The organism is Roseovarius sp. MMSF_3350 (assembly GCF_030733425.1).
Taxonomy (GTDB): Bacteria; Pseudomonadota; Alphaproteobacteria; order Rhodobacterales; family Rhodobacteraceae; genus Roseovarius.
Genome location: NZ_JASHIZ010000004.1, coordinates 1 through 115,343, shown reverse-complemented (window position 1 = coordinate 115,343; position 115,343 = coordinate 1). Strand labels below are relative to the sequence as shown.

Annotated in this window: 98 protein-coding genes, 1 tRNA gene, 1 other RNA gene and 1 riboswitch (1 of these 101 running past the window's edge); of the genes, 42 read left to right on the top strand and 58 right to left on the bottom strand. The window is 62.6% G+C overall.

Annotation, left to right across the window (positions count from 1 at the left end; genetic code table 11):
• The 9 genes in view from RBB31_RS06035 to RBB31_RS06000 are tightly spaced (at most 40 nt apart) and all read right to left on the bottom strand, a layout consistent with a single transcriptional unit that may run on beyond the window.
• On the bottom strand, window positions 1-89 hold the 5' portion of the coding sequence (locus tag RBB31_RS06035; RefSeq protein ID WP_306128365.1) for a hypothetical protein. Its footprint begins 1,063 nt before the window's first position; only the first 89 of its 1,152 coding nucleotides appear in the window; the start codon lies at window positions 87-89; its stop codon lies beyond the left edge, outside the window.
• Between the two features lie 40 nt (window positions 90-129).
• The gene (locus RBB31_RS06030) at window positions 130-648 is read right to left on the bottom strand and encodes a hypothetical protein (protein WP_306128364.1); all 519 of its coding nucleotides are present in this window, start codon (window positions 646-648) and stop codon (window positions 130-132) included.
• Window positions 645-4,100, bottom strand: a complete 3,456-nt coding sequence (locus RBB31_RS06025) for a TM0106 family RecB-like putative nuclease (protein WP_306128363.1) — start codon at window positions 4,098-4,100, stop codon at window positions 645-647. The genes RBB31_RS06030 and RBB31_RS06025 overlap by 4 nt, the downstream gene beginning before the upstream one ends.
• Window positions 4,097-5,026, bottom strand: coding sequence for a 3'-5' exonuclease (locus RBB31_RS06020; RefSeq protein ID WP_306128362.1), 930 nt, complete (start codon window positions 5,024-5,026; stop codon window positions 4,097-4,099). The genes RBB31_RS06025 and RBB31_RS06020 overlap by 4 nt, the downstream gene beginning before the upstream one ends.
• Before the next feature lie 34 nt (window positions 5,027-5,060).
• Window positions 5,061-6,725: a DEAD/DEAH box helicase gene (locus RBB31_RS06015; protein ID WP_306128361.1), complete on the bottom strand. Its 1,665-nt coding sequence runs from the start codon at window positions 6,723-6,725 to the stop codon at window positions 5,061-5,063.
• Window positions 6,712-6,879: an HNH endonuclease gene (locus tag RBB31_RS20565; RefSeq protein ID WP_371931296.1), complete on the bottom strand. Its 168-nt coding sequence runs from the start codon at window positions 6,877-6,879 to the stop codon at window positions 6,712-6,714. The genes RBB31_RS06015 and RBB31_RS20565 overlap by 14 nt, the downstream gene beginning before the upstream one ends.
• A 38-nt stretch (window positions 6,880-6,917) precedes the next feature.
• A complete protein-coding gene (locus RBB31_RS06010) occupies window positions 6,918-7,184 on the bottom strand; it encodes a hypothetical protein (protein ID WP_306128360.1) in 267 nt (88 codons plus the stop codon).
• A complete protein-coding gene (locus RBB31_RS06005) occupies window positions 7,177-7,533 on the bottom strand; it encodes a hypothetical protein (RefSeq protein ID WP_306128359.1) in 357 nt (118 codons plus the stop codon). The genes RBB31_RS06010 and RBB31_RS06005 overlap by 8 nt, the downstream gene beginning before the upstream one ends.
• A gap of 32 nt (window positions 7,534-7,565) precedes the next feature.
• Complete coding sequence (locus RBB31_RS06000; protein WP_306128358.1) at window positions 7,566-7,844, bottom strand: hypothetical protein; 279 nt, start codon at window positions 7,842-7,844, stop codon at window positions 7,566-7,568.
• A gap of 252 nt (window positions 7,845-8,096) precedes the next feature.
• On the opposite strand from RBB31_RS06000, the gene RBB31_RS05995 reads away from it, so the two are divergent.
• The 12 genes from RBB31_RS05995 to RBB31_RS05940 all read left to right on the top strand — a co-directional run bounded on the left by RBB31_RS05995 (window position 8,097) and on the right by RBB31_RS05940 (window position 23,548).
• A complete protein-coding gene (locus tag RBB31_RS05995) occupies window positions 8,097-9,569 on the top strand; it encodes a sigma 54-interacting transcriptional regulator (RefSeq protein ID WP_306128357.1) in 1,473 nt (490 codons plus the stop codon).
• Between the two features lie 78 nt (window positions 9,570-9,647).
• Window positions 9,648-13,076, top strand: coding sequence for a DEAD/DEAH box helicase family protein (locus RBB31_RS05990; protein ID WP_306128356.1), 3,429 nt, complete (start codon window positions 9,648-9,650; stop codon window positions 13,074-13,076).
• Window positions 13,073-14,599 (top strand): class I SAM-dependent DNA methyltransferase, encoded by a 1,527-nt coding sequence (locus tag RBB31_RS05985; RefSeq protein WP_306128355.1) that lies wholly within the window; start codon window positions 13,073-13,075, stop codon window positions 14,597-14,599. Before RBB31_RS05990 ends, RBB31_RS05985 begins: the two co-directional genes overlap by 4 nt.
• Window positions 14,596-15,759, top strand: coding sequence for a restriction endonuclease subunit S (locus RBB31_RS05980; protein WP_306128354.1), 1,164 nt, complete (start codon window positions 14,596-14,598; stop codon window positions 15,757-15,759). Before RBB31_RS05985 ends, RBB31_RS05980 begins: the two co-directional genes overlap by 4 nt.
• 9 nt (window positions 15,760-15,768) lie before the next feature.
• Window positions 15,769-17,655, top strand: coding sequence for an AAA family ATPase (locus RBB31_RS05975; RefSeq protein WP_306128353.1), 1,887 nt, complete (start codon window positions 15,769-15,771; stop codon window positions 17,653-17,655).
• Window positions 17,655-18,578 (top strand): hypothetical protein, encoded by a 924-nt coding sequence (locus RBB31_RS05970; protein WP_306128352.1) that lies wholly within the window; start codon window positions 17,655-17,657, stop codon window positions 18,576-18,578. The genes RBB31_RS05975 and RBB31_RS05970 overlap by 1 nt, the downstream gene beginning before the upstream one ends.
• Before the next feature lie 364 nt (window positions 18,579-18,942).
• A complete protein-coding gene (locus RBB31_RS05965) occupies window positions 18,943-20,319 on the top strand; it encodes a site-specific DNA-methyltransferase (protein WP_306128351.1) in 1,377 nt (458 codons plus the stop codon).
• On the top strand, window positions 20,316-20,699 hold the full coding sequence (locus RBB31_RS05960) for a DUF5681 domain-containing protein (RefSeq protein ID WP_306128350.1): 384 nt from the start codon (window positions 20,316-20,318) through the stop codon (window positions 20,697-20,699). Before RBB31_RS05965 ends, RBB31_RS05960 begins: the two co-directional genes overlap by 4 nt.
• Window positions 20,692-21,081: a DUF5681 domain-containing protein gene (locus RBB31_RS05955; protein ID WP_306128348.1), complete on the top strand. Its 390-nt coding sequence runs from the start codon at window positions 20,692-20,694 to the stop codon at window positions 21,079-21,081. The genes RBB31_RS05960 and RBB31_RS05955 overlap by 8 nt, the downstream gene beginning before the upstream one ends.
• Window positions 21,082-21,204: 123 nt before the next feature.
• Entirely contained in the window at window positions 21,205-21,450 is a 246-nt protein-coding gene (locus RBB31_RS05950) for a DUF3489 domain-containing protein (protein ID WP_306128347.1), read from the top strand.
• Window positions 21,447-21,851, top strand: a complete 405-nt coding sequence (locus tag RBB31_RS05945) for a DUF2924 domain-containing protein (RefSeq protein WP_306128346.1) — start codon at window positions 21,447-21,449, stop codon at window positions 21,849-21,851. The genes RBB31_RS05950 and RBB31_RS05945 overlap by 4 nt, the downstream gene beginning before the upstream one ends.
• Before the next feature lie 2 nt (window positions 21,852-21,853).
• Entirely contained in the window at window positions 21,854-23,548 is a 1,695-nt protein-coding gene (locus RBB31_RS05940; protein ID WP_306128345.1) for a recombinase family protein, read from the top strand.
• 351 nt (window positions 23,549-23,899) lie between these two features.
• Here RBB31_RS05940 and RBB31_RS05935 read toward each other — a convergent pair.
• The 10 genes from RBB31_RS05935 to RBB31_RS05890 all read right to left on the bottom strand — a co-directional run bounded on the left by RBB31_RS05935 (window position 23,900) and on the right by RBB31_RS05890 (window position 35,338).
• A tRNA-Ser gene (locus tag RBB31_RS05935) sits at window positions 23,900-23,989 on the bottom strand.
• Between the two features lie 147 nt (window positions 23,990-24,136).
• Window positions 24,137-26,536, bottom strand: a complete 2,400-nt coding sequence (locus RBB31_RS05930; protein WP_306128344.1) for a DUF3772 domain-containing protein — start codon at window positions 26,534-26,536, stop codon at window positions 24,137-24,139.
• A 95-nt stretch (window positions 26,537-26,631) separates the two neighbouring features.
• On the bottom strand, window positions 26,632-27,663 hold the full coding sequence (locus tag RBB31_RS05925) for a cysteine synthase A (protein WP_306128343.1): 1,032 nt from the start codon (window positions 27,661-27,663) through the stop codon (window positions 26,632-26,634).
• Window positions 27,664-27,721: 58 nt separating this feature from the next.
• Window positions 27,722-28,672, bottom strand: a complete 951-nt coding sequence (locus tag RBB31_RS05920; protein ID WP_306128342.1) for an NUDIX domain-containing protein — start codon at window positions 28,670-28,672, stop codon at window positions 27,722-27,724.
• 4 nt (window positions 28,673-28,676) lie between these two features.
• A complete protein-coding gene (locus RBB31_RS05915) occupies window positions 28,677-29,117 on the bottom strand; it encodes a TrgA family protein (protein ID WP_371931297.1) in 441 nt (146 codons plus the stop codon).
• 8 nt (window positions 29,118-29,125) lie between these two features.
• Window positions 29,126-30,292, bottom strand: coding sequence for a cyclopropane-fatty-acyl-phospholipid synthase family protein (locus tag RBB31_RS05910; RefSeq protein WP_306128425.1), 1,167 nt, complete (start codon window positions 30,290-30,292; stop codon window positions 29,126-29,128).
• 131 nt (window positions 30,293-30,423) lie between these two features.
• The gene (locus tag RBB31_RS05905) at window positions 30,424-31,848 is read right to left on the bottom strand and encodes a deoxyribodipyrimidine photo-lyase (protein ID WP_306128340.1); all 1,425 of its coding nucleotides are present in this window, start codon (window positions 31,846-31,848) and stop codon (window positions 30,424-30,426) included.
• A 53-nt stretch (window positions 31,849-31,901) separates the two neighbouring features.
• Window positions 31,902-33,128 (bottom strand): aminotransferase class V-fold PLP-dependent enzyme, encoded by a 1,227-nt coding sequence (locus tag RBB31_RS05900; protein WP_306128339.1) that lies wholly within the window; start codon window positions 33,126-33,128, stop codon window positions 31,902-31,904.
• A gap of 95 nt (window positions 33,129-33,223) precedes the next feature.
• A complete protein-coding gene (locus RBB31_RS05895; protein ID WP_306128338.1) occupies window positions 33,224-34,876 on the bottom strand; it encodes a BCCT family transporter in 1,653 nt (550 codons plus the stop codon).
• A gap of 45 nt (window positions 34,877-34,921) precedes the next feature.
• Window positions 34,922-35,338: a universal stress protein gene (locus tag RBB31_RS05890; protein ID WP_306128337.1), complete on the bottom strand. Its 417-nt coding sequence runs from the start codon at window positions 35,336-35,338 to the stop codon at window positions 34,922-34,924.
• 291 nt (window positions 35,339-35,629) lie between these two features.
• Here RBB31_RS05890 and ssrA point away from each other — a divergent pair.
• Window positions 35,630-35,978: a transfer-messenger RNA gene (gene ssrA, locus RBB31_RS05885) on the top strand.
• Window positions 35,979-36,042: 64 nt separating this feature from the next.
• Here ssrA and RBB31_RS05880 read toward each other — a convergent pair.
• Entirely contained in the window at window positions 36,043-36,480 is a 438-nt protein-coding gene (locus RBB31_RS05880; RefSeq protein WP_306128336.1) for a DUF2383 domain-containing protein, read from the bottom strand.
• A gap of 258 nt (window positions 36,481-36,738) precedes the next feature.
• Between RBB31_RS05880 and chrA the strand changes: the two genes are divergently transcribed.
• The 6 genes from chrA to RBB31_RS05850 all read left to right on the top strand — a co-directional run bounded on the left by chrA (window position 36,739) and on the right by RBB31_RS05850 (window position 40,798).
• Complete coding sequence (gene chrA, locus RBB31_RS05875) at window positions 36,739-37,983, top strand: chromate efflux transporter (RefSeq protein ID WP_306128334.1); 1,245 nt, start codon at window positions 36,739-36,741, stop codon at window positions 37,981-37,983.
• 67 nt (window positions 37,984-38,050) lie between these two features.
• Window positions 38,051-38,533, top strand: coding sequence for an SspB family protein (locus RBB31_RS05870; RefSeq protein WP_306128333.1), 483 nt, complete (start codon window positions 38,051-38,053; stop codon window positions 38,531-38,533).
• A 100-nt stretch (window positions 38,534-38,633) separates the two neighbouring features.
• Window positions 38,634-40,031, top strand: a complete 1,398-nt coding sequence (fumC, locus tag RBB31_RS05865; RefSeq protein WP_306128332.1) for a class II fumarate hydratase — start codon at window positions 38,634-38,636, stop codon at window positions 40,029-40,031.
• Window positions 40,028-40,207 carry a DUF4169 family protein gene (locus RBB31_RS05860; protein ID WP_306128331.1) on the top strand — a complete coding sequence of 60 codons (180 nt, stop codon included), beginning with the start codon at window positions 40,028-40,030 and terminating at the stop codon, window positions 40,205-40,207. The genes fumC and RBB31_RS05860 overlap by 4 nt, the downstream gene beginning before the upstream one ends.
• The gene (locus RBB31_RS05855) at window positions 40,204-40,422 is read left to right on the top strand and encodes a ribbon-helix-helix domain-containing protein (RefSeq protein ID WP_306128330.1); all 219 of its coding nucleotides are present in this window, start codon (window positions 40,204-40,206) and stop codon (window positions 40,420-40,422) included. The genes RBB31_RS05860 and RBB31_RS05855 overlap by 4 nt, the downstream gene beginning before the upstream one ends.
• Before the next feature lie 145 nt (window positions 40,423-40,567).
• Entirely contained in the window at window positions 40,568-40,798 is a 231-nt protein-coding gene (locus RBB31_RS05850) for an N-(5'-phosphoribosyl)anthranilate isomerase (RefSeq protein ID WP_306128329.1), read from the top strand.
• A 60-nt stretch (window positions 40,799-40,858) separates the two neighbouring features.
• On the opposite strand, the gene RBB31_RS05845 is transcribed toward RBB31_RS05850, so the two are convergent.
• The 3 genes from RBB31_RS05845 to RBB31_RS05835 form a co-directional block, all read right to left on the bottom strand.
• On the bottom strand, window positions 40,859-42,223 hold the full coding sequence (locus tag RBB31_RS05845; RefSeq protein ID WP_306128328.1) for a cytochrome P450: 1,365 nt from the start codon (window positions 42,221-42,223) through the stop codon (window positions 40,859-40,861).
• Entirely contained in the window at window positions 42,220-43,485 is a 1,266-nt protein-coding gene (locus RBB31_RS05840) for a hypothetical protein (RefSeq protein WP_306128327.1), read from the bottom strand. Before RBB31_RS05840 ends, RBB31_RS05845 begins: the two co-directional genes overlap by 4 nt.
• A gap of 64 nt (window positions 43,486-43,549) precedes the next feature.
• Window positions 43,550-44,302 carry a cytochrome c biogenesis CcdA family protein gene (locus tag RBB31_RS05835; protein ID WP_306128326.1) on the bottom strand — a complete coding sequence of 251 codons (753 nt, stop codon included), beginning with the start codon at window positions 44,300-44,302 and terminating at the stop codon, window positions 43,550-43,552.
• A 105-nt stretch (window positions 44,303-44,407) separates the two neighbouring features.
• Here RBB31_RS05835 and RBB31_RS05830 point away from each other — a divergent pair, with 105 nt between their 5' ends.
• Entirely contained in the window at window positions 44,408-44,635 is a 228-nt protein-coding gene (locus tag RBB31_RS05830) for a sulfurtransferase TusA family protein (protein WP_306128325.1), read from the top strand.
• A 291-nt stretch (window positions 44,636-44,926) separates the two neighbouring features.
• On the opposite strand, the gene RBB31_RS05825 is transcribed toward RBB31_RS05830, so the two are convergent.
• Window positions 44,927-45,265 (bottom strand): hypothetical protein, encoded by a 339-nt coding sequence (locus RBB31_RS05825; protein ID WP_306128324.1) that lies wholly within the window; start codon window positions 45,263-45,265, stop codon window positions 44,927-44,929.
• Between the two features lie 204 nt (window positions 45,266-45,469).
• Window positions 45,470-45,883: an ASCH domain-containing protein gene (locus RBB31_RS05820; RefSeq protein ID WP_306128323.1), complete on the bottom strand. Its 414-nt coding sequence runs from the start codon at window positions 45,881-45,883 to the stop codon at window positions 45,470-45,472.
• A 153-nt stretch (window positions 45,884-46,036) separates the two neighbouring features.
• Between RBB31_RS05820 and RBB31_RS05815 the strand changes: the two genes are divergently transcribed.
• Together RBB31_RS05815 and thiC are read left to right on the top strand one after the other, a co-directional pair.
• The gene (locus tag RBB31_RS05815) at window positions 46,037-46,399 is read left to right on the top strand and encodes a phasin family protein (protein ID WP_306128322.1); all 363 of its coding nucleotides are present in this window, start codon (window positions 46,037-46,039) and stop codon (window positions 46,397-46,399) included.
• A 54-nt stretch (window positions 46,400-46,453) separates the two neighbouring features.
• Window positions 46,454-46,575: riboswitch (TPP riboswitch) on the top strand.
• Window positions 46,576-46,685: 110 nt separating this feature from the next.
• Window positions 46,686-48,485, top strand: a complete 1,800-nt coding sequence (thiC, locus tag RBB31_RS05810; RefSeq protein WP_306128321.1) for a phosphomethylpyrimidine synthase ThiC — start codon at window positions 46,686-46,688, stop codon at window positions 48,483-48,485.
• Window positions 48,486-48,726: 241 nt separating this feature from the next.
• Here the strand turns inward: thiC and RBB31_RS05805 are convergent, their stop codons facing one another.
• The 7 genes from RBB31_RS05805 to purC form a co-directional block, all read right to left on the bottom strand.
• Window positions 48,727-51,489: a ribonuclease E/G gene (locus tag RBB31_RS05805; RefSeq protein ID WP_306128320.1), complete on the bottom strand. Its 2,763-nt coding sequence runs from the start codon at window positions 51,487-51,489 to the stop codon at window positions 48,727-48,729.
• 470 nt (window positions 51,490-51,959) lie between these two features.
• Entirely contained in the window at window positions 51,960-52,715 is a 756-nt protein-coding gene (locus tag RBB31_RS05800) for an SDR family NAD(P)-dependent oxidoreductase (RefSeq protein WP_306128319.1), read from the bottom strand.
• A gap of 61 nt (window positions 52,716-52,776) precedes the next feature.
• The gene (locus RBB31_RS05795; RefSeq protein WP_306128318.1) at window positions 52,777-54,111 is read right to left on the bottom strand and encodes a sigma-54 dependent transcriptional regulator; all 1,335 of its coding nucleotides are present in this window, start codon (window positions 54,109-54,111) and stop codon (window positions 52,777-52,779) included.
• A 6-nt stretch (window positions 54,112-54,117) separates the two neighbouring features.
• Complete coding sequence (locus RBB31_RS05790) at window positions 54,118-55,893, bottom strand: ATP-binding protein (RefSeq protein WP_306128317.1); 1,776 nt, start codon at window positions 55,891-55,893, stop codon at window positions 54,118-54,120.
• A 79-nt stretch (window positions 55,894-55,972) separates the two neighbouring features.
• Window positions 55,973-56,641, bottom strand: coding sequence for a phosphoribosylformylglycinamidine synthase subunit PurQ (gene purQ, locus RBB31_RS05785; RefSeq protein ID WP_306128316.1), 669 nt, complete (start codon window positions 56,639-56,641; stop codon window positions 55,973-55,975).
• Window positions 56,641-56,880: a phosphoribosylformylglycinamidine synthase subunit PurS gene (gene purS, locus RBB31_RS05780; protein WP_103761394.1), complete on the bottom strand. Its 240-nt coding sequence runs from the start codon at window positions 56,878-56,880 to the stop codon at window positions 56,641-56,643. Before purS ends, purQ begins: the two co-directional genes overlap by 1 nt.
• Window positions 56,881-56,893: 13 nt before the next feature.
• On the bottom strand, window positions 56,894-57,655 hold the full coding sequence (gene purC, locus RBB31_RS05775) for a phosphoribosylaminoimidazolesuccinocarboxamide synthase (RefSeq protein ID WP_152492292.1): 762 nt from the start codon (window positions 57,653-57,655) through the stop codon (window positions 56,894-56,896).
• Between the two features lie 159 nt (window positions 57,656-57,814).
• Between purC and RBB31_RS05770 the strand changes: the two genes are divergently transcribed.
• Window positions 57,815-58,129, top strand: a complete 315-nt coding sequence (locus RBB31_RS05770) for a DUF1476 domain-containing protein (protein WP_306128315.1) — start codon at window positions 57,815-57,817, stop codon at window positions 58,127-58,129.
• A gap of 449 nt (window positions 58,130-58,578) precedes the next feature.
• Entirely contained in the window at window positions 58,579-59,601 is a 1,023-nt protein-coding gene (bmt, locus tag RBB31_RS05765; RefSeq protein WP_306128314.1) for a betaine--homocysteine S-methyltransferase, read from the top strand.
• 321 nt (window positions 59,602-59,922) lie between these two features.
• Here bmt and RBB31_RS05760 read toward each other — a convergent pair whose 3' ends face one another.
• The gene (locus RBB31_RS05760; protein WP_306128313.1) at window positions 59,923-62,355 is read right to left on the bottom strand and encodes an FAD-dependent oxidoreductase; all 2,433 of its coding nucleotides are present in this window, start codon (window positions 62,353-62,355) and stop codon (window positions 59,923-59,925) included.
• A gap of 341 nt (window positions 62,356-62,696) precedes the next feature.
• Here RBB31_RS05760 and RBB31_RS05755 point away from each other — a divergent pair, with 341 nt between their 5' ends.
• Together RBB31_RS05755 and RBB31_RS05750 are read left to right on the top strand one after the other, a co-directional pair.
• Window positions 62,697-65,114 carry an FAD-dependent oxidoreductase gene (locus RBB31_RS05755; protein WP_306128312.1) on the top strand — a complete coding sequence of 806 codons (2,418 nt, stop codon included), beginning with the start codon at window positions 62,697-62,699 and terminating at the stop codon, window positions 65,112-65,114.
• 31 nt (window positions 65,115-65,145) lie between these two features.
• On the top strand, window positions 65,146-65,745 hold the full coding sequence (locus RBB31_RS05750; RefSeq protein ID WP_306128311.1) for an NTP transferase domain-containing protein: 600 nt from the start codon (window positions 65,146-65,148) through the stop codon (window positions 65,743-65,745).
• Between the two features lie 351 nt (window positions 65,746-66,096).
• Here RBB31_RS05750 and RBB31_RS05745 read toward each other — a convergent pair whose 3' ends face one another.
• The gene (locus RBB31_RS05745) at window positions 66,097-70,089 is read right to left on the bottom strand and encodes a Hint domain-containing protein (RefSeq protein WP_306128310.1); all 3,993 of its coding nucleotides are present in this window, start codon (window positions 70,087-70,089) and stop codon (window positions 66,097-66,099) included.
• A 993-nt stretch (window positions 70,090-71,082) separates the two neighbouring features.
• Here RBB31_RS05745 and RBB31_RS05740 point away from each other — a divergent pair.
• A complete protein-coding gene (locus RBB31_RS05740) occupies window positions 71,083-71,463 on the top strand; it encodes a hypothetical protein (RefSeq protein ID WP_306128309.1) in 381 nt (126 codons plus the stop codon).
• Between the two features lie 69 nt (window positions 71,464-71,532).
• Here RBB31_RS05740 and RBB31_RS05735 read toward each other — a convergent pair whose 3' ends face one another.
• From RBB31_RS05735 to RBB31_RS05720, 4 genes are read right to left on the bottom strand one after another with little or no spacing between them, the layout of a single operon-like run.
• Window positions 71,533-72,432: a helix-turn-helix transcriptional regulator gene (locus RBB31_RS05735; RefSeq protein ID WP_306128308.1), complete on the bottom strand. Its 900-nt coding sequence runs from the start codon at window positions 72,430-72,432 to the stop codon at window positions 71,533-71,535.
• A 55-nt stretch (window positions 72,433-72,487) separates the two neighbouring features.
• On the bottom strand, window positions 72,488-73,306 hold the full coding sequence (locus RBB31_RS05730; RefSeq protein ID WP_371931295.1) for a substrate-binding domain-containing protein: 819 nt from the start codon (window positions 73,304-73,306) through the stop codon (window positions 72,488-72,490).
• Between the two features lie 27 nt (window positions 73,307-73,333).
• On the bottom strand, window positions 73,334-74,089 hold the full coding sequence (locus RBB31_RS05725) for an ATP-binding cassette domain-containing protein (RefSeq protein ID WP_306128307.1): 756 nt from the start codon (window positions 74,087-74,089) through the stop codon (window positions 73,334-73,336).
• On the bottom strand, window positions 74,082-74,780 hold the full coding sequence (locus tag RBB31_RS05720; protein ID WP_306128306.1) for an ABC transporter permease: 699 nt from the start codon (window positions 74,778-74,780) through the stop codon (window positions 74,082-74,084). Before RBB31_RS05720 ends, RBB31_RS05725 begins: the two co-directional genes overlap by 8 nt.
• 250 nt (window positions 74,781-75,030) lie before the next feature.
• On the opposite strand from RBB31_RS05720, the gene RBB31_RS05715 reads away from it, so the two are divergent.
• The 7 genes from RBB31_RS05715 to RBB31_RS05685 all read left to right on the top strand — a co-directional run bounded on the left by RBB31_RS05715 (window position 75,031) and on the right by RBB31_RS05685 (window position 82,021).
• Entirely contained in the window at window positions 75,031-75,822 is a 792-nt protein-coding gene (locus tag RBB31_RS05715; protein ID WP_306128305.1) for a molybdate ABC transporter substrate-binding protein, read from the top strand.
• A 163-nt stretch (window positions 75,823-75,985) separates the two neighbouring features.
• A complete protein-coding gene (locus RBB31_RS05710; RefSeq protein ID WP_306128304.1) occupies window positions 75,986-77,200 on the top strand; it encodes an SRPBCC family protein in 1,215 nt (404 codons plus the stop codon).
• Window positions 77,201-77,234: 34 nt separating this feature from the next.
• Complete coding sequence (locus RBB31_RS05705) at window positions 77,235-78,101, top strand: ABC transporter permease (RefSeq protein ID WP_306128303.1); 867 nt, start codon at window positions 77,235-77,237, stop codon at window positions 78,099-78,101.
• Window positions 78,098-78,913, top strand: coding sequence for an ABC transporter permease (locus RBB31_RS05700; RefSeq protein ID WP_306128302.1), 816 nt, complete (start codon window positions 78,098-78,100; stop codon window positions 78,911-78,913). The genes RBB31_RS05705 and RBB31_RS05700 overlap by 4 nt, the downstream gene beginning before the upstream one ends.
• A gap of 21 nt (window positions 78,914-78,934) precedes the next feature.
• Window positions 78,935-80,038: an ABC transporter ATP-binding protein gene (locus RBB31_RS05695; RefSeq protein ID WP_306128301.1), complete on the top strand. Its 1,104-nt coding sequence runs from the start codon at window positions 78,935-78,937 to the stop codon at window positions 80,036-80,038.
• A gap of 4 nt (window positions 80,039-80,042) precedes the next feature.
• On the top strand, window positions 80,043-81,248 hold the full coding sequence (locus tag RBB31_RS05690) for an aromatic ring-hydroxylating dioxygenase subunit alpha (protein WP_306128300.1): 1,206 nt from the start codon (window positions 80,043-80,045) through the stop codon (window positions 81,246-81,248).
• Window positions 81,245-82,021: a methyltransferase domain-containing protein gene (locus tag RBB31_RS05685; RefSeq protein ID WP_306128299.1), complete on the top strand. Its 777-nt coding sequence runs from the start codon at window positions 81,245-81,247 to the stop codon at window positions 82,019-82,021. The genes RBB31_RS05690 and RBB31_RS05685 overlap by 4 nt, the downstream gene beginning before the upstream one ends.
• 80 nt (window positions 82,022-82,101) lie before the next feature.
• Here RBB31_RS05685 and RBB31_RS05680 read toward each other — a convergent pair whose 3' ends face one another.
• Window positions 82,102-83,166, bottom strand: a complete 1,065-nt coding sequence (locus RBB31_RS05680; RefSeq protein ID WP_306128298.1) for an extracellular solute-binding protein — start codon at window positions 83,164-83,166, stop codon at window positions 82,102-82,104.
• 151 nt (window positions 83,167-83,317) lie between these two features.
• On the opposite strand from RBB31_RS05680, the gene RBB31_RS05675 reads away from it, so the two are divergent.
• Window positions 83,318-85,342, top strand: a complete 2,025-nt coding sequence (locus tag RBB31_RS05675; RefSeq protein WP_306128297.1) for an FAD-dependent oxidoreductase — start codon at window positions 83,318-83,320, stop codon at window positions 85,340-85,342.
• On the opposite strand, the gene RBB31_RS05670 is transcribed toward RBB31_RS05675, so the two are convergent.
• From RBB31_RS05670 to RBB31_RS05655, 4 genes are read right to left on the bottom strand one after another with little or no spacing between them, the layout of a single operon-like run.
• Complete coding sequence (locus tag RBB31_RS05670; protein ID WP_306128296.1) at window positions 85,334-86,725, bottom strand: aminotransferase; 1,392 nt, start codon at window positions 86,723-86,725, stop codon at window positions 85,334-85,336. The genes RBB31_RS05675 and RBB31_RS05670 overlap by 9 nt on opposite strands.
• Window positions 86,726-86,744: 19 nt before the next feature.
• Window positions 86,745-87,932 (bottom strand): aminomethyltransferase family protein, encoded by a 1,188-nt coding sequence (locus RBB31_RS05665; RefSeq protein ID WP_306128294.1) that lies wholly within the window; start codon window positions 87,930-87,932, stop codon window positions 86,745-86,747.
• Window positions 87,929-89,473, bottom strand: coding sequence for an NAD(P)/FAD-dependent oxidoreductase (locus RBB31_RS05660; protein ID WP_306128293.1), 1,545 nt, complete (start codon window positions 89,471-89,473; stop codon window positions 87,929-87,931). The genes RBB31_RS05665 and RBB31_RS05660 overlap by 4 nt, the downstream gene beginning before the upstream one ends.
• Window positions 89,470-91,104, bottom strand: a complete 1,635-nt coding sequence (locus RBB31_RS05655) for an NAD(P)/FAD-dependent oxidoreductase (RefSeq protein ID WP_306128292.1) — start codon at window positions 91,102-91,104, stop codon at window positions 89,470-89,472. The genes RBB31_RS05660 and RBB31_RS05655 overlap by 4 nt, the downstream gene beginning before the upstream one ends.
• Before the next feature lie 145 nt (window positions 91,105-91,249).
• On the opposite strand from RBB31_RS05655, the gene RBB31_RS05650 reads away from it, so the two are divergent.
• On the top strand, window positions 91,250-91,873 hold the full coding sequence (locus RBB31_RS05650; RefSeq protein WP_306128291.1) for a TetR family transcriptional regulator C-terminal domain-containing protein: 624 nt from the start codon (window positions 91,250-91,252) through the stop codon (window positions 91,871-91,873).
• 64 nt (window positions 91,874-91,937) lie between these two features.
• Here RBB31_RS05650 and RBB31_RS05645 read toward each other — a convergent pair whose 3' ends face one another.
• The 5 genes from RBB31_RS05645 to RBB31_RS05625 are packed head-to-tail and all read right to left on the bottom strand — an operon-like array spanning window position 91,938 to window position 96,307.
• Entirely contained in the window at window positions 91,938-93,146 is a 1,209-nt protein-coding gene (locus RBB31_RS05645) for a Tm-1-like ATP-binding domain-containing protein (protein WP_306128290.1), read from the bottom strand.
• A complete protein-coding gene (locus RBB31_RS05640; protein WP_306128289.1) occupies window positions 93,143-93,592 on the bottom strand; it encodes an SRPBCC family protein in 450 nt (149 codons plus the stop codon). The genes RBB31_RS05645 and RBB31_RS05640 overlap by 4 nt, the downstream gene beginning before the upstream one ends.
• A 19-nt stretch (window positions 93,593-93,611) precedes the next feature.
• On the bottom strand, window positions 93,612-94,445 hold the full coding sequence (locus RBB31_RS05635) for a phosphoenolpyruvate hydrolase family protein (protein ID WP_306128288.1): 834 nt from the start codon (window positions 94,443-94,445) through the stop codon (window positions 93,612-93,614).
• Window positions 94,432-95,415: a branched-chain amino acid ABC transporter permease gene (locus RBB31_RS05630; RefSeq protein ID WP_306128287.1), complete on the bottom strand. Its 984-nt coding sequence runs from the start codon at window positions 95,413-95,415 to the stop codon at window positions 94,432-94,434. Before RBB31_RS05630 ends, RBB31_RS05635 begins: the two co-directional genes overlap by 14 nt.
• A gap of 1 nt (window position 95,416) precedes the next feature.
• Entirely contained in the window at window positions 95,417-96,307 is an 891-nt protein-coding gene (locus RBB31_RS05625) for a branched-chain amino acid ABC transporter permease (RefSeq protein ID WP_306128286.1), read from the bottom strand.
• 102 nt (window positions 96,308-96,409) lie between these two features.
• Between RBB31_RS05625 and RBB31_RS05620 the strand changes: the two genes are divergently transcribed.
• Window positions 96,410-97,261 (top strand): AraC family transcriptional regulator, encoded by an 852-nt coding sequence (locus RBB31_RS05620; RefSeq protein WP_306128285.1) that lies wholly within the window; start codon window positions 96,410-96,412, stop codon window positions 97,259-97,261.
• A 6-nt stretch (window positions 97,262-97,267) separates the two neighbouring features.
• On the opposite strand, the gene RBB31_RS05615 is transcribed toward RBB31_RS05620, so the two are convergent.
• The 5 genes from RBB31_RS05615 to RBB31_RS05595 all read right to left on the bottom strand — a co-directional run bounded on the left by RBB31_RS05615 (window position 97,268) and on the right by RBB31_RS05595 (window position 102,413).
• Window positions 97,268-97,996: an ABC transporter ATP-binding protein gene (locus RBB31_RS05615; protein WP_306128284.1), complete on the bottom strand. Its 729-nt coding sequence runs from the start codon at window positions 97,994-97,996 to the stop codon at window positions 97,268-97,270.
• Window positions 97,989-98,753, bottom strand: coding sequence for an ABC transporter ATP-binding protein (locus RBB31_RS05610; RefSeq protein WP_306128283.1), 765 nt, complete (start codon window positions 98,751-98,753; stop codon window positions 97,989-97,991). The genes RBB31_RS05615 and RBB31_RS05610 overlap by 8 nt, the downstream gene beginning before the upstream one ends.
• 53 nt (window positions 98,754-98,806) lie before the next feature.
• Window positions 98,807-100,024 carry an ABC transporter substrate-binding protein gene (locus tag RBB31_RS05605; RefSeq protein WP_371931294.1) on the bottom strand — a complete coding sequence of 406 codons (1,218 nt, stop codon included), beginning with the start codon at window positions 100,022-100,024 and terminating at the stop codon, window positions 98,807-98,809.
• A 457-nt stretch (window positions 100,025-100,481) separates the two neighbouring features.
• On the bottom strand, window positions 100,482-101,645 hold the full coding sequence (locus tag RBB31_RS05600) for a mandelate racemase/muconate lactonizing enzyme family protein (RefSeq protein WP_371931293.1): 1,164 nt from the start codon (window positions 101,643-101,645) through the stop codon (window positions 100,482-100,484).
• Between the two features lie 99 nt (window positions 101,646-101,744).
• Entirely contained in the window at window positions 101,745-102,413 is a 669-nt protein-coding gene (locus tag RBB31_RS05595; protein WP_306128281.1) for a TetR/AcrR family transcriptional regulator, read from the bottom strand.
• A gap of 124 nt (window positions 102,414-102,537) precedes the next feature.
• Here RBB31_RS05595 and RBB31_RS05590 point away from each other — a divergent pair, with 124 nt between their 5' ends.
• On the top strand, window positions 102,538-103,704 hold the full coding sequence (locus RBB31_RS05590) for an efflux RND transporter periplasmic adaptor subunit (RefSeq protein WP_306128280.1): 1,167 nt from the start codon (window positions 102,538-102,540) through the stop codon (window positions 103,702-103,704).
• Window positions 103,701-106,832 carry an efflux RND transporter permease subunit gene (locus RBB31_RS05585; protein ID WP_306128279.1) on the top strand — a complete coding sequence of 1,044 codons (3,132 nt, stop codon included), beginning with the start codon at window positions 103,701-103,703 and terminating at the stop codon, window positions 106,830-106,832. The genes RBB31_RS05590 and RBB31_RS05585 overlap by 4 nt, the downstream gene beginning before the upstream one ends.
• Window positions 106,833-106,876: 44 nt before the next feature.
• On the opposite strand, the gene RBB31_RS05580 is transcribed toward RBB31_RS05585, so the two are convergent.
• Genes RBB31_RS05580 through comD form a run of 5 tightly spaced genes read right to left on the bottom strand, consistent with a single transcriptional unit; the run spans window position 106,877 to window position 110,927 of the window.
• Window positions 106,877-107,332, bottom strand: coding sequence for a tripartite tricarboxylate transporter TctB family protein (locus tag RBB31_RS05580; RefSeq protein ID WP_306128278.1), 456 nt, complete (start codon window positions 107,330-107,332; stop codon window positions 106,877-106,879).
• Complete coding sequence (locus tag RBB31_RS05575) at window positions 107,332-108,834, bottom strand: tripartite tricarboxylate transporter permease (protein ID WP_306128277.1); 1,503 nt, start codon at window positions 108,832-108,834, stop codon at window positions 107,332-107,334. Before RBB31_RS05575 ends, RBB31_RS05580 begins: the two co-directional genes overlap by 1 nt.
• Window positions 108,835-108,861: 27 nt before the next feature.
• Window positions 108,862-109,818 (bottom strand): tripartite tricarboxylate transporter substrate binding protein, encoded by a 957-nt coding sequence (locus RBB31_RS05570; RefSeq protein ID WP_306128276.1) that lies wholly within the window; start codon window positions 109,816-109,818, stop codon window positions 108,862-108,864.
• 46 nt (window positions 109,819-109,864) lie between these two features.
• Window positions 109,865-110,428, bottom strand: coding sequence for a sulfopyruvate decarboxylase subunit beta (gene comE, locus RBB31_RS05565; RefSeq protein ID WP_306128275.1), 564 nt, complete (start codon window positions 110,426-110,428; stop codon window positions 109,865-109,867).
• A gap of 1 nt (window position 110,429) precedes the next feature.
• Window positions 110,430-110,927 carry a sulfopyruvate decarboxylase subunit alpha gene (gene comD / locus RBB31_RS05560; RefSeq protein WP_306128274.1) on the bottom strand — a complete coding sequence of 166 codons (498 nt, stop codon included), beginning with the start codon at window positions 110,925-110,927 and terminating at the stop codon, window positions 110,430-110,432.
• A gap of 142 nt (window positions 110,928-111,069) precedes the next feature.
• Between comD and RBB31_RS05555 the strand changes: the two genes are divergently transcribed.
• From RBB31_RS05555 to RBB31_RS05545, 3 genes are all read left to right on the top strand, one after another.
• Window positions 111,070-111,975 carry a LysR family transcriptional regulator gene (locus RBB31_RS05555; protein WP_306128273.1) on the top strand — a complete coding sequence of 302 codons (906 nt, stop codon included), beginning with the start codon at window positions 111,070-111,072 and terminating at the stop codon, window positions 111,973-111,975.
• A 122-nt stretch (window positions 111,976-112,097) separates the two neighbouring features.
• Window positions 112,098-113,495 (top strand): FAD-binding oxidoreductase, encoded by a 1,398-nt coding sequence (locus RBB31_RS05550; protein WP_306128272.1) that lies wholly within the window; start codon window positions 112,098-112,100, stop codon window positions 113,493-113,495.
• Between the two features lie 276 nt (window positions 113,496-113,771).
• A partial coding sequence (locus RBB31_RS05545; protein ID WP_306128271.1) for a CHASE4 domain-containing protein occupies window positions 113,772-115,343 on the top strand: 1,572 nt, incomplete at its 3' end.

Genomic DNA, 115,343 nt, shown 5'->3' with positions numbered 1-115,343 from the left:
TGTTCGAGTATTTCGGCCGGGTCTGAGCTGGAGTCGATTGACAATAAGGCCTCAAACGCTACCGGCGTCCATAGCTTCAGCTCATCCAAGCATGCGCGATATTTTTTTGACGGTGGTAGCATTGCGAGCCTACATCTTCTTGTTCAGGCGATTGATTTCTGATGCCAGGAGCATTTTGTTTCTTAGCGTTAGTGCATCGGAGCCATCAGCGCCTTGTATTTTCGTCTTTGAGATCATGTTCTGATCGCGATCATCTTCGAGCTTTTCGAGATACCGCATCACCTGATCCAATTCGGACTTCTGCAGATCAGCTGATGAATGCGGCTTTCCATAGTGAACGTGGAAACACGACCGAAAATATCTTGGACTCGCAGACTCAAGATCGGCGATAGTCTTGAGGCTTCGCCCGTCCAAGCGGTAATGCCTGGCCGGATAAAATCCACCGTCCTGACGATTGGCCTCCTGCGCGTCATATCGAATATAGGCTTTCTTAAAAGCCTCATCGGAGGCTTTCTCATAGTCCTGCTGAGACACTAGTACCGTAAAGCCCAAGACCTCTTGGAAGCATGTCGGCGAATCTACACAGTGCTTCTTGTGATGGTCCTTGAGGCTCCAGTGCCGCCAAATCGGAGTGATTGGTGTAGTCATTGTATGACCTCCTGTTTGACGTCAGGTTCGTCCGCCAAGGAAAAGGTAATTTCACTTGCGCGCTCAAGGTACCTGCAGAACGCATTCGCCAACTGCATCTGCCGCGGGGTCCGACATTCCGCCTCGAAGGCTCTTGGCGACGCGACCAAGACCGCAACACACTTCGCCCGCGAGATTGCAACGTTGAAGCGGTTTGCACTGTATAGGAACTCCATGCCCCGCGGTGCGTCAGCATGGCTCGATGTTGCCATCGAGTAGATCGCTATGGGTGCCTCCTGGCCTTGGAACTTGTCGACAGTCCCGACGCGCGCGCCTGGAAGACGTTGCTGAATCTCAAATACCTGCGCGTTGTAGGGAGCGATGATCAGGATGTCCTCGAGCGTTAGAGGCCTCTCCTGGCCCTCGCGATCAATCCATGTCGGCTGACCGGACAAGACCGCTTCAACAAGTCCGGCAACGGCATCAGCCTCCTCAATCGAGGAGCTTTGATTGCCTGAATGCTCAACTGGGAGAAACCTCAGACCCGTTCCGGTAAGGGACCCGCGACCGCGGATTTCCTGCAGCTCGCATCCATCTACAGAGTGCAGCTTGTCATCATAGAAAAGCTCAGAATTGAACTGGCAGATATCGGGATGCAGGCGCCAGGTTTCTTCCAGGAAAAGGCCCTTGTCTTCGGCAATCGTATGTGACCCGGCGAGGACATGCTCGAGCGCGGAGACGCCTGTGCCGTCGGGATGCGTACCCTGCATGGGCTGGTCCAGCTGCTGTGGATCTCCCAGCAGGATCAGAGCCTTCGCGCTCTGAGCAACTGCCAAGACATTGGCCAATGACATCTGCGCGGCTTCGTCGATTACAAGCACATCGAGCACTTCATGTGCGTCAGCGCGTGACCAAAGGAAGTGCGTCGCGCCTGCGACCTGCGCCGATCCTGAGCCCAGCGTGGCATAAACCCCCGAATTGTCTGACACGAACTTCAACCGGCCCTGATCAGGTTCCATCTCGCCGGACTTCGGTTTCTGAACGCAGCAGAGATCGACTTTCATCTCCGGGACGGCTTCGACGACCTTGTCGAGCAGGTTGCGGATCACCTTGTGACTGTTGGCCGTGATCCCGACCTTCTTTCCACGCTTGACGAGTTCGCAGATCATGCGGGCGCCCGTGTACGACTTTCCCGTTCCCGGAGGCCCCTGGATCGGGAAGACGCCTTCACCAAGCTCGCGAGCGACGCGAAGCGCAGCGTCCAGGGTCGTTTCGCCCGGCTGCCGGATCGGTCCATCGCCAAGTTGCGGTTTGAGACGCAGCAAGAGTGCCCGGGCGCTCTGATATGGCCCATCTCCTTCGATGCCATGATCAGCGACATACTCCCCAAGCCGTATCAGGCTGTCGGCCTGTTCCTTCGTATTGAACATCTGATGCGCGAAGACGCCCTCGGGATGTATGTCGGCCGTCTTCCCCATCTTCTTGATGTCGACTGTCCGGTCATCCGCAGAAACCGCGATCACGCTGCCGATTTTGTCGCCGCCATTCATCCGCAATGCTTCGTCACCACGAAGATCCGTGTCCTGCTGTGGAAAAGCATACCGGTGAACCGGCGTCCGTGCGCCTGGAGGCGAGACGTCCCCGACAAACGTCAGCTGCGACAGCGCGGCGTGCTCATCGAAGAGTTCTTCTGGAGTCAGCGCGGAGAGACGAAAGTATTCCCACCAGGCTGCCTTGTCCTCACGACGATGCCAGTCGAGAATATTCGCGAGGATCCAGCGGGCGTGCTGTTCGTCGCTTCGTTCAGCGATATCTACGGGCACGTCAGCCGTGAGGCGCTCGATCAGGGCATGCGCTGCTTCCTGACGTTCTGTCAGCGCTTCGCTTGGTTCCTGGTCAGTTGGCAAGGGACGCGGAACATCCGTGCCGGCATCGACAAGCTCCTCGCGGCGATCTTCAAGCCAGTCGCGCAGCGCAATGGTCGAGGTGCAATCCTCGTAGTTGTAGGACTGTACGGTCGCGCGCACCTCGCCGTCGATGGCATCGATATCGCCCAGTTCGAGTCCGGCTTGCAGACGCGCAAGCGCGACATTGGCATCTGGCAGACTGGTGTCCCGCTCAAAGCCATAGATCGGCTCCAACTTCTTGATCGAGTAGCTTTCGACCCCAGCGCGCATCCCATTGCGCACGACACTGTAAAGATCGACCAGAAGATTGCTGCGCAGGAAATCGTCGATTTCACCTTCGCGGGTCGCGTATCGGCCCATCAGCCGTTTCAGCGCCCCTGGCTCGTAAGGCGCGTAGTGGTAAACGTGCAGGTCCGGATGCTGTTCTCTGCGCGCATTCACGAAGTCTACGAAGCGCTCGAAGATCGCCTTCTCGCCTTCCCGGTCAAACGCCCAGTCTGCCGTATAGGTCCAGGCGCCACTTTCATCGCGATAGATATAGCCGAAGAGATACTCGAGGCCGTGCTCACCAACGAACGCATCGCTTTCGATGTCGAAGAAGATGTCTCCTTCGGACGGTTCAGGCAGCAGGCACAGGCCGATATCTTCGACGATTGGCAGGAGCTCGTACCGGACTTTCCCGGCTTCGCGAGACTCCATCTGAATGCGGGCCTGCTCGCGTGCCCTCTCGTAGGAGAGCGGTGACCCCTTCTTCGGCTTCCAGGGCATGGGCGTCGGCATTGCCGCGAGCGCTGCCGCGGTCGTGATTCCATTATCCTGAAGCTCTGACGTCTGGTTCTTGCTGATCCCGGCGACCAGACAGAGATGGTCATCTGCGCGGCGCCGTGCGTCGCACTGGGTCCGCCACCTGCAGATGTCGCAGTGCTCCTTCGGCTCAGGATACTGACCGCCCGGCGCTCCGTCGGAAGTCGCCGCTTCCGCGGCAGTCTTGGCCTTCCGGAAATACGCGGCGTAGTCCGCATATCGAAACTCTTGCGGTTCGAAGTCGGACCAGGGCACCACGACGTAGACATACTCGGGCGCGATCCCCTGCACCTGTTCCAACAGGTCAGCGTAGAGACAAAGCTGAAGCACCGAGCCAGCTTTGGTCTCACGGGCAAGTTTCGTATCGATGATCTCGTAGGACCAGGGCCCGAGAGTGCTGGGTTTCTCGACCCGCCGCAGGATGTCGGCCCGCCCGGCCCACCTGTCATGTGCAAGCGCCGCCTGGACGATGATCTGAGCGCCGGACATCATCGCAGCTCGGGTCTCGTCGACGGCCGCTGGCGTAATGTCGACCCCGTCGATCCGGACAGATGTCAGGCCCTGAGCCTCAAGGTACTCGATGAAGGCCTTTTCGTGTTGGTCACCCCGCTCGCGCAAAACCTCGAGAAGCGGGTCCCAGTGCTTTGGTTTCGCAATCGCTCCTTCGACGACCTGAAGATCCAGCTCCGTCAGATGGGCGCAGTTCAGATGGCCGACGAGGTCAGATGCGCTCAGGGTGATCTGCTCGACATGCTTTTTCATGGCTGTGCCTCCCAGAGACGCTCCGAGAAGCGGTTCAGGGCTGTGACCTTGTGCGTCGGGACATTGGCTTCCCGGCCGTAGATTTCGGCCCGGAGCCAGTCGATCTCCGCCGCAGGATCAGAAGTGATCGTCCACCAAATCTTGCCGAGTGGAAGTTCTGCCGGCCGCCAGCGGTACCCGCGCTCCTTCAGCTTCAGGCGTTCGTCGTAAGGGGCATCGACCGCCCGGATGAGGTATTCGTACTGCAGAGCCGCATCGCGGACGGCAGACATGATGCGCTGGCCCGACTGAGGCAACTCTTGCGAAAGCAATGCGAGGCAGGCCTCGCAATCTGCGAGCGCCCGGTGACCGTCGTAGAACCAACCGAACTGGATGCCGAGGTAATCCAGTTTGCCGGCAGTGAACCCTTCGCGCAGCCAGTCGACGCTCGTAAGCGTGCAACCCCAGGGTTTCTCGGCAAAGAACGGCCAGTGCTTCTCGACTATGACCCGATCGAAGCTGGCATTATGCGCAATGATCAGATCGGCATCAGCAACCAGTGCCTCAACCGCTGACGCATCGATCGTCCGTCCCGCGACCGCTTCAGCGGTCAGACCGGTGACCAGACTGGCTTCGTCCGAGATCGGAACACCAGGCTCACGAAGTCCATCGAAAGCCAAGTCGTGGGCGATCTCTAGGACCCGGCGAGTGTCGAGCTCGTAGGTGCATGGAAGCATAGCGAGTTGGATGACCTCGTCGCCCTCGAGCGAAAGGCCGGTGGTCTCGACATCCAGAACGAGGGCATGCTTCACCGGGCCGCCGCGTGGATTGTTCAGGCGACGTGACAGAGACAGCCGGCGAAGGAGCCGCCAATCATCCGCATGAGCTTGCGCCCCGCTCTGAATGACGTGCTCTGCACCGATCGCAAAGAGACTGTGATCGTTCATCGCGCCACCTTTTTCCTATCAGACGCAATCCGCATCACTTGTTCTCCGCGAACATGCGTGCGAGGCGCCCGTAGCTCTCCTCGGGCAGGAGCTTGAGGATCTTGATCAACTGGTCATCCCCGCTGCTCAGAACCCCTTTCCGGAAGACATCTCGGATGGCTTCCCCCTCCTGGACTTCCTCTTCATCGAGATCCATGCCCCGGATGATGGCCCCAACACGCAGGGCCTCATTCAGCGAGATCTCGAAGGCATGGGCGAACGCCGTGCCGCAAGACTGGCAGTCCTTGGCGCTCAGGGGGTTGAGAGCCCCGCACGCGTCGCAGGTCTTCATCCGCGGTTGGCGGACAGGAAACTCCGCATCACAGACGTGGCAGGCCGTCGCGTCCCTCGGGCACTCCGCGCCGCAGTCGGGACAGACTTTGGTGTCGGGCGCATCCGACGGGCGCAGTTTTGCGGGAGACATCTCCGCCTCGACCCGGCGCGCATACTCCTCAAAAATCCGGTGCGTGGGCATCACGACATAGGCGCGGGATTCATCCTGGGGCCCAAAATTCCGCACGACCCGGCCCATGGCCTGCCGGAAAGATAGCTCCGTCTGCGCGTTCGGCAGATAAGCCAGAACACGCAGGCGCTGGATATCCACGCCCTCCGAAATCATGGCCACAGACACGATCCAGCGCTTCTTGCTGTTTCGAAACGCCGTGATCTTGCCTTCAGGGTTGGCGACCTGGTTATGGACGACCACGGGTTTCTCGCCATCAAGGAGCTCGAGCAGCTCCGCCATGTACTCCGCAACCGGAATATTGGGCGCAATCACGAGGCCGCCGGCCTCGGGCATGCGAAGCCGAAGGTCGTTCAGCTTGTCGATGCACCACTGCAGCATGTTGGCCTGATACGAGTCAGGATCTGCCGAGCCCGAAGCCAAATATTTGGGGGTGCAGGCGAGTTTGTAATAGTCCAACGCCTGCTGAAGCCCCCGGATCCGCTTCAGCGCCGGCGAGAAGGCGGTGTCCTCTGTCCCGGACACGGAAATGTTCTCGCCGTCATCCAGCGTTACCGAAAACTTGCCTTCGTGCCGATGGAAGGTAATGGGCCGGCAATATTCGAGGTCGACAGCCTCACCGTAGGTGAGTGTGTAGGACCCGCCTTCAGGGTGGTCGATCAGACCCTGGTCATCATAGGCCAGCCAGACGGACTCCTTACCATCGGACCGGATCGGGGTCCCGGTCAGGATCAGCGCAAACTCTGCATCTGCAAAAGCTCCGTTTGCCCCATCGCCCCAAGCGGCTGCCACAGCGGCATGGTGATGCTCATCGCAGATCACAAGTGTGCGGTCCTTCCGGCAAACTGCCTGAAGTCCATCCAGCGAGCTCTGGATCGCCGACCAGGTCGCGCACAGATCAACGCCATATTCTTCGGGCTCTTCATCGGCGCCGGTGATCTGAAGCATTGGGCGCCCAGTCACGAGCTTGAATTCCGCCGCCCACTGTTTGACGACCGCTTTTCGCGGAGCGATCACGATGACCCGATCGATCAGATCCGCATCGAGCAAACGCTGTGCGATGACCGAGGCGCAGATGGTCTTGCCCGCGCCCGGCGCCGCGTTGATCAGAAAATGCCGATCTTCGCCGGCCTGCAGCCAGTCCATTGCTTTGTTGGCGCAGGCAGCCTGCCACGGTCTGAGATTAATCGTCGTCATTGCTTGGGCCTTTCTTCAAATTGCAGGTGGCGCAAAGCGCCTGCCCGTTTGCCAATATCGTTGGTCCACCCCTCGAGTGGGCGCGCACGTGATCTGCATGGAAGCCCGCATCCAGCACCGCCCCGCATATCTGGCAGAGGTTGCCGGCGAGCATCCGCAGGATGCGCCTTTGCCGAGGTGTGAACGCTCGTCTCATTTCTTGATCCAGTACTCGGTCAGCTGAATCTCCTTGTAAGGAAGACCCTCAGGGACCTTGCAGACCGTGTATTCATTGATCCGGCGAATGACCTTCGCCATTGGGACGGGCCGGGATTCTATCATGAACCCGTCTTTCTTGATCCGACCAAACTCTGCGTTCGGCCCCTGAACTCCGAAGAGCAGGATCGCCTCCAAAAGTGTGACCGGATGCCCCTCGAGCATGTACTCTCGCAAGGCGGATGCTGCTTTGTACTCAGCCATAGACTTTCTCCAGAACCATATCTTCGCGGCTGCCACCCAGCAGCTCTTTCAAACCATTTCGCCGACCACGGCCCGCAAGCGGATCGCTTTGCAATCCCATTTCCGTTTCCAGGATACGCCCCTGAAATTTGTCGAATGCGGTGCAGAGATCATAGGAATAGTATCCCTGATGCCGCCGCTCTTCGGGATGGTCGTCGGTGACGTACTCCCTTTTAGACAACTCGATCAGCTTCTGAGCCGCACCGAGCAACTCCTCGGTCGAGACAATGCCGTCCGGCAGCTGCTGCGACAGCTCACCAAAGACCGCCGAAAGAAGGGACACACCTCGGAGCTTTTGCCTGGCCTTCATCTCGCTTCTCCCTTCTCTTCGATCCACACCACTCAGTGAACAGTCGCACCAAGCGGGACACACGCCGGCTCTTCGGCGTCTTGCTCAGCGCGATCCTCTACGCGCATGTGCGCTTGCTGAGAGATCGCTCCGAGCAGCACCGGAAAGACCCGCATCGGGTCGCCACAAACCTGCAGCCCCATGTCGGCCGCCACCGAGGTCAACGCAAAGGCGACCATCGAAGGATCCTTGCCCTCGTCGAGAAGCGCCTTGGTGAGCGCACTCACTTTGGCGGTGACCTCCTCCAGTGCGTCTTTCTCTCGCTGTGCCATCTTGCGACATCCCCAAAATTTGCGGCCCTTGCCGCTGCGGACCCTGAGATAAGAAATCTTACCTCTCGTTGCAAGATATTTTTTGTGATTTCGCACAAATTTTTTTATGTCGAAGGACTGAGCCAGACGGATGAATTAGAATTACTTGCAATACATCAGACACTTGGATCGATTTAACGGTGCCGCAGGGCTCCGGGAAAAAATGCATAAGAGCCCTTGCGCGAACGTAAGATTCCTTCTATTGTTGCAAGCATGAAGATTCTTATGGCATGGACAGGCACGCAAGACCTCGACGCCCCGACCCGCCCTGAGGGGCAGACGGGCCCGATCTGCAGTGCAGTAGAAGAGCGGCGCTTTGACCGCCTGGTTCTGATCGCGAACCAGGACGGCAAGAGGGTTGCGACTTACAAAGATTGGCTGAGCCAGCGGACGACGACAGAAATTGTCGTCGAACACGTCCAGCTGATTGACCCGACCGATCTCAACGCAATTCACGAGATTGCGGTAGATGTCGTTGAGCGCAGCCGGCAGGCCGTCGCCCCAGACATTCCTGAACTCACCTTTCATCTGAGCCCAGGCACCTGGGCGATGGCGCTTGTCTGGGCCATCCTGGGCGCAACGCGCTTTCCTGCAAAGTTTCTGCAATCGTCAAAGGAGGGCGGCGTCCAGACGATTGAAGTTCCGTTCGACGTCTCTGCTGAGCTCCTTCCAAAAATCATCGAGTCTGCGGATGCGAGGCTGGCAAAGCTGAGCGGCGGTCTGGACACCAAGACCTTCGGCGATCTCATCTTCAGAAGTCCGGCCATGAACCGCATGGCGAGCAAGGCGAAGAAGGCTGCCGTGCGTAATGTGCCCATTCTGATCGAGGGGGAGGCCGGCACTGAGAAGGAAGTTCTGGCGCGAGCTATCCACGAATTCGGCCCAAGGCGCACCGAGCCTTTCGTCTCGCTGAACTGCGGCGCCCTCAAGCCGGACCAGATCGACGCAGAGATATTTGGATCAGACAATGGCGCCGGCGCGCTTGCGGAAGCCTCCGGCGGCACCCTCTATCTCGATGAAGTCGAGCTCTTGCCGGCGCAAGCGCAGGTCCGACTTCAGGTTCTCCTTGATGAGATGACAGGTGATGAGGCTGCAGCTTCACAAGTTGGAAGAGCAGATGTGCGGATCATTGCTGCAACACGCAAGCAACTGATCGACGCTGTGGCCGCCGGCGACTTCCGCGAGGAGCTCTTTTTCGGGCTGGCTGTGCTTGTCCTCAAGATACCTCCCCTCCGAGAGCGAAAAGGAGATCTCGGCCCGCTCATCGAAATGCTGCTCGAACGCATCAATGAGCAGAGCGCTGACGAACCCGGCTTTGAGAAGAAAACGCTTTCGCCAGGCGCGAAGAATGTGCTTCTTCAGCGCACCTGGCCCGGAAACCTCCGCGAACTCGAAAACTCGCTACGCCGCGCGGCGATCTGGAGCGAAGGCTCCCAGATCACAGAAGACGATGTCTGGGATGCCGTCTTTACTGCGCCGGCGCCGGCCGGGACCCAGAACGGCATTCTTGATAAGTCGCTCGACGAAGGCGTGAACTTGCAGGAGATCATGGCGGAAGTTGCGCGGCACTATATCACTCGCGCGATCGCGCATGCGGAGGGCAACAAGACAAACGCCGCGAAACTGATTGGATTGCCGAGCTATCAGACGCTGACAAACTGGATGACGAAATATGGCGTATCCTAGGTTGGCAGATATACCGGCATACACTGTCTGTGTGTCGCGGCGCTTGCCGCTCTCCTTCAATGCCGAAGGGAGGCGACCATGAAGTCGCGCAACTTCGAATTCCTGCGCCCGGAATGGCAGGAGCTGGCGGAACTCGGCGCATTCGCTGAGGCCTACGCCTATGCTGACCCTGCAAGCGCACTGGTGAAGCTCAGACTATTTGCCGAGAACCTCACAAAGGACATCTATCGGGACCTTCGTCTTCCAAAGCCGGACCAGGCGACGTTCATCGATCTTCTGCGCAACGAGGCCTTTTCGGCCATCGTACCGAAGGTGGTGCTCGATAAACTGCATGCGCTTCGCATCCACGGAAACAAGGCCGCGCATGGCGACCCCGCGAGCACGAAGAATGCCTTGTGGCTGATCAAGGAGGCATTCGACCTCTCGCGTTGGGTCTTCGTTCAGGCACGCAAGGGCACGCCGGATGAGCTGCCCAAGTTCGCCGAGATTCCGCAGTCAGTCGTCGACGAGACGAAAGGCAAGCTGAAACGCGAAAAGCGCGAGCTGCTTGAAAAGCTGGCGGGCCAGGAAGCTCAAATGGAGAAGCTTCTCCAGGAGCTCGAGGAAGCACGTCAAACAGCTACGGCCGCTGAAAAGAAAGCTGCCGAAATCGAAGCTCTGGCTTCTTCCGCCGCAGAATCTGCGAACCTGCTGAATTTTGATGAAGCGACCACACGGGCCCGCATTATCGACAGCCTGATCGCGACCGCCGGTTGGAATGTTGCGGGCGGCGACGCCAGCACAAGTGAAGTCGGCAAAGAGGTCGAGGTCCCCTCCCAGCCGACTGCGAGTGGCATCGGATATGCCGACTATGTGCTCTGGGATGATGACGGCACGCCGCTGGCAGTCGTTGAAGCGAAGAAGACGTCGGTCGATCCTGGAACAGGCCGGCAGCAGGCAAAACTCTACGCGGACGGTCTTGAGGAGGTTCACGGGCAGCGACCGGTGATCTTCTACACCAATGGTTACGACATCTGGATGTGGGACGACGCCGGCGGCTATCCGCCACGGAAGGTCTACGGATACTATTCCAAGGACAGCCTTCAGTATCTGGTGAAGTTCCAACGAAAGAGTCGGAAGGCACTGGATACGATCAAGCCGCGCTCGGACATCGTCAATCGCCTCTACCAGATCGAAGCGATCAAGCGCGTGTCAGAGCGGTTCACCGCGAACCACCGCAAATCGCTTGTCGTGCAGGCCACTGGCACCGGGAAAACCCGCGTTGCGATTGCTCTGACTGAGCTCCTTATCCGGGCGGGATGGGTCAAACGCGTTCTCTTCCTGTGCGACCGGCGCGAGCTAAGAAAGCAAGCCAAGAACGCCTTCGGTGATTTCCTCGCCTCTGAGCCCATCAGGGTGGTCAGTGGACGGATCGACAGCTCCGCAAAGGAACGCATTTTCATCGCGACATATCCAGCGATGAAGAAGGTGTTTCAGTCATTCGATGTGGGGTACTTCGATCTCATCATCGCCGATGAATCCCATCGAAGCATCTACAATGTCTATGGCGACATCTTCACTTACTTCGACAGTCTTCAAATCGGGCTGACCGCGACACCGGTCGATTTCGTCACGCGCAGCACCTTTGATCTTTTCCAGTGCGAAGGTCAGCTTCCAACAGCGAACTATGACTTGGAGGAAGCTGTCCGCGACGGGTTCCTGACGCCGTTTGAGGTGTTTGAGCACACGACGCAGTTCATGCGCGAGGGAATCTCGCTCGACACCCTGACGGCCGAGCAGATCAAGGAGCTTGAAGATCAGGGCGAAGACCCATCCCAATATGATTTCGCGGCCGACCAGATCGACAACGTGATCTATAACAAGGACACCAACCGGGCGATCCTGCGGAACCTGATGGAGAACGGGATGCGGGATGCCACGGGGCAGACCCCTGGAAAGAGCATTATCTTCGCCCGCAACCACCAGCACGCCGTGCTTCTGCGACAGCTCTTTGACGAGATGTACCCCCAATACGGCGGGCGCTTCTGCCAGGTCATCGATAACTATGATCCACGTGCTGAGCAACTGATCGATGACTTCAAGGGCAACGATGACGGCAAGAACGACGAGCTCACCATCGCGATCTCGGTCGACATGCTCGATACCGGGATCGACATCCCGGAGATCCTCAACCTCGTGTTTGCGAAACCCGTCAAATCGCCCGTGAAGTTCTGGCAGATGATCGGGCGCGGCACGCGGCTCTGCGAAGACCTATTCGGGCCCGGGCAACAGAAGACCGTGTTCCGGATCTTTGACCATTGGGGGAACTTCGAACGCTTCGAGACGGGCTATCGGCCGGCTGAACCCACCCAGACGAAGTCGCTGATGCAGCTCGTGTTTGAGGAGCGGATCAACCTGGCCGAGCTAGCCCTGAAGAACAGCGAAATCCCGGCATTTGAAGCAGTCATTGAGTTGATCGGCAAGGACATCAACGACCTTGACGAGGAAACGATCGCGGTCCGCGAAAAATGGCGGGAAAAGCGGTCGCTTGGGGCGCCTGAAACCTTGATGGCCTTTGCGCCGGCGACCGTCGTTGGCTTGCGTCAGGTGATCGCGCCGCTGATGCAGTGGCGGAACATTCGCGGACATGGTGACGCCTATGCGCTCGACCTGCTCATCGCCCGCATTCAGATTGCCGTCCTGCACCGATCAAACACGGTTGGCGATCTGAAGATCGACATGCTGGAGCGACTCGGCGCACTCCAGATGCATCTGAACCCCGTCCGCGAGAAGGCCGAGGTCATCAAGACTGTGAAGTCGGATGCATTCTGGAGCGATCTTACCGTCAAGAAGCTCGAGGAGGTAAGAAAGCCACTTCGGGAAATCATGCGATATCGGGAGCGCACGTCGGGCCCCGCCGTGCCGCCCAAGATCATCGATGTCACTGAGACGGCGTCCGAAGTTCAAACGGCCCGTCGAAAGGTCAGTCTCGATGCGGTGAACATGAAGGCCTACCGCCAGGTCGTCGAAGAAGAGCTGCGCAAGCATTTCGACGAGAATCCAACGCTTCAGAAGATCAGTCGCGGTGAGGCTGTTTCAGAAGGGGACATCGAAAAACTGGTTTCGCTGATCCTGGCCCAGACGCCTGGCGTCAACCGGGAGATCCTCGAGGAGTTCTTCTCTGAGACGGCGGCCCCTCTGGATTTCGTGATCCGCTCGATTATCGGCCTCGACCCCGAGGCAGTTGAAGCAAAATTCGCAGATTTCGCGCGGACGCATCCAAGTTTGAAAGCCAAGCAGACGCGCTTCCTCGGTCTGCTCAAGAACCACATCGCGCGCTACGGTTCGATTACCCGCGCCAAGCTCTATGAAGATCCCTTCACTGTCGTCGATGCCGACGGGCCCGACGGGGTTTTCGAAAATGAAAAAGACGTCGACGAGCTCATGGAAATCGTCGACCAGTTTGCGCCGCCTGCAACGGCAAGCGGCGACGAACAAGAAGCCTCTGAAAGGACGAAAGACCAATGATTACAGGTGCGCTCAAACGCGACATCGACGCGCTCTGGACGGAATTCTGGCAAGGTGGGATCACCAATCCCCTGACTGTGATCGAGCAGGTCACTTTCCTGATGTTCGCGCGCCTGCTCGACATCAACGAAACCCGCGATGAAAACCGCATGCGCCGTACGCAAAAACCGTTCAAGCGGCGGTTTGATGATGACGAACAGCATCTACGCTGGTCGCAGTTCCGGCACCTCGGTGCCGAGGAAATGCTTCCGCTCGTACGAGACGAAGTCTTCCCACACTTCCGCAAGTCGTCGACCAGCGGATCCGCCTTTGCGGAGTTCATGAAAGACGCGCAGCTGATGATCCAGAAGCCCAGCCTTCTGGTGAAAGCCGTCAACATGATCGACAAGCTGCCGCTGACCGAAGGAGACACGAAGGGTGACCTCTACGAATACCTGCTTAGCAAGCTGACGACAGCCGGTATCAACGGCCAGTTCCGCACCCCGCGCCACATCATCAAGCTGATGGTCGAACTGCTCGACCCACAGCCGGACGAGACAGTCGGCGACCCGTCGGCAGGGACCGGAGGCTTCCTCGTCGAGACGATGCAGTACCTGATGAAGGAGCACACCTCCGAGGAAGGCATCATCGAGGAAACCGACCCCGAAACTGGCAAGACCGAGAAGATCTACACGGGTGACCTTTTGGAAGATCACCGCGAGCACATCCGTAGCAAGATGTTCCACGGGTTCGATTTCGACGCGACGATGCTCCGGATTGCGGCGATGAACCTGATGCTCCACGGCGTGGATAACCCGGACATCCACTACCAGGATACGCTCAGCACCGGGTTCAGCGACAAGTATCCGCAGGCCGCAAGTAATGGATTCGACGTTATTCTTGCCAATCCACCCTTTAAAGGAACTCTCGATTTTGAAGATGTGCACCCCGGGCTGCTGCGAAAGGTTAAGACCAAGAAGACGGAGCTGCTCTTCCTCGTCCTGATACTGCGGATGCTAAAGGAAAACTCCGGGCGCTCGGCCACAATTGTGCCGGATGGCGTGCTGTTCAGTTCATCGACAGCGCATGTTGCTCTACGGCGCCTACTGATCGATGACAATCAACTCGAAGCGGTCATTTCACTGCCGAGCGGAGTATTTAAGCCCTATGCCGGCGTCTCGACCGCTATTCTTGTATTCCGAAATGGGGGACGAACCGATGACGTTTTCTTCTACGATGTCGAGGCCGACGGGTTTTCGCTAGACGACAAACGCGACCCGATTGAAGCCAATGACCTGCCCGACTGCCTGGAGGCCTGGAAGAAACGCGATCCGCAAAGGGATACGGATCGAACGCAGAAAGCGTTCTTTGTGCCGGCCGAAGAGATCCGTCAGTCGAATTATGACCTGTCGCTGAGCAAATACAAAGAACGGCTTTATGAGCAGGAGGCCTATGACCCTCCTGCTGAAATTCTTGAGCGCATGAAGGCGCTGAATACTGAGATTGCCCATGACCTCTCCGAACTTGAGGAGATGCTGAGGTGAGTTGGGACCAAGTGGCAATTGGCGAGGTCGCCGAAATAGTCAGTGGTGCAACGCCAAAATCCTCAGTAGCGGACTACTGGGGCGGTGATGTTGCATGGGCGACGCCAACTGACCTTTCAAAACTTAAGGGCAAACACCTCGCTCACACCGAACGCACGATCACACGGAAAGGCCTTTCGTCTTGCGCCGCGAGGGTTCTGCCTGCGAATTCGGTTCTGTTCAGTTCAAGGGCACCAATTGGTCTCGTTGCGATCAACACCAAACCCATGGCCACAAACCAGGGCTTCAAGAGCTTTGTGCCGTCTAATGAACTTGATGCAAACTTCCTATTCTGGTGGCTGAACGCTAACCGACAACGCCTTGAAGACTTGGGGACCGGCGCGACCTTCAAAGAGGTCTCAAAGAGGGTGGTCTCTGAGGTTCAAATACCTCTGCCACCGATTGGCGAACAACGCCGGATCGCAGCGATTCTCGACAAGGCCGACGCCATCCGACGCAAACGCGAGCAGGCCCTCGACCAGGCGGATGAGTTTCTCAAGTCGGTGTTCGTAGACATGTTCGGCGACCCGGCGAGTGGTACAACAGAATTCGCAACCACTCCGCTCGGCGAGCTTGTCGATCCCAGCAGGGGCATTTCATACGGAATCGTTCAACGTGGACCGGAGACGCCTAACGGTGTCCCTGTCGTTAGGATCAGCAATATTGTGACAGATAGATTTGACGGCATGCATCTTGTGCGAACCTCCAAGGAAATCTCCAGTAAATACCGCCGAACAGTTTTGAAGGGAGGCGAGCTACTCCTGAGCATTCGCGGGACTGTTGGACGCGTGGCTATCAGTCCAGCTGAAGCCGCAGGCTTCAATGTTTCTAGAGAGGTGGCGGTTATCCCACTATTGGATGGCGTAGACCCAGTCTTTGTTCGTGCACTGATGCTGACGGATGGCGCACAAAGGTTCATGACAGAGAATATCAAAGGCGTCGCTCAGCGCGGGATAAACCTTAAGGACGTTCGTCTCTTGCCAGTGCCTCGGCCGTCAGAAGAAATAGTATCGAAATTCACTTCGATTGTTGAGCGAACTAACTCTATCGTGAAGAAGCTCGGGGTCGATGCTCCCCTCTTTGAGGCGCTATCCCAACGCGCTTTCTCAGGAAGCCTGTAGGGTAGAGATATGCGTCTAAGCCACATCGAAATCGAGAATTTCAAAGGCATCGGCACGAAGCAGAACATCGACCTCGCGCCGATCACGCTGCTCTTTGGCCCTAACAGCGCCGGCAAGAGTACGATCCTTCAGGCGCTGCACTACCTTCGCGAGATCCTCGAGCGCAATAACCCCGACCCCGATCAGACCATCGCCGGCGGCCTAACTGACCTTGGCGGCTTTGCCACCCTCGTCCACAACCACGACCTCTCCCGCCCGATCCGCATCAAGGTCCGGATCGACATGACCCAGGACCAGGGCAACGAGCGGCTCCCTCTAAATTCGGGTGCTAGCCTTCGTGACGATCGCTTCAACGAACTCGGCATCCGCTATCTGGTTGGTGAGAATACCGAGTTGCAGGACTACGCGGTTGTCCAAGAGGTTGGCATCGGGATCGAAGTGCGCTGGAGTGATCTGATCAACGCCCCTTTTGTTTCCCGTCTTGACGTCGAAATGGACGAGGAGGCCATCTGCTCAATAGTGTCGTCGGCGCAAGTCGGTCGGGCCGTGGCAACAGATTTCAACTTCGAACACGCTCTGCTGCAGCCGATTAGATTCCCCCACGACTATCCGGAAGAAGACGAGAGACTCGATTTCCTGAATGTCCTGAGCGAGGATGGCGAGCTCCACAAAGAACGGGCCCTTTCAGTCGATTTGCTAGAAGCCATATGGCACCACTCGCGTGAAATGAGCTCGGTTATGGAGGAAATGAGCGAGCAAGAGATTGAAGACGCCGCTGACGGCTCTGCGTGGGATACAGATGTCCGAGTTGGCATTGAAACCGAGATTGGCGCGCTTCCAGAAATCGATAAGCCGCTCGTCTCGGACCTCGTGGATCCGGATCGCGATCTTTCGATGCGCGCGTTTATGGCGGGTGGAGACGCAGCCGATAAAATAGTGGACAGAACATTTGGCCGTTCCTCACGCATGACGCGTGACGAAAGCGACGCCTATGAAGATGCTCTGAAACACTACAAGCAGCAGCTCGACACAGTTGCTGGCCTTGCCGCGATCATGGATGAGCTGATCCTAGGACCTGTGCGCATAGTGCGAGACTACCTGGCCTCCGTGACCTACATCGGTCCGCTGCGTGAGATCCCGAGCAGAGGCTACCGCCCCCGCCTTTCGCCGGACGAATCCAGGTGGGCACAGGGGCTCGCCGCTTGGGATGTGCTCTACACGCAATCCGGTAATGAGCTTCTGGACAGTGTGAACGAATGGATGTCATCAGACGAGCGGCTTCGCACTGGCTATGTGCTAGTTAAATCGGACTACAAACAAATCTCGACGACTGATGGCCTGCATCAGCTGTTCAAGCGGGGGATCAACGAAGATGACCTCGGTGACCTCCAAGAGCTCTACGAGGCAATTCCGACCAAGTCTGAAATCGGGCTGATGGATGCGATACGTGGCATCCCAGTCGCGCCCAGCGACGTAGGCGTCGGGATTTCTCAGATGGTTCCAGTGGTTGTTGCTTGCCTGATGGAACCCGACGGGCTTGTAGCGATCGAACAACCTGAACTTCACATCCATCCCGCAATACAAGTGGGGTTAGGCGATCTGTTCATTACTGCAACAAGAAACGAAAAGCCCTCTACGGGGCCTGAGCGAACACTATTGGTGGAAACTCATAGCGAGCACATAATGTTGCGCCTTCTAAGACGGGTTCGCGAGCTGGGAGACAACGAGTTGCCGCCTGGCGTGCCGGGTTTAGAGTCCAGCGATATCTCAGTCGTCTATGTCGAAGCCACCGAGCGCGGACCCGTGTTTCGCAGATTGCGAGTTAGCGACAGCGGAGATTTTGTAGACAACTGGCCAAAAGGCTTTTTTGAAGAGCGCGCCGAGGAGCTCTTCTAATGCACTATGAATATGCTGTTGAGCCTCAGGCAATTGGCTCGAGTTGGGAGAATTTTCGGTATCTCATTGAAAAATTTGGCTTCGACAAAGGCCGACTGGTCTCCCAATTTCCAAAGAGCTGGTTTCGGGAGGTTTACCAAGCAGCGGATTCCCTGACGCCGATGCAAAAGAAGATGGTTGAGGAAGCCCTTAACCAAGCCAAAAGAAACAAAGTCATTCGCTCAGGGCGGAATTACGATCCCGCCCTCGGATCCTGGCTGGACAACGCTCTTTCGGAGCATAGAAGCAAGCCTTTCCATGCAATTATCGCAAGTGATCTGGCTGAAGGCGAAAAATCAGTGCTTTCGGTGGACATGGTCGATGAGAATGTACCTCTTTTGAAGGTACCCCACGGAGATGACATTCCCAGAGACATTCCGTCGATAATCAAAGCGCTTCAGGGTTTGCTCGAGCATGGGTCTAAGCTTGTTTTCGTTGACCCATATTTTGACCCGTTCAACTCTCGTCAAAAGAACTTATTTCGCGAAGTCTTTCGCATTGTCGGCGAAACGAACCCGGGTGCTGACTGCGAGATCCATTATCGCAATAATGCTAAAGGCCTTTCAAACGATGATCTAGCACGCGAAGCAGTTTCTCTTTTCAGAGATGTCATACCGTCTGAAATGAAGATCACTTTCTTTTGTTGGTGCGAGAAGGACCATGGCCAAGACTTCCATGCAAGGTATCTGCTGACTGAGAAGGGGGGCATCAGCGTTGAGGCTGGCTTTGAGCCATTTGGAAATCACGAAACGACAGATTTTGCGCTTATGGACTTTCAACTTGTACTTCGACGCTTGGCGGCGATTTCACGAGATGCGAACGTCTACGATCTAGTGGAACCCGTCATCTGCATCGATTCTGATGGATCGGTTTCATACCAATGAGCAGGTCTCCCGCTTTTTCCGGCCATTCAGAGGGTATTTGGCTCATGAAGAATCAGAACGATACGTGAACATGCAAGATTCTGTATAAGCCATTTATATGTTTGGGATTTTTTCCTTGCGTTTGATCGATCACAACCCCATCTCTTTTTCACCCACGGTTCGGAGCCAGATTTGGCATCCAAACGACGGGTCGAACGGCAGCGACAGCGTCGTTCGCAGATCAGGTAACCCTGATCCCTCGTGAGCGACCCAGAGGGTCCTGCTTACGCATCAACGGAGAGACCGCGGTGTCCAGCACCGCATGAAAGTTTCGAAGGAGCCTTCCGGGCTGTCCGGCGGGCGTGCTGCATGAGGAGGACTTATTGTGCCGAATGCGAAGACCGAGGCGAAGAGCCCAACCCTGCCGGAAGAGCTTCGGCTGAAGATCACATACCGCAAGGTGGAGGATCTCAAACCCTATCCGGGGAATGCCCGCACCCACTCTGACAAACAGATCGACCAGATCGCGACGTCGATCCGGCAGTTCAACTTCGTGAACCCGGTTCTGATCGATGGCGCCGGCGGCATCGTCGCCGGCCACGGCCGCGTCACCGCCGCACGCAAGCTCGGCTTGCCCGAAGTGCCCGTCATCGAACTGGCGCATCTGAGCGAGGCCGAACGGCGGGCCTACGTCATCGCCGATAACCGCCTCGCCGAACTGGCTGGCTGGGACCGCGAGATCCTCGCGATCGAGCTTCAGGCGCTATCCGAGATGGACCTCGACTTCGATCTCGAGATCACCGGGTTCGAGACGGCCGAGATCGACCTGCTGCTGGATGACGACGATTCCGGCGACCGGGACCCTGCCGATGTCGTCCCCGAGCCGGTCGCCGGTCCTGCAATTACACGGCCCGGCGACATCTGGCAGCTTGGGCGCAACAGGCTAATCTGCGGCGATGCTCTGGACCCAGATACCTATCGATGCCTCATGGGCGACGATCGCGCCCGCGCGGTCTTCACCGATCCGCCCTATAACGTGAAGATCGACGGCCATGTCTGCGGCTCCGGCAAGGTGAAGCATCGCGAGTTCGCCATGGCCGCGGGCGAGATGGATAAAGCCGGCTTCACCGGCTTCCTGCGCGACGCCCTTTCCGCCATGGCCGAGGTCAGCCTTGATGGCGCAATCCACTTCGTCTGCATGGACTGGCGCCACATGGATGAACTCAGCGCGGCGGGTGACGAGGTCTATTCCGAGCTCAAGAACCTGGTGGTCTGGGCCAAGACCAATGGCGGCATGGGCACCTTCTACCGCTCGCGTCACGAGCTGATCTTCGTCTACAAGGTCGGCAGCGCGAAGCACCTGAACACCTTCGGCCTCGGCGAGACCGGCCGCTATCGCACGAATGTCTGGGACTATCCCGGCGTCAACAGCTTCGGCGGCAACCAGGAAGACCTGGCGCTGCATCCGACCGTCAAGCCGGTCGCGCTGGTGGCGGATGCCATCCGCGACGTAACCCGGCGCAGCGACATAATACTCGATGGCTTCGGCGGGTCAGGCACTACCCTGATCGCGGCCGAACGCACGGGCCGCGTAGCCCGCCTGATCGAGCTCGACCCGCTCTACTGCGATGTGATCTGCCGGCGCTTCGAGGCCCTGACGGGCCAGCCGGCACGGCTCGCGGGCACCGACCAAGCCTTCGCGGATGTTGCGCTCGACTGCGCAGCCGAGGCTGACATCATGACCGTGGAGGCCGCCGAATGACAAACGACGCACCCCCCAGTGTCGGCTACATGAACCCGCCCCAGCACACGCGGTTCAAGAAGGGCAAGTCCGGCAATCCCCGCGGTCGCCCCCGCAAACGGGACGACCTGAACACCGTTCTGAATCGCGTGCTCAACCACAAGGTCCGGGTCAAGGACGACGACCAGACGATGCCGATCCGCGATGCGCTGATGTGGAAGCTCCGCGATCTGGCGATGCAAGGCGACAAACAAGGCATCGCTCTGCAGCAGCGCATCATCGCTGAAGCCGGTATCGCCGATCCCGATGCCTATTCGCCGGAAGATAAGACACGGCAGATTCTCCGCAGAATCCGGCGGATGGAGAAAAAAGCGGCTCGGAAGGACCCTCCCCATGAGTGACGACGACAAGATCGGCTACGCCAATCCACCAAGATCGACACGCTGGCAGAAAGGTCAGTCGGGCAATCCCAAGGGGCGACCCAGGTACCAGTCCGAGATCGTCAGGGATGCCGCAAAGATCCTCATCCAGCCCGTGGAAGCCCGCGGGCCGGATGGACGTACGATCAGGCTGGAAGCCATCGAAGCCGCCTATCTCGCACTCTGTCGAAAAGGTCTCAAGGGGCACAAACCGTCGCTGCTCGAAGCGATCCGCATCATGTTGGATGTCGGTCCGGCTGTTCAGGCAAAAGAGGAAGACCGGAAGAACAAACGGCAGGATATCCTGGACAGACTGGAGTGTATGGGAGTGCCAGTTCCGAAGAATTCAGAGTTGCGCAAATAGCGCACTTCCGAACTGGACTTCAGGCGCGACAGGAGCGTCACTGTACCCAAGCCCGGTCGGACCCCGGGCGCATCTCGGTATCAGGGCCAGCACAACGCTGGCCCGGAGAACCGAGGAGCAAACATGTCCACATCCAAATCGACAACCCCGCGCGAGACCAAGTCCGCAATCCTGCGCAAACTGCTGAGCCACAAGGCCGGTGCAGATCTTGCTGCCCTGCAAGCCGCCACCGGCTGGCAAGCCCATTCAGTCCGAGCGGCGTTGAGCGGTCTGAGGAAGGCCGGATACACGATCGACCGCGCGGACCCTGCCAAAACCGGCGGCGGCGCGGTCTACCGCATCACCAGCGGCCCGGAGAGCGCGACATGAAGCCCTCCCTGGCCGAGATCGAGACCATGGACCGGGCGGCGCTGAGCGCTGCCTGGGACGCGGTCTTCGGTACACCCATTCCGAAGCGCCTCAGCAGTCCGTTCCTGCGCCGGTACCTGGCCTTCGAGATGCAGGCCCGGGAATCTGGCGGATTGCCAAAAGGCTTTGTCGGCAAGCTGCAGACCGCGGCCCGCGACGACCGGGGTAAGACCAGCCGCGTCCTGAAATCCGGCGGCCGCCTGATCCGGGAATGGAATGGCGTGACCCACGTGGTCGATGTCATTGACGGTGGCTTCGTCTGGAAAGGTCAGCGTTATGCGTCGCTGTCGCCGATCGCCCGGGCCATCACCGGGGCCCGGTGGTCCGGGCCGCGCTTCTTCGGCCTGAAGGGATCGCGCTGATCATGAACAAACCGCGGATCCGCTGCGCTATCTATACGCGCAAATCCTCTGACGAGGGTCTCGACCAGGACTTCAGTTCGCTGGACGCACAAGTCGAGGCCTGTGCCGCCTACATCGCCAGCCAACGGCATGAGGGCTGGGTGGCAGGAAAGACCCGCTACGACGATGGCGGCATCTCTGGCGGAACGCTCGACCGGCCAGCACTGCAGCGTCTTCTCGCCGACATCGAGGCAGGTCTCGTTCAGATGGTGGTGGTCTACAAGATCGACCGTCTCACCCGATCCCTCGCCGACTTTGCCAAGCTGGTCGAGCGCCTCGATGCCGCCGGCTGCTCCTTCGTCTCAGTCACCCAAGCCTTCAACACCGCCTCGTCGATGGGGCGGCTGACTCTCAACGTGCTCTTGTCCTTCGCCCAATTCGAGCGCGAGGTTACGGCCGAACGGATCCGGGACAAGATCGCGGCGTCCAAGAAAAAGGGGTTCTGGATGGGCGGTGTGCCTCCGCTTGGGTACGATCCGCATCCGGATCCGAAGACCCGCGGTCTCGTCATCAACGCGGATGAGGCAGAGATCGTCCGGACAATCTTCGCGCTCTACGACGAGCTCGGCTGCCTGAACGCGGTCATGCGCCGGGCCAATGATCTGGGCTTGCGCTCTAAGCGGCACAGCTTCAAGTCTGGGCGGGTTCAGGGCGGCAATCTGTTCTCGCGCGGCCAGATCTATGCGTTGCTGCGCAACCCGATCTACATCGGCAAGATCCGTCACAAAGCCAAGGTCTGGGATGGACTCCATGCGCAGATCGTGGACGGGGCCCTGTGGGACCGGGTCCAGACGAAGCTCCAGGCCGCCAGCGCGCGCCCGCGGGGCCGTAAGGGTCCTGCGGACCATCCCGGCGCGGCTCGCGTCGCTCCACTGACGGGAAAGCTGCGCGACGACACCGGCGACAGACTGACCCCGACCCACACCCGGCGTCATGGACGGCAGATCCGGTATTACGTCTCGAACCGGCTGATCTCCGGCGGGACAGATCCCCGCGGATGGCGACTGCCCGCAGCCGCGCTGGAGCCGGCCTTGGCGGACACAATTGCCAGCCACCTCGTCGCTTTCGCCCGCAACCACTGGATCTGCGCGGAGGCGGACCTGCAGCAGGGCGACGCCGTCAGGGACAGGGTGCGTTACCTCTCCAGTCAGCTTGCCGCAGGCACGCCCGGTCTGCTCGCTGGTCTTCTGGCCGAGGGGTGCATCGGGAAGAACTGCATCGTCCTGAGGCTGCAGGCCAAGGCGCTCGCCGAAGCACTCGATCTCCATCCGAACGCGATCAATCCGTCAGCCCTCTCGATCGAGGCGCCCTTCGCCCTTCGGCGTCGGGGCGTGGAAGGCAAGATCGTCGTCGGGGAGCGCGCGCAACAGCCCGATCGCACTCTGCTGCGCGCCCTCTCGCAGGCCCATGCATGGGTGGCCGATCTTCGGGGAGGCAAGCCCCTCGGCGAGATCGCCGCCGCAACACGGCATTCGGAATCCTACATCCGCACCCGGGCGCAGCTGGCGTTCCTGGCGCCTGCCATCCAGGCCGCTATCCTCGATGGGCGCCAGCCTGCCGACCTGACGCTTGAACGGATCATCCGCAAACCCATGCCGCTGGACTGGGACGCGCAGGTCAGGTTGTACGGGTTCGCGCAGAACCCGCGACATCCCTGATCCGTAGACGGCGTTCCCTGTTCCCGCGGAAAAATTCCCTGATAATCGCGAAAATGTTCCCTGTTATTTCGCGCAGGGAAATCTTGTGTAACGCACTGATAATACGAGGCGATTTAGGGCGCAAAATCACCAAAATGCCCCAAATTCGAAGAATTTCCCTGTATATTCCCTGTTAGCAGGGAATTTTGGCCCTAACCGAAGCGCGTGATGGTGCCTACGGAGACACTGCGCAGAAATCGCGCCAGCTCACGGGACTACGGCCGTCTCTCTGGCAGATGGCATAGCCCAAGCGCCCGGGAAAACGGGAGAAAACAGGGAAAGAAGGACTGCGCTGACAGAGATAGGGGTGGGTGGCGGAGAGACAGGGATTCGAACCCTGGAGACGGTTTCCCGCCTACACGCGTTCCAGGCGTGCGCCTTCGACCACTCGGCCACCTCTCCGGTCTGGCCTCTTTATCGCCTGCGCTCATGCCAGTTCAAGAGCTTTCTTGAGGATCAGGCTGTGGGCGTTTGCAAGTCGGCTGCCCCTTCCCCATCTGAGAACCCAAGCAGACTGTCGTGCGCGTGAACTTGATCGAACTGGGTCCGTTAGCGCGCGTCGCCCGCCCCACCAGAGTCTCCGTCGGCATCGCCGTCCATGTCCGGTGGCTCGTCGCGTTGACGCGGCGCGGATGGGTGCATCACGGCAGACTCAGGCACGTCATTTGTCTTGAGCTTGTCCTCCGCCGGTTCGACACCGCCCCCGCCAAGCACTTCGGCGTTGCGGATCCAGATGTCGCGCTGCGCAAATGGGATCTCTATTCCAGCGGCCACAAAGCGGCTGGCAATCTCGTGGTTCATTTCGGAATGCACAGACAGCACGTAGTTCACGTCGCGCAAGATCGCACGAATCTCGAAATCCAGCGCATCGGCGCCGAAGCCTCGGAAGATCACCGCCGGGGGCGGGTTCAGCAGGACAAGCGGATGCGCCTCGGCAATCTCTTGCAGTATTCCCTCGACCATCTTCGTGTCCGTGCCATAGGCCACGCCCACCGGAACGATCAGCCGCCCGACGGTATTCCCGCGGGTATAGTTCGTGACCCTCCCCGACACGAGATCTGCATTGGGGACAATAACGTCGGAGCGGTCAAAGGTCTGGATGATGGTCGACCGGACCGAGATGTCCTTGACGTTGCCGTGCACGCCGCCAACTTCGATCCAGTCGCCTTCGGAAATGGGTCGTTCGACCAGCAGGATGATACCGCTGACGAAGTTCGACACCACGTTTTGCAGGCCGAAACCGATTCCGACCGACAGCGCGCCTGCAACATAGCCCAGGGCCGTCAGGTCGATACCCGCGCTGGTGATCGCAATCACCGCCGCGAGGAAGATACCGATATATCCCACGCCCGACAGGATGGCGTTTCGGCCCCCCGTGTCGATCTTGGTCTTTGGCAGGATCGTGTTCTTGAGCGCGCCCTGCAACAGCCGCGTCGCGGTGTAGCCAAGCACGAAAACGAAAGCCAGGGTCAGGAAAATCGTGGGCGATATGCGCGTCTCGCCGATAACGAACCCTTCGGCGGCGCGAGCATAAAGCTCGGTCAGGTCCGCCACGCGGGCCCCCCAAATCAGCGCGAAGATCGGCAGCGACAGCAAGACAAGGGCCACGCCAACCAGGATCGGAACAAGCGATTCCGTCGCGCCGGCGCGGTTTCGGGTCACCAGGACGTAGAATTCGACCACCACCCGCTGCAGCACCAGCAGCATCGCCAGCACCTCGATCGAGGCAAGCGACGGGTAAAGCAACGCCTGGGCCAGCCGGAAATATCCGATCGCCCCCAGCACCGGCACGACAATGGACAGCGCCGCCATGAGGAAAGCAAGGATTCCCGTCATGCGCGAGCGGTAGGTTTCCTCGCCCTCTATCGCCGCATCTGCCCTTACATGTTCGCGCAGAAGACGCGAGATCCGCAGCAGAAGCAGGCTGCACACGACCATGAGCGGGAACTGGTTCACCACCGAGGCAGAGTGGCTCCATTGGGAAATCTCTCCGACCTGCTGCAGAAAAACGCTGCCCGAAGCGAACGCCCCCAGAAGCATGCCATAGAACCGTCCCTTTCGGCGGCTTTCCGGCGACAGGTTCAGCGGCAGTGTGCGGGCCTCCTGCGCCGGGAAGACCCGTGACGCCAGCCATCGCGCCAGAAGGAAAGTAAAGACGAGCGGGCCCAGTACGTCCAGCATGCGGCTGCCGCGCAGTCCGACCAGGCCCGAACTGGAAACGGCCTCGATCAGGAAGTACACACCGAACAGCGGCAGGAACAGGGTTCCCATGGAAACGACGAAGCCGACGATCCAGCGTGCGGCGCCAGGCTCGTCACCAAGGATCCTGCGCGTTAACTTGTGTGTCCACCTTCGGCCCCACGCCACCAAGACGATACCGATCACCGTCATCACCAGCAGGGCGGGAATGTTATTCATGGTTTCGTCACGCTGAACGGGGTTGTCCAATGCGCTTATGGCTTCCGAGCGCAGGGTCGAAAACGTGCGACCGAGCGCGGCGACGCCTTCTGGCCAGTGAACCGGGTTCAGCGGTGACGCGCCGAACTCCATTATTTCCCTGGTTTGACGCGCGCGAATGATCGCGTCGATGCCCTGGATCAGACCGTCGGCCCGGGTGAAGGACAGTTCGGCCTTGCGCACCGGCTCGCGCAGTCGATCCATCCGTTCTTCCAGCTGGTTTCGCTCCGCCGTGATGTCGGCGGGTTCTGTCGCGCCCTCTTCCGGCGCGGGTCCAAGCGCGTCCAACTGCCGTTGAACCGTCTCGATCGCGTTGCGGTTGATATCCTGCGCGTCCAGAAAACGCTGCCGCCAGTCCGCCAGTTCGACGCGCAGCATCTCCAGCGCGTTTGTCGAGGCTCGCCCGGTCTCGATCGCCTCGTCGGCCCGTGCGGCCACGCGGTTCCACGCCTCGTAATCCGGGGTAATGTCCGACACACTGGTTTGTGCCACAGCCGGTGAAGCGGTCGAAATCAGGGTGGTCGCAAGCGGTGCCCCGTACCCGGCCAGCAGTAGGGCCAGCAAGGTCAGGCAGCGCAGCATTGAGGTCATTCCACGAAGACCCCGGGAATGCTGCGTGGCGCCTCGGTCAGCCAGTTGGGCGTAGGCAGGTTCTTCTCGCGCAGAAATTCGGGATTGAACAGCTTCGACTGATAGCGCGTGCCGTAGTCGCACAGAACGGTCACGATCGTATGTCCCGGCCCCATGTCGCGGGCCATGCGGATCGCGCCGGCTACGTTTATCCCGGTCGACGCGCCCATGCACAGGCCCTCGTGTTCCAACAGGTCGAACACGATCGGCAGCGCCTCTTCGTCGGGAATCTGGTAGGCAAAATCGGGTGTGAACCCTTCAAGGTTCGCTGTGATCCGCGCCTGTCCTATGCCCTCGGCGATGGAACTGCCCTCGGCCTCCAGTTCCCCGGTCGTGTAATAAGAATAAAGCTTCGCGCCCATCGGGTCCGCGATGCCCATCTTGACGCCTTTGGATTGCAGCGCCATTGCCACGCCCGCCAGCGTTCCGCCCGAGCCACAGGCGCAGATGAATCCGTCGATCTTTCCGCCTGTCTGCTCCCATATCTCGGGGCCGGTTGTTTCGACATGGGCCTGGCGGTTGGCAGTGTTGTCGAACTGGTTGGCCCAGATCACGCCCTTTTCGGCGGTCTCGGCCAGTTTTTGTGCAAGGCGTTCGGAGTAGCGCACGAAATTGTTGGGGTTGGTATAAGGCGCCGCCGGCACCTGAACCAGTTCCGCGCCGGCCAACGTCAGCATGTCCTTCTTTTCCTGGCTCTGCGTTTCGGGGATCACGATCACTGTCTTGAATCCCATCGAGGCCCCCACAAGCGCCAGGCCGATGCCGGTGTTGCCGGCCGTCCCTTCGACGATCGTGCCCCCGGGTTTCAGTTCGCCGCGCGCCATCGCATCGGTGATGATCGACAGCGCAGCGCGGTCCTTGACCGATTGGCCCGGGTTCAGAAACTCGGCCTTGCCATAGATGTCACATCCCGTTTCCTCACTGGCCTTGCGCAGTTTGATGAGGGGGGTGTTTCCGACCGCGTCGGCCAGATCCTTGGCGATCCGCATCGCTTAGGCTCCTTAAATCAGGTATTTGGAATCTGATTAAGGCGGAACCGCCGTGAACTCAAGCGGATGCGGTCAATCGGTGGCGTTCCCGTTCAAGCCAGAGCAGCAGAGCAAAGAGCGGACCGATATTGACCTCGCCAGTACGTGTCATCGCCATCGCTGTCTCGAACGCGATGACATGGCGGCGCAGGTCCTCGTGCTCAGCCTCCAGCCCGCCATGGCTCTGCCCGCCGTCCGGCAGGTCGCACAGACCGACGTAACAGTGGAACATCTCGGTTGAACAGCCCGGAGAACAATAGTGCGAAGAGACATGTTCTAGCCGCGTGAGGGCAAGGTCGGCCTCTTCGCTGCATTCGCGTCGGGCAGTTTCCTCCGGCGCCTCGCCGGCATCGACGCGCCCCGCCACCGGCTCCAGCACCCAGGGGTGCGGGTCGCCGCGTCCGAAAGGCCCCATGCGGAACTGTTCTATCAGCAGGACCCGGTCGCGCACGGGGTCGTACGGCAGCACGATGGCGGCGTCCGTGGCGACGAATACCTCCCGCGTGAGGGGGGCGGTCATCTCTCCGTCGAATTGCGGATGGCGCAACCGATAGCTGCGCGTCAGGAAAAATCCCTCGTGCGGAGTTTCCTGCGACAGGATTTCGACAGCACGGGCCTGTGTGGCGCTGCGCAGCTGCACCGGCGCATCCTGGCGCGCCGCGATAATCCGCGCCGCGGCACGCGAGAGGATCATCTGGCGGCGGGGTACAAGTTCTTTAACCGCCATCCGACCGAAATACCCCATGATTTCGACTGCGGCGTGCCGGTACAGCTCCGGGTCGGCATCATCTTCGGCCCGAAGTACCACAGCCTGACCGCCCTCGTCGTGCGAAAGGCCCACCACCTCGGCGAAGTAAAGCGCGCGCTCGGCTTCGGCGCCGGTCAGGTGGTCACCGGGGCCGATCCCGTCGCCGAAAAGGCGCAGCAGCGCTTCGGTCCAGATCGGGCCCTCAAGAAGGATGTCGCTCACCGGTTCAGCGCCAGCGCCGCGCGACCCATTCCGACACAAGCCCGATCACGATACCACCGACCACCAGAAGCACGATCAGCGGGATGTGCCACATGGTGAACAGGTAATCCAGGCCGATCTCGAAAATGGCGATGATGCCCTCGACCGGACCGTCGTACCGGTTTTCCAGCGCACGGCGCAGCATTTCGTTGAAGCTTTGCAGGAACAGCGCCCAGAAGACCAAACCGCCGACCCCAGTCAGGCCGGCGCCGATGGCGTTGCTGTAGCCGTGGTTCAGCCGCGCCCCGATCACTACCCAGCCCATCAGCAAGCCCAAGCCCACATTCACCCAGTTGAACCAACCAAACCCGGTGCCCTCGGGCATGAGCGGGCGAAACATCTCGGAGGCATACCAGGCAAGGATCGCCATCAATATTGCGGCGACGCCTCGACCGGTGGTCGGCATACTGTCGGTTACGGGCATTCCTCTGCGGGCCTCGCGATCGTGATCTGTGTCACATCGCAGTTACCCGCATGAAACGCCGCCGCACAAGAGGTCAGGTAAAAATTCCACATCCGTCGAAAGCGTTCGTCGAAGCCCATTTCGGCAATCTGCTCCCACTTTTCGTTGAACGTGCCGTGCCAGCGGCGCAGCGTCTGGCTATAGCTTTCTCCGAACTCGATGGACTGCCGCAATAAAAGTCCGGCCCGCTCGATCTGCGCACGAAGTGCCGCGGGGCTGGGCAGCATGCCCCCAGGGAAAATGTACTTCTGAATGAAATCGACGTCCTTGCGATAGGCGTCGAACCGGTCGTCGCCCACTGTGATGATCTGAAGCGTCGCCTGCGCGCCCGGTTTCAGACGGGCATGCACCGTATCGAAATAGACTGGCCAGTACCGCTCTCCAACGGCCTCGAACATCTCGATGCTGGCAATGCCGTCATAATGTCCGGTTTCATCCCGATAGTCCTGAAGCTTGAAAGTTACCAAGTCCGAAAGCCCCGCATTTTCAATGCGTTCCTGCGCGTACTTGAACTGTTCCTCGCTGATCGTCAGGCAGGTGACCCGCAGCCCGCGCTGGCCTGCCGCATATTCCGCGAACCCGCCCCACCCACAGCCGATTTCCAGCACGTGATCGCCGGGCTTTGCGCCCATTTGATCGATCAACGACGCGTATTTGGCCGTTTGCGCCAGCTCCAGGCTTTCTTGCCCGGTATCGAAGATGGCACTGGAATAGGTCATCGTATCGTCCAGCCAAAGCCGGTAGAAATCGTTCCCGAGGTCGTAGTGATAGCTGATGTTGCGACGTGCCTGTTTACGCGTGTTGCGCTGGAACCAGAACCGCAGCTTTTCGTAAAGCTCCACCAGCTTCTGCCCCGGATAGCCGTTGTACATGTCGTCATTGTCGCTGTTGACAAGATCCATGAAGGCCTGAAGATCCGGCGTCGTCCACCATTCATCAAGGTAGGCCTCGCAGAACCCAAGATAGCCTTCGCGCAGCATCCGCGAGAAGAGCTCGTCATTGTGGATATCGATCCGCGCCACCGGCCCCGGTGCCGCGCCCTCGGCGCGAAACACCCGCCCATCATCCAGCCCGATGTCCAGCCGGCCATGCTGCAGCGTCAGGGCCACCTGAAACATGCGGGCGAAATAGCGCGGAAGCCCGGTCTGCCCTTCGGTGTTCGTCAGAACGGTCTCGGACCAGCGCTGACTTGGTTTGCTGTCTTCCGGCGCCGTGGCCCGCGCGGCGCCCGGTGGTGTTCCCAGTGCTTTCAAAACGGTCTCGCTTCATAGGCTTCGAGCGCGCGCTTTCGGCCCTCTGAGAGGTCGATCAAGCGCTCGGGATAATCGTCATCGGGTTGCATGGCCCAGCTGCGCGGTATTGCATCGAAATAGCTAAGCGCGGTCTTGGTGGGCCGGCTCCGCCCCTCGGCGATCCAGCGGCTGCGGTAGGCGCCTTCGGGATCGAATTTTTCCAATTGGGTCTCCGGGTTGAAGACGCGGAAATATGGCGTGGCGTCCGGACCGCTGCCGGCTGCCCATTGCCAGCCCATGGCATTCGACGCCACGTCCCAATCCGTCAGGCAATCGTCGAACCACGCTTGCCCGACCTTCCAGTGGGTCATCAGGTGCTTGCTCAGATAGCTCGCCACGATCATCCGCGCCCGGTTGTGCATTTTGCCGGTCACGTACATCTCGCGCATGGCCGCATCGACGAAGGGCTCCCCGGTGCGGCCCTGTTTCCAAGCCTTGACCTCCGCGCGGCGCTCGTCCTGGTTCCAAGGGAAGGCATCCCATTCCTCGCGCCAGTTGCCATCCTTGATGCGCGGCGTGTGAAAGATCAGGTGATATGCAAACTCGCGCCAGACCAGTTCCTGCAACCAAGTCTCGGCGCTTTTGCCGCCGCCTTCGTGAAGCGCGCGCTGACCGGCATGCCAGCATTGGGCCGGGGAGATCTCGCCATAGGTCAGGTTTTCGGACATGCCTGACGTTCCGTCCTCGGCGGGGAAATCACGGTTCTTCCGGTAGTTCGAGATGGCATGGTCCGTGAACCAGCCCAATCGCTCATTCGCCGCTTTTTCCCCGACCCGCTGATGCGGCAGGCAGACCTCGGCGCCACGGTCCATCGCCTCGCCCATCTTCCAGTCGTCCAGCGCGTCGCTTTCCGGCCAGTTTTCGGGCACCGGTATTTTCGACGGAGCGGGCAGTGGCGCATCGACCTCGCGGTCGCGTACGGCGCGCCACATCGGGGTATAGACCTTGTAAAAGCCGCCGGCCTTTGTCTCGACCGTCCAAGGCTCGAAGAGCAGATGGCCGGTATGGCTCTCGGCTTTGATATCCGCGTCTTTCAGGGCCGCTTTCACCTTCTTGTCGCGCTCAATCGCATCCGGGTCATAGGCGCGTGACCAAAACACCGCCCCTGCCCCGGCCTTTTTGGCGAGATCCAGCAGGATATCGGCGGGTCTGCCCGCGCGGAACACGATCCGGCTGCCCCTGTCGCGCAATTTTGCGTCAAGGTCGGCAAGTGAGAGGCCCAGCCGCCATTTCGGCGCGGCGCCAAGATCGTCGACCAGCTTGTCACGGATGAACACCGGGATCACCGGCCCACCCTGCTCGACCGCGGCGGTCAGGGCTGGATGGTCCGACAAACGCAGGTCGCGGCGCAGCCAGAGGATCGTCGGTGTCGTGTCGGTCATTGCTCGAAGCCCCCCGTAGTCAAGGGGCTATACGGCCTGCAAGTCCCCGTGGATCAAAGACAAGTTTCCAAAGCCTCCAGAAGGCTGTCGACCTCGGTCTTGTTCGTGTAATGAACGAAGCTAAGCCGCAGCACGCCCTTGTCCAGATCAATCCCCATCGCCTGCAACGGGCGCGCCCCGTAGAAATCGCCACCGCCCGCCATGACCCCGTGGCCCGCCAGCCGCGCGGCCATCTCGGCGCCCGGCCCGGGCAGTTCCACTGCCACGGTGGGCGCCTTGAGTCTTGCGTCGCGCGGGCCGATTAGGCGAAGGGTGTTCTTTTCGGCCAGATAATCGAGCAAAGGCTGCAAGAGGTTGGTTTCGTGCCCGCGCATCAGGTCGTGCACACCGCTTGTCCGCCCGGCCGCATCGCCTGTAATGCCGTGATGCCCGGCCAGCGCATCGTAATAGTCCGCCATGCCCGCACAGGCGGCCACCTGGGCATGGTCCGGCCCGGCGGGCGTGAACCGCTTGTAAAGGCTGTTCGCGTTGAACCAATGCGCCTGGTTGGGAAGCATCTGTCCAAGCTCCCGCCGAATGACCATGACCCCCTGATGGGGGCCATAGGTTTTATATGCCGAGAACAGGTAGATATCGGCGCCAAGGTCGCCAACGTTGACGAACCCGTGGGGCGCATAGGACACGCCGTCGACACAGACGAAAGCTCCGGCAGCATGCGCCGCGGCGGTGATCTCGACGACCGGGTTCACCGCTCCCACGATGTTGGAGCAATGCGGAAAACAGACCAGCCGCACTTTATCGTCCAGAAGATCCTCCAGGTCGTCGAGGCGGAGAAGGCCAGTCTCGGGGTCGATCCTCCACTCGCGCACATCGATGCCCGCGTCGGACAGCCGTCGCCAGGGGCCGGAATTGGCCTCGTGGTCCTGATCGGTGACGATGATCGCGTCTCCGGGCTCCATCCACTGGCGAAAGGCCTGGGCCAGCACATAGGTGTTCTGCGTGGTGGACGGCCCGAAGCTCAGCTCGTCGGTTGAAACGCCCAGCATCGCGGCCAGGCGAGTGCGGGCCTCGTCCATTTCCTCGCCGCCCAGACGGCTGGCCTCGTAGGGCCCATAGGGCTGGACCTTGCGCTGGTGGTAGAAACGCGTCAGCCGCTCGATCACCGGGGCGCAGGTATAGGACCCGCCCGCATTCTCGAAAAAGGCCTGACCTTTCAGACCCGGTTCCGCGAACGCGGGAAACTGCGCCCGAACGAAATCGATATCCAGCACCCTGCTCATCGCATCTCTCCCTTTTCTTTGCCGCCACACAACAGCAAAGCCCCCCGGGGTGCAAGAACCCGGGGGGCTTCGATTTTACGGCTTTGGCGCTGACGTCAACCCCGCGGTTCGGACGAAAGACCCTTCCAGATCGCGAAGCACATCAAGAGCAGGATCAGCGTGAACGGCAGACCCGTCGAGATGACCATCGCTTGCAGCGATGTCAGACCACCACCGATCAACAGTGCGATCGCCACCAGCCCCTCGAACGTGCACCAAAACACCCGTTGCGGGACCGGTGCGTCCACCTTGCCGCCCGCGGTGATCGTGTCGATCACCAGCGAACCGGAGTCCGACGAGGTGACAAAGAACACGATCACGAGGATGATCCCGATGGTCGAGGTGATCGCGGCAAGCGGCAGCCCGTCCAGCATCGCGAACAGCGACAGTTCAGGCGCGTAGTTGTCGATCACGTTGGCCTTGACGGCCGACGCATCTGCATTGGCGACCATGTCGTTGATCGCGGCACCGCCAAAGACGGCCATCCAGAACACGCACACCAGGCTTGGGATGATCAGGACACAGGTTACGAATTCCCGGACCGAACGGCCCCGGCTGACGCGGGCGATGAACATGCCGACGAAGGGCGACCAGCTGATCCACCACGCCCAGTAGAACGCCGTCCAGCCCTCGCGATAGCCGTCATCCTCGCGCCCGAAGGGCATCGAGAGCGGTATCAGCTCGGTGAAATATGCGCCCATGCCGGTGAAGAACTCGCTGATGATCGTGGCGGCACCCGCCGCGAAGAGAACGAACAACAGCAACAGCAGCGCGATCACCATGTTGATCTCGGACAGCACCTTGACCCCGCCGTCCAGACCGCGCAGCACCGACACCAGCGCGACCGCCGTAATGCCGCAGATCAGGATGACCTGCACGGTGATGTTATTCGGGATGCCATAGACAAACTCCAGACCGGCATTCGCCTGCTGCGCCCCCAAGCCCAGCGACGTGGCAAGGCCAAAGAGCGTGGCAAAAACCGCCAGCGTGTCGATGGCGTGCCCCCACCAGCCCCAGACACGGTCGCCCAGGATGGGATAGAAGGCCGACCGGATCGAAAGCGGAAGGCCCTTGTTGTAGGAAAACAGCGCCAACGCCAGTGCCACGACGGCGTAGATCGCCCAAGGGTGAAGCGCCCAGTGATAGGAGGTTGCGGCCAGGGCCATGCGACGGGCCTCGGCAATATTTTCCTCGATCAGGGCCCCATCTTCCGTAAAGGGACGCACGACCCCGAGCGGTTCGTCGCCCCAGGGCGTGCCGAAGTAGTAAGCCGGTTCCAGAACGCCAAAGAACATCAGGCCGATGCCCATGCCCGCCGCGAACAGCATCGCAAACCAGCCGGCATAGCCGTAATCCGGTGTTGCATCCGAACCGCCAAGCCGGACGGACCCCATGGGCGTCACGATCAGCAGAAGGCAGAAGATCACGAAGATGTTGGCCGCCGACAAGAAGAACCAGTCGAAGGTGCTCGTCAGCGCTGGACGCAGCCATCCAAAGAAATCGCCGGCCTGCTGCGGCGCGATCAACGCATAGGCCACGAACAGGATGACGCTGAGGCCCGAGATCACGAAGACCGGGTTGTGAATGTCGACGGGGAACGGCCCGACCCGCGTCTCGATGTTATCCTGACCAATTTCGTACTCGGTCGGAATCACATCCGAGTTTCCCTCAGGCTGCGGGATGCCCTGATTTGCTTGTTCATCGGCCATATGCGGCCTCCTCTTTTAATTTTTTTCTCGATTCACACGGCGGGATCACGAGCGGACAACCATCACCGAGCAATTGGCGTGTTCCGCGATCTTGCCGCCGTTTGACGGCCACACGTAGTCCATGATGTTGGGCACGTGGCTCGCCATCACGACGAGGTCCACGTCATTGTCCTTGGTCGCCTTGAGAAGCACGTCATCGACATCCGAGCTCGGATCGTGACTGACGAGCGCCTGGCCCGTAGCCGTGATTCCGTGCGTTTGAGCCTGTTCCCTGGCGAAGGCGTCGAGTTTTTCGCCATATTCCTTCGGCGTATGGGCCGTCGAACTGGGCGTGGTCGTGGTCACGCCGACAAAGACGACCTCCGCACCGTAATGCTTGGCCAGGTCGCCGGTACATTTCAGCGCCTTTTCGAGACGCTCCTTATGAGCCAGATCGACCGGGGCCATGATCTTTCTGAACATGTCTGTCCCTCCTCTGGCGCAACCTATTCAGTGGCTCTTGATGGCCGAGTGCGCCGGTGTTCCAGGGATCCATGGCGCGCCCACGGACTGCCCTGTATGCAAAACACTAACGCGTTTGCATTGGAAACTTCAATGAAATGCGGCTGATTTCCGACCGCGAACGACATCTTAAAGCTGTGGTCTGGCGTCGCGCCGCTGCCGGGCGGAGCGCCGGTGTAGCGCACTCGCGCCTTTTTTTGCTGCATTTCAGATCGGACAACCGGGGAAAATAGTGGCGACTCAAGCCACCTCACCCTTTGCAATTCTTCATGCCTTGCCTATATTGAAACTGTCCTTCGGGACTATGGACATAAACGCGCTCGTAATAAGCGGATCGGACCCGGGGGCGGTACCCGGCGGCTCCACCAATCGCCCGTCGTTGGAGGGATATGGGGCCGAAACAGGATCGACGAACGTCTAAAGGGGTTTGCTTTGTCCCGGTGAGATACCACCGTTATCGGTTCGCTAAGCATAATTGCCAACGACAATCGTGCTCCGGTCGCAATGGCTGCGTAAGCAGTCGGAGTAACCGAAACTTAAGTCCTGGCCTCTAGCAAGGTCAGGCGGGGTTCGCAGGCACCTGGCAACAGAAGCCTGCACTTTCATTTGAAAAGTATGAAATAACGCCGCGCCGTTGATAGCGCCTGCATCCTGCGCTTACTTTATCAGCCGAATTTCCGACGCGCCCTTTGGGTGATTTCGTACAGATTTCCGCGCTGCCTGCTCAGAAGGGCGATGTCATCCTCATCCCGCGCGGCAGCGATGGCTTCGTCGTAAAGCGACAGGATCCTTTCCTCGCCCTTGATCACGGAGTTGAGCGCCGACTCGTCGATATCGTCAACGAAGGCACGAGTCTTTATTACGGCGCGCTGCACGGTGGAAAAGAAACTCCCGTCCTCATCCGGAACACATCCATGGTCCCGCAAGCGCGCCGAGATATCCGCCTCGTGCTTGATGTGGGCCGTATAAAATTGTTCCATGAGGGGACGAATGTCCGGCTTGGCCTGGTCGAGTATCTCGTCATATCCCGCCAAAGTATCCTTGATCCGGACCTGCAACTTGGCAAGCGCGTCGCGGTATTCCGCTGAAGTGGCAAGCGCCATACACTGTTCTCCTATCGAAAACACTAACGCACCAATAGCTCGCGGTGTTCCGTTACACCCTGGCCGGGGCGAGTTGATCGCAAGCAGGAGATGCACCAGCTTCAGCGGCCTGCTTGCGGTTTTGGGCCGGGCTGTCACAGCGGTTTGACAATGATCGTGAACGAATGCAGGCCGACATGGCAGTTTGCAATGCGCTGTACCGTCGGGGCCGGGCCGGGTATGACGACGGCCATAAGTGCTCAGCGACGCGGATGCGTAATGACGGTTTCGTTTGAAGAGATGTTCCGCGTTTTCGGGCGGATTGGCCTGCTATCCTTCGGTGGTCCCGCCGCGCAGATTTCCCTGATGCAGACGGAGCTCGTGGACCGCCACAAGTGGCTGACAGAAAGCCAATTCCTCCAGGCGCTGTCTTTCTGCATGCTTCTGCCCGGCCCCGAGGCGATGCAGCTTGCTACCTATTCCGGGTGGAAGTTGCGCGGTGTCAGGGGGGGGCTTCTGGCCGGACTGCTCTTCGTTCTGCCCGGTGCGGCTGTGATCTTTGCGCTGGCGTTCGGATATGCCTATTTCGGCCAGGTGCCGCTGGTCCAGACAGTGTTCGCGGGCATAAAGGCGGCCGTGGTCGTGATCGTGTTCCAGGCGCTTTACAATCTGTCGCGCCGGGCGCTTCGGGGCGGTCTGGCACTGACGCTCGCGCTCGGGTCTTTCATCGCGATCTTCTTTTTCTCGCTGCCCTTTCCCGCCATCATTGCAGTCGCGGCGGTCATCGGGCTGAGCCTTGCACGATCCCAAACCGCGCAGAGCCCACCCGCACCCCTCGTCACGCAAGGCGGCACCATGCGGACGATCGCATCGTGGGGCGCTATTTGGGCTGCGCCCCTGCTGGTGCTCTGGGCGCTGGACCAGACGCTGCTCTTGCAGGTGGGGCTGTTCTTTTCCAAGCTCGCGGTCGTAACGTTCGGCGGCGCCTATGCCGTTCTGGCCTACATGACGCAGGAAATCGTCCACTCTTACGGCTGGCTTAGCACCGACCAGATGATCGACGCACTCGGCCTTGCGGAAACCACACCGGGGCCGTTGATCCTCGTGACCCAGTTCGCGGGATTCATGACAGGCTTTCTTCAGGGCGGTCCGGGTCTGGCCGTTGCCGCGGCGCTGGTCACGCTCTGGGTCACGTTCGTGCCCTGTTTCCTGTGGATCTTCGTAGCCGCCCCCTATGTCGAGGCATTGCTCGCTCGCCCCCGTCTTAGAGGAGCGTTCGACGCGATATCGGCCAGTGTCGCAGGCGTGATCCTCAACCTCGCCGTCTGGTTCACCCTGCACGTGCTGTTCACGGATGTCGGCAAGGGGGCGTTCGGCCCCGCTCTGCGCCTCGACAGTTTTTCGACCCAGAACGCCGTGCTGGTCCTTCTCGCCGCCCTGCTCTACCTCGGGTTGCGGCTTCCGATGGTCGCCGGGCTTGGCGTCATGGGCCTTCTGGCCTGGGGTATCCATCTGCTGATCTGAGTTGCGCGGCCTCTTTTGTTTTGTTTCGAATCCCTTATTGTGAAGTCCGACAGGTTCGGGGACGAAGATGCCGCATTCGATCGATTATGGAAAACTGATGCATCGCGCCATGCGTGGTTTGATCCAGGAGGTGTTGTGCGGCGTGCGTGACAATGGCCTGCCGGGGGCGCATCACTTCTTCATAACGTTCGAGACGACCCACCCCGATGCCGAGTTGGCCAACTGGTTGCGCGAACGCTATCCGAACGAAATGACCGTCGTGATGCAGCACTGGTTCGACAATCTGGAGGTGACCGACGAAGGTTTCACCGTCACCCTGAATTTCGGCGACAGCCCCGAGACGCTGTATATCCCTTATGACGCGATCCAGACCTTCGTCGATCCTTCGGTCGAATTCGGCCTGCGCTTCGAATCGCAGGAAGAGTCGGAGGACGAAGACGACACCGAGGAAGACGCCCCGATGGACGAGGACGGGATCGAAGCGGAAGAAGACGATGTCGCTAAGCCCCGCGATGCCGAAGTGGTCAGCCTCGACAGTTTTCGGAAATAGCTTCAGGTGATCGCACTGGACGGTATCCCACCGCATACAATGTTGATCTTTCCGTCCGGTCGGCTATGAAGCCCCGACAGCAGTTTCAGGAGTGTCCGCCATGACCGCAACACGCACAGAATCCGACAGTTTCGGCCCGCTCGAGGTTCCGACGGAAAAGTACTGGGGCGCCCAGACACAGCGTTCCCTGATGAACTTTCCCATCGGCTGGGAGAAACAGCCGGTGGCTATTGTGCGCGCGCTGGGCGTCATCAAGAAAGCCTGCGCCATGGCCAACAAGGAGGCCGGAGTACTGGACGCAAGGCTGGCGGACGCCATCATCGAGGCCGCAGGCGAAGTGGTCGACGGCAAGCTGGACGATCATTTCCCGCTGGTGGTGTGGCAGACGGGGTCCGGCACGCAATCGAACATGAATTCCAACGAGGTGATCGCCAATCGCGCCATCGAAATCCTCGGCGGCGAGATTGGCAGCAAGGACCCGGTGCACCCCAACGATCATTGCAACGTGGGGCAGTCCTCGAACGACACGTTTCCGACGGCAATGCATATCGCCACGGCCATGTCGGTGCGTGACGTGCTGCTGCCGGGGCTTACGAAGCTGGCGGAAGGCCTGGAAAAGAAGTCAAACGAATTCAAGGACATCATCAAGATCGGTCGGACCCATACGCAGGATGCGACGCCGCTGACGCTGGGCCAGGAGTTCTCGGGCTACGCGCACCAGATCCGCATGGGGATCGAACGCATCGAGTCCGGCCTGCCGGGCATCTACGAGCTTGCCCAGGGTGGCACCGCCGTGGGTACCGGCCTCAACACCCGCAAAGGCTGGGGCGAGGCTGTGGCGGCGAATATGGCCGAGATCACAGGTCTGCCCTTCGTCACCGCTCCCAACAAGTTCGAGGCGCTGGCCGCTCATGACGCGATGGTTTTCTTGTCGGGTGCGATCGCCACGGTGGCGGGCAGCTGCTACAAGATTGCCAATGATATCAGGTTCCTGGGCAGCGGTCCGCGTTCGGGCCTGGGCGAGTTGATCCTGCCGGAGAACGAGCCGGGCTCGTCGATCATGCCCGGCAAGGTGAACCCCACCCAGGCCGAGGCGCTGACGCAGGTCGCGGCACATGTCATGGGCAATGACGCAGCGATCAAGTTCGCGGGCAGCCAGGGGCATTTCGAACTGAATGTCTACAACCCGATGATGTCTTATAACCTGTTGCAATCCATACAACTTTTGGGCGACGCGGCGGACAGCTTCACCGAACGGATGCTGCTGGGAATCGAGGCCAACGAGCCTCGGATCGAGAAGCTGATGAAGGAAAGCCTGATGCTGGTGACGGCGCTGGCGCCGACCATCGGCTACGACAATGCCACCAAGGTCGCCAAGACAGCGCACAAGAATGGCACCACGTTGAAGGAAGAGGCCATCGCGCTGGGCTTCGTGGACGAGAAGACCTTTGACGAGGTGGTGCGCCCCGAGGACATGATCGGCCCGAAGGACGCATGAGCGAGATCGTCAATCTCAACCGGTTCCGCAAGGCGAGAAACCGCATCAAGAAGCGCGCAGAGGCTGATGAAAACGCAGTGAAATTCGGCCTGTCGAAGAGCGAGCGGATGTTGGATGAATCGCGGGCGGAAAAGGCCCGTGAAGTGCTGCGGCAGCATCGCCTCGACGAGGAATGAGCCGCCCGGTCAAGCACTCCCTGACCCTGCGTGGCCATCGCACCAGTGTCTCGCTCGAGGAGGAGTTCTGGCAGGCCTTCCGCCAAATCGCCGCTGAGGAAAAGATGCCCTTGAACGTGCTGGCTGCGCGGATCGACGAGGCGCGCGGGGTCGACATGGGACTGGCCTCGGCGATCCGGTTGCATGTTCTACGGTATTACCGGGACAAAGGTTAACGGCTCTCTAGCCGTCTAAATCGCAACGTCGGTATCGCGTCGGTATTGCAGCGGTTTGGGGACGGTGCCGTTTTCGCAAAATTCCGGATGACCATACCGCCCGCCCTTAACCCGGTCTTAACCTCGTTCGACGGAGTATCGGGCCATGTCAGAACTTCGCCTTCTCCTGCCGGCCGACATCTGGATGCGCAAGATTTTCGATGCGAAAGCCGCTCGGGAAGGCGGTGTCGTCCGCCGCAGCGTTCGGGACATCGATAGGATCGTGGGCAGAGACCGGTTCCGGCGCGAGATCGCGCGGCGAGGGTATCATGCGGTCGAGAACGCGGGACAGCTGGTGATGTTCTGCAATAACGAGCGGGTGTCGGTTTGGTGTTGAGGGCCAAAAGCTTTGAGAAAGCTTTTGGCAAATCTTTTCTGAAAAGATTTGCCCCGGCCCCTAGCGCGGTGTGACCTTGAGCCAGATGCCGTCCTTGCCGCGCACGGTCAGGTGCGCCACCGGCATGGCGGGACGCTCCGGGACGAGCTCGAACCGGTAGGCCGCCACAAGCATGGACAGAAGCAGCGGGCCCTCGATCATGGCGAACCCTGCCCCGGTGCAGACGCGCTGGCCGGCAGAGAACGGCATGTAGGCGCTGCGCAGGCAGGCCTTGCCGTTGTCGGTGGCAAAGCGCGAAGGGTCGAAATCGTCAGGGCGGTCCCAGAGGCGTTCGTGGCGGTGCTGGTGCCAGGGGCTGAGGACGATCTGGCTGCCTTTCGGGACCTGCCGGTCGCGGAAGGTTTCAGGACAGACGGCCTCGCGCACCATCATCGGCACGGGCGGGTAAAGGCGCAGGGTTTCGCGGAAGACATCGCGCGAGACGCGCAGTTTGCCCATGTCCGAAAAGCCCATGGTGCCATCGGTCAGCACGCTTTGCGCCTCCGACGCCAGACGGTTCTGCCAGTCGGGGTGCATGGCCAGCAGGTAGAGCGCCCAGGCGAGGGCCGAGGCGGAGGTTTCGTGGCCCGCGAGGAAGAAGATCGCCACTTGGTCGACCATTTCGGGCGTGTCGAAACGGTCGCCGGTTTCGGGGTCGGTGGTGGTCACGATCTTGGTAGCCAGATCGTCTGGCGCGGTGCCGGCCGCGATTTCGTCCATGCGGCGCGTCGTCAGCCGGGTGATCAGGTCGCGGATGGTGCGCGCGGTTGTCTTGGTCCTGGCCCGGTGAAAGCGCGGGAACCAGCTCGGCAGCGGCAGGAAGGCCGCGAGGTTCAGCATGGGCTGGGTGCGCTGATGCTCGCGAAATTCGTTGAAGACGCGGGTCGCGATCTCGTCCTCGATCGGGATCGAGAAGAGCGTGCGAAAGATCACGTCGGCGGCGACGTGGCTGGTCTCGGCCTCGATCTCGACGGGCTCGCCGGTGGCGTGCCCGGCCAGGCGGGCGACGGCGCCCTGCCCCGCGGCGAGCATGGCGGGGAAGGTATCGCGCAGGCGCCCGCCCTCGAAGGCCGGGTCGATGATGCGGCGCTGGCGTTTCCAGGTCTCGCCATTGGTGACGAAGACGGAGTTGCCCAGAAGCGGCGTGAGGCCTTCGCGCACGCGGTCGGATTTGGGGAAATCGTCAGGGCGTTCTTTCAGCACCAGGTCGACAAGCGCAGGTTCGTTGCAGAGGTAGGAGCGGAAGAACGGCGTACGGAATTCGGCCATCCAGGCGCGGTAGAGCCTCGCGGGCTGGGCCGAGAGGATATCGGCCCGGAAAAGCCGCATGTAACGCCAGAGCGAAACGCGGCCCTCCCGGGCGGGCGGCTTGGGCGGTTGGCTCATGCCGCCATGCTCGTGAAACGGGAGGTGGCGCGGGTGATGCGGCTGGGCGACGGGGCGCGGTCGGCGTAGCGCTGGCCGAGAGTTCGAGGCCCGGCGGTGATCTGGAAATAGTCGTAATCGCCGGGGCGGTCGAAGACGCAGAGATATTGGAAATGCAGGCGGAAGAAACGCCAGCGCAGGGCCTTCCAGCGTTCCGGACTGAGGGTCTGAGTGAAGGCAGCCGACAGGATCAGCGGCCAGCGCTGGTTTTCGGGGGCGACGCCCGAGACGCCGACGGGATCGCAGAGCGCGAAGGCGCAGCCGTCGCCGGGCGCGGTGACGTCGACCCAGGTGAGGTCATCGCGGGCGGAGAGATAATGCAGGTCGGCGCGGAGGCGGTCGGCATCGCGAAGGAAGGACACCATGGGGACGACCTGCCCCAGCGTAAGGAAAGAGAGTGTCGGGCCGTTTTCCGGCACGCGGCCCTGTCGGATGAGGTCGGCGAGGATGGAGACGCCCAGATGCGCGCCGGAGGAATGGCCGACCACCAGAACCTCGTCCACGTCCGTGGTGAGCGCTGCTGCTATCTCGTCGGTGAACTGGGCCATCCGCGCCTCCAGCTCGGGCGGGTTGGCGCCCTTGGATTGGGCCGAATAGGCGTAGTCGTGCATGAGGTAATAGGCGAAGAGCTTGTTGTCGCGGGCCTTGAACCAGCGCAGCAGCGCGTAGCCTGCCAGAAGCGCGATCGGAATGGTGCCATAGAGGACATAGACGAAGCTATCGGAGAAGAGCTGGTCCGGAGGCCGGAAGAGCGTTTCCCATGTCCAGACGATGGCGGACCACAGGCCAAAGGCCAGCGCGAGGGCCAGCGCCAGTTGCACGATCAGGAAGCCCACCGGGTAGAGCGCGGCGATGACCGGTCCCTTGCGCAGGCGCATCAGGCGGAAGAGCGCGCCGGAGGCGATATAGATCCAGGCGGTGCGGATGAGTTGCAGATAGGTGCCGGCAATGCCGCGCTCCATGCTGTCGCGGACGATGTCGGACCAGACCAGCACGTCGAACTCTGCATGCACGCCCTGGCCGTCGATACGCGCGTCCACCTGCCAGCCGTAGCGGCCTTCGGACTTGCGGGCAGCCAGCGTGAGGTCATAGCCCGAGATCTCCGCCTGTTCGGCCCCTTCCTTGCGGTAGAGCTCGCGGTAGCGGCGCGGGTGGATGGGATCGTATCCCGGGATGTAGAACACCCGGCGGCGGGTGACGGTTGTGTCGGGTGGGCTGCTCATGCCAGACCTTTTATGGCCTCTTCTTGGCGCGATGGTAGCGCAAGTTTGGGGCGAGAGTAAGGCTTTAGCCCAGCGTGGCCAAGGCCGGGAACATCTCGAGCAGCCAGTAGGAGAAGGCGGCGAAACCGCCGGTCAGCATCAGCAGGCCGATGGTCCACAAAAGCAGGCCCATGATGCGCTCGATCTGGTCCATGTGGCGCTTCATCCAGGCCATGAGGCCGGTGAGGCGCGGCAGGAAGGCGGCGACCAGCAGGAAGGGAATGCCGAGGCCCGCGGCATAGACAGCGAGCAGTAGCGTGCCTCGCGTGACCGATGCCTCGGACGCCGCAAGCGACAGGATCGCGCCCAGTTGCGGCCCGATGCAGGGGGTCCAGCCGAAAGCGAAGGCGAGACCGAGGATGTAGGCGCCGAAGGTGGTGCCACCCTTGTCGCCCACGTCGAGGCGGGCCTCGCGGTCCAGCAGGCCTATGCGGAAGATGCCGAGGAAGTGCAGACCGAAGACCATCACGATGAGGCCGGCCGCGGTGTTGAAATAATCCTGATATTGCAGCAGTTGGCGCCCCATGGCCGAGGCGGCGAACCCCAGAAGCAGGAACACCGTCGACAGGCCGAGCACGAAGAAAAGCGCGGGCAGGATCGCCTTGTTGCGCGTGGCGCGTGCACCTTGCAGGTCGGTCACGGTGACGCCGCTCATGTAGGCCAGGTAAGGTGGCACGATGGGCAGGACGCAGGGGCTGAGAAACGACACGACACCGGCCATCAGCGCGATGGCCATGGCGGGGATCAGGGTGGCGTCTATGATGTCGATTCCGTACATGATCCTCGGTCTAGTGCAAAACGCGGGGGGCGTCACGCGGTGCGGCGTCACGCCCCGGTCACATCTCGGTGGACAGGCTGTAACGGTTGGATTACCTGCGAGCCCATGAGCGAACCTGAAATGATCGACGCCACCGGGCTGTTGTGCCCCCTGCCCGTTCTGAAGCTGCGCAAGCGGATGAAGCCGCTGGCGCCCGGCGACGTGATCGTGCTGCGCGCCGATGACCCGGCGGCGGTGATCGACGTGCCGCATTTCTGCGCCGAGGCGGGGCATGAACTGGTCGAGATGGTTGAGAACGGGGCAGTGACGCTGTACCGCGTGCGCAAAGGATAGACCGCATTCGGACCCGAAGGGCTGCTTGACAGAAAGAGTTTGACGCGACGTCAGGATGCGTGCTCTCGAAGCGGCTTTTTGCCCCCTTCGTCATCCTCATAATCCGATCGCGTCTCGGTATCTTTGCCGCGCCCGCCCGTCGATCGCGCGCATTGATTGAACCCTCGTCGACTGACGCCGACCGGTCCTTCGCAGGAGTTTGTGGCTCAAGGGTGATGAGGCCGGTGAGGTCAGCCTCATCGCAGGTGGAGATTGGTGTCCCCCGGGGCTTTTTTCGCTCCGGAGGTCGTCTCACCAGTCCTGGATCGGGTCACCGTTGCGGTCATGGCATTCGTAATTGTCGTCTGGTGCGGTTACCATACCGCCACCTGCATCGTTGCAGCGCGCCACCCAGACATCGAGCTGTGCGTCGGTGTCGTGGTCCAGCCCGTGTGTGCCGGGACGGCCGTTTCCCTTCAGACCGCCAATTCCGGTGTCGCCGGACGTGCCAGACTTGAACTGCTGCATGCTTTCCGGATCGGTATTCTTGCGAGCCGCGAGCGTGTCCGCCACGGCGACGTTGGTTGACGCCACGACGGCAATCGCCGAAAGGCCAAGTGCGATGTTCGACAGAAGTTCACGGCGTTTCATGATCAGCTCCATTTTCAACGCATTATCAGTACGTCTGTAGGTCTCTTCGCCGAGCAAATTGGTTCAAAAGGTTTTCCTGCGCCGGCGCTTTGCCAATATTCATCGCGGTTGCCCTGAACGAGGCCGCCCGCCCCCCCCCGCATGTGCCAACCCTGCGGCGCGCGGGTCGCCACCGTGTTCGGGATACGGATGCTCGGAAACGTGTCAGCCCAGATCTTCGACCAGGCGGAAGCGTTCCCAGATGATCTGCATGTTGGCGAAAAAACCGCAGGTGCGTTCGAAATAGGCGCGGTGGCCTTCGCGCCAGCCTTCGAGGCTGTCATCCTCGCCTTCGGCCAGGGCCATCGCCTCGGTCACCTCGTCAAAGCGGCAGCGGATCAGCTCGATCGTTTCGATCACCAGCGCCGGTGTGCCGTCCCAGTTGAGCGCGATATCGCAACGCCCGACTTTCGGCATGGCCTCGCCAGCCTGGAACTCGGCCAGCGCCCCGCAGGTCGCCACCTTTCGGCCCGCCCGAACGAGGGCCAGCAAGGTGTCGCACAGGGTGCGGTTGTCACCGAAAGTGAAGGTCTCGGCGCCGGGGTAGCGATGTTCGAGGGTTTCGAGGTCGGGGGACATGCAAGGTCTCCTCGGCGCTTGTGCCCTGCGGTGCGGTGCGGTGCGGAGATTTTGCACGGCACCGGCCCGAGGTAAAGATGCACCGGGTGGCGAAGGACGGGAAACGCGCTAGGATCATCCCTGCCCCGAGACCGACCGAAAGGAGTGGCAGAGATGGCGAAATCCACGAAGACGAAAGAGACCGCCGACGCCGTGGACCCGGCGGGCGCGGCGACCCGCGCGGGGATGGCGGCCTTCAGCCCCGTGGCCGCGACGGCGTGGATGGAGATCATGCAGGAAAGCATGCGGTTCATGAACGCACGGCTTCAGGAGGATATGGAGGTGCAGCGCGCGATGCTGGCCTGCACGACCCCGCAGGAGCTGATGAAGGTGCAGACCGATTTCTGCCGTAAGGCGATGGCGGATTATACCGAGGAAACGCAGCGCATGATGCGCAAGATGGGCCTTGCGGTGGAGGTGACGGCGGAGAAGGCCAAACCGAAGCCGGGCCGCGACCTTGACGACGTTCCGGTGTGATCCGGCGCGTTTCGCCGATTGACCGTTGAAATGACGGAAGCCTTTCGCTAGCGTGGCGCCACGCAGGGGGGTCCCGCCCAGGGGACTGAGAGGCTGACGTGGGCAAATGCCCGGTGATGCGACCCTTTGAACCTGACCCAGTTGACACTGGCGTAGGAAGCTAGGATCGCACTCCCGGGCCGCCCGGGCGCTGCTGTCCGAAGACGGGGCCAAAGCGCCCCCGCGTTTCCCCCAAGCCACGCATCTTCTGGTGTCTTTTTGAGTATACCGCTTGAGGAGCGCCAAAATGAACGTACCCAATCCCAAGATCACCACGGGCGAGTTGCCCGCGTCGCGCAAGATCTATGTGAAAGGCACGCAACACCCCGATATCCGCGTGCCGATGCGCGAGATCTCCGTGCATCCAACCTCCGGTGAAGAGCCCCTGCCCGTCTATGACAGTTCGGGGCCCTATACGGACCCGAATGTTCTGACGGATATCAGAGAAGGGCTGCCGAAGCTGCGGCGCGACTGGATCACCGCGCGGGGTGACGTCGAGGCGTACGAGGGCCGCGTGGTCAAGCCCGAGGACAATGGCTTTGTCGAGGGCGACCGGTTGACGCCGGAATTTCCCAATCTGGCCGCGCCGATGCGCGCGAAGGATGGCAAGGCGGTGACGCAACTGGCTTATGCGCGAGCGGGCGTGGTGACGCCAGAGATGGAGTTCATCGCGATCCGCGAGAACCAGATGCGCGAGGCCGTGGCCGAAGCGCGGGACGGCAATGACTGGGGCGCCAATATCCCCGATTACGTGACGCCGGAATTCGTGCGCGACGAGGTGGCGGCGGGCCGCGCCATCATCCCCGCCAACATCAACCACCCCGAAAGCGAGCCGATGATCATCGGGCGCAATTTCCTGGTGAAGATCAATGCCAACATGGGCACCTCTGCCGTGACCTCCTCGATGGAAGAGGAAGTGGACAAGCTGGTCTGGGCGATCCGCTGGGGGGCGGACACGGTGATGGACCTTTCCACCGGGCGCAACATCCACAATACGCGCGAATGGATCATCCGCAACAGCCCCGTGCCGATCGGGACCGTGCCGATCTACCAGGCGCTGGAGAAGGTGAACGGCATTGCCGAGGACCTGACCTGGGAGGTGTTCCGCGACACGCTGATCGAACAGGCGGAACAGGGCGTGGATTACTTCACCATCCACGCGGGCGTGCGGCTGCACATGGTGCCGATGACGGTGGACCGGGTGACGGGCATCGTGTCGCGCGGCGGGTCGATCATGGCCAAGTGGTGCCTGCATCATCACCGCGAGTCGTTCCTTTACGAGCATTTCGAGGAGATCTGCGACATCTGCCGGGCCTATGACGTGTCGTTCTCGCTCGGCGACGGGCTGCGGCCCGGGTCGATTGCCGATGCAAATGACGAAGCGCAGTTTGCCGAGCTGGAAACGCTGGGGGAGCTGACCAAGATTGCCTGGGCCAAGGATTGCCAGGTGATGATCGAGGGGCCGGGCCATGTGGCCATGCACAAGATCAAGGAGAACATGGACAAGCAGCTGGAGTGCTGTCACGAGGCGCCGTTCTATACGCTTGGACCGCTGACCACGGATATCGCGCCGGGGTATGACCATATCACCAGCGGGATCGGCGCGGCGATGATCGGATGGTTCGGTTGCGCGATGCTGTGTTACGTGACGCCGAAAGAGCACTTGGGCCTGCCCGACCGGGACGATGTGAAGACCGGCGTGATCACCTACAAGATCGCGGCCCACGCCGCCGACCTTGCCAAGGGGTTGCCGGGGGCGCAGCGGCGCGACGATGCGTTGAGCCGCGCGCGGTTCGAGTTTCGCTGGGAGGACCAGTTCAACCTGTCGCTGGACCCCGAGACGGCGCGGGAATTCCATGACCAGACCCTGCCCAAGGAGGCGCACAAGGTGGCGCATTTCTGTTCGATGTGCGGGCCGAAATTCTGCTCGATGCGGATCAGCCACGACATCCGCGCCGAGGCGCAGAAGGAAGGGATGGAGAAGATGGCCGCGAAGTTCCGCGCAGGCGGGGATCTGTACGTGCCGGTGGATGAGGCGGAGGAGTGAGTGCCGGGCTGACCCGGCACTCATCCCGGACCTGATCCGGGATCTCTTTATGCGGAGATTCTCGGGTCGAGCCCAAGGATGACGGAGGCTGGCGGGCTAACGTCATCCCGGACCTGATCCGGGATCTCTGACCGATGAGGTCCCGGGTCAAGCCCGGGACGGGTGGTTCTTGAACTGCCACAGCGCACAAATAAAAACGCCGGGGTCCTGCCCCGGCGTTTCTCGTCTCGATCGAAGCGGTCTAACCTCCGAAAGACCACCAGCCCTTGCGCTTGGGCTTGTCCTCGTCCGCCTCTTTCGTGGCGGCCTCGGCAGTGTCGGCGGCCTCGGCGGCGACGGGCTCGGGCTTTTTACGGGTCGAGGTCGAACGCGTGCGCGGTTTCCTGGCCGGCTTGGCCTCGGCCTCTGGTTCGGGAGACGTCTCGGCGACCGATTCCGACGCGGCTTCCGCTGCCTCCGGGGCCGGTGCTGGCGCAGGTTCCGAAGCGACCTCTGGAGCGGGGTCCGCTGGCGCTTCCGCCGCGGTCTCGGCCGCGGGCTCTGCCTTTTTCCTGCTGCGCGAGCGCGGCTTGGGCTTCGGCTTGTCCGCCGGTTTGTCCTCGGGCGCGGCCTCGGCGCTCTCGGCCGCGGCGGTTTCTTCCTTCGGCGCGTCGTCGGTCTTCTTCTTGCGCGAGCGGCTCACGCGCTTGGGCTTGTCCTCTTTCGGCACCTCTTGTGAAGTATCTTCCGACTTGGCCGCGACAGGCTCGGCCTCGGACGGCTTGTCGTCCTTTTGAGACCCGTCCTCGTGCTGGGGCTGGTCGTTGGCCGACTGGTCCTCGCCTGACTGGCCATTATTGTCCTGGCCGTTGCCGTTCTGCCCGTTCTCGCCATTGCCGGACTTGGAACGCGAGCGTGAACGGCGCCGCCGCCGGCGCTTTTTCTTGGGCTGGCCCTCGTTATCGCCGTTGTCATTCTCCGGCGCGGGCGGCGCCTCGACGGGATCGGGCGCTTCGGCCTCCTCGGCGGCGTCGATATCGTCCATCAGCGAACTGTCGACCGATACCACGGCAGCGGAGGTCTGTTTCACCACGCGTGTCGCGGTCTTGAACTTTTCAAGCGAGAAGTCGGGGCTGATGAGCGCGGGGTCGCCCTCGATCCGCACCGACAGGCCATAGCGGCCCTCGATCTGCGCCACGTGTTCGCGTTTCTGGTTGATCAGGAAGTTGGCGATGCCCACGGGGCACTTGACCAGCACCTCGCGCGAGCGGCCACGGGTGCCTTCCTCTTCGATCTGGCGCAGGATGGAAAGCGCCATGCTGTCGTCCGAGCGGATGAGGCCGGTGCCGTGGCAGGAGGGGCAAGGCTGGGTCGTGGCCTCGAGCATGCCGGGGCGCAGGCGCTGGCGGCTCATCTCCATCAGGCCGAAGCCCGAGATGCGGCCCACCTGGATGCGGGCGCGGTCGGTCTTGAGCCTGTCCTTCATGCGCTTTTCGACGGCGGCGTTGTTCTTGCGCTCGTCCATGTCGATGAAGTCGATCACGATGAGACCCGCCAAGTCGCGCAGGCGCAGTTGGCGGGCGACCTCGTCGGCGGCTTCGAGATTGGTCTTGAGCGCGGTGTCCTCGATCGAGCCTTCCTTGGTGGCGCGGCCGGAGTTCACGTCGATGGCCACGAGCGCCTCGGTCACGCCAATGACGATGTAGCCGCCCGATTTCAGCTGCACGGTGGGGTTGAACATGCCGCCCAGGTAGCTTTCGACCTGGTAGCGCGCGAAGAGCGGCAGGGTGTCGCCGTATTGCTTCACGTTCTTGGCATGGGACGGCATGATCATCTTCATGAAGTCCTTGGCGATGCGGTAGCCGCGCTCGCCCTCGACATGCACTTCGTCGATATCGCGGTTGTAGAGGTCGCGGATCGAGCGTTTGATCAGGTCGCCCTCTTCGTAGATCTTGGCCGGCGCGATGGATTTCAGCGTCAGCTCGCGGATCTGTTCCCACAGGCGTTGCAGGTACTCGTAATCGCGCTTGATCTCGGACTTGGTGCGCTTGGCCCCGGCGGTGCGCACGATCAGGCCCGCGCCCTTGGGCAGGTCGATCTCGTTCGCGATCTCCTTGAGCTTCTTGCGGTCGGTGGCGTTGGTGATCTTGCGGCTGATGCCGCCGCCGCGGGCGGTGTTGGGCATCAGCACGCAGTAGCGGCCCGCGAGGCTGAGATAGGTGGTCAGCGCCGCGCCCTTGTTGCCGCGCTCTTCCTTGACGACCTGCACCAGCAGGATCTGGCGGACCTTGATGACCTCCTGGATCTTGTAGCGGCGCGGGCGCGGTTTGCGCGGCGGGCGGATATCCTCGTGGTCGTCGTCATCGGCGACGGATTCGATCGTCTCGTCCTTGGACGACGCGTCGGAGCGCTTTTCGCTGTCGTCGTCGTGATCGTGACCGGCACCCTCGTCCGTCTCTGCCGTGGCGGCCTCGGTCGTGTCATCGTCCGCGTCGTTGTCCGTCTCGTCGTCCTGCGGTTCCTCGACCGGCGTATCGGCCACGGTTTCCATCGGCGAGAGCCCCTCGCCCTCGGCCGTGCCCTCGTCGTCGAGGTCGATGGTTTCCATCCCGTCGATATCCGACTTGGCAACGGAATCTCCGTTGTCCGCGTCAGCCGCCTTGGACGAGCGCCGCCGGCGGCTGCGCTTGGGTTTGGGTTTCTCGTCTTCCTCGTCGCGCGCCCTCATTGCCTCGGCATAGGCGCGTTCCTCTTCCAGGAGCGCCTCGCGATCGGCCACGGGGATCTGGTAATAGTCGGGATGGATCTCGGTAAAGGCGAGGAAACCGTGGCGGTTGCCGCCGTAATCCACGAAGGCCGCCTGAAGCGACGGCTCCACCCGTGTGACCTTTGCGAGGTAGATGTTGCCAGCTAGCTGGCGCTTGTTCTCCGATTCAAAGTCGAACTCCTCGACCTTGTTTCCGTCCACCACCACGACGCGGGTTTCCTCCGCGTGGGTGGCATCGATAAGCATTTTCTTGGGCATGTATGTCCGTTGCACGACGAAGGCCGCCGGCCCCCTGGGGGTGCGAGCGTGCGTTGGTCGTGTCTTTTTCGAGCGATATGCGACACGCGGCAGGCCCGACCGGATCGGGTCTTGCTGTGGAACGTCGATGTTCTCGCGCGCGTCATCGCGGTTCTTCTCCAGGGCGTCGGGCCTCGGCCCCTGCCCCCATTCATGTGCCGCATCGCCCCTTGGGGCGTGCCGGCGTCTCGTGGTCCCGTCGGGACCCAATCGGTTGCCCCGCGACCCGTCTTGCGGGTCCGAGGCAGCGAAACTCTGGAATGGTCCACAAAAGGTGAACCATCTTCCCTAAATAAGGGCTGAGTGCGGTAAAACACAATGGGTAATCTTGCGCCTGCCACAAATGGCGGCGGTGCGCCACCACACGCGATGGGAGAATGCCCGCGAAAAATGCACCTGCGCGGAACCTGTATCGCGCAGGTTTGCGGAAGTCAGGCCGAGAAGTTCGGCTGGCCGTTCGATGCCGAAAGGCCGCCATCGACGGGCAGCACCACGCCGTTGACGAAACGGGCGTCATGCGAAGCCAGAAAGGCGATGACGCTTGCCACCTCTTCGGGTTTGGCGCCCCGGCCCATAGGGATGCGATCGGAAAAACGCTTCATCAGGGCGTCGTCGTCGCGGATATCCGTGGTCAACTCGGTCTCGGTCAGCGACGGCGCCACGGCGTTGACGCGGATCTCGGGCGCGAGATCGAGCGCCATGGCACGGGTCATGTTGCTGATCGCGCCCTTCGAGGCGTTGTAGCCGAACATCGCCCAGTCGCCACGTTCGCCCGACACCGAGGACGTGTTGACGATGCAGGCGCCGTCGGCCTTTTTCAGCTCCGGCAGTGCCGCGGTCACGCAGTTGAAGGTGCCGCCCACGTTGATATGCATCTGGGCATTGAAATCGTCGTGGCTGAGTGCGCCCGGTTCGCCGCCGCGGGCGATGCCGGCATTGTTGATGAGGCAGGTCAGGCCGCCGAAGCTGTCGACCGCCTCCTCGACCAGGCGCGCGGCATCATCAGGGTTCGCCACGTCGCCCTGCACCACGCGGACGTGCATTTCGGGCAGTTCGGCCGCGACGGCCTCGAGCTTTTCGCGGGTGCGGCCGTTGAGAACGACGTTCCAGCCGTCATCTGCAAAGCGTTTGGCGGTGGCGGCGCCGATACCGGAGCCGGCGCCGGTGACGATGACGGTGCGGGTCATGCTGCTCTCTCCTTGTTTGTTACAGGAGAAACGCGCGGGCGATGACCCGGTTCCGGCAGGCTTAGAGGTAGTCGGAGCGTTGCAGGCCGTATTTCGCCATCTTCTCGTTGAGGGTCCGGCGCGGCAGGCAGAGCTCCTCCATCACGCTGGCGATGGAGCCCTTGTGGCGGCGCATGGTGTTGTCGATCAGCATCCGCTCGAACGCCTCGACATATTCCTTGAGCGGCTTGCCCTCGGTCGTCATCACCGGCTGCATGTCCTGGTGATCGGACATCAGGAGCGAGGCGATGGTGCCCGAGCCGCGGCGCGATTGCAGGACGGCGCGTTCGGCGATGTTGATGAGTTGCCGCACGTTGCCCGGCCAGGGCGCCTGCAAGAGTTGCGCGGCTTCCTGGGCGGAGACCTGCGGCGCCTCGCAGCCGTAATCATCGGCGAAGGCGTCGGAGAAGCGGGTGAAGAGCGTCAGGATATCCTCGCCCCGCTGGCGCAGGGGCGGCACGGTGATGCGCAGCGCGCCGAGGCGGTAGAAGAGATCCGAGCGCAGCGCATCCTCGCAGGTGCGGTCCTGTTCCTGCATGTTGGAAATGGCCACGACGCGGGTTTCGGGCGGGGTGCCTTCCTCGTTGACGAAACTGAGCAGCTTGGCCTGCGCGGGTTCGCTGAGTTTCTCGATATCCTCCAGCACCAGCGTGCCGCCACGGGCCTCTTCCACGGCAGGCAGGCGGGTGTCCTCGGGCTGCATTGGGCCGAAGAGGCGCTTCATCAGGGCGTCTTCCTCGATGCCCGAGCAGGAGATGAGGACAAATTTCTTGCCGGCGCGGGCGCCGACGGCGTGCAGGGCGTGGGCCACGAGGGTCTTACCGGTGCCGGTCTCGCCCTCGATCAGGACGTGGCCGTCGGCCTGGCCGAGGTCGAGGATGTCCTCCTTGAGGCGTTCCATCACCGGCGAGGCGCCGATGAGCTTTTTCATCAACTGGCCGCCATCGGAAAGCTCGCGGCGCAGCGCGCGGCTGTCGAGCACCATGCGCCGGGCGTTGGTGGCGCGCTTGGCCAGCTCATTCATCCGGTCGGGGTTGAACGGCTTTTCGAGGAAGTCGTAGGCCCCTACCCGCATCGCCTCGACCGCCATGGGCACGTCGCCGTGGCCGGTGATCATGATCACGGGCAGAGAGCTGTCGCTGCCCATCAGCTTTTTCAGGAACTGCATCCCGTCCATGCCGGGCATCTTGATGTCGGTCACCACGATGCCGGGATAATCCGGCCCCAGCACCTTGAGCGCCTCCTCGGCGGAGGGGAAGGCCTCGGTGTCGTAGCCCGAGAGCGCCAGCCATTGGCTGATCGACTGGCGCATATCCTTTTCATCATCGACTATGGCGATTTTCATGGCGGTCGGCATGTCCTTTTACTCCGCTGCTCTTGTCGCGTCCGGTTGGGCGTCTTCGGATAATATGGGCAGCTGCATTTCGAATACAGCCCCCCCGTTGGCGGCGTTGCGCGCCGTCAGACGGCCTCCGAGGTCGTTGACGATACCGGAGGAAATGGCAAGCCCGAGGCCGACGCCGTCGCCGGGCTGCTTGGTTGTGTAGAAAGGCTCGAACAGGTTGTCGATGTCGGCGATGCCCGAGCCGTTGTCGCGCACGGTGAGAACGGCTGTCTCGCCCGCGGCCAGCAGGATGTCGATCCGGGCCTCGGGTTCGTTCTGGGTGGCGTCCATGGCGTTGCGCAGAAGGTTGATGATGACCTGTTCGATGCGCACCCGGTCGCCCATCACCCAGACCGCTTCCTCGGGCATGGTGCGGGTGATGTCGACCTTGCGTTCGCGCAGCTGCGGCTCCATCATCGCCAGTGCCGAATAGATCGCATGGCCCATGTTTACAGGCTGAAAGCGGTTGCCGTCCTGCCGGGCGTAGGATTTGAGCTGCTTGGTGATTGCGCCCATCCGCTCGATCAGGTCGTCGATGCGCTGGAACGAGCTGACGGCCTCGTCGGGGCGGTTGCGCGACAGCAGGAGGCGGGCGCCGGCCAGGTAGGTCTTCATCGCCGCAAGGGGCTGGTTCAGCTCGTGCGACACGGCCGCCGACATCTCGCCCAGCACGGCCAGCTTGGAGCTTTGCTGAAGCGTCTGTTCGGCCACCGCGAGGTTTTCCTGCACCCTCTGGCGTTCGGCGATTTCCCGCTGCAACCGCGCGTTCAATGCGCGAAGCTCCGCCGACTCGCGCTGGAAGAGCGAGGCGCGCGCCGCCGTCTTGCGGTTGAGGAAATAGAAGGCCAGCGCCAGCAGGATGGCGAAGATCATGATTTCCAGCGCCAGAACCCCGTTCACCTTGTCGCGCACCGAGGCGTAGGTGGTGAACGAGGCGATGCGCCAGCCGCGGAAGGCCACCCTGCCCTCGACCCGCATCACCGCCTCGCCTTCGACATAGGCGTCGGGCGGCAGGCTGGACCAGTCGGTGGTGGCCTGGATGGCGCGAAAGATGGCGGAACTGGGCGGCTCGCGCGTCAGCGCGTCCTGTTCGGTCAACCCGCGCCAGCGCGGTTCGGTCGCAAGGATGATGCGGCCCTGCGAGTCGGTGACCAGCACGGCGTCGGAAATACCGGCCCAGGCGCGTTCGAATTTCTGCAGGTTGATCTCGACCACGATCATGCCGGCCAGGGTCTGGTTGCTGTCCACGCGGCGCGAATAGAAAAAGCGGAAGGCGCCGGTTTCGTCCTGCACGATGGTGAAGACGTTGTCGCGGCTGCGCAGGGTGTCGACGAAGTAAGGCGCATCGCGGGCGGATTGCCCGATGCGGGCGCGGTCGGTCGCGGCGACGACGCGGCCGTCGGCGTCCAGAAGCGTCAGCGAGGCGGCCTCGATCTCTTCGTTGAAGGTGATAAGGCGTTGGGACGATTGCGTAAAATTGCCCGCGTCAAGTGCACTGATGAGCGCCGGGTCGCGCGCCAAAAGCTGCGGCACGATGGCGTTCTGGCGCAGCTCGGACAGCAGGTTGCCGGAATAGAGTGCCAGGCGCAGTTCGGCGCGGTTACGGGTGTTTTCGGTGAAACGGTCGGTCAGCAGGCTGTTGGTGACGGCGACGACTCCGATGGCCAGCGCCACCAGCGTCAACAGCGCCAGACGCGCGCGCCAACCCAGCGTGCGCCCGTTCCTGTCCTCGCGTGAAAAGAACCCCCTGGCCATGCTTCAGATTACGCCGTCGCCGGGGGCGGAACAAGAGTGGTCCACGGCGCGCCCGGCGGGTTGCCGCCGGGACACGGGATCAGGCGTTCTCCAGGCTGCCGACGAGGCTGGAAAAGAGTGTCGCGCCCTCGGTGTTGCCGTGGATTTCCTCGGCCATGCGCTCGGGGTGGGGCATCATGCCCAGCACGCGGCGGTTGTCCGACAGGATGCCGGCGATGTCCTGCTGCGAGCCGTTGGGGTTTTCGACGTAGCGGAAGGCGACACGGTCCTCGTCGTTGAGCCGCGCGAGCGTATCGTCATCAGCGTAGTAATTGCCGTCGTGATGCGCGATCGGGATGGTGATCGTGGTGCCCGCGTTATAGCCCGAGGTGTAAGCGGAATTCGAGGTTTCCACTTTCAGATCAAGGGCTTTGCAGACATACTTCAGGCCCGAGTTGCGCAGCAGAACCCCCGGCAGCAGGCCGGTTTCCGTCAGCACCTGGAAACCGTTGCAGATGCCGAGCACATAGCCGCCCTTGTCGGCATGAGCCTTGACCGACTGGCAAATGGGCGAGTTTGCCGCAATTGCGCCGCAGCGCAGGTAGTCGCCAAAGGAAAAACCGCCCGGCACGCCGATCACGTCGACCCCTGCGGGCATCTCGGTGTCCTTGTGCCAGACCATCGAGACGCGTGCGCCCGCGTTCTCGAACGCGACCTTCATGTCACGGTCGCAGTTGGAGCCGGGAAAGACGATGACGGCGGCGTGCATCAGGCGATCTCCACCGAATAGGATTCGATGACCGTGTTCGCCAGCAGCTTTTCGCACATGGCCGTGACCGTTTCCTTGGCCTTGCCCGGATCGGTCTCGGTCAGGTCCAGTTCGATGATCTTGCCCTGGCGCACGCCCTCGACCCCGTCGAAGCCCAGCGACCCGAGCGCATGGCGCACGGCCTCGCCCTGCGGGTCCAGCACCCCGTTTTTCAGCATGACGTGTACGCGGGCTTTCATGTGGTCGATTCCCCTAGTTGATCAGAGTCGGTTTGGTCACGGGCGGGTTGGTCTTGGGCATGACGCCCAGGCGCTTGGCCACCTCGGTATAGGCATCCGTCAGGCTGCCCAGATCGCGGCGGAACACATCCTTGTCGAGCTTCTGGCCGGTCTCGATATCCCACAGCCGGCAGCTGTCGGGCGAGATCTCGTCGGCCACGATCAGGCGCATGAAATCGCCGTCATAGACGCGGCCGATCTCGATCTTGAAATCCACCAGCTTGATGCCGACGCCGTACATGACACCGGCGAGGAAGTCGTTCACGCGCAGGGCGAGCGACAGGATATCGTCCATGTCCTGCTGGGTGGCCCAGCCGAAGGCGGCGATATGTTCCTCGGTAACCAGCGGGTCGCCGAGCGCGTCGTCCTTCAGGCAGTATTCCACGATCGGACGGGGCAGCTGCGTGCCCTCGTCCATGCCCAGCCGCTTGGCCATCGAGCCGGCGGCATAGTTGCGCACGATCACCTCGAGCGGGATGATCTCGCAGGCGCGCACAAGCTGTTCGCGCATGTTGATCCGCTTGAGGAAGTGGTTGGGAATGCCGACATTGGTCAGGCCGGTCATGAAGTATTCCGAGAGCATGTTGTTGAGCACGCCCTTGCCTTCGATCACATCGCGTTTTTCCGCGTTGAAGGCGGTGGCGTCGTCCTTGAAATACTGCACGATGGTGCCCGGTTCGGGGCCTTCGAACAGGGTCTTCGCCTTGCCTTCGTAGATTTTCTTGCGCCGCGCCATGGGCTCTCTTTCATATGGGGCCGCGTTGAGGGACTCGCGGCATCTGGCGTTCTCATAGTGCATGCGGCGAAATGGGGCAAGAAGCCCTTAGGCTCTTGCGTCCGCGCGGGCTTGCGGCCATATCTGGGGCGACCGAAATACCTGCCCGGGGAGAGCCTGATGAGCACCTTCGACGATCGTGAAAACGCCTTTGAAAACAAGTATGCCCACGACGAGGAAATGAAATTCAAGGCCGAGGCGCGGCGCAACAAGCTGTTGGGCCTGTGGGCGGCGGAAATCCTGGGCAAGACCGGGGCGGATGCCGATGCCTATGCGAAAGAGGTCGTGCTGTCGGATTTCGAGGAAGCGGGTCACGAGGACGTGGTGCGCAAGGTCGCGGGTGATCTGGGCGACATGGCCGATGCCGACACGATCCGCTCCAAGATGGACGAACTTCTGCGCGTGGCGCAGGAGCAGTTGATGAAGGAAAGTTGAGAGCGCGTGGGTTCTCACCCACCAAAGGTGGGTTTTCACCCGCCCTACGCGGCAAGGGCGACCAGGTCGCGATTAACTTCCCTTAATTTGATCTGTTAAGCTGCTGGTAACGCCAGGTCTTTAAGCTTGGGGCGGTTCGCTGAGCCACCAGGTGGTGTTCATCGTTCGGCAAGACAGTTTAAGAGCAAAATTGCCGCCCTGCCGGTGCCGCGCCTGGCGCTGGTCCGGAGCCGTTTCGGGCTGTGCCTGGGCCTGCCGGACCTGTGGCTGGTCATTCGCCCGCCTGCCGCGCGCATGGTCGCGCGCATGGTATGGAGACGCATGAACGAGACGCGCGCGGGACGCTGGCGGCGGACGGGATCGTGGTTCAGGAAGAAGACGCGTATTTTGGATTTGCGCGCGCACGGAATGTATGAGATTGCCTGCCGATATTGGACAGAGGGCAGCGCATGACCAACGCACTGAGCAAGATGATGGCCGAGCGGGACTGGATCCTCGCGGATGGGGCCACCGGCACCAATCTTTTCAACATGGGTCTGAGCTCCGGTGACGCGCCCGAGATGTGGAACGTGGAGCATCCCGACCGGATCGAAAAGCTTTACGCCATGGCCGTCGATGCGGGCAGCGACCTGTTCCTGACCAATTCCTTTGGCGGCAACGCCTCGCGACTGAAGCTGCACGGCGCGCAGAAGCGGGCGCGCGAGTTGAGCCGCGTCTCGGCGGAGATCGGGCGCGAGGTGGCCGACCGTCGCGACCGCCCCGTGGTTGTGGCCGGGTCCGTCGGCCCCACCGGCGAGATCATGGCGCCGATGGGCAGCCTGACCCACGAACTGGCGGTCGAGATTTTTCACGAACAGGCCGAAGGACTGAAGGAAGGCGGCGCCGACGTTCTGTGGCTGGAAACGATCAGCGCCCCCGAGGAATACAAGGCCGCGGCGGAAGCGTTCAAGCTGGCCGAGATGCCGTGGTGCGGCACGATGAGTTTCGACACGGCCGGGCGCACGATGATGGGCCTGACCTCGGCCGACATGGCGGTGATGGTGGAAAAACTGGATCACAAGCCGCTGGCTTTTGGCGCCAATTGCGGCGTCGGCGCGTCGGACCTGATGCGCACGGTGCTGGGCTTCGTGGCGCAGGGCACCGAGCGCCCGATCGTGGCCAAGGGCAATGCCGGCATCCCGAAATACGTGGACGGGCATATCCATTACGATGGCACGCCCGACCTGATGGCGGATTACGCCGTGCTGGCCCGCGATGCGGGCGCGACGATCATCGGCGGTTGCTGTGGCACGATGCCCGAGCACCTGTCGAAGATGCGCGAGGCGTTGGAGACCCGGCCGCGCGGCGAGCGCCCGACGCTGGAGCAGATCACCGAGGCGCTGGGTGCGTTTTCGTCGGCGGTGGACGGTACCGAGGACGATGACGACGACACGCCACGCCCGGCGCGGCGCAACCGGCGGCGGCGCGGGTAAGCGGCACCGTCTCTTCGGGCCGGAGCGGACCATTCCGGGCGTAGGGTGGGTGAAAACCCACGCCCCCCGGCCCGCCGGGTTCGCTGTTGCCTTTCGGGCCGCGCGATAGAATTCCGCAAGGATGGCGGCCCGGAAGACGACCCGACAGCGGTGGTCAGCTGCTATAGGTGAGAAACCCGATGCCGTACCGGTCTGTGCCTGCGCCACACCGGGGCATGAAGAACCGACTCTCGCCGATCTTTCGCCGTTCGGGACAGTCGAAGGACCGGCATTGGCACAGTCAGGGTTGCCCTGTCTGCGCGCGGGCAGGCAAGGCTTGCCTCAGGCGCGCAGCTTTTCGCCCTTGGGATCGAACGGCGGCTCGTGCAGGATGCGGGCCTTGTGCGGGCGGCCCAGCACCATGACCTGCACATCGTCGCCGGGCTTGACGGTGCCGGATTTCACGTAACCGAGCGCGAGACTCATGCCGACGGTATAGCCATAGGTGCCCGAGGTGACGCGGCCCACCGGGGTGCCGTTCGCGTCGCGAATGGGCTCGCCGCCCGTGGCATCGGCGTTGGAGGCATGGGTGTCCTCTTCGTCGATGTGGATCAGCACCAGTTCCTCGCGCGTGGGCTCGGCCATGGCCTTTTCCGCCGCCGCCTTGTTGAGGAACTCCTTGTCCATCTTGCAGAGCGGTGCAAAGCCGACCTCGTGCGGGAAATACTCGGGCGAGTATTCGCGGCTCCAGGAGCCGTAGCCCTTTTCGACCCGCATGGACATGAGCGCGCGCGCGCCCACGGGACCGGCTTCGAACTCCTTGCCGGCCTCCAGCAGGGCCTTGTAGAGCTTTTCCTGGTCCTCGGTCTTGCAGTGCAGTTCCCAGCCCAGGTCGCCGGTGAAGCTGACCCTGAGGGCGAGGCAACGGACGCCCGCGATGTCGATCATCTTGGAGCGCATGAAGGGGAAATCCTCGGTGGCGAGGCTTTCGTTGGTCAGGCGCTGCAGCATCTCGCGCGATTTCGGGCCGGCGACGTTGAAGCCGCACATGGCCTCGGTTTTCGTCTCGAAAGTGGTGCCGTCGGGCAGTGGGACCATGTCGAAGAACCGCTTGTGATAGCGTTCGGCCATGCCCGAGGAGACGACCCAGAACTCGTCTTCGGCCACGCGCGTCACGGTCGCGTCCCCCGCGATGCCGCCGCGCACGCCGATGAGCGGCGTGAGGCAGGACCGGCCCACGGATTTGGGCATCCGGTTGGCGAAGACGGCGTTCAGCCAGTCCTCTGCCCCCGGCCCTTTCACGTGGTATTTGGCGAAGTTCGAGATATCGATGATGCCGGCGCGGTCGCGCAGCATCTTGCATTCCTCGCCCACCGGCGCCCACCAGTTCTGGCGGATGAACCCGTTGGTGTCCTTGGTGCCGGGCGCGTCCGCGAACCATTGCGGGTGTTCCCAACCGTAGTTCAGGCCGAAGACCGCGCCCATCTCTTTCTGCATCTGGTAGACGGGGCGCGTGCGCAGGGGCCGGCCCGCCGCGCGTTCCTCGTTGGGGTAATGGATGGCGAAGCGGTGGGCATAGACATCCTCGACCTTCGCCTTGACGAATTTGCGGTCGTTGGCCCAGAGGCCGAAGCGCGCGACGTCCCAGGCGAACATGTCGTATTTCATCTCGCCTTCGACGATCCACTGGCTGACCATCAGGCCCATGCCCGCCGACTGCGAAAAGCCGGGGATGATGCCGCCGACCATGAAGTAATTCTTGAGCTCCGGCACCGGGCCGAGGATCACGTTACTGTCGGGCGACCAGATCATCGGGCCGTTGATGACCCGCTTGATCCCGGCCTCGGCGGCGACCGGCACACGGTCCATCGCGCGCATCACGTTTTCCATGATGCGCTCGAGGTCGTCGGGGAAAAGGTCATGGGCGAAGTCGAGCGGCGTGCCATCCTCGGCCCAGAAACGCATGTCGCGCTCGTAGGCGCCGATGAGAAGGCCCTTGCCCTCTTGCCGCAGGTAGTATTCGCCGTCGCGGTCGGCGACGGACGGCAGGCGGCGGTCCATGCCGTCGATCTCTGCGATGGTTTCCGTCACGAAATACTGGTGCTCGGTGGGCTGCAGCGGCACCTCGATGCCCGCCATTTTCGCCACTTCGCGGCCCCAGAGACCGGCGCAGTTGATGACCCATTCGGTTTCGATATTGCCCTTGGGCGTCTCGACGATCCAGGTTCCGTCGGGTTTCTGCGTGGTGGCCGTGACCGGCGTGAAGCGGTGAATCTCCGCGCCGCGCTGGCGGGCGCCCACGGCATAGGCGTTGGTCACGCCCGAGGGGTCCACGTTGCCGCCATCGGGTTCCCACATGATGCAGCGGATGCCGTCGAAATTGACCAGCGGGTGCTTTTCCTCGGCCTCTTCGCGGGTGATCTCGAAGAAGTTCATCCCGTAGAGTTCGGCCTTGGCGGCCTGAAGCTTCAGCTGATGCTCGCGATTTTCCGTCTGCGCGAGGTAGAGCGAGCCGGGCTGGAAGACGCCACAGCTTTGGCCGGTTTCCTCTTCCAGGCTGTTGTAGAGGTTCATCGTGTAGTGTTGCAGGCGGCTGATATTGGCGCTGTCGTGCAGGCCGTGGATGTTGGCCGCCGCGTGCCAGGTCGAGCCGGAGGTCAGTTCGTCGCGCTCCAGCAGCACCACGTCTGTCCAGCCCAGCTTGGTCAGGTGATAGAGGACCGAGCATCCGATGACGCCACCCCCGATGACAACGGCCTGTGCATGAGTCTTCATCTCGTCTTCCTATCTGACTGTTTGGCGGCACACTGCCCCACCGGGGCGGCCCGCGTTTGTCGGTTCCCGACATCATCGGTCGTGCGGAAGCATTTTGTCATGTCGTTTCCGACAGGGGGTTTCGGTTTGCGTCAGGGGGGTGGTTGTCACAGCCGGAGGCCGCGTGATTGGCTGAGGGCGAGCCGGCAAAATGCGACGGCACGGCGCGTGCGCGTCTGGTCCGCTCGGTTTCCCTTCGATCCGTAGTTGCAACACTTTACGACACATCCTGTCGCAAACGGACATGCTGTCCCTCGGCAACCAGACAGTCTGTAGCTAACACCAGGAGCAAGGAATACCCCATGAAAACCACCACCCGAGTGGCCGTGATCGGCGGCGGCGTTGTCGGCTGCAGCGTGCTTTACCACCTGACGAAACTGGGCTGGTCGGACGTGATGCTGATCGAGCGGTCGGACCTGACCTCGGGGTCGACCTGGCACGCCGCGGGGGGCTTTCATACTCTGAACGGCGACACCAACATGGCCGCACTTCAGGGCTATACGATCAAGCTTTACAAGGAGTTGGAAGAGATCACCGGCATGTCCTGCGGGTTGCATCACGTGGGCGGCGTGACGCTCGCGGACAACAAGGACCGGTTCGACATGCTGCTCGCTGAACGGGCCAAGCATCGTTACATGGGGCTGGAGACCGAAATCGTGGGGCCCGAGGAGGTGCGCAGGATCGCGCCCGTCACCAACACCGAGGGCATCATCGGGGCGCTTTACGACCCATTGGACGGCCACCTTGACCCGTCGGGCACCACCCACGCCTATGCCAAGGCCGCGCGGATGGGCGGCGCCACGATTGAGACGCATTGCAAGGTACTGGAAACGAACCCGAAACCGGATGGCACCTGGGAGGTGGTGACCGAGAAAGGCACCATTTTGGCCGAGCATGTGGTCAACGCGGCGGGCCTTTGGGCGCGGGAAGTGGGCGCGATGGCGGGCGTTTACGTGCCGATCTACCCGATGGAGCACCAATACCTCGTGACCGAGGAAGTGCCGGAGATTGCCGCCATCATCGACGCCGGCGGAGAGCATCCGCATGTGATGGACCCGGCCGGTGAAAGCTATCTGCGGCAGGAGGGGCGTGGCCTCTGCATCGGGTTCTACGAACAGCCCTGCCGGGCCTGGGCGGTCGATGGCACGCCTTGGGAATTCGGGCATGAGTTGTTGCCCGACGACTTTGACAAGATCGCGCAATCCATTGATTTCGCTTACAAACGCTTTCCCGCTCTGGAACGTGCCGGGGTGAAATCGGTCATTCACGGGCCGTTCACCTTTGCGCCCGACGGCAACCCGCTGGTGGGCCCGGTGCCGGGCCTGCGCAACTACTGGTCGGCCTGTGGGGTGATGGCCGGGTTCAGCCAGGGCGGCGGTGTGGGCCTGATGCTGGCGCAGTGGATGACGACGGGCGAATGCGAGCGGGACGTGAGCGCGATGGACGTGGCGCGTTACGGCGACTGGATCACGCCCGGTTACACCCTGCCCAAGGTGATCGAGAACTATCAGAAACGGTTTTCCGTCAGCTATCCGAACGAGGAGTTGCCCGCCGCGCGCCCCTTCCGCACCACGCCGATGTACGACATCTTTGACGGTATGGGCGCGGTCTGGGGGCACCAGTTCGGGCTGGAGGTGGTGAACTATTTCGCGACAGGCGACGAGCCACGGTTCGAGACGCCCAGCTTCCGGCGATCGAATGCGTGGGAGGCCACGGCGCGCGAGGTGAAGACCGTCCGGCAAGGGGTTGGAATCAATGAGGTTCACAACTTCGGCAAGTACCTGGTGACCGGCCCCGCCGCGCGTGACTGGCTGGACCGGATCATGGCGGGCCGCATCCCCAAACCGGGGCGGATAAGCCTGACGCCGATGCTTTCACATGCCGCGCGCTTGATAGGCGATTTTACCGTCTCCTGCCTGTCGGACGAGGCGTTCCAGCTGACCGCCTCTTATGGCGCGCAGGCTTATCATATGCGTTGGTTCGAGCAGAACGCGGCGGACGGCGTGACGGTCGAGAATATTTCGGACCGGCTGAACGGGTTTCAACTGGCGGGGCCGAAATCACGCGAGTTGCTGGCGGCCTGCACGCGGTCGGATATTTCGGACATGGCGTTCATGGACCTGCGGCAAATTTCCGTGGGCATGGTCGACTGCCTCGTTCAGCGGGTCAGCTATACCGGCGATCTGGGTTTCGAGATCTATTGCGATCCGATGGCCCAGCGGGCGCTGTGGGACGAATTGTGGAGCCAGGGCAAGGATTTCGGCCTGAAACCTTTCGGGATGCGGGCGATGATGTCGCTGCGGCTGGACCGGTTCTTTGGCTCCTGGCTCTCGGAGTTCTCGCCCGATTACACGCCGGGCGAAACCGGCATGGATCGCTTCATCAGCTTCGGGAAAAACGCCGATTTTATCGGGCGCGCGGCGGCCGAAAAGGAACGGGCCGAAGGGGCGAAGCGGGCGCTGGTGGCGTTCGAGGTGGATGCGACCGATGCCGATGTCAACGGCTATGAGCCGGTCTGGATCGACGGTTCGGTACAGGGGTTCTGCACCTCGGGCGGGTATTCGCACCATGCGGAGAAGTCGATTGCGCTGGCGCTGATCCCCGCCCAACATGCCAAGCCGGGGCTGCAAGCCGAGATCGAGATCCTGGGCGAGATGTGCGCGGCAAAGCTGCTGACCGAGCATTTGTTTGACCCCGACATGAGCCGGATGCGAGGGTAATCCGGGATCAGACACGAAAGGCCCGGCACAGGTGACATTGGGGATCGTTCTGCCCGCGGCGGGCGCGTCATCGCGGATGCGCGGGCGCGACAAGCTGCTGGAAGAGGTGGACGGCATGCCGCTGTTGCTGCGGCAGGTGCGGCGGGCGTTAAGCACAGGTTTACCCCTGCTTGTTACCCTTCCCCCGGAGCCTGGTGCCCGTGCCGCATGCCTTGGCGATGTGACCGACGCCGCGTTCGAAGCGCGACGCGTGCCCGATGCGGCCAACGGGATCAGCGCGTCGTTGCGCGCCGCGGCGCATTGGGCCTTGGAACGGGATATGAGCGGGCTGATGATCGTACTGCCAGACATGCCGGACTTGACGGGCGAGGATATGCGGGCGGTTGGGGCGCTGCACGCGGAGCATCCGCGCGACGTGATCCGCGCGACGGATGCGCAGGGGCGGTTCGGGCACCCGACCCTCCTGCCCGCCCGGCTGCTACCGGCGCTTGTCACTCTACGTGGCGATACCGGCGCACGGGAGGTGATTGCGCGAGAGCGAGTACGGCCCTGCCCCCTTGGCGGGACCAGGGCCACGTTGGATCTGGACACGCCCGAAGCCTGGGCGGACTGGCGGACGGCGAAAGACTAGAGCAGGGTTTCCGGTTCGCTTGCCATGCCGCACATCGCATGATCGCGGTGCTGAAAGCTGCCTGAACACGCCGGCCGAGATCGCGGTGTGTGGGTCGAAGGTCAGGCGAAAACGGCTTTCCCGCGTCGGTGCCCGCTGCGGCGAGCGTGCTTGCGCGGCCTTCACGAAAGCCCCGGTGAAGTTCACGAATTTCAGACAGGCGCGGCGTCACGATACGCTTCTGCGCGAACAACTTTATGAAAACGAAACAATCCCGGTCGGTGACCGGGATTGTTTACTGGAACTCGAGTCAGCCCCCGTAACCGATTCCATGTGACCGGCCCCGGAAAGGGCCGGTCGGCTGCAAAGCTGTTACTTTACCAGAAGCCGCGCTTCGTGCCTCTTCAGCGACCGGCGTGCGGCGGTGTAGGCCTTCAGGCCCTCGGCCTCCGACAGTTCGGGGAAGAGCTCGAAGATCTCCTTTCGCTGGGCGTCGCCCATCGCGTCGAGCACCGTGTCGCCGGGTTGGAAGCTTTCGGTCCAGGCGCCGTTGGACAGCACCACCTCGTGCTGGTCGAACATGAAGTGGATGTAGCTGACCGAACTGGCCTCGACCGAGGTCACGCCTTCCATGCCGGTGAGGTGCTTGGCGGCTGCCAGAACCTCGCGGTCCTCGAAATAGAGCGCCGACTTCTCGTTGTTGATCAGCACACGGTGCTGCGGCGACACCATCATGTCACGTTCCGGCAGGCCGTGGCCCAGGGACCCCGCACGGATCAGGACCGGCTGCAGGTGCGGCGCGTTGGCCAGTTCCTGTCCCGACAGATCGCGGCGGCCCACCCAGCGGATCTCTTGCAGACCGTTGTCGCGGGTGATGATCTTGTCGCCTTCGCGCAGCTCTTCGACGAGGCGCTCGCCTTTCGGGGTGGCGATGACGGTTCCCGGCGTGAAGCAGGGAATGATGTCCTCGATCTCGGTGAACTTCAGGACGCCTTCGACGTTGCCGTTGGCATCGAGGAAGTTGACCTGGCCGGTAAAGCTGTTGCCGTCCGGGTCGTTCGGCGTGGTCAGGTCCAGCGGGGTGACGCCGTCGCTCTGGACGATCTCGAACCGGCCCATGCCTTGCAGGTAGAGCTGGTCGTTCTCGTTGTCGGTCGTCGGGTCGTTGTCGCCATCCTCGGTGCCGCCGTCGATCTCGTCGCCGAAGGCATGTTCGCGCTCGTCAAAGCGGAACTCGTCCGAGCCGGCCTCGCCGTACATCGTGTCGGCCCCCTGGCCGCCATAGATGGTGTCGCGGCCGTCGCCACCGTAGATCAGGTCGTCATCTCTGCCGCCGTCCAGCAGGTCGCTGCCGCCACCGCCATAGATGGTGTCGTCATCGTCCTGGCCATACACCGTGTCATTGCCCGTGCCGGCGTCGATCCAGTCCCGTCCGTTATCTTCATCGGGGTCGGGGCCAAAGCTTCCGCCATCCGGTGCGTCGGGGATGTTGATCTGGTCGAACGGCACGACATTGGGGTCGAGACCGCCATAGATGAGATCGTCGCCACCGCCGGACGAGATCGTGTCGTTGCCCTCGCCGCCGACGATGGTGTCATTGCCCCAGAGCGTGGTGATATCGTCGTCGTCAAGGCCGCCGTCGACATAGTTGTTCCCCGCGCCGGCGTTGATGGTGTCGTTGTCGTCGCCGGTGTAGATCGTATCGTTACCGCTGCCGGTAGTGACAAGATCGCGGTCGTCGTTCGGATCGGCATCCGCGGGCACGGCCGGGAACGGACCGTAGGACGGGAAGCCGTCATCGGGCAGCGGCAGGGCGCTGTTCTTGGACGTGTCGATGTAGTTGTTGCCGTGGCCGCCATCGACCGTGTCCGACCCGTCGCCGGAAATGACCGTGTCGTCGCCGTCGCCGGTGTCGATCTTGTCGTCGCCGTTGCCGCCAACGACCGAGTCGTCGCCCGCGCCGGTTTCCACGTCGATCGGGCCATCGGCATCCTTGGCGTCGATGGTGTCATTGCCGCTGCCGGTGATGATGCGCTCGATCTCCTCGAAGGTGACGTCGGTGGCGCCATCGGCATCCAGACCGTTGACCGTGCCGTTCTCGGGATCTGCGTCTTCGAGAACGACGGTCAGGTCCTCGGTGCGGTCGCCGAGGTTCAGGCTGTCGCCCTCGTCGCCGTTTTCCGGGCCGTCGGGGTTGCCGTCGGTGCCGTCCGAGCCGCCGTCGATGGTGACGTTGATATCCGATGCCGGATCGGTGCCGTCGATGGTGAACTCGTCGTCGCCGGTGCCGCCCCAGGCGCTGTCATTGCCGCCAACGGCGATATCGTCATCGCCCTGACCGCCGGTGATCGAGTCGGTGCCCGCACCGCCCACGATAACGTCAGCGCCGGTGCCGCCATCGACCGTATCGTTGCCGAGGCCGGCATTGATGGTGTCGTCGCCGCCGTTGCCCTCGATGACGTCATCCAGCCCGTCGGGACCGTCGATGATGTCGCCGCCGCCGTCGGTCGGGCCGTTGCTGTCGTCGTAGCCGGGGTTCATGACCTCGCCGGTTTCCTCGCCATCGACAACACCGTCGCGCTGCGGATCGGTCAGGATCGTCTCGATCTGGCTGAATTCCAGCACCGAGCCGTCCTCGAAGGTCACGGTCCCTTTCTGGGCGCCATTATCGCTGGCATCGGCGGAAGCGACGATCGTCACCTGGCCCGCGCCGCGCAGGTCCAGCGTGTCGTTGTCCTTGGTGTCGTCGGGACCGTTGCCGCCGACCACCTTGTCGCCGTCGCCGTCCGCACCGCTGGAGACGATGAACGTGTCGTCGCCGCCCTCGCCGTAAATTTCATCCGCGCCGGCGCCGCCGGTGATCACGTCGTTGCCATCGTCACCCAGGCTGTATCCGGTGTCGAAATACATATCGGTGATGTGGATGCCCGAATTGTCGTAGCCGTTCTGCGTGTGCTCGACCACGACGCGCGATACCGGACCCGCGATCGAGACATTGACGGTCGTGTCGGGATCGTCCTCGTCCTGGTACGGGCCATTCGCATCGGCGACATTGCCGGTGATCTTGATGTCCTTGCCGCCGGTCAGGACAACCTCGATCGGGTTGTGGTCGGCGTCGTAGGCCTTCACGGTCACAAGGCCGTCACCGTCAAGGTCGTTGATATTGAATTCCAGGTTTCCGACGACTTCCGAGAATTCCCACTGGAACTTGCCGGTATTGCCCTTGCCGCCGGTTTCCGAGAAGAGCGAACTGTTGGTGTCGATCGATTCACCGCCGGTGTCGATGCCGGCCGTGTTCAATTTGGTCGAATTGTCGATGTCGCTTTCATGTTTCCCGGTGTCCGCGATGCGGGTGTAGGTCACATCCACATTGCCGGTATCCTGGGTGACGGTGCTGTCCGCCTGAGCGCCCGAGACCTGGTCCCAGTTGAAGCTTTCGCGTGGTCCGTTGAAGCCGGCCTCGCCGCCGGTGCCGCCATAGATGGTGTCGTCGCCGCCGGCGCCATCGATCGTGTCGTTGCCGCCGTTGCCATAGATCAGGTCGGCGCCGTTGGTGATCTTGTCGCCACCCTGGTCGGTGGGCGCGTTGGAGTCGTCATAGCCAAGGTCCATGTCCTCGCCGAAATCCTCGCCGTCGACGGCGCCGTCCGGGCCTGCCTTGGGCGATTCATACAGCGCGACATAGTCGATCGCGCCCTGGAATTCCTTGTCATATTTCTGGTCGTCGACCTCACGCGCGCCAAAGCTGAACTCTTCGTCGTCGTCGTCGGTCAGATCGAAGGTCAGGCCCTTCTCGGTGCTTTCCATCGTCTCGGCCTTGCCGGTGGTCAGGTTCTCGACGGTGAGGGTCGCGCCGGTGTCGACATCGAAAGAGTACTTCACGTTGACCAGATCGCCCGGCTTGAAAAAGCCCTTGGAGGTGGACAGCGTGGCGACGGCATCGCCATCGTTCGTGTTGTGATAGGTCTGGACCTGGCCATCCTTGGTGACGCGGATCTCGAAGAAGCCCTCGTCTTTCTCGTCGATATTCTTTTCGCCGCGCGACAGGATCACGTCTTCGGAAGACCCGGAATGAGAGAACTGCGTGAACTGCGTCTCGATCGTGCCGCGGTCCAGGTTGAACTGTTCGTCATCCGCCGACGAGTTCGGGTCGGCCTTGATGTCCAGCACGGTGGGGTGCGAATTCGAGCCCGCGCCAACGATCAGACGATCGCCGGAGAAGCTTACGTTGATGGCGTTGCCATCGCCGTGTTCGGCGTTTTGGGCGATACCATCGTCCAGGCCGGTGTCTTTCTTTTCGGCACCACTCTTGAAATCCCAAAGGCCGATGAGGCCGGTTACCGAGTTCGGATCAAAATTCGCCATCGTCTTCTCCATTCGGCATCACCGCACATGCGGCAAGGCCAGACCAAAACCAAACCCCAAAGCCGGCGACGTGGCGGCCAGGGGGCAACCTGCACGAACCTCATTTCCAGGAGGGATTGATCCGCGAAGACGCGGCAGCAGGGCGGAGTTCAGCCTCCGCTTCCATTTGCGCTCAGTCAGCCGCGACAGCAGCCCGACGATCGCACTCAATCCCGCACAATGAATGATGCGGTTCGTGCGGTCGCCCCCGTGACCTACAGACATCGCCCCCCAGTTGGGCTGCGAGCTTTGTACGAGATGCCGTGTGCCGCACAAAGAGAAATTTGTCGGAAAACTGTCCGCGCAGTTTATGAAAATGCCCCAAAACACGGGCAATTAAGGCAGCCGTCGACACGCGTTTTACGTTATTGTTTCCAGAGGCGGTTCAGCGGGAATTTGCACATACGCTTGAAAACAAGGGGTGTGCGATTTCTTGCCGATCTGCAATTCAACCTGTGGCAGAGCTTTGTTTCCGAAAGTGACGGGAAATGAGCGTGGCCGAATTGTGGCATGAGCTTGATAGCGCTTGATCAAAGTTATTGCTTAACCATGCGTCAATCTTGGCGAAATCCGGCGACTATCCTCGGTCTGGAAACGGTCACGCCATATTTCGGACGAATCGAAGCGAATTTTCGTCGAAAGCAAACCGTCGAATCATGAACACCACCGGCTTGCCAGGCCATGCGCGGCGGAAATCCGGGACAATGAGGTCGAAAGAGTCCTGATTATGCAGAACGTGCGGCTGCACCTGATAGCGGCCGACGCCCACGTCCTCGGGCGTTAGCGTGCCGGGGCATACGCGGCCAAGGGACGCGCCTGGTTTGAAGATTATGCGGTTTTGCGCCCAATGCAGGAACCTATGGCCGGGACAGGGCGTTCCGCACCCAATGGTTTACGTTTTGGATGCATGTCGCACGGGACGGATAAACCTACGTGACTGCATGGGAGCAAGTTATGACATTCAACAAGACCCTCTTGAAATCCACCTCGGTTCTCGGCCTCGTCGTTGCGCTGTCGCAACCCGCCTACGCCATTACCTGCGCCGAATACAACGAGATGGACAGCGCCGGCCAAATGGAAGCCTTTGAAGGTTTCGGTGGCCGCGAGATGCTGCGCGATGAAGCTGTTGGCGCGGACGAAAACGCCGAAACGGACGCGGCCAGCGCCACCAACGAGCTGGGCGATCCTGACGACGATGTCGGCGGTCGCGCCGCGGCACGCGCCATGGCGACGGGCTCGGACGAGGAGCTGATGGTCGTGCTGATGGAAGAGTGCGAGGCGAACCCCGAGATGGACATGGCCGACATGTTCCAGGACGAAGACGAAGCCAAGTAAGTTCCGATAAGTTGGAAAATGCTGGCGGCCCGCATCATTGCGGCCGCCAGTTTTTTTATGGGCCGCGCGCTAGGCGTTCCACAAAACGGTGCCCAGCCCTTCGGTATCGTAGCCTCCGTAGGCGTCCGCGCGATCGCGGAATGCGCCTGTCGCGCAAAAGCCCATGAGCGCCTGCATCGGCGCCTCGAACCACGCCTTGCGGTCGACCAGGAGCGCGAACTCTTCCTCGATCACCGGAACGAATTCCAGGCCGAAACTCCGCGCCACAGCTTCGAGGCCGAAGGTCGTGTCGGCCGCGCCGCGGCGGACGGCCTCGACGGCGTCGTCCTCGGTGCGGGCAGTCTCGGCCTGTTCCACGGCGGACAGGTCCAGCCCGTCGCGCTCGAGAAGATGTCGTAATAGCGTGTCGGTCCCCGAACCCGCCTGCCGCGGGACGAAGCGGACACCGGCAAGATCGTGCAGGTCCTTGGGCGCGCGCTCTCCGGGCCGGACAACCAAGCCGCGCCGCCGTGTCGCGAACCGCACGAGCACCGCGTTCTGTCGCGCGGCCGCGCGCGAGACGGCGGGCACGTTCCAGGTGCCGGTTGAGGGATCCAGAATGTGCAGGCCGGCGGCGATGCCCTCGCCTGACGTGAACCGGTCCAGCCCGTCATTCGAGCCGTCATGCAGGGTGGCCAGCCCGCAGCCAGACTGTCGGATGGCCCAGTCGAGCAATGGGTCATGGCTGCCCAGCATGATGGGCGTGCGCAGTTTCGAGCTGTGCATTGGCGCGGCGCCACCGCCAGACTGTGCCTGTTCGATCCAATCGCGGATCTCGTTTGCCGGAAACAGCAACTTGCCGGTGGCGCGTGAACACGGCACGGCACCCGAGGCCGCGAGATCGTATATCTTGCGTTCCTTCAGGCGCAGAAGCTCGGCCAGTTCCTTGACGGTCAGGTATTCGTGGTCGGGAAGGTCAAGCTCGGTCATGGCACCTGGATCTGTATCTCGGGGCGGCGGGTGCACCGCCGCCCCGATACGTCTATCAGTTTTCCGGTGCGTTGGGGAAGAACAGTTGCTGGTCGGCCACCGTGTAGGCCGCGATGGCCTCCTGCCCCTCGTCCGAAACCAGCCAGTCGGCGAACGTCTGGGCGGCGTCGACCTTGACGCTGGGGCATTTCTCGGGGTTGACCGGGATCACGCCGTACTGGTTGAACATGTCCTCATCGCCCTCGACCTGGATCTCGTAATCCTGTTTGTTGTCGAAGCTGATCCAGGTGGCGCGATCGGTCATCACGTAGGCGCCCATGCCGATGCCCGCGTTGAGCGTGGCGCCCATGCCCGAGCCCGTCTCGCGGTACCAGTCGCCGCTGGCCGCCGTGGGATCGACGCCGCTGTCGGACCAGAGCGCCATCTCCTTCTTGTGCGTGCCGCTGTCATCGCCGCGCGAGGCAAAGAGCGCGCCCGTCTCGGCGATCTTGCCCATTGCGCCCTGCACGTCGTCCATGCCGCCCACGCCGGCCGGGTCGTCTGCCGGGCCCACGATGACGAAGTCGTTGTACATCAGGTCCGTGCGCGCGGTGCCAAAGCCGGCCTCGACGAATTTCTCCTCGGACGGCTTGGCGTGAACCAGAAGCACGTCGCCATCGCAGTTCTCGGCATTCTTGATCGCCTGTCCGGTGCCAACGGCCACGACGTTGACCTGGATGCCCGTCTTGTCCTGGAAGATCGGAAGCAGGTAATCGTAAAGGCCCGAATTCGCCGTCGAGGTCGTGGACTGGACGATGATCGACTGGTCCTGTGCCCAGGCGCCCCCGGCCAGAAACAGAGCGACAGTGGCCGCACCGAATGATTGCATTTTCATGATGAATACTCCCTTTCTTGAAGTCTTTCAGACGACGAGTCTGCCGTTCAGGTAATCCCGCGCCGCCTGGCTTTGCGGCTTTGGAAAGAAATCGGCGGCGCGGCTGTGTTCCGCGATGCCGCCGCCGCTGAGAAACAGGATGTCGTCGGCCATGCGCCGTGCCTGTCCCATGTCATGGGTGACGAAGACGATGCGCACGCCGCGGGTGCTGGCATCCCTGACGATCTCTTCGATGGCCAGCACAGAGGCCGGGTCGAGGCTGGCGGTGGGCTCGTCGAGGAACAGCACCTCGGGGTCCGCCGCGAGCGCCCGGGCCAGCGCCAGGCGCTGCGCCTCGCCGCCCGAAAGCAGGCGGGCGGGCTGGTCGGCCTTGTGGGCCAGGCCCACATGCTCGAGAAGTGCGGTGCCACGCGTGCGGTCCTTGCCGCGCACCTTGAGGACGAAATCTACGTTGGCGGCCACGGACCGACGCAGCAGGACCGGCTTTTGAAAGACCAGCGCCTGCCGTGCGGTCACGTCGGGCGCGCCCTGTCCGCGCCAGTCGATGGTGCCCGATGTCGGGGGGATCAGCCCGTGCAGCAGCTTCAGCAGCAAGCTCTTGCCCGCGCCGTTCGGCCCCATGACCATGGTGCAGCCCGCCGGTTGCAGATCGAAATTCACCCCCTCCAGAACCGTCGTCCTGCCAAAGCGCAGACCGAGGTCGCGCACCGCCAGGGGCAGGATGGCCGCGGGTCGTGCGGGCGGGGCCATATCGCGGGTGAGAGGAAGCGCCGCGTCAGACATATGCTTGCCGCGCCGCTGTCATGCGGACCGATTGAACCGCCGCGTTGACGCCCAGGGCGATGACCAGGAGGATGATGCCGAGCGCCAGCGCCAGAGCGAGGTCGCCCTTCGAGGTTTCCAGTGCGATGGCCGTGGTCATGACCCGCGTCAGGTGGTCGATATTGCCGCCGACGATGATGACCGCGCCCACCTCGGCCACAGCGCGGCCGAAACCGGCCAGCCCCACCGTCAGCAGGGAATAGCGCGCATCCCAAAGAAGCGCCTGAACGGTTTGCAACTTCGTCAGGCAGAGCGAGCGGAACTGTTCGGCGTATTCCGCGTGCAGGTCTTCAAGCACCTGCCGCGACAGGGCCGCGACGATGGGTGCGATCAGGATGGTTTGGGCGATGATCATCGCGGTCGGAGTGTAAAGGAGCCCGAGAAACCCCAGGGGGCCGGAGCGCGACAAGTGCAGGTAGACCAGCAAGCCCACCACCACCGGCGGCAGGCCTATCAGCGCGTTCATCACGATCAGCACCGCGTTGCGACCGGGGAATCGCCCGATGGCGACCAGCGCCCCGATGGGCAGGCCGATCAGGCAGGCCAGCGCCGTCGCGGTCAGACTGACACGCAGCGACAACAGCACGATCTCGATAAGGTCCGCATCGCCCGACAGGACGAGGTCAAACGCGAGGCCGAAAGCGTCTGTCATGGACTGCAAAATTTCCCTTATTGCAAATCTTCCCTTGCCCGGCACAGTATGCGATCCAACAGCGACTGTTCAAGCCCGACGATGAGAAAAAGCACATCAAAGCGATGCGGAGACGACGGAACCCGGCGCGAACCTTGGCGGATAATTGCAAAATTTCCGCAGACCTGCGCGCGCATCCCGGATTTCCGCGCTGCCGCGCTCTTTTGACCCCGAACACCTGACTTACACGAACCAGAGATTGGAAGACCCCATGCGACACGCATTCCTGACCGCCGCCGCCCTTGGCCTTGCGATGACACAGGCCCAGGCGCAGGACCTTTCGCTTTACGCGGCCGGCAGCCTGAAGGCCGCCCTATCGGACGTGGCAGCGGATTATGCCGAGACCTATGGCACGCCCGTCGCGACCAGCTTTGGCCCCTCCGGCCTGATGCGCGAACGGATCGAGGCGGGCGAGACGGTGCATGTCTTCGCCTCGGCCAACATGCGCCATCCCCGCACGCTGGAAAGCGCGGGCAATGGCGGGCCCGTCGCCTTGTTCGCGCGCAATCGCCTGTGTGCGCTGGCCCGGCCCGAGGTAGAGGTCACACCCGAAACGCTGCTTGAAGTCATGCTGGATGACGACACCCGGCTTGGCACGTCCACGCCCAAGGCCGACCCGTCCGGCGACTACGCCTTCGCGTTGTTCGACAGGTCCGGCCATGCCGAGGCGCTGAAGGCCAAGGCCCTGCAACTGACCGGCGGGCCGGACAGCGCCGCGCCCCCCGAGGGGCGCAACACCTATGCCTGGGTGCTGGACAGCGGCCGGGCCGACCTGTTCCTGACCTATTGCACCAATGCCGTTCTGGCCCGGAAAGAAGTGCCCGAATTGCAGATCGTGCAGATCCCCGACGCCCTGTCCGTAGGGGCCTATTACGGGCTGATCGTGCTGGACGGCGCCCCGCCCGAGGCATGGCAGCTGGCGCTGCATATCCTGTCGCCCTCGGGCCAGGCGGTTCTGGCGGAATATGGGTTTGACGCCGCCGCAGTGCCGGCAGGAGAGTGAGGAAACGCCCCTGTTCCGGGGCCCGACCCTGCCGGATCCGACCGCGCGTTTCCCCGGGCCCGACGGGCGACGGGGCGGTATCTGCCGTCCCGTGAAATAATTTATTTGAGCGCTCAAAAAAACTTGTTAGAGTGCCGGCAAGCCCCTCAACCCGGAGTTTGCCATGACGCCCCCTGCCACCAAGGCCATAGATCTGCCCAACGACCACGACCGCAAGGGACTGCCCGCCTGGAGCTATTTCAACACCGAGATGCTGGAGATGGAAAAGGACCTGCTGTTCCGGTCGCACTGGCAGCTTGTCTGCCACGCCAACGACCTGCCGGAGGCCGGCGATTTCGTCACGCTGGACTGCGTGGGCGAACGCGCGCTGGTGATCCGTGGCAAGGATGGCGAGTTGCGCGCCTTTCACAACCTGTGTCGGCACCGCGGTTCGCGCGTGGTCGCCGGGGAACAGGGCAATTGCAAGAACGCGATCATCTGCCCGTTTCACGGCTGGGTCTACAACCTTGACGGCACGCTGCGCGGCGCGGCGCAGCCCGACACCCTGCCCGAGCTTGACCCCGTCGCCTTTGGCCTGAAGGCGATCGAGCTGGACCTGTGGCGGGGGTTCGTCTTCGTGCGGTTCCGCCCCGGCCCGCAACCGGCGATTTCCGAGGTGCTGTCGCGCTTCGACGACGAGATCGACCAGTACGATCTTGAAGGCCTGATGCCCTCGGGCGAAGGGTTCTATGCCGACGTGGCTGAGGTGAACTGGAAATGCATCCGCGACGTGGACAACGAAGGCTATCACGTGCCGATGGCCCATCCCGGCCTGCAGGATCTTTTCGGGTCCAACTATTATGACGAGGATTTCGAGGACGGCGCCTCGCGGTCCTATTCCGAGTTCCGCGAGGCCAACCACCGCCTGTGGAGCGTACGGGCCTATACCTCGATCCTGCAGGCGCCGCCCGGGCTGGACGAGAGCCATGCCAGGGCCTGGCTCTATATCGGCATCTTCCCCAATTGCGTGCTTGGCATTTATCCCGATTGTGTCAAATTCTACCAGGAATTCCCGGTGGAGTATGGCAAGACCATGCAGCGCGGAACGACCTACAGGCTGGGCAAGGAAGACCGCCGGATGCGGCTGTCGCGCTATCTCAGCAGCCGGATCGACCGGCTGACCTCGGAAGAGGACGAGGAACTGGTGCGCTGGTCCTGGGAAGCGGCGTTTTCCAGCGGCTATGACGGGGTGATCCTGTCGGACCTTGAGAACACCGTGCGCAGCTATCACGACTGCCTGCGCGAGCTGTTCCCGGTCCTGAACGAGGACGAGCCGCCCAAGGGCACGGTGGCCGCGCGCAACGCCGAGTTGCTGGCGCAGAAAGTCGCCGCCGAATGAGTACCGGACCCGCCTCCGGCCGAGGCGCATCCTGATGGCATGGCGCTTTGACCGCGAGGCGGGACAGGGCCTCAAGCTGATCAGCCCGACCTTCGGCTATGTGCTGGTGATGCTGGCCGCCCCGTTGTTGATGGTGGTTACCTTCAGCTTCTGGACGCAGGACTACCTGACGATCGACACGACGCTGACGCTGGACAATTACCGCGAGGCGTGGACCCAGCCGCTGTACCAGGTGCTGATGTGGCGTTCGCTGAAGATCTCGCTGATCGTGACGGTGGTGACGGTGCTGTTGGCCTTTCCCATCGCCTATTACCTGTCGTTTCACGTCAAGAAGCGCAAGGCGCTGTGGCTGTTCCTGATCACGGTTCCGTTCTGGACAAGCTACCTGCTGCGGGTGTTCTTGTGGAAAGTCATCCTGGGATACAACGGCGTGTTCAACACCACGCTGATGGGCCTGGGGTTCATCGACGAGCCGCTGACGTTCATCCTTTACAACCTGAACGCGGTGGTGATCACCCTGGCCCACGCCTGGGCGCCTTTTGCGATCCTGCCCATTTTCGTGGCGCTGGAAAAGATCGATCGGTCCCTGCTGGAGGCGGCGACCGACCTCGGCGACGGGCCGGTACGACGGTTCTTCCGCGTGACGCTGCCCCTGGCGATGCCGGGCATCGTGGCCTCGACCCTGATCGTGCTGATACCGACGGTGGGCGATTTCATCACGCCGCGACTGGTGGGCGGGACCGACGGGTTGATGATCTCGAACATGATCCAGATCCAGTTCGGCAAGGCCAACAACGCGCCGCTGGGCGCGGCGCTGGCGGTGTCGGCGATGGTGGTGATCGGGATGATCAGCGCCGGCATCTTCTTTGCCGGCAAGAAACTCGGAGGGCGTGTGCGATGAAATGGTTCTCGGTCAAGTGGCTGACGATCTACGCCGTGGTCTACATGATCTTTCTCTATGCGCCGGTCATCCTGCTGCCGCTCTTCGCGTTCAACACCTCGACGATCATCGCCTTCCCCCTGTCGGGCTTCACCATCGAATGGTTCGTGGGATTGTGGCACACCGACACGCTGCACACCGCGCTGGGAAATTCGATGATCGTTGGGCTTAGCACGGCGGTGCTGAGCACGCTTCTTGGCGCCTTCGCCGCGCGCGCCTCGGCCCGGTTCATGTTTCCCGGCAAGACAGGGATCGTCGGGCTGATCATGCTGCCCCTGGTGCTGCCCGAGATCATCGTGGCAGTGGCGCTTCTGGTGATGCTGAACCAGCTGGGCATGTCGCTGTCGCTGTGGACGGTGGTGGCGGGGCACGTGCTGATCTGCACGCCGTTTTCCATCGCCATCCTCAGTTCGGCCTTCCGCGGCCTCGATCGCGAGCTGGAGGAAGCGTCGTTCGACCTGGGCGAATCGCGCTGGGGCACCTTCCGGCGCGTGACGCTGCCGCTGGTGCTGCCGGGGGTGATCTCCAGCCTGCTGATCACCTTCACCATCAGCCTGGACGAATTCATCATCGCCTTCTTCCTGACCGGAACGGACGTGACCCTGCCCGTCTATATCTGGAGCCAGCTGCGTTTCCCGGCCAAGCTGCCCTCGGTCATGGCGCTGGGCACGATCCTGCTGGCGGTCACCGTCCTGCTGCTGATCGCCGCCGAAGCGTTGCGCCGGCGCAGCGCCAGGCGGCAGGGCGTCGACACCACCCTGGCCGGGGTTTGAACCATGAGCGGAAAGACTGACATGCAAGACGACAAGACGCCGATGATCGCGATCCGCGACGTGGTCAAGAAATTCGGCAGCTTCACGGCGTTGCACGGGATCACCGCCGATATCCGCGAGGGCGAGTTCTTTTCCCTGCTCGGCCCGTCGGGCTGCGGCAAGACGACCCTGTTGCGCACCATCGCGGGGTTCGAGCCCACCACCAGCGGCACCATCGCCATCGGTGGCAAGAACATGGAGAGCATTCCCGCCAACGACCGCCCCACCAACATGGTGTTCCAGAGCTACGCCATTTTCCCCCACCTGAACGTGGAGGAAAACGTGGGCTACGGTCTGAAGACCCGGAAGATGCCGAAAAAGGACATCGCCCGCGAGGTGGCCGAGGTGCTGTCGCTGGTCGACATGGAGGGATACGGCAAGCGCAAGGCGCACGAGCTGTCGGGCGGCCAGCGGCAACGCGTGGCGCTGGCCCGGGCACTGGTGATGAAACCCAAGGTGATCCTGCTGGACGAGCCCTTGTCGGCGCTGGACAAGAAGCTGCGCGACCAGATGCAGGTGGAACTGCGCAGCCTGCAGCGTTCGATCGGCATCACCTTCATCCTGGTGACCCATGATCAGGAAGAAGCGCTTATCATGTCCGACCGCATCGCGGTGATGTTCGATGGTCAGATCGAACAGCTCGACACGCCGGAGGGTCTGTATCGGCGCCCGGTCAACAGGCGGGTGGCGTCCTTCATCGGGGTGATGAATTTCCTGTCTGCCCGGGTGACGGCGCAAACGGACACGCATCTGACGCTGGATATCGACGCACTGGGCAAGGTCGAGTTGCCGCGCGACACACTCGACCCGGACATTGCCTCGGACAGCATCGACACCGTCGGCGTGCGGCCCGAGATGCTGACGGTGCTCTTCGATCAGAACGACTGGTCGCAGAACAAGGTCGAGGGCGAGGTGGTCGATACCGAGTATTACGGCGACATGACCTACTACAAGGTGCGCCTGCCCGGCCGGGAAGAGCCCTTGAGCATCTCGATGCGCAACACCGCGGGGCGGTCGGTGGTGCCGCCCGGCAGCCCGGTCACGGTCGGCTGGGGGGCCGAGTCGATCGTCGTGTTCGAGGAGTGATCCGATGTCCGTTTCAGACCTGATCGATACTCAGCGGGACGGCCATGCGATGGCGCAGGCGTTCTACACCTCCGCGGCCGTCTTCGAGGCGGACCGTCGCGCGATTTTCGGACGCGAATGGATGCTTGCGGGGCACGTCTCTGAACTACCGCAGCCCGGCGACTACATTCTTTTCGACATTCTGAAGGACAGCGTGATCCTGTGCCGTGACAACGCGGGTGACGTGCGGGCCTTTGCCAATGTCTGCCGGCACCGGGGCTCGCGCCTGTGCATCGAGCCGCGGGGAAACGTGCGGCGTCTGACCTGCCCCTATCATGCGTGGGTGTTCAACCTCGACGGCAGCCTTTTCAGCGCGCGGATGCTGGAAGAGCATCACGACAAGGACGCGCTCGGGCTATTTCCCGTCGCGGTCGAGATTCTGGAAGGGCTGATATACGTCTCGCTGGCAGACGACCCGCCGGATTTCGCGCCGATGCGGAAGGGGCTGACGCCCTGTCTGGCCCCGTTCGATCTTGCGAATACCAAGATCGCGCACCGCGAGACCTATCCCGTTGCGGCAAACTGGAAGCTGCTGCTGGAGAACTACAACGAGTGCTACCACTGCACCCCGGCGCATCCGGAATTTTCGCGCAGCCACGTCGTGCATTTGTCGGACGAGCGCATCACCCCGTTGAACGACGCGATGGCGGCGCGGTCGGCGGCCTGCAACGTGCCGACGGATTTCATCGACCGCGTGGGGAAAAACGCCCCCGCACCCGGGGAGGATTATGCCTACAACCGCTATGCCCTCTACGACGGGTTCCTGACCGGGAGCGAGGACGGCACGCCGGTGGCGCCCCTGCTGGGGCGGATCACCGGCCATGATGGTGGCGCGTCGGATGCCTATGTGGGCTTTCTCAACCCGATGCTGCTTTATTGCGATCACGCGGTGCTGTACCGGTTTCTGCCGATCGACGCGGACACCTGCGCGCAGGAGATCATCTGGCTGGTCCATGCCGATGCCGAAGCGGGGCGCGACTATGAAGTGGGACGCCTGACATGGCTGTGGGACGTGACCACCAAGGCCGACAAGCGCATCGTCGAGGATAACGCGCGCGGCGTGGCGTCGCGCCACTACGTGCCCGGCCCGCTGGTGCCGATGGAACGCTACGTCGCGCGCTTCATCGACGCCTACCAGACCACCCTGCGACGCAACGAGGCCAGGACATGACCGATCTGAATTACGACGACCGCCATATCGCGCTGCTCGAGGCTTTGTGGGGCGAGGGCTATCTGTCTCCGGGTGGGCCGGAGGAGGTGGCGCGCGTGGTCGAGCACGCGCCCGTGGCGGGTGCCCGGATGCTGGATATCGGCAGCGGGTCCGGCGCCATCGCCATTTCCCTGGTGCGCGACCACGACGCCGCGCATGTCACCGGCATCGACGTCGAGGCGCCCGTCTGCGCGGCCGCAAGGCGGCGGGTCGAGGCGGCGGGACTGGGTGAGCGGATCGCGATCGAACTCGTCACGCCGGGCCCCCTGCCCTTTGACGACGCGACCTTCGACGTCGTGTTCTCCAAGGATTCGATCATCCACATTCCGGACAAGGAGGCGCTGGCCGCCGACGTCTTTCGCATCCTCAAACCCGGCGGCTGGTTCGCCGCCTCCGATTGGCTGATGTCGCACGACGACGCGCCCTCGCCCGAGATGGCGACCTATATCGCGCTGGAAGATCTGGATTTCGCCATGGCCTCTCCGTCGCGGTACGAAAAGGCGTTGACCAAGGCAGGGTTCCAGCACATCGCGCTGACCAACCGCAACAAGTGGTATCTGGAGGTCGCGCGGGACGAGCTGGCCCGGTTCACCGGCCAGGAGCGGCCCGCTTGGGAAAAGGCGCATGGCGCGGACCTGATCGCGTCGTCGATCGAGACATGGGGTGCGATGATCAAGGTCCTGGAAACCGGCGAGCATTGCCCGCATCACCTGCTGGCGCAAAAGCCCGGCTGACCTCGCGGCTTCTGCCCAAAGAAAAGAAAACCGCCGCACCCGTTTGGCTGCGGCGGTCTCTTTTTCGGTATGACTTTCGCTCAGAACCCGGCCTTGATGTTCTCGAATTCCGCGATCATCTTCTCACGCATTTCCGCTCCCGGAGGTGCCTGCCAGAGCGTGTTCGCGCGCAGCGACTCGTTGCTGTCGAGCCCGACCGACTTGAGCATCTCCTGGTCCATTTGTGCCATCTCCGCGGCGTTGGAGTGGCCGTAGCCCCACGCGGTGACGATGTAGTCGGCGGTTTCAGGCTCCAGCCACGCATTGATGAAATCGTAGAACTTGTCGTCCGACCCCGGCCCGTCCTTCAGCTTGACGTAGCCGCAGACCCAGCTTGACGCGCCCTCCTCGGTGTCGCGTTTTATCGCGATGGGATGGCCTTCGCCGCTCATGGTCGAGGAGGTCTCGTTCCAGGCCCAGGCGAGTTCGACCTGGCCCGACTGCATCAGCTGCGCCAGCGACGACGAGCTGTCCCAGTAGGACAATACGTTCTGGTGCACCTTGCGCAGGAAGTCGGACGCCTTCTGGAAATCCTCGTCGGTGGCGGTGGTCCAGTCCTGCACGCCGACGGCGAGAAAGCCGAGCGCGTAGGCGTCATCGACGTTGTCGCCGACCGACACCTTGCCCTGCATCGACGGGTCGGCGAAGATCTCCAGCGAACTGACCTGTTCCTCGGTCAGCTTCTCGGTGTTGTAGGTGAGCGCCGTGTTGCCCCAGTCCATCGGGACGAAATAGTACTCGCCGTCCTTCTTGTAGGCTTCGATCTCGCGGAATTCCTCGTTGAGGTCATCCCAGCGGTCGATGCGGGAGGTATCCAGCGGCTCCAGCAGGCCCGCTTCCATCCACTTGGGCACCGACTGGGAACAGGGGTGCGCGGCATCGGCCTTGAAGCCCGAGCGCAGTTTCTGGAACGCCTCTTCCTCGTCGCCGAAGAAGGCGAAGGTCGGAGGCGCGCCGTGTTCCTCGGTATAGGCGGTGTAGAAAGCGGGATCCTCGTACCCGGCCCAGTCGAATACGGTCAGCTCGGAATCCTGCGCCATTGCTGTCGATGTCATCAGCGCGGCGGCTCCGGCGAGTGCGGCAAACTTCAGTCGTGAAGTGGTCATCCATTTCTCCCTGTTTATATCGTGCCGGCCCGTCCGGCGTGGATGCGGCAGGCCTCTGACTGCAAAGGCTAAGGGGGAAAGGCGGTTGACACAACATTTATTTGAGCGCTCAAATAATGTTGAGGCAGAAATGCGGGAGTTCGAACGAAATATGCGCGATCCGACCCACGATATCCTGTTCGAGCCGGTGCAGCTTGGCCCCGTGACCGCGCCAAATCGGTTCTACCAAGTGCCGCATTGCAGCGGCATGGGGTGGCGCCGGCCGCGGATGCTTGCGGAAATGCGCGGCATGAAGGCCGAGGGCGGCTGGGGCGTGGTGAACACCGAGTATTGCTCGATTCATCCCACGTCGGACAACGATTACTTCGCCTATTGCGCGCTGTGGGACGACAGCGATGTCCGCGCCCATCGCCTGATGACCGATGCGGTTCATGCGCACGGGGCGCTGGCGGGAGTGGAGCTTTGGCATGGCGGCGGGATGATCGTGAACCATGCCACGCGGCTACCGCCCCTGGGCCTGCGCAGCCTGCCACAGATCGACGATCGCGAGGTGCAGCCCGGTCAGACCCGGCCCATGGACCTGTCGGATATCACGGACCTACGGCGATGGCATCGGGACGCCGCGCTGCGCGCCGTCGAGGCCGGGTTCGACATCGTCTATGTCTATGCGACCCATGGCTATTTGCTGGCGCAGTTCCTGGATGCGGCCCCCAACACCCGTACGGACCAGTATGGCGGAACCCTGGAAAACCGCGTGCGGCTGGTGCGCGAATTGATCGAAGAGACCCGGGAAGCCGTGGCGGGGCGCGCCGCGGTGGCCTGCCGGTTCAGCGTGGGTCTGGAGGACGCGGAAAGCTACGACGCCTTCGGTCTGCTGGCCGACCTGCCCGACCTTTGGGACCTGACGGTGCCCGACTATGACGTCGAGATGAGCAATTCGCGGTTCGTGAAACAGGGCGCCCTGACAGCCAGCGTCGCGCGGGCCAAGGCGATGACCAGCCGCCCCGTGGTGGCCGTAGGGCGGTTCACCGATCCCGACATGATGGCGCGGGTGATCCGCGACGGGACGCAGGACATGATCGGAGCCGCGCGCCCCTCTATCGCCGATCCGTTTCTGCCGGTGAAGATCCGCGAGGGGCGCAGTGCCGAGATCCGCGAATGCATCGGCTGCAACATCTGTTACGCCCATGACAGTCAGGGCGTGCCGATCCGCTGCACCCAGAACCCCACGATGGGCGAGGAATGGAGGATGGGCTGGCACCCCGAACGCCTGCCCCCTGCCCCTTGGCCTGCACGGATTCTGGTCGTCGGCGGCGGTCCGGCGGGGCTGGAGGCGGCGCGGGCGCTGGGGGCGCGCGGGCACGAGGTGATGCTGGCCGAGGCCAAGCGCGAGATGGGCGGTCGCGTGACGCTGGAAGCGTCCCTGCCCGGCCTGTCGGAATGGGCGCGGGTGCGCGACTGGCGGCTGGGACAGATCGAGAAAATGGAGACCGTGAGCCTTTATCCCGAGAGCCGGATCGCGCCGGAGGATCTGGAGGAGATGTCCATCGACCACCTGATCGTGGCCACCGGCGCGCGATGGGCCGAGGACACCATCGGGCGCAACAGCCCCGGCGGCCTTGTAACGGTGGACCCGGACATGATCGTCAGCGCGAACGATGTTCTGGCGGGCCGGTCCGTGGATGCGCAGCATATCGCGATCTACGACGACGACCACTATTACCACGGCTCGGTTCTGGCACTGGCCCTGCGCAAGGCGGGCCATGACGTGACGCTTGTCACCCCGGCCGGGCGGGCTTGCGAGTGGGGCACCTTCACGCAGGAACAATATGCCTCGAACAGCGCGCTGGTCGCCGCGGGCGTGCGGATCGTGACGAACCGGATCCTGACGCATGTGGAGGACGGCAGCGCACGGCTGACATGCCTCTTTGGCGGCGAGGATGTGGAACTGGCCTGCGACGCCGTTCTGCCCGTGACGCGGCGTATTCCCGACCGGGCGCTTTACGATGCCGTCAGATCCACCGATCACGGCCTGCAAAGCGTCACCCTGATCGGTGATGCCGAAGCGCCGGGGTTAATCGCCGCGGCAGTCTATTCCGGGCACCGCGTGGCGATGGAACTGGGCGAGGACGTGGACCTTGCCGCCCGCTACGGACGGCGCGAAACCTCAGTCTGAGGCCATCTGCGCGGTCACGTCCTCCAGCGCGTCCTCCAGCAGGTCGAACATCTCGTCCACCTGCGCCTCGGTAATCACCAGCGGCGGAGAGAACACGGCCATGTTGATCAGCGGCCGCACCAACAAACCGCGCTTGTCGCAGGCCTCGTCCAGCAGCGCGCCCAGCTTGCGCTCTGCCGCCAGCGATGTGCCGGGCGTATCCGGCCGCCCCTCGATACAGCCCAGCAGGCCCATGCCGCGCAGGTCCCCGACGATGGGGAACTTCTCCAGCGCGCGCAGACGGGATTGGAAATGCGGTGTGATTTCGCGGGTATGTTCGAGAATGCGCTCTTCCTCCATGATCTCGATATTCTTCAGCGCGGCGACACAGCAGACCGGATGCGCCGAGTAGGTGTAGCCGTTCGAGAAGAGCACGTTCTCGTCCGGCCCGGTCATCCGTTCCATCACGCTGTCGGAGATGATGCAGGCCCCGAGCGGCAGGTAGCCCGAGGTCAGTCCCTTGGCGCAGGTGATGATGTCGGGGGTGATGCCGAACACGTCTTCGGACGCGAACCAGTGACCCAGCCGGCCGAACGCAGTGACGACCTCGTCCGAGATGTAGAGGATATCGTGCTTGCGGCAGATCTCCAGCGTGCGCCTGTGATAGCCCTCGGGCGGGACGATGACTCCACCCGAACACAGGATCGGCTCGGCGATGAACGCGCCCACCTTCTCCGGTCCCACCTCCCGGATCATGTTTTCAAGGTCGGCGACCTTGGCATCGCACCACGCCTCGACGCTCATGCCCTCGGGGCGCACATAGGGGTTGATGTCGGGCAGGAAGCGTACAAGGCGTTTTTCCACGTCGAAACGGCTCTTGTCGCGTTCCTTGCCGGTGACGGTCGAGGCGAGGTACGTCGAGCCGTGATAGCCCTTTTCACGGGCGATGACGATTTTCTTGTCGGGCCGCCCCAGCGCATTGTTCATGAAGTGCATGGTGCGCAGGGCGGTATCGACGGCGGTGGAACCGCCGGTGGTGAAGAACACGTTGTTGAGATCACCCGGTGCCAGATCGGCGATCTTCTTGGCGAGGATCGTCGAGGGATCGGTCGTGGTGGTCCAGGGCGAGGTGTAAGGCAGCCGCATAACCTGTTCGGCAATCGCCGCGGCCATCTCCTTGCGGCCATATCCGATCTGGACACACCACATCCCGCCCGGCCCGTCGATATAGCGCTTTCCGTCGGCATCCCACAGATAGATGCCCTCGGCGCTTTCGATCGGATGATAGTCGCTCTCCTGCCAGGCATCCATCGCCGCCCAGGGGTGAAGCTGATGGTTGCGGTCCCATTCGTTCAGAAGGTCCGGCGAGGGTCCGTTGGTCATGTCGCGGGGAAGCGTTGTCATGTCGTGCTCTCCTTGGTCATCAAAACGCCCCGGGCGGTGTCGCGCGGGCGCGGTCATTGATGAAAAACGGTTTGGATTCAACGGTAACGGGCACCATGCGGCGGTTCCAGCGCCCCTCCTCGTTGACATAGATCTCGGCCCAGAGATCGCTGGTCTTGCTGTCTCCGAAGGGGGCCTTCAACTCTGCCAGGGCGATGTTGCGCTTGGCCGTGGGAGACCAGACGCCCGAGGTCACGTGCCCGACCTCGCGCCGCTTGCGGTGGTAGATCAGCGCGTCCTGCGCGGGTTTGAAACCGCCGATATCGAGCTTCACCAGGTGCGTGCGCGCGCCGTAGTCGCGGTGGGACAGCAGCGCGCGGCGGCCGTTGAAATGGCCCTTGTCGAAATCTACCATCCGCCCGAAGCCCAGTTCGAAGGGTGTCCGCCCGCGGTGCAGGCGCAAGGCGGCGTGCACCGGCTGGAAATCCATGCCCGCGGCCATGAAGCCCGCCTCGATCCGTGCGATATGCAGGGCGTCATAGCCGATTGCCCGCAGGCCCCAGTGACCGCCCGCGGCCCACAGCCTGTCCCAGAGCGCCAGCGCGGCCTCCCACGGCATCCAGAGTTCATAGCCCAGGTCCCCGGTGAACCCGGTGCGTGAAATCCAGAGGTCCGGTTCCACCTCGCGCAGGTCGAAAGGTTTCATGTCAGCCACGTCGAGCCCGGCGTCTTTCAGAACGGAAAAGGATGTGGGCCCCTGAAGCGAGAGGCCCGCGACCGTGTCGCTTTCGTCGGTCACCGCAACGTCGAAGCCGTCGGCGGCGTCGAGAAGCCAGCCGAACATGCGTTCCTGGCAGCACAGGCGGAACTCCGTGTCCGAGATGCGGAAGAGCGTGCCGTCGTCGATCAGCATCCCCTCTTCGTCGCACCACAGCGCGTAGCCGACCCGTCCTTCGCCGATCCGCCGCACGTCGCGCGTGACGACGCGGTTGATCATCGCCGGCGCCTCCGGGCCGGTGACGCGGTACTTGTGCATGGGCGAGATGTCGAACAGCGTCGCCTGGTTGCGGATCGCGAAATATTCGAACTCGGCCGTGTCGAGTACGGTGGGCGACATGTAGCCGGCCCAATCCATCCATCCCCGCGCATGGCTCAGCGCGTCGAGCCGGTCATGGAAAGGTCCGGGGATCAGGCCGATGGGCACGGTGCTGGCGGGTCTTTGGGTCATGCCGGTATTCCGTCTGTCAGCAGCCGTCGCGCGGCGTTGCGCCCGGGCGATCCGGTGACGTTCCCGCCCGGATGGGCCGAGGCGCCGCAGAGATAGTACCCCCCGATCCCGAAAGCATAGCGCGACAGACCGTTCACCGGCCGGACGGTCAGCACCTGGTCGATGCCCATCTCGCCATGGTGCCAATGCCCCCCCGGCGCCCCCGTGGCCGCCGCGATGTCGTCGGGCGTCAAAAGTGTCTGGTGGATGATCAGGCCGGACAGGCCGGGCATGTAGGTCTCTAGCGTGTCGATTGCCCTGGCGGTCAGGTCGTCGCGGACGGCAGGGGTCCATCCGCCCTCGGGGGCGAAGGGCACGTAGCTGACGATGGCCGACAGGACCTGCCGACCCTGGCCGCAAAGCGATGGGTCGGTCAGCGACGGCATCACCGCCTCGATCACCGGCGCGTCGGAGGCCCGGCCGTATTTCACCGGATCGAAGGCGCGTTCGACATGAGCCGCCGAAGGTGCCACGATCAGCCGCCCGGCCTTTTGCGCGTCGCTCAGCCCCGGCATGTCCGGCACATCGCTCAGGACAAGGTTCAGCTTCGCCGCCGTTCCCTTGGTGCGCATGTTGCGCAGGCGGCGGGTGGCCTCGATGTCGAAATGCGCGGGTCCGGCCAGTTGCATCGTCGCCTCTGCCCCGAGACTGGACAGCACCGCGCCGGCCTGCAAGACCGTGCCGTCCTCCAGCGTCACGCCCTGCACGCGGTCGCCCTCGACGTCGACGGAGGCCACGCCGGTGCCGCATCGCAGGGTCGCGCCCGCACCGGTGGCCGCGCCCTCGAACGCGCCGAAGCCGCCCATGGGCCAGGCCGCGTCGCAGCCCTGCCCCATCCGGTACATCAAGGTAAACACGGACCCCGGAGCCCGCGGGCCGCTGAACGCACCGCGCACCGCGTCGGCGGCCAGCGCCCCGGCGACGGGGCCGTCGGGCAACTCGTCCAGCAGCAAGTCATAGGCGTTGGACAGCACGATCCGCAGGAACTCCCGCATGTCGTCGCGGCCCAGACGCTTGAGGTTCAGACCCAGCTTCGCCAGCCCGCCGAGATCACGCAGGCTGGCCATGCTGGCGAGACCTTCGGCGATAGTGGGCGGTGGCTTGTCGGACAGCTGACCCAGCAGCGCGGCGAAACGCACCAGCCGCGCGTCCAGCGCCTCGAAGGCCGAGGCATCGGGATGCAGGGTTCCCTCGGCGCGGCGCAAGGTACCACCGCGTATTTCGGCATGGAATCCGTCGGGCGACAGCGCGATCGTCGGCAACGGCTGCGCGTCAAAGGCCACGCCTGTGTCTTTCGCGACCGCGGGGCTGAGGTTGTAGAGCAGATGCGCGATCTCGGGGCCGGTCGCTCCGCCGCCAAAGTCTGTCATACGTGCCATGCCGCCCGCCTGCGCGGCCTTCTCGACCACGCAGACCCGCTTGCCCTTGCGCGCCAGCACGGTGGCCGCGGTCAGGCCATTATGCCCCGCGCCGATCACGATCACGTCGAACCGGGCGCTCATGCCGCGACCTTCGGCATCGCGCGCCCCTTGCCCGCCCGGCGCAGGATCTCGCGCGCGGCGTTTGCTCCCGGGGCGGCCATGACACCGCCGCCCGGATGGCTGGACGAGCCGACCATGAACAGGCCCTCGATCGGCGTGGAATAATCCGAGTAGCCCGGCACGGGCCGGTTGAACAACAGCTGGTCGAAGGTGAGTTCGCCCTGAAAGATGTTGCCCTCGGTCAGGCCTACCTCGGATTCGATATCCAGAGGCGTGCGGACCTCGGCGTGCACGATCCGCTGGCGGATGTCCGGCATCGCCTGTTCCATCTTGTCATAGACGCAGTTCGCCAGCGCGGCACGGGTCGTGTCGTTCCAGTTCCGGCCCGAGCGCACGCCGTCGACCTTTAAATCGTACGGGGCATACTGCACGAAGACGGTCATCATGTGCTTGCCCGGCGGGGCCATCGTCGGGTCGATCTGGCTGGGGATCAGCATGTCGAAATAGGGCTCGGCCGACCAGCGCCCGTCCTTCCAGTCGTCGTATCCGCGCTCGAGCTCGGCCAGCGAGGTCGAGCAATGCAGGTCTCCGCGCAGGAACGGCGCGCCCTCGGGGGCGGCGGGAAACTCGGGCATTCGGTCCAGCGCGATGTTCAGCTTGGCCGAGGAGCCGCGGATCTTGAATCGTTTTACGGCTTTCGTGAAATCCTCGGGCACATCGGCCGGGTCGACATGGTGCAGGAAGGTGCGTTTTACGTCCATGTTCGATGCCACGATAGGCGCATCGAAGGTGTCGCCATTCTCAAGCGCCACGCCGATGACCTTGCCGTCCCTGACGCGGAAACTGTCGAGGCCCGAGCCGGTTCGGATCGTGCCGCCCGCCTCCTCGAACGCCAGCCCGAGCGCGCGGGAAATCGCCCCCATGCCGCCACGGGCAAAGCCCCAGGCCCCGATCGCCCCGTCCACGTCGCCCATGTAGTGATGCAAAAGGACATAAGCCGTGCCCGGCGAATAGACGCCCAGCCCGGTGCCGATGATGCCGGAGCCGGCTAGGTGCGCCTTGATCAGGTCGCTTTCGAAATGTTCGTCGAGGAAATCGCCGATGGACATGGTCCAGAACCGGATCGTCTCGCCCAGTTCCTTGGCGCCCAGCCCATGCGCCTGCTTGACCAGGAACGCCAGTTCGCCAAGGTCGCGGGGATGCAGCGAAGTGGGATCGGGCGCGTTGCGCAACAGGAAAGGCCGGATGAACCGGCACTGGCGCATCACGGTTTGCGAGAACCGCGCATAGGCGTCGACATCGCGCGGGCTGTGGCGCGCGATCTCACGCTCCAGCGCATTGTGATCCGACATGTACGCGAAATAGTCGTTGTCGCGGGTAAAGGTCGCCCCGCCCTCGTAAGGGATCACCTGCAAGCCGAAGCGCGGCAACTCAAGGTCGCGCACGATCTCGCGCCGCAGCAGCGAACAGACATAGGAACAGTTGGAATAGGTCCAGCCCTCATGCAGCGAGCGGCTGACCGCCGCGCCGCCGATCCAGTCGTTCTTTTCCACGATCAGCGTCTTCAGGCCGGCCTTCGCAAGATAACACCCCGTGGTCAGCCCGTTATGGCCCGCCCCGACGATGATCGCGTCGTATGTCTGCACGGTCATGCGCCGTCTCCCTGAGCTTCGCAATGAGTCTTAGCGAAGCGGCGATTTCTCGTAAAGTTTTTTTGAGCGCTCAAACAAAAACAATTAGAATGACAATGTGGTGCTGGTATGGAAAAAACGGCAGCACCCTGCGGAGGAATGGGATTTGACTGAAGAAACGACCAAAAGCTCGGCCAAGCCACGCAAGGAGCGCAAGGCGAACGCGGACAAGCGCCGGCGGCAGTTATTGGAGGCGACGCGCCGCTCGATCATCGAGCACGGGCTGGCCAGGACGACACTTGCCACCGTCGCGGCAGAGGCCGGCCTGTCGCAGGGCGTGGCGGTGTTTTACTTCAAGTCCAAGAACGGCTTGCTGGTCGAAACCCTGCGCGCGCATTACGAGTTTTACGACGATACATGGCGCGCCGCGCTCGAGCGTGCGGGCCCTGACCCCAGGGACCGCCTGATGGCGCTGATCGCGGCGGATTTCTCACCCGATGTCTGTTCCCCGGAATCGCTCTCGCTGTGGTTCGCCTTCTGGGGCGAACAGACCTTCGTGCCGCAATATGCCGAGATCTGCCGAGAGTTCGACCGCGACAGGGTTGCCGCGATACGCGAAGTCTGCGGTGAGTTGATGACCGATGCGCGGGAGGAAGAGGTCAATCAAGTGGCTCAATGGATCGACACGCTGACCGACGGCTTCTGGCAGAACCTGCACCTTCAGCCCAACCGGATGACGCCTGCGGACTGTCTCGAATCGACCCGCGCCATGATCGACGCATTGATCTGACCTGTCTACTGCCAGGCCCGGCAGTGCCCCGCGCGAAGAATCTTATGTGAGCGTCCTACAGAGATCAGCCGTTCCGGCGATCGCGTACGAGACACTCGACGAAATCGGCGAAGACCGCGTCGTTGATATGGGCGTCGAGCCGGTGGAGCTGATGGGTCTCCGACACGTCGAACGCCGCCTCCAGCGTCTCGAACAGGGCTTCGTCCGCCTGCGGATTCCAGAAGGCCTCGTCCGGTGCGTCGAGCGCGGAAACACCGCCCAGCGGCAGCACGAGATCCACCGGCCCGGGCGAGGCGTTCAGCTTGGCCGCCAGCCACCGCGCCATTTCCGCGTTCTCGTCCGGGGTCGTCCGCATGAGGGTGATGTTGGCATTGTGGACAAAGAACTGCCGGCCTTCATACCGGTCCGGCACCGTCTCGCGCGGGCCGAAGTTCACCATGTCGAGCGCGCCGCAGGACCCGATCCACGGAATGCCGGTCCGCGCCAGCACGTCAAAGCGCTCGGGTCCCGCCGAGCATATGCCGCCCATCAGGTGATCCGCGACCTCGGTGGTGGTGACATCGACGATGGCCGTGACCATGCCACTGTCGCCGATGGCCTCCAGTGCCCGGCCGCCCGCGCCGTTGGCATGAAACACGATGCAGTCGAACTCGTTATCCAGCCGTGCGCGAAGCTGCCGGACGGCTTTCGTCGTCACGCCGAACATTGACAAGGCGAGCGCAGGACGCGTGTCGCCGGTCGTGTCGGCGTGGTTGCCTGCGGCCATGCCGGCGATGGCCTGCGCCGCGTTTGCCAGAATGCGCCGCGAGACCGTGTTCAGCCCGGCGATATCGGTCACCGGGAACATCATCGTCAGGTCCGAGACGCCGACATAGCCGGATGTGTCACCGGAAGCGACAGTCGACACCATCAGCTTGGGCAGCCCCAGAGGCAGCGCGCGCATCGCCGGTGTGATGAGCGAGGTGCCGCCCGAGCCGCCCAGCCCGATGATGCCGGCGATATCTGAGCGGGTCGCCACGAAGCGGGTCAGCGCCTCGGACATGGCGATGACCGCCCTGCCCCGGTCCCCGGCCTCGAAGATGCGCGAAGCGCCATCGGGATGGTGCGCGGCAACGTCGGCGGCGGGAATATCGGCAGCGGCGGGGGTGGCCGTGGTACCGACATCGACGGTCGTGACGGCCATGCCCGTTTCGCGGATAATCCCGGCGACATAGGCCAACTCCTCGGCCTTGGTGTCGAAGGTGCCGACGACGTAGACGCGGGCGGCTGTCACCGCCGGACCTCGCGCCCGTGGATCACGTCCTCGGTGCCCTCGAAGGCAAAGCGGAACGTGTCGGAAACGGTCTGGTGCACCTCGGCCGCGTCGGCGTCGTCCACCTCGTATTCGGCCCACCATTCGCCGAAGGTCCGGCCGCCCTCGGTGATTGGTTTCAGGGTCATTTCCGAGACGTAGTTGCGTACCGGCAGCGTGGCCTCGAGAATGCAATAGCAGCAACGGTATTCGCGGTCGGACAGGGTCAGCAGCTGCTCGCGGATATGGCCGCCGTCATGGGTGTAAAAGTTGCGCACGCAGCCGATCTTGTCGGACGGCAGACCGTCCTCGATTTCGCTTTTGCTGAAGAAGCGGTGATAGCGCGGCAGCGCGTTGAAATCGCGCAGCACGGCCCATGCCTTTTCGATCGGCGCGTCGATGACGGCGCTGATGTAAACTCTCGCCATGGTCTCCTCCCTTGATGACCTATTTCAGTTTCAGCGCTTTGAACGCCTCGATATTCGACTTGATCGCGGTCTCGACCGGCAAACGCTCGACGCTGGACGCGCCATAAAAGCCGTTGCAATGTTCACTATGCTCGAGAACGAAGGACACGTCATCGGGGGTGGCGATCGGGCCGCCATGGGCGATGATGATGATGTCCTTGCGGACCTTTCTGGCGGCCTCGGCGCATTCGTCGATCAGGCGCACCGAGTCCTCGAGCGATTTCGACGTGGTGGCGCCGATGGTGCCGCCGGTGGTCACGCCCATGTGCGGCACGATGATGTCCGCGCCGGCCTTGGCCATGTCTGTCGCCTGATCCGGGTCGAAGACGTAGGGTGTCGTCAGCAGGTCGATCTCGCGCGCCTGACGGACCATGTCCACCTCGGAGGCGTAGTTGATGCCCGTCTCCTCCAGGCTGACACGGAAGGTGCCGTCGATGATGCCGACGGTCGGAAAGTTCTGTACGCCGGAAAAGCCCAGTTCCTTCAGCTCGCGCAGGAACTTGGGCATGATGACGAAGGGATCGGTGCCGTTGACGCCCGCGATCACCGGTGTCGTCTTGCAGACGGGCAGCACCTCGAGCGCCATTTCCTTGACGATCTCGTTGGCGTTGCCATAGGCCAGCAGCCCCGCAGAAGAGGCCCGGCCCGCCATGCGGTAGCGGCCGGAATTGTAGACGATGATCAGGTCGATCCCGCCGGCCTCTTCGCTTTTGGCCGAAATGCCTGTGCCCGCGCCGCCGCCCACGATGGGCACCCCGTCCGCGATCTGCCTGTTCAGGCGCTCCAAAATCTTGGAGCGGTCAATTCGTGGCATTCTCGTTTTCCTTTTCGTCATGTGAAGCCTTGGCGTCGCGGCGCTCGGAGAGCACTGCGTGGAGTTCGCCCACGATCCCCCTGCGGAACAGCAGGACGCAGCCGATGAAGATCCCTCCGACCATGATGGTGACCCATCCCCCCAGCGCGTCGAAATAATGGTAGAGCGAAGAGATGAGCGCCGCGCCGAGCGCCGGACCGAGAACCGAGTTCATGCCGCCCAGCAGCGTCATCAGGATCACGTCGCCGGACATGCTCCAGTGCACGTCGCGCAGCGAGGCGACCTGGTAGATGATCGCCTTGAGAGACCCGGCCAGACCCGCCAGCGCGGCAGAGAGAGTGAAGGCGAGGATCTTGTACCGCGCGACCGGAAAGCCGAGCGATTTCGCCCGTGGTTCGTGTTCGCGGATCGCGCGCAGCACCTCGCCGAAGGGCGAGTGCACGATACGGTGGACAAGGGCCAGCCCGGCCAGCGTCAGAACCATCACCACGAAGTAGAGCGTCAGATCGTTTTGCAGGTCGAGCACGCCCAGAAGCACCCCGCGCGGGATCTGCTGCATCCCGTCCTCGGCATGGGTCCAGGGCAGTCGCAGGAACAGGAAATAGACCAGTTGCGACAGCGCAAGCGTGATCATGGCCAGGTAGATCCCCGATCGCCGCGTCGCCAGCGCGCCGAAGATCGCGCCCATCACCGCCGCGCTGGCGACCCCGGTCAGCAGGCCGATCTCCGGCGGAAGGCCCTGTTCCTTGAGCATGTAGCCGCAGAAGTAGGCGGCGCTGCCGAAAAACGCCGCGTGGCCGAAGGAGAGGATGCCGGTGTGCCCCAGAAGGATATTGAATGCGCAGGCAAAGAGCGCCAGGCACAGGACCCGCATCACGAAGACAGGATAGATCACCTGCGGATAGAACGGCACGAGGATCAGGGCCAGCAGAATACCTGCGCCCAGCACCAGGAAAAGCGCGCGGCTCATCTCAGCCCTCCTCCCGGCCAAAGAGGCCGGCAGGCCGGACCAGCAGGACGATTGCCATGATGAGAAAGACGATGATGGTGGAGGCCTCGGAGTAGAACACCTTGGTCAGCCCCTCGATCACGCCCAGCATCAGCCCGGTGATCGCCGCGCCCGAGACCGAGCCCAGCCCGCCGATCACGACGATGGCGAAGACGATGATCACCAGTTCCGAGCCCATCGACGGGCTGACATTCTGGATCGGTGCCGCCAGGACCCCGGCGAGCGCGGCCAGCGCCACGCCTGCGCCATAGGTCAGGGTCATCAGCAGCGGCACGTTGATCCCGAAGGACTGCGTCAGGTGCGGCCGTTCGGTTGCCGCGCGCAGCTTTGCGCCCATGGAGGTCCGTTCGATCACCAGCCACGTCGCGACGCAGATCGCCACCGCCGCGCCGATCACGAACAGCCGGTATATCGGCATGAACATGAAACCGAGATTCACCGCGCCGCGCAACTGGTCGGGCGCGGTATAGATCTGGCCGGACGAGCCGAAGGCAACCGTGAAGCCGCCCTCGATCACCAGCACCATACCGAAGGTCAGAAGCAGGCCGTAGATCGGATCGAGCCCGTAGATGCGGCGCAGCAGGAGCCTTTCGGCGACGACGCCCAGCACGCCCACGATGAGCGGCACGATGAAGATCGCGCCCCAATAGCCGATTCCCAAGGTGTCGAGCAGCAGGAACGACAGGAACGCGCCCATCATGAAAAACGCGCCGTGTGCGAAATTCACGACCTTCACGATTCCGAAGATGATGGCGAGGCCGAGGCTCAGGACAGCATAGAAGGCACCGTTGACGATGCCGAGCATGATCTGCCCAGTCAGTGCGACAAGCGGCACCCCGAAAATCTCGATCATCGGCCCTCCCACTCGGCCACCCTTGGGCAGCGCGACCCGGCGCGCCGTACTTTTACTGTTACCCACTTTACTGTCGCGCCAAAGGCCGAAACAATGGTCACCATGCACGATAAACTATCCGAAACCCACATCGTAGGCGAGGACACGCATCAGCGGATCGTCCGCGCCGAAGACTGTCCGCTGCTGGCCCGGCGGCTGTTGTCGCATGTGGGCGTGGGCGATGCCGCGCCGCCCTACCGGGTGGTGCGCACGAACCTCAGCGGGGCATACCTGCACGCCTGTCTGGGCGGCGAGGGGCGGATGCTGCTGGACGGTCGCTGGCGACCGCACCGCGCGGGGATGGTGACCCTCGCACCGGCCCACGTGCTGCACGCCTTTCACGCGGTACCGGGCAAGCGGTGGCAATATTGCTGGGTCCGCTACATGCCGCAGTCCCCCCGGTCAGCCATCGAGGGGATGACGCCGCTGGTCAGCCGGGTGGATCCCAAGCCGCTGTCGGATGCGATCCTGGGGCTGTACCACGAGGTGAACAGCGGCGGTGACATCGCGGCGACGGCCCTCTGGATCGACCTGATCGAGCATTACGTGAAACGCTACACCGAGCCGCTGCGCAACGAGGAACGGCTCAGCAGGCTGTGGGCCGAAGTCACGGCGGACCTGGGCCACTCCTGGACGCTTGACCAACTGGCCGCCATCGCCGGCATCAGCGGAGAGCACCTGCGCCGTCTGTGCCAGACCCGGCTGGGCCGCAGCCCGATGCAGCAATTGACCTACCTGCGGGTGCAGCAGGCCGCGCAAGTGCTGGCCACGACCGACCGGCGAGTGGAGGACGTGGCCTTCGAGGTCGGATATCAGAACCCCTTCGCCTTTTCGAATACGTTCAAGCGAATGACCGGCTTCCGGCCCTCGCGGTTTCAGCGCGGGCGAAAGCCGCCGGAGGCCAAGGGCGCCTGAAGCGGCTCAGGCGCTGAGCTGCGCGCTGATCCGGTCGAAGTCGGCCAGCAGCGTGGCGTTGTCGAAGGTCTCTGCCACGTGGCCACGGTCTATGACATAGTGCCGGTCCGCCACGGTGGAGGCGAAGCGCACGTTCTGTTCCACCATCAGGATGGTATAGCCCCGCGCCTTGAGATCCGCGATGGCGGCGCCGATCTGCCGGACCACGACGGGAGCCAGCCCCTCGGTCGGTTCGTCCAGCAGCAGAAGGCGCGCGCCGGTCCGCAGGATGCGCCCGATGGCGAGCATCTGCTGTTCGCCGCCCGACAGCTTGGTGCCCGGGCTGCTCATCCGGTCCTTGAGACCGGGGAACAGCGTCAGGATCTCTGCCACGCTCATCCCGCCCTCGGCCACGATGGCCGGCAGGACGAGGTTTTCCTCGGCGGTGAGGCTGGCGTAGATGCCCCGGTCCTCGGGACAGAAGGCGACGCCGGTGCGGGCGATCCGGTGCGACGGCAGCGCCGAGGTGTCGGTCCCGTTGATGACGATCGAACCGGCCCGGCGGGAGACCATGCCGACAATGGAGCGCAGGGTCGTGGTTTTTCCCGCGCCGTTACGGCCGAGCATGGTCACCAGTTCGCCGGCGCGGACATCCAAGGTGATGTCGTACAGCGCCTGGCTGGGCCCGTACCAGGCCTGCAGGTTCGAAATGTCCAGAACGGTCCGTGTGGTGGTTTCTGCCTGCGCTTCAGACATGGGTGCCCCCCAGGTAAGCCTCGATCACATCCTGGTTCGCGGCAACGCTGGCATAGTCGCCCTGGGCCAGGACCCGGCCCCGGGCCAGCACGGTGACCTCGTCGCAAATCTCGGAGACGATGCCGAGATTGTGTTCGACCATCAGGACCGAGCGGCCCCGGGCGGCATCGTGGATCAGCCGTGTGATACGGTCCACGTCCTCGATCCCCATGCCGGCGGTCGGCTCGTCCAGCAAGATCACTTCGGGTTCCAGCGCGAGGGTCGTGGCGATCTCCAGCGCCCGGCGATGGCCATAGGACAGGTCCCCGGCAGCGACCTCGGCCAGGTGCTGGATTCCGACGCTGTCGAGGTGCTCCATCGCCGTGTCGCGGTTTACCCGAAGGGCGGATTTGCGGGTCCAGAAGTCGTAGGATTCGCCGCGTTGGCGTTGCAATGCCAGCATGACGTTCTCGAGCGCCGTCATGCTGTTGAAGACTGCCGAGATCTGGAAAGACCGCACCATACCCAGACGCGCGATGGAGCCAGGGTCGAGCGAGGTGATGTCGCGACCGTTGAACCGGATTGCGCCCGAACTGGGCGTCAAAAACTTGGTCAGAAGATTGAAGCAGGTGGTCTTGCCCGCGCCATTGGGGCCGATCAGGGCGTGGATGCTCCCCCTGCGAAGCGCGAGATCGACGCCGTCCACGGCCTTGAAGGCACCGAAGCTCTTGGTGAGCCCTTGGGCTTCCAGCACGTTGGCGGTCGTGGGGGCGGTCATGGATGTCTCGCAGGAACGTGGGGCGATGCGGGGCCGCGCAATGCCCAGAGCTATCAGCCGTTGTCACCCGTCACAAGGTAACACGTGCTCTGGTCCAGAGGGCGGAACGCTTCTTCGGCCGGGATGGTGGACACTGCCTTGAGGTAATCCCATTCGCCCTCGGCCTCGTCCGGCGTCTTGACCTGCCACAGGTACATGTCGTGCATCATCCGGCCGTCTTCGCGGATGTAGCCGTCCTTGGCGAAGAAGTCGTTGATCGGCATGGACCGCATCGCCTCGGACACGGCGCCTGACTCGTCGGTGCCGGCCTTCTCGATCGCGCGCAGATAGTGCATGGTGGACGAATAGTTCGCGGCCTGGCTCATGTTGGGCATCGAGCCGACACGGTCGAAGTACCGTTGTGCGAACTCGCGCGATTCCTCGTTCATGTCCCAGTACCAGGCGTTGGTCAGCATCAGACCCTGCGCCGCTTCCAGCCCGATGGAGTGCACGTCGTTGAGCCACAACAGCAAGGCGGCGAGTGTCTGGTTCTGGGTCAGGCCGAATTCGGCGGCGGCGTTGATCGCGTTGACCGCGTCACCGCCCGTCGAGGCGATGCCGATGATCTCCGCCCCCGAGGACTGCGCCTGCAGCATGTAGGACGAGAAGTCGCTGGCCGAGAGCGGGTGACGGGCCGAGCCCAGCACCTCGCCGCCGGCGTTCTCGACCACCTCGGTCACCTGCTCTTCCAGGCCGATGCCGAAGGCGAAATCGACAGTCAGGAAAAACCAGGTCAGCCCGCCGTCCTCGACGACGGCCTTGCCGGTGCCATGGGCCAGGGAATAGGCGTCATAGGCGTAGTGGATGGCGTAGGGCGAACACACGTCATTGGTGATGCCGATGTTCGAGGCGCCGTTCACGATGATGTGGCGCTCGGCCTCCTTGGCCACCGCCGCCACGGCCAAGGCCGCGCCGGAGTTGGACAGGTCGTTGATCATGTCGACGCCCTCGACGTCGAACCACTCGCGCGCCTTGGCAGCCGCGGTGTCGGCCTGGTTGAGGTGGTCCGAGAAGATCACCTCGATCGGCGCGCCAAGAACTTCGCCGCCGAAGTCCTCGGCTGCCATGCGCACGGCCTCGACCGCGCCCTCCCCCGCAAGATCGCTGTAAATGCCGCTCATGTCAGTAAGCACACCGATCCGGACGACATCGTCCGAAACTTCGGCCTGCGCCGCCGCAGCGGCGGTGACACAGGCACATGACGCCATCAGACGCCCAATCATTCCACGCATTCTTTCCTCCTCCTCAGGTTAGAATCTCGTATCGGTCCCGTAGTATTTTCCACCATGTTACCGTCTCGTGGGCCAGTCACCATGTGCATTCCGCAAGATAAAATATCCGAAACACACATAACCGCCGACGCTGTTCCGCCCCGCCCGTCAGAGTGTCCCTTGCCCAAGGCGAGAGACGCTCACGCGTGAAATGCTCAGTGAGGGTCCATTGGACACAGATCGGCCCTTGGTCGGAAAGCGCGCGCAGGCACAGCGGAGAGGAATCCACAGCAGAGATTTCGCAAGGCTGCTTTCACCGTTTCGAGTCGATGCCCGGTCCGAGCCGTCACTGCCATGCCACGCGATCAGGAACGGACCTATGCCGAACCGCGAACTTGCAAGAGCCCGCTCTGACCGGCAATGCGTCCGCAGCGGAAACCGGCCCCGGCACTGTCTTCCCCTGCCCCGCCAACGCTGTTCATTCCGCCAGCGCGCGCATCACTTCGATCAGGTCGGATTTGCCCTCGAAGCCGATGCCCGGCAGGTCGGGCATGAGGATGTGCCCCTCCTCGACCTGCACGCCATCGGGGAAGCCGCCGTAGGGTTGGAAAAGATCCGGGTAGCTTTCGTTCCCGCCGAGCCCCAGCCCCGCGGCGATGTTCAGTGACATCTGGTGGCCGCCATGCGGGATGCAGCGCGACGGGGACCAGCCGAGTTCATCAAGGACATCGAGCGTGCGCAAATATTCGACAAGCCCGTATGACAGCGCACAGTCGAATTGCAGCCAGTCCCGGTCGGGCCGCATCCCGCCATGGCGGATCAGGTTGCGCGCGTCCTGATGCGAGAACAGGTTTTCACCGGTCGCCATGGGACCGGGGTAGAATTCGGCCATCGTGGCCTGAAGCCGGTAGTCCAGCGGATCACCGATCTCCTCGAACCAGAAGAGCGGGTATTGCCGCAGCATCTTGGCATAGGCGATCGCGGTCTCTAGATCGAAGCGTCCGTTGGCATCCACCGCCAGCTGCGCCTCGGAGCCGATTTCGGTCAGCACCGCCTCGATCCGGCGCTGGTCTTCGTCGATGGACGCGCCGCCGATCTTCATCTTCACGACGGTGTAGCCGCGGTCGAGATAGCCGCGCATCTCATTGCAGAGCGCGGTGTCATCCTTGCCCGGATAGTAGTAGCCCCCGGCGGCATAGACGAAGACGCGCGGGTTTGCCTCCCGCCCCTTGCGGTCGGCCAGCAGGCGGAACAGGGGCTTTTCCTCGATCTTGGCGATGGCGTCCCAGACGGCCATGTCGATGGTGCCGACCGCGACCGAGCGTTCGCCGTGGCCGCCCGGCTTTTCATTCTGCATCATGGCCGCCCAGATCCTGTGCGCGTCCAGATTGCTGCCGTCATCGTTCAGAAGCGATGCGGGGTCGGCCTCGAGGATGCGGTCGCGGAAGCGCTCGCGGATAAGACCGCCCTGGCCGTAACGGCCATTGGAATTGAAGCCATAGCCGACCACCCGGCGTCCGTCCCTGACCACGTCCGTCACGACGGCCACCAGACTTGCCGTCATCTTGCTGAAGTCGATGTAGGCGTTGCGGATGGGCGACGAGATCGGCTTGGTCACCTCACGGATATCAACGATTTTCAAAGGCACTTTCCTTGTTCGGGTTTGCTGTCGCCTTGCCGCGTTCGATACGCAGCTTATCGGAACACCGGCCACGGATGCCAGTGCCGGTGGACCGGGACTCTACCGCAGAAGCTTCTCGAAGGCGTCTTCGGGCGGAAGCTCTATGCTGCCGGGAGGCAGGCCGAGGAGCCTTTCATAGGTTTGTCGCTCGGCCCGCACTCGCTGGTGCAGTCTATCCCGCGCCTCGGCAAGCCGTCCCGCGCGTGCTGCCTGTTGCAGTTCGATGAACTTCAGCCACCTCGTGCGCGCCACGCGGAGGAAGAGGTCTGCGGTCAGGTCCACATCCGCAAGGTCGAAGGCGCGGCGCTCCATCCCTTCGGAAAGGATCTCTTTCAGAATCGGAAGCGTTCGGCGCTCGGTTTCCCGGCTCAGCCCCAGAAAGATCGGTCCGTTGCCGGGGCGCATGGCCAGGCTCACGATGCCGATGATCTCGTCGCTGTGATCCAGTTCCCACTGAATGGCGTCGTGAAGAAACATCGAGATGCGGTCGACGAATCCTTTCCCGGACCTGTTCATCCCCGATCTTGCGGCAGCGCTTGCCGCATCCGCGAAGCGGAGCACCAGCGCCGTGAGGACATCATCCTTCGATGAGAAATGGTGATAGAAGCCGCCCCTGGAAATGCCCGCGGCATCGAGGATGTCGTTGATCGTGACCTCTTCCCACCCCTGCCTGGCCAGAAGCTGCGCGGCGGCATCCAGAATCGCGGCCTGACGCTTGTCTGCCGACATTCGCTCACGTCGCGCCGCGGATTTCTCGTCCGGTTGCATCGTCCCGGCTCTCCCACTACATACCGACTGTCGGTATATAAGCGCGCCGACGAAGACATGACAACCCTGTGCCTGGAACACCCTCATGCCCGAACATTCCGATGTTGCGCCAACCACCGAGCAAAAAGACATGCGCCGCGACCGCGGCGCCTCGAGATCGTTCTGGATGGCCTGCGCGATCCTGGCCGCGATCATCGCGTGGATGGGCAGCGGTTTTTTCGCCGAGCAGGAGACAGGACCGGCACAAACCGCGGTGGCGCCACCGCCTCCCCCGTCGGTCGTGGTGCGCAATTCGACCGCCGGTAGCGTACAGCTCAGCTTCAGCGCACAGGGGCAGGCCCTGCCCGAACGCGACACCGACATCGTGACGGAGACGGCCGGGACCGTGGTCGCGCTGCCCGTGCGCAAGGGACAGATGGTGGAGCGCGGCGCGGTCATCGCCCAGCTTGACGCCAGCCGCGCCGAAGCGGCTCTGTCGCAGGCACAAGAGGAGCAAAGCCGCGCTCGGCGCGAACTGGACAACGCAACCACGCTGCTCGACCGCGGGGCGGGCACTGTGGACAGGGTCGCCGAGGCGCGCGCCGCTCTGGCTGCGGCGGAGGCGCAGGTCTCGTCGGCGCAGGAGACGCTTTCGAACTTTACCGTTGTTGCGCCCTTCGACGGCAGCATCGAGAACCTGCTGCTCAACGACGGAGAATATGCCGCCGCGGGAACCGCGGTGGCGCGGATCGTCGACAGCGACCCGATAACGGTGGCGATCCAGATTCCGCAGCAATCGCGGGAAAGGATCGAAGTCGGCCAGAGCGCGCAGGTCCGCTTCATCACCGGGCAGACCCGCGAGGGCGTCGTCGAGTTTGTCGCGAGTGCCGCCTCGCCCGAAACCCGCACCTTTCTGGCCGAGGTCAGGATCGACAACCCCGATGGCGCCATCAGACCCGGCGTGTCTGCAGAGGTGACCATCCCGACGCGCGAGGAAACGGCGCATTTCGTCGAAGCCTCGGTGGTCTCGCTCAGCCCCGAGGGCACCACCGGGATCAAGACGGTCGAGGACGATGTCGTGCGCTTTCACGAGGTGGACCTCATCAAGGCCGAGATCGGCGGACTCTGGGCGACGGGTCTGCCGGAGACGGCGCAGATCATCACGGTGGGCCAGGGCTTCGTGCGCGCCGGCGAGACCGTCCGCACACAAACAGAGGCAGCGCTGGAGGATCAGCCCGCCTCGGCCGCGGACAATGACGAGGCGAACCGATGAACGCCCTGATCGATGCCGCATTCTCGCGCACGCGCTTTGTCCTGCTGGCCTTCGGGATGATCCTGGCATTCGGCGCCATCTCCTACATTGCGATCCCGAAGGAGGCGAACCCGGAGGTTCCGCTGCCGCTCGTCTACGTCTCGACCGGGATCGACGGGATCAGCCCCTCGGACGCCGAGCGCCTCCTTCTCGAGCCGATGGAGGCCGAGTTCGGGGCCATCGAGGGCCTTCAGAAGATGTCGAGCGAGGCCGCGGAGGGGTTTGCCAGCGTCCAGCTCGAGTTCCAGGCGGGCGGAGACATCGAAGAAGCGCTGCGCAAGGTGCGGGAAGCGGCCGACAACGTCGAGAGCGACCTGCCCGAGGACGCACGCGATCTGAACCTGACAGAGGTCAACACCGCCCTCTTCCCGGTCATTACCGCGACGCTGTCGGGCCCCGTGCCGGAACGGACGCTCAACGACCTGGCGGAAGACGCGCGGCGCGAGATCGAGGCGCTTCCGGGCATTCTGGAAGTCGAGATCGGGGGCGAGCGCGAGGAGTTCCTGGAAGTTCTGATCGACCCCACGGTCTTTCAGACATACAACCTGAACCTTGAAAGCCTGACGAACCAGCTTCAGCGCAATAACCAGCTGATCGCGGCTGGAGCCATCGACACCGGCGGCGGGCGCGTGGTGTTGAAGGTACCGGGCCTCATCCAGGACATGGACGATATCCTCCAGATGCCCGTCAAGGTCGAGGACGACACCGTGGTGACATTCGCGGACGTGGCCACCGTTCGACGGACGTTCGAAGAGCCGACGGGGTTCGCGCGGATCGACGGCCAGCCGGCCTTGTCGCTCGAGGTCGTCAAGCGCTCGGGCGCAAATGTCATCGACACGGTGGCCGAGGTGCGCGCCACGATCGAACAGCTAAGCCGGGACTGGCCCGACAGCGTCCGCGTGACCTATCTGCAGGACCAGTCGGAAGAGGTGAAGACCCTGTTGTCGGACCTTGAATCCAACGTCCTGGCGGCGGTGCTTCTCGTCATGGTGGTCATCGTCTTTGCCCTCGGCCTGCGGTCGGCGATCCTGGTCGGCCTTGCGATACCGGGCGCGTTCCTCGCCGGGGTCGCCGCGATCTGGGCCCTGGGCCTGACCATGAACATCGTGGTGCTTTTCGCGCTGATCCTTGTGGTCGGGATGCTGGTGGATGGGGCGATCGTCACGGTCGAGCTCGCGGACCGGCGCCTTCACGAGGGCGACACGCCAGCGCAAGCCTACGCCGCTGCCGCCAAGCGCATGGCCTGGCCGATCATCGCGTCGACCGCGACCACGCTCAGCGTGTTCTTTCCTCTTCTCTTCTGGACCGGCCTGATCGGCCAGTTCATGAAATATCTCCCGATCACCGTCATCCTGACGCTTTCCGCGTCGCTTTTCATGGCACTGGTCTTCATTCCCGTGGTCGGAGGCGTGATCGGACGCGCACAGCCCCGGACCGCGGCCGCAAAAACCGCCCTGCGCGAGGCCGAGCACGGCGATCCGCGCCGGGTGGGCGGCCTCACCGGTGCCTATGTCCGACTTCTGGAGCAGGCCATCCGCCGCCCCGGTGCCACCGTGGTTCTTGCAATTTCGCTGCTGCTTGGGACCTTCGCGCTGTATGGAGAGGTCGGGCGCGGCGTCAGCTTTTTCCCGTCCATCGAACCGGAAGCCATGCAGGTGCAGATCCGCGCCCGGGACAACCTGTCCATCTATGAGCGCGACGACCTCGTCCGGCAGGTCGAACGGCGTCTTGTCGGCACCGAGGGCGTGGAAAGCATCTATTCCCGCTCGGTTCTGACGTCCGGACAGGGCGACGAGGACATCATCGGCACCATCCAGCTCGATCTGCTGGACTGGGACCAGCGGCCGAGAGCGGCCGAGATCGGCGCCGATCTCCGCCGGGATCTTGCGGATATCGCGGGCATCGACGTTCAGGTGGAAACCGAAAGCGGCGGTCCCAGCGGCGGCAAGCCGATCAACCTCCAGGTATCGGCCGAAAGCCCCGCCGAGCAAAGCCAAGCCGTTGAAAACGTTCTGGCCACGATGGAGGATCTGGGCGGGTTCGTGGATGTGACGGACACGCGCCCGCTTCCGGGTGTCGAGGTCGCGATCAACGTCGACAGGGTACAGGCGGCGCGCTACGGCGCCGATGTCGGCCTGCTGGGCCAGGCCATCCAGCTGCTGACCCAGGGCATCACGGTCACCGACTACCGCCCGAGCGACGTCGACGGAGAGATGGACGTGCGGGTTCGTTTTCCCGACGATGACCGTTCGCTGGGCGAGTTGGGCAACCTGAGGGTGCCGACCTCCGCCGGGCTGGTCCCGATCTCAAACTTCGTGTCCTTCGAGCCGGTAGAGCGGGTCGGGGTGATCCGGCGGATCGACGAGGCGCGCGTCACGACGATCGAGGCGAATGTCGCGCCTGGGGTTCTGGTGAACGATCAGATCGCGGCCCTGCGCGCGGCGCTCGATGGCGACGTTCTTCCCCAGGGCGCCACCGTCGACTTCGCCGGCGAGGCACAGGACCAGCTGGAATCGATGACATTCCTCGCCGGCGCTTTCGTTGCCGCCGTGGTTCTGATGTTCATGATCCTGGTTCTTCAGTTCAACAATTTCTACCAGGCCTTCGTTGTCATGAGCGCGATTATCTTCTCGGTCGCCGGGGTGCTGCTCGGACTGATCGTGACCGGACGCCCCTTCGGCATCGTCATGGGCGGCGTCGGCGTGATCGCTCTGGCGGGCATCGTGGTGAACAACAACATCGTTCTGATCGACACCTTCAACGAGTTGCGCCGCTCCGGCGCTTCGGCACGTGATGCGGCACTTCGGACCGGAGCGCAGCGCCTTCGTCCGGTGTTGCTGACATCGATCACCACCGCCCTTGGTTTGCTGCCGATGGTTCTTGGCCTGAACGTCGATTTCCTCGGCCGCGAAATGATCTTCGGCGCACCGTCGACCCAATACTGGACGGAGCTTTCCGCGGCGATCGCTGGCGGTCTGGTGATAGCTACTCTGCTGACCCTCATCGTGACGCCCGCCATGCTGATGCTTGGTCGGCGAAGGCATGGGGAAAAGCGTGCCACGGCGTTCCGGACGGCGACGAACCCGTAGTGCGTGTGTTCCTGCCGGCCCGGCTCACACCTTCGGGGCGCCTTTCACGGCAGCGGGACGTGCAGAACGTAGCGGAAAAGAGCGAAGAACGCGATCATGACCGCCGCGCCACTACCGGCATAGAGCAGCGCGGTCATCGGGGTCCACCTGTCGTGCATCGCCGCGACGAGCCCGCCCGCGAAGGCGATTGCGCCGCTTGCCAGAAAACCGATATGCGGTATGGCAAGGCACCCCGCGAACATGGCGACGATCAGCAGGATCCGGCGCCACCAGGTGCCGGTGCCGAAGCCGCCGCTGTCGCGCGGGTGAAGAAAGCGGGTGACCAAGGACAACCCGGCCGTCAGGATCATCAGGATCGCGACGGTACGCGGGAACACCTGGCTGTCGCGGTCGGAATAGCCCATGGTGTCGTAAAGCGCGATGATCCCCATGAGCACGAAAAGCGCGGAAATCACCAGCGATCCGACATGGCCTTCCGGGTGGCGCTGATGGTCTGGCATCAGGTCTGCTCCCCTTCTTTCCTGCGGCGCCGCCTGGCCGTGTAAAGCGGCAGGATGAGGGTGATCAGCGTGAACGCGATGATCCCCTGCGAGATCGGCCGCCCGAAGAACATGCCGAAGAGGTTGCCCGTGGCCGACCCGATGGTCCAGCCCTGCACGAAGCCCTGTTCGGCGATGGGGCCCAGGATCAGGCCCAGCACGATGGGCGAGGCCGCGAAACCGAAGCGCCCCACGACCCAGCCGAAGACGCCGAGGCCCAGCATCAGGATCACATCCGTCACGCTGTTGCGGATCGAGAAGGTGCCGATGATGGTCATGAACCCCACCGTCGGCACGAGAACGGCCTTGGGGATGTTGACGATCGACTTGTATGCGTAGCGCCCGATCAGCAGGCCCGCGGGCAGCATCAGGACCGTGGCGATCAGGAGGCCGTAGATGAAGGTAAAGACGATCGAGCCGCTTTGGCTGAACATCGTGGGGCCGGTGCGGACGCCCTGCACCAACAGGGCGCCCAGGACGATGGCATCGGGCGGCGTGCCGGGAATGCCCAGCACCAGCGTCGGGATGAAGCCGCCGCCCACGGTGGCATTATTGGCGGATTCGGTGGCGAGGATGCCGTCAGGCTCGCCCTCGCCGAATTTCTGGTGCGGCTTGCCGGTGCGCTTGGCCTCGGAATAGGCGACGAGGCCTGCGACCGAGCCGCCCGCGCCGGGCAGGATGCCGATCAGCGTGCCGACTATGGACGACCGGATCAGGTTGAATTTGGACCGCGTGGCGATCCGGAACGCCTCGCCGATGCGGACCGAGCGCACGTCCTCTTCCATCTTGAGGTGGCGGTCGGGCGTCGCGACGAGGTCGATCAGCACCGGGATGCAGTACAGGCCGATCAGCGCCCCGATCACGCCGAAACCGCCGACCAGCATCTGGCTGCCGAAGGTCAGCCGAATATCGGCCGAGACCTCGGCCACGCCAACGGTCGACAGCAGCATGCCGAAGGCGCCGCCCGCCAGACCCTTCATCAGGTTGCCGGTGGACAGCGACGCGATCAGCGACAGCCCGAAGATCGACAGCCAGAAATACTCGATCGGCCCGAAGGCCAGCGCCACCTTCGACAGGGGCGGCGCCAGCAGCAAAAGCGAAAACGCCCCCACCAGCCCGCCGACGACCGAGGCGAAGCAGGCGAGTGCAACCGCGAGGTCGCCGTCCCCGCGCTTTGCCATGGGATAGCCGTCAAACGTGGTGGCGATGGCCGAGGGCGTGCCGGGCGTGTTGAGCAGGATTGCCGCGTAGGCCCCGCCATAGATCGCCCCGGTATAGATCGCGCCCAGCAGGATCAGCGCCGAGGCTGGATCCATGCTGAACGTGATCGGCACCAGCACGGCCAGCGCCATCGTCGCGGTAAGGCCCGGGATCGAGCCGACGACCGTGCCCGCCACGACACCGAACAACGCCAGAACCAGATTGAACGGTGTCAGGGCGGACAGGAAGTGACCGAATTCCATGTCGGCGGGCCTTTGCGCGAAGTCAGCTTATTCGATCAGGCCCGCTTCGCGCGCGTCGCTGAGATATTCCTCGCTGCGCGCGGCCATGAAATCGTCCATGCCGTCCGCCTCGACATCCAGCATCGCAAAGCCGTTATCCAGCATCTGCTGGCGGAACTCGGGGTCGTTGTTGATCTCGGCGATCATGTCGGACCACATCTGCGTGACCTCGTCGTTGGCCGAGTTCGGCAGGGCGATCCCGCGATAGGCGCCGCCCACCATGTCATAGCCCAGTTCCTTGAAGGTCGGCACATCGGGGAAAAGCGGGTGGCGTTCCTCCATTGCGACGGCCAGCATCCGCACCTCTTCGCCCTGGGTCGCGGCGACGGTGGAATAGCCCCATTCGGCCTTGACCTGGTTGCCCAGCAGCGCCGTCACGGCCGCGCCGGTGCCCTTGAAGGGCACATAGGTGGTCTGGATTTCGGCCATCTTGTCGAACTTGATATGCGCCAGGTGGTTGGCCGTGGCCTTGCCCGAGCCCGACATGGTGACCTGCGCCGGGTTCGCCTTGGCGTCCTCGACCAGGTCCTCCAGCGTCTGGTAGGGGCTGTCGGCCCGCACGATGATCGCGTCGGGCGTGAAGTGGAACATGTGAAAGACGTTCAGGTCCTCGGTGGTGAACCCCACGTCCTTTTGCGCCGGCTTGATGATGATATGGGGCAGGTTCACGCCCATGATGGTCTGACCGTCGTCGCTGAGACCGTTGAGCGTGGCCCATGCCACCGCGCCGCCGCCGCCGGGCTGGTACGAGATCACCATGTCCTGGCCGAACTTGTCCTTGAAGAACGGCTGTTGGAAGCGCGCGGAAATGTCGGATTCTCCGCCGGGTCCGAACGGGATGATGTAGTTGACCGGCCCGTTGAGTTCGGCCGCAGCGGCGCCGGTTGCCAGCGATGCGGTCACGGCCAGGGCCGCGCCCATCTTCAGAAATGTTCTTTTCAGCATGTGTTCCTCCCAGAGCTGATTTATGTCGGCGTTTTCGCCGTCTTGATTATGCGTTGGCCTCCTTCAACGCGGTCATGAACCGGTCGCGGATCACGACCGGATCGGTCTTGATGACCGAAACCGGGATGTTCCCGCTTTCGCATTTGCACACGATCACGGTCATCTTGTCACCTGCCAGCGCGTCTTTCATGACGGCTGCGCAGTCTTCGGCCTGGCATTCGATGACGTTTTCGCACCCGCAGGCCTCGGCCACCTTGGCGAGCGACGTCTTCATGCCGGCATAGGTCGGCTGGTCGCCGGTGGAGCCGTAGCTGCCATTGTCGATGATCAGCAGGATGAAGTTGTCGGCCACGTTGTTGGCGATGGTGGGCAGCGTGCCGAAATTGGTCAGGACCGAGCCGTCGCCGTCGATCGAGATCACCTTTTTCGACTGCGCCAGCGCCACGCCCAGCCCGATCGACGAGGCAAGGCCCATCGTGCCCAGCATGTAGAAATTGGTCGGCTGGTCATCCAGCATGTGCAACTCCTGGCTGGGCAGGCCGATGTTGCAGACCACGAAATGGTCCGAGATCAGCGGGACCAGCGAGCGCAGGACGTCGGATCGGATCATGTCAGTACCCTTTCCAGAAGGTGGCATCGGTCAGGATCGCGACCGGCTTGTTGCACATGAACGTATATTCCAGGATCCGGTCCAGTTCTTCGGCGTCGGATTCATGATGGAAGTGATAGGTCGGGATGTGAAGCTGATTCAGCAGCGCCTTGGTGTGCACGGCCATTTCCACCTGGCAGGCCACCGGCTCGCCCAGTTCTCCGCGATAGGAGATCAGCATCGGCAGCGGCATCCGGTAGAACTGCGTCAGCGTCACCAGCGTGTTGACCGTCACGCCAAGCGCGGTGTTCTGCATGATGATAGCGGACCGCTTGCCGCCCATGAAGGCGCCGGCGCAGATGCCGATGCCTTCGTCTTCCTTGTTGGCGGGGATGTGGTGGATATCCTCGCATCGGTCGATTTCGGCAATGACACCGGCAAGCTGTTTGCACGGGACCGTCGTGACCAGTTTGACGTCGTTCTTCACCAGATCCGCGACGATCTTTGCGTCGATGCTCACGCGCAGGCCTCCCCCTCGATAAGTTCATGTTTCATGATCTTGCGCGATAAGAGGAGCTTTAACAAACCAACATTCTTTTCCCATTTATAAATCTCTGCTTTAGTAAATCGTGCCTTCGATCCTGTTGTGAAAGCGCCCTGCCATGTCGATCACGCTGTTCAAGACCCTTATCGCCGTTGCCGAGGAAGGCAGCTTCAATGCCGCGGCGGACCGCGTTTGCGTCACCCATGCGGCGGTCGGCCAGCAGATGAAGCGCCTGGAAGAGACGCTGGGCGTGGCGCTCTTCGACCGCTCGCAGAAATCCCCGCGTCTGAACCAGCTGGGCCGCGCGATGGTGCCCAAGGCCAAGGAGGTCGTCGCCGCCTACGAGACGATCCTCGACGACCTGACGGGCGATCCGCGTCTGATCGGGGATATCGTTCTGGGCGCGGTGCCATCGACGCTGCGCGGGCTTGTGCCCAAGGCGATGAAGGGTCTGATCGGGCAATATCCGGACCTGCGGATCCGGGTGGTGCCGGGCCTCAGCCCGACCTTGCAGGAGATGGTCGAGACCGGCACGGTCGACGCCGCGCTGGTCAGCGAGCCGAACCGGACGCCGGCCACGATGACCTGGACACCGTTCGCGGTGGAAAAGCTGGTGCTGCTGACCTCGGTGGAGGTGACCGAAACCGACCCGGTGCGCATCCTGTCGGCCAAGCCCTTCATCCGGCACAGCGCGTTGTCGGCCATCGGGGTGATGGCCGAGGACTGGCTGGCGAGACGCCGGCTGAAGGTGCGCGACATGATGGAGATGAGCTCGCTCGATACCATCGCGAGCATGGTGGCGCATGATCTGGGCGTGTCGATCGGCCCGGATTTCTGCGTGCCCGATCCGATCTTCGGCAGCCTGCGCAAGCTGCCGCTTGGGCCTACGGCCCCGTCGCGGACGCTGGGCATCCTGAGCCGGGCGGATTGCTCGAAATACCGGCTGGTCGAGCGGTTCCTGGACGAGCTGACCCGGACTGTCGCGGCGCATGGCGGGCAGACGGTTTCTAAAGAGATGGCTTAGATAATCGTAAATTATCTTGCCTTGCTAAAGGTCGCTTTTCCCACAGAATGAGCCCGAACCACGATCCACACGACAGGAGCACCGGACAGTTGGTGGCTTTTAACACACCCGACAACAGAATCTTGAATGATATCAGGTCCGTCGTGGGGGAAGCCGCCTGCAAGTCCGGGGCAGATGCCGCGCGCTATTACGAAGACCCGCGCGGCAGCTTCACCGGCAAGGACTGTATCGTTGTCCTGCCCGAAACCACCGACCAGGTGTCGCAGATCGTGCGGCTGTGCAACGCGGCCGGCATTGCGATTATCCCCTATGGCGGCGGCACCGGTGTGGTCGCGGGACAGCTTTCGCTGGACAACGACGCGGCCATCATCCTGTCGCTGGAGCGGATGAACCGCGTGCGCAGCGTCTCGCCGGACGATTTCGTGATGGTCGCCGAGGCGGGCTGCGTGCTGGAGAACATCCACGCCGAGGCCGAACGACACGACCTGATGTTCCCGCTCAGCATGGCCTCGAAGGGCAGTTGCACCATCGGCGGAAACCTGGCCACCAACGCGGGCGGAATCCAGGTGCTGCGCCACGGCAACGCTCGCGATCTCTGCGTGGGGATCGAGGCGGTGATGCCGTCGGGCGACATGCTGGAAGAGTTGAGCCCCCTGCGCAAGAACAACACCGGCTATGACCTGCGGCACCTGCTGATCGGCAGCGAAGGCACCCTTGGCATCATCACCGCGGCCAGCCTGACGCTGAAGCCGCTCGACCCCGAGGCCGTGACCGCCTTTTGCGCCATCACCTCGCCGGCGGATGCCTTGCGGGTGCTGCGGGCGCTGCGCACGGCCATCGGCAACCGCATGAACGGGATGGAGTTGATGAGCGGCTTCGGCGTGGGCCTCGTGTGCGAACATTTCCCGACACTGAGAAACCCCTTCGCCGACGACCACCCCTGGTACCTGCTGATCGATGCCGCCGGGAATCCGGGCGTGCGGGATGAAACCGAGGCGGCGCTAGCGGACTGCATCGAGCAGGGTTTCGTCGTCGACGTCGTGATGGCCGAATCCGAGGCGCAGCGCAGCGCGCTCTGGACGCTGCGCGAGCATACGCCCGACGCCAACCGCAAGACCGGCGCGTTCTGCAGCAGCGACACCGCGGTGCCGATCGGCCAGATCGACGCGTTCGTGTCGGGAACCCATGCGGCGATTGCCGGCGTTCACGAGGGCTTGCGGACGAACAGCTACGGTCACATCGGCGACGGCAACATCCACCACAATGTCTTTCCGCCCCAGGGCACGGGCAAGGCCGACTTCCTGCAGGCCAATCCCGGAATCGCCGACCGCGTGCGCGAGGCGATCAACGAGGCGACGCTGGCACTGGGCGGGTCGATCAGTGCCGAACACGGGATCGGCCGCCTGAAACGCAAGGACCTGCAGAAACATGCAAGTCCCGGCAAGATGGCCCTTCTGCGCCAGATCAAGCAGGCCATCGACCCCAACAACATCATGAACCCCGGCGCGCTGATCGATTAGCGCCCAGTTAAAGGTGCGCCTTGCGGGTCATGCCGAACCGCCTTGACACGCTTTCAGGTTCCACTATGGATTGAGGGGCCTGCATGTTTTCCCGTTAAAATGTAAGAAAGTGCCTTTTGCTTGGCGCAGCCATGTGTTCGCCAAAATTAACAATTACCAACGGTGAATGCCATGAACGATCACAGACTAAAGTGATGATCGGTGAGGCATGAGGTGAGGTTTCGCGGCAGGCTGTCTGCTCAGAGAATCCTAGGTGATCGAAGCAGGAGGAAAGAATTGCCCAAGTTCGCGAGCAGACGCACACTTTCGTTCCGTATTGTCAGTTCTCTGTTGATCGTGTTCGGGTTAGCCCTCCTGGCCCTCATTCTCGCGGGACACAACGCGATCAGGATCGTCGATCAATCTTCTTTGGATCGGCAACAACGTATGGCGACGCGCAGCCTCGCTGCGGCCGTCGCCAGCCTTCCCGAACAACAGAGAAGCGCGACAATTTGGGATGACGCCATCCGGAATGTCGCTGCCGGAAATGAGAAATGGATCGACGCCAATCTCGGTGTCTGGATGCAGGAATACTTCGGACACCACGAGAGCTACGTTCTTGACGAAGAAAACAAGCCCGTCTTCTCTTCTGTTTCGGGTGACGTCCGCGCGCCTGAAACCTTTGAAACGAGGGCCGATGCCATCGCTCCGCTTGTGGCACAACTACGCAGTATCATGGCGGAGGCGAGCGCAGGGCAGGACAACGCTTTCGAGGAACTGGCAGACGTGGCGGTCGTGAGTCCGGTTCGGCTCGCCGGAGAAGTGGCATTGGTTAGCGTCGTGCCCATCATCTCTGACACGGGCGAGATCCCGCAATTGCCTGAGACAGAACCGCTGCATATCGCCGTGCGCTACGTCGATGACGTTCTTGCCCAGGAGGTCGGCCAGGCAATCGAACTTGATGAAACCGCGTTCCAATCCGCTCGCCCCGATGAAGATTTGGCGGGTGTTGCGCTGGCTGATCTTTCCAATAACATTCTTTCCTGGCTCGTATGGAAGCCATACCGACCGGGCATGGACCTGTTCCTCAAGATGTTCCCTGCGCTGGTGATTTTCGTGCTTGCGGGCGGAGCGGTCCTGTTTTGGCTTGTCCGGCGTTTGGTGGGCGTTTCCGGGCAATTAGAGGCCAGTGAGGCGCAAGCGCATCTGGATGTCATCGCCCTGAACAAGGCCAGACAGGAAGCCGAAGCGGCGGACCGTGCCAAACTGAACTTCCTGAGCGTCTTGAGCCACGAGCTCAGAACGCCATTGACTGTGATTCTGGGTTTTTCACGGCTCGGAAAAAATATGCGTCAGTTGCCTTCCACAAAGCAACTGGAGGAGCGGCTGAACCTGCGTCCGGCGGATGTCGACGACATACGGGGCAGCGTTGATGAAGTGCTGGAATTTACGACTACCGCGATGGAGAAGATCGACAAATCGGGCGAGCACCTTCTGTTCCTCGTAAACCAGTTGCTCGATTACGCCAAATTGGAAACCGGAAGCATGAAGATCGATCCCGAGATCTGTGATGTGGAAAAGGTTATCGAGCCCGTGGTGGCACAGATGAATATCCTGGCCGAACAGAAAGGCCTGCGGCTCGAGACCAGCTTGATATCCAGTCTGATCTGGGCGGATGTGACGCGTACACGACAGATACTCATCAATCTTCTGGGAAATTCCATCAAGTTCACGGAGTCCGGCAAAATATCTGTCGTCGTCACTGAAACGGAAAACCAGGTCCATATCGATGTCTCCGACACCGGGGCGGGAATAAAGCCCGAGGAACTCGACAGGATATTCGAACCATTTCATCAGATCGACTCGTCC

Coding starts and splice junctions, on each gene's coding strand:
- RBB31_RS06030 (WP_306128364.1), bottom strand. CDS start 648: ATGACTACACCAATCACTCCGATTTGGCGGCACTGGAGCCTCAAGGAC.
- RBB31_RS06025 (WP_306128363.1), bottom strand. CDS start 4,100: ATGAAAAAGCATGTCGAGCAGATCACCCTGAGCGCATCTGACCTCGTC.
- RBB31_RS06020 (WP_306128362.1), bottom strand. CDS start 5,026: ATGAACGATCACAGTCTCTTTGCGATCGGTGCAGAGCACGTCATTCAG.
- RBB31_RS06015 (WP_306128361.1), bottom strand. CDS start 6,725: ATGACGACGATTAATCTCAGACCGTGGCAGGCTGCCTGCGCCAACAAA.
- RBB31_RS20565 (WP_371931296.1), bottom strand. CDS start 6,879: ATGCTCGCCGGCAACCTCTGCCAGATATGCGGGGCGGTGCTGGATGCG.
- RBB31_RS06010 (WP_306128360.1), bottom strand. CDS start 7,184: ATGGCTGAGTACAAAGCAGCATCCGCCTTGCGAGAGTACATGCTCGAG.
- RBB31_RS06005 (WP_306128359.1), bottom strand. CDS start 7,533: ATGAAGGCCAGGCAAAAGCTCCGAGGTGTGTCCCTTCTTTCGGCGGTC.
- RBB31_RS06000 (WP_306128358.1), bottom strand. CDS start 7,844: ATGGCACAGCGAGAGAAAGACGCACTGGAGGAGGTCACCGCCAAAGTG.
- RBB31_RS05995 (WP_306128357.1), top strand. CDS start 8,097: ATGAAGATTCTTATGGCATGGACAGGCACGCAAGACCTCGACGCCCCG.
- RBB31_RS05990 (WP_306128356.1), top strand. CDS start 9,648: ATGAAGTCGCGCAACTTCGAATTCCTGCGCCCGGAATGGCAGGAGCTG.
- RBB31_RS05985 (WP_306128355.1), top strand. CDS start 13,073: ATGATTACAGGTGCGCTCAAACGCGACATCGACGCGCTCTGGACGGAA.
- RBB31_RS05975 (WP_306128353.1), top strand. CDS start 15,769: ATGCGTCTAAGCCACATCGAAATCGAGAATTTCAAAGGCATCGGCACG.
- RBB31_RS05970 (WP_306128352.1), top strand. CDS start 17,655: ATGCACTATGAATATGCTGTTGAGCCTCAGGCAATTGGCTCGAGTTGG.
- RBB31_RS05960 (WP_306128350.1), top strand. CDS start 20,316: ATGACAAACGACGCACCCCCCAGTGTCGGCTACATGAACCCGCCCCAG.
- RBB31_RS05955 (WP_306128348.1), top strand. CDS start 20,692: ATGAGTGACGACGACAAGATCGGCTACGCCAATCCACCAAGATCGACA.
- RBB31_RS05950 (WP_306128347.1), top strand. CDS start 21,205: ATGTCCACATCCAAATCGACAACCCCGCGCGAGACCAAGTCCGCAATC.
- RBB31_RS05945 (WP_306128346.1), top strand. CDS start 21,447: ATGAAGCCCTCCCTGGCCGAGATCGAGACCATGGACCGGGCGGCGCTG.
- RBB31_RS05940 (WP_306128345.1), top strand. CDS start 21,854: ATGAACAAACCGCGGATCCGCTGCGCTATCTATACGCGCAAATCCTCT.
- RBB31_RS05925 (WP_306128343.1), bottom strand. CDS start 27,663: ATGCGGATCGCCAAGGATCTGGCCGACGCGGTCGGAAACACCCCCCTC.
- RBB31_RS05915 (WP_371931297.1), bottom strand. CDS start 29,117: ATGCCGACCACCGGTCGAGGCGTCGCCGCAATATTGATGGCGATCCTT.
- RBB31_RS05910 (WP_306128425.1), bottom strand. CDS start 30,292: ATGTTTCAGGTGGCCCTGACGCTGCAGCATGGCCGGCTGGACATCGGG.
- RBB31_RS05905 (WP_306128340.1), bottom strand. CDS start 31,848: ATGACCGACACGACACCGACGATCCTCTGGCTGCGCCGCGACCTGCGT.
- RBB31_RS05900 (WP_306128339.1), bottom strand. CDS start 33,128: ATGAGCAGGGTGCTGGATATCGATTTCGTTCGGGCGCAGTTTCCCGCG.
- RBB31_RS05895 (WP_306128338.1), bottom strand. CDS start 34,876: ATGGCCGATGAACAAGCAAATCAGGGCATCCCGCAGCCTGAGGGAAAC.
- RBB31_RS05890 (WP_306128337.1), bottom strand. CDS start 35,338: ATGTTCAGAAAGATCATGGCCCCGGTCGATCTGGCTCATAAGGAGCGT.
- RBB31_RS05880 (WP_306128336.1), bottom strand. CDS start 36,480: ATGGCGCTTGCCACTTCAGCGGAATACCGCGACGCGCTTGCCAAGTTG.
- chrA (WP_306128334.1), top strand. CDS start 36,739: ATGACGGTTTCGTTTGAAGAGATGTTCCGCGTTTTCGGGCGGATTGGC.
- RBB31_RS05870 (WP_306128333.1), top strand. CDS start 38,051: ATGCCGCATTCGATCGATTATGGAAAACTGATGCATCGCGCCATGCGT.
- fumC (WP_306128332.1), top strand. CDS start 38,634: ATGACCGCAACACGCACAGAATCCGACAGTTTCGGCCCGCTCGAGGTT.
- RBB31_RS05860 (WP_306128331.1), top strand. CDS start 40,028: ATGAGCGAGATCGTCAATCTCAACCGGTTCCGCAAGGCGAGAAACCGC.
- RBB31_RS05855 (WP_306128330.1), top strand. CDS start 40,204: ATGAGCCGCCCGGTCAAGCACTCCCTGACCCTGCGTGGCCATCGCACC.
- RBB31_RS05850 (WP_306128329.1), top strand. CDS start 40,568: ATGTCAGAACTTCGCCTTCTCCTGCCGGCCGACATCTGGATGCGCAAG.
- RBB31_RS05845 (WP_306128328.1), bottom strand. CDS start 42,223: ATGAGCCAACCGCCCAAGCCGCCCGCCCGGGAGGGCCGCGTTTCGCTC.
- RBB31_RS05840 (WP_306128327.1), bottom strand. CDS start 43,485: ATGAGCAGCCCACCCGACACAACCGTCACCCGCCGCCGGGTGTTCTAC.
- RBB31_RS05835 (WP_306128326.1), bottom strand. CDS start 44,302: ATGTACGGAATCGACATCATAGACGCCACCCTGATCCCCGCCATGGCC.
- RBB31_RS05830 (WP_306128325.1), top strand. CDS start 44,408: ATGAGCGAACCTGAAATGATCGACGCCACCGGGCTGTTGTGCCCCCTG.
- RBB31_RS05825 (WP_306128324.1), bottom strand. CDS start 45,265: ATGAAACGCCGTGAACTTCTGTCGAACATCGCACTTGGCCTTTCGGCG.
- RBB31_RS05820 (WP_306128323.1), bottom strand. CDS start 45,883: ATGTCCCCCGACCTCGAAACCCTCGAACATCGCTACCCCGGCGCCGAG.
- RBB31_RS05815 (WP_306128322.1), top strand. CDS start 46,037: ATGGCGAAATCCACGAAGACGAAAGAGACCGCCGACGCCGTGGACCCG.
- thiC (WP_306128321.1), top strand. CDS start 46,686: ATGAACGTACCCAATCCCAAGATCACCACGGGCGAGTTGCCCGCGTCG.
- RBB31_RS05805 (WP_306128320.1), bottom strand. CDS start 51,489: ATGCCCAAGAAAATGCTTATCGATGCCACCCACGCGGAGGAAACCCGC.
- RBB31_RS05800 (WP_306128319.1), bottom strand. CDS start 52,715: ATGACCCGCACCGTCATCGTCACCGGCGCCGGCTCCGGTATCGGCGCC.
- RBB31_RS05795 (WP_306128318.1), bottom strand. CDS start 54,111: ATGCCGACCGCCATGAAAATCGCCATAGTCGATGATGAAAAGGATATG.
- RBB31_RS05790 (WP_306128317.1), bottom strand. CDS start 55,893: ATGGCCAGGGGGTTCTTTTCACGCGAGGACAGGAACGGGCGCACGCTG.
- purQ (WP_306128316.1), bottom strand. CDS start 56,641: ATGCACGCCGCCGTCATCGTCTTTCCCGGCTCCAACTGCGACCGTGAC.
- purS (WP_103761394.1), bottom strand. CDS start 56,880: ATGAAAGCCCGCGTACACGTCATGCTGAAAAACGGGGTGCTGGACCCG.
- purC (WP_152492292.1), bottom strand. CDS start 57,655: ATGGCGCGGCGCAAGAAAATCTACGAAGGCAAGGCGAAGACCCTGTTC.
- RBB31_RS05770 (WP_306128315.1), top strand. CDS start 57,815: ATGAGCACCTTCGACGATCGTGAAAACGCCTTTGAAAACAAGTATGCC.
- bmt (WP_306128314.1), top strand. CDS start 58,579: ATGACCAACGCACTGAGCAAGATGATGGCCGAGCGGGACTGGATCCTC.
- RBB31_RS05760 (WP_306128313.1), bottom strand. CDS start 62,355: ATGAAGACTCATGCACAGGCCGTTGTCATCGGGGGTGGCGTCATCGGA.
- RBB31_RS05755 (WP_306128312.1), top strand. CDS start 62,697: ATGAAAACCACCACCCGAGTGGCCGTGATCGGCGGCGGCGTTGTCGGC.
- RBB31_RS05745 (WP_306128310.1), bottom strand. CDS start 70,089: ATGGCGAATTTTGATCCGAACTCGGTAACCGGCCTCATCGGCCTTTGG.
- RBB31_RS05740 (WP_306128309.1), top strand. CDS start 71,083: ATGACATTCAACAAGACCCTCTTGAAATCCACCTCGGTTCTCGGCCTC.
- RBB31_RS05735 (WP_306128308.1), bottom strand. CDS start 72,432: ATGACCGAGCTTGACCTTCCCGACCACGAATACCTGACCGTCAAGGAA.
- RBB31_RS05730 (WP_371931295.1), bottom strand. CDS start 73,306: ATGAAAATGCAATCATTCGGTGCGGCCACTGTCGCTCTGTTTCTGGCC.
- RBB31_RS05725 (WP_306128307.1), bottom strand. CDS start 74,089: ATGTCTGACGCGGCGCTTCCTCTCACCCGCGATATGGCCCCGCCCGCA.
- RBB31_RS05720 (WP_306128306.1), bottom strand. CDS start 74,780: ATGACAGACGCTTTCGGCCTCGCGTTTGACCTCGTCCTGTCGGGCGAT.
- RBB31_RS05715 (WP_306128305.1), top strand. CDS start 75,031: ATGCGACACGCATTCCTGACCGCCGCCGCCCTTGGCCTTGCGATGACA.
- RBB31_RS05710 (WP_306128304.1), top strand. CDS start 75,986: ATGACGCCCCCTGCCACCAAGGCCATAGATCTGCCCAACGACCACGAC.
- RBB31_RS05705 (WP_306128303.1), top strand. CDS start 77,235: ATGGCATGGCGCTTTGACCGCGAGGCGGGACAGGGCCTCAAGCTGATC.
- RBB31_RS05700 (WP_306128302.1), top strand. CDS start 78,098: ATGAAATGGTTCTCGGTCAAGTGGCTGACGATCTACGCCGTGGTCTAC.
- RBB31_RS05695 (WP_306128301.1), top strand. CDS start 78,935: ATGCAAGACGACAAGACGCCGATGATCGCGATCCGCGACGTGGTCAAG.
- RBB31_RS05690 (WP_306128300.1), top strand. CDS start 80,043: ATGTCCGTTTCAGACCTGATCGATACTCAGCGGGACGGCCATGCGATG.
- RBB31_RS05685 (WP_306128299.1), top strand. CDS start 81,245: ATGACCGATCTGAATTACGACGACCGCCATATCGCGCTGCTCGAGGCT.
- RBB31_RS05680 (WP_306128298.1), bottom strand. CDS start 83,166: ATGACCACTTCACGACTGAAGTTTGCCGCACTCGCCGGAGCCGCCGCG.
- RBB31_RS05675 (WP_306128297.1), top strand. CDS start 83,318: ATGCGCGATCCGACCCACGATATCCTGTTCGAGCCGGTGCAGCTTGGC.
- RBB31_RS05670 (WP_306128296.1), bottom strand. CDS start 86,725: ATGACAACGCTTCCCCGCGACATGACCAACGGACCCTCGCCGGACCTT.
- RBB31_RS05665 (WP_306128294.1), bottom strand. CDS start 87,932: ATGACCCAAAGACCCGCCAGCACCGTGCCCATCGGCCTGATCCCCGGA.
- RBB31_RS05660 (WP_306128293.1), bottom strand. CDS start 89,473: ATGAGCGCCCGGTTCGACGTGATCGTGATCGGCGCGGGGCATAATGGC.
- RBB31_RS05655 (WP_306128292.1), bottom strand. CDS start 91,104: ATGACCGTGCAGACATACGACGCGATCATCGTCGGGGCGGGCCATAAC.
- RBB31_RS05640 (WP_306128289.1), bottom strand. CDS start 93,592: ATGGCGAGAGTTTACATCAGCGCCGTCATCGACGCGCCGATCGAAAAG.
- RBB31_RS05635 (WP_306128288.1), bottom strand. CDS start 94,445: ATGCCACGAATTGACCGCTCCAAGATTTTGGAGCGCCTGAACAGGCAG.
- RBB31_RS05630 (WP_306128287.1), bottom strand. CDS start 95,415: ATGAGCCGCGCGCTTTTCCTGGTGCTGGGCGCAGGTATTCTGCTGGCC.
- RBB31_RS05625 (WP_306128286.1), bottom strand. CDS start 96,307: ATGATCGAGATTTTCGGGGTGCCGCTTGTCGCACTGACTGGGCAGATC.
- RBB31_RS05620 (WP_306128285.1), top strand. CDS start 96,410: ATGCACGATAAACTATCCGAAACCCACATCGTAGGCGAGGACACGCAT.
- RBB31_RS05615 (WP_306128284.1), bottom strand. CDS start 97,996: ATGTCTGAAGCGCAGGCAGAAACCACCACACGGACCGTTCTGGACATT.
- RBB31_RS05610 (WP_306128283.1), bottom strand. CDS start 98,753: ATGACCGCCCCCACGACCGCCAACGTGCTGGAAGCCCAAGGGCTCACC.
- RBB31_RS05605 (WP_371931294.1), bottom strand. CDS start 100,024: ATGCGTGGAATGATTGGGCGTCTGATGGCGTCATGTGCCTGTGTCACC.
- RBB31_RS05595 (WP_306128281.1), bottom strand. CDS start 102,413: ATGTCGGCAGACAAGCGTCAGGCCGCGATTCTGGATGCCGCCGCGCAG.
- RBB31_RS05590 (WP_306128280.1), top strand. CDS start 102,538: ATGCCCGAACATTCCGATGTTGCGCCAACCACCGAGCAAAAAGACATG.
- RBB31_RS05585 (WP_306128279.1), top strand. CDS start 103,701: ATGAACGCCCTGATCGATGCCGCATTCTCGCGCACGCGCTTTGTCCTG.
- RBB31_RS05580 (WP_306128278.1), bottom strand. CDS start 107,332: ATGCCAGACCATCAGCGCCACCCGGAAGGCCATGTCGGATCGCTGGTG.
- RBB31_RS05575 (WP_306128277.1), bottom strand. CDS start 108,834: ATGGAATTCGGTCACTTCCTGTCCGCCCTGACACCGTTCAATCTGGTT.
- RBB31_RS05570 (WP_306128276.1), bottom strand. CDS start 109,818: ATGCTGAAAAGAACATTTCTGAAGATGGGCGCGGCCCTGGCCGTGACC.
- comE (WP_306128275.1), bottom strand. CDS start 110,428: ATGATCCGATCCGACGTCCTGCGCTCGCTGGTCCCGCTGATCTCGGAC.
- RBB31_RS05555 (WP_306128273.1), top strand. CDS start 111,070: ATGTCGATCACGCTGTTCAAGACCCTTATCGCCGTTGCCGAGGAAGGC.